This window comes from Phyllobacterium sp. 01N428 (genome assembly GCF_056399405.1).
This window is the reverse complement of record NZ_JBFTRH010000005.1, coordinates 1-112011: the sequence shown is the minus strand read 5'-3', so window position 1 is coordinate 112011 and position 112011 is coordinate 1. Positions and strand designations below refer to the sequence as shown.

Annotated in this window: 109 protein-coding genes and 2 pseudogenes (1 of these 111 only partly in view); 63 read left to right on the top strand and 48 right to left on the bottom strand. The window is 58.6% G+C overall.

Annotation, left to right across the window (positions count from 1 at the left end):
• The 7 genes in view from AC1DNI_RS14060 to AC1DNI_RS14030 are tightly spaced (at most 50 nt apart) and all read left to right on the top strand, a layout consistent with a single transcriptional unit that may run on beyond the window.
• Window positions 1-163 carry the end of a GntR family transcriptional regulator gene (locus tag AC1DNI_RS14060; RefSeq protein ID WP_091923195.1) on the top strand. 572 nt of this gene lie to the left of the window's left edge, so the window shows 163 of its 735 coding nt (coding positions 573-735); its start codon lies beyond the left edge, outside the window; the stop codon is at window positions 161-163.
• Window positions 160-1146 (top strand): alpha/beta hydrolase, encoded by a 987-nt coding sequence (locus AC1DNI_RS14055; RefSeq protein WP_477692280.1) that lies wholly within the window; start codon window positions 160-162, stop codon window positions 1144-1146. Before AC1DNI_RS14060 ends, AC1DNI_RS14055 begins: the two co-directional genes overlap by 4 nt.
• A gap of 27 nt (window positions 1147-1173) precedes the next feature.
• Window positions 1174-2376: an ABC transporter substrate-binding protein gene (locus AC1DNI_RS14050; RefSeq protein WP_091923192.1), complete on the top strand. Its 1203-nt coding sequence runs from the start codon at window positions 1174-1176 to the stop codon at window positions 2374-2376.
• Window positions 2377-2426: 50 nt separating this feature from the next.
• Complete coding sequence (locus tag AC1DNI_RS14045; protein ID WP_091923190.1) at window positions 2427-3350, top strand: carbohydrate ABC transporter permease; 924 nt, start codon at window positions 2427-2429, stop codon at window positions 3348-3350.
• Entirely contained in the window at window positions 3347-4180 is an 834-nt protein-coding gene (locus AC1DNI_RS14040; RefSeq protein ID WP_027232089.1) for a carbohydrate ABC transporter permease, read from the top strand. Before AC1DNI_RS14045 ends, AC1DNI_RS14040 begins: the two co-directional genes overlap by 4 nt.
• Window positions 4181-4206: 26 nt before the next feature.
• On the top strand, window positions 4207-5088 hold the full coding sequence (locus tag AC1DNI_RS14035) for a sugar phosphate isomerase/epimerase family protein (protein ID WP_477692433.1): 882 nt from the start codon (window positions 4207-4209) through the stop codon (window positions 5086-5088).
• Window positions 5085-6080: a Gfo/Idh/MocA family protein gene (locus AC1DNI_RS14030; protein WP_091923188.1), complete on the top strand. Its 996-nt coding sequence runs from the start codon at window positions 5085-5087 to the stop codon at window positions 6078-6080. The genes AC1DNI_RS14035 and AC1DNI_RS14030 overlap by 4 nt, the downstream gene beginning before the upstream one ends.
• 115 nt (window positions 6081-6195) lie before the next feature.
• On the opposite strand, the gene AC1DNI_RS14025 is transcribed toward AC1DNI_RS14030, so the two are convergent.
• The 8 genes from AC1DNI_RS14025 to AC1DNI_RS13990 form a co-directional block, all read right to left on the bottom strand.
• Entirely contained in the window at window positions 6196-6633 is a 438-nt protein-coding gene (locus AC1DNI_RS14025; RefSeq protein WP_153669737.1) for a hypothetical protein, read from the bottom strand.
• A 153-nt stretch (window positions 6634-6786) separates the two neighbouring features.
• Window positions 6787-8196: a DUF5939 domain-containing protein gene (locus AC1DNI_RS14020; protein ID WP_477692279.1), complete on the bottom strand. Its 1410-nt coding sequence runs from the start codon at window positions 8194-8196 to the stop codon at window positions 6787-6789.
• A 71-nt stretch (window positions 8197-8267) separates the two neighbouring features.
• Window positions 8268-9650, bottom strand: a complete 1383-nt coding sequence (locus AC1DNI_RS14015; protein ID WP_477692278.1) for an FAD-binding oxidoreductase — start codon at window positions 9648-9650, stop codon at window positions 8268-8270.
• On the bottom strand, window positions 9647-10459 hold the full coding sequence (locus AC1DNI_RS14010; protein ID WP_027232083.1) for an ABC transporter permease: 813 nt from the start codon (window positions 10457-10459) through the stop codon (window positions 9647-9649). The genes AC1DNI_RS14015 and AC1DNI_RS14010 overlap by 4 nt, the downstream gene beginning before the upstream one ends.
• Before the next feature lie 3 nt (window positions 10460-10462).
• A complete protein-coding gene (locus AC1DNI_RS14005) occupies window positions 10463-11296 on the bottom strand; it encodes an ABC transporter permease (protein ID WP_477692277.1) in 834 nt (277 codons plus the stop codon).
• A 67-nt stretch (window positions 11297-11363) separates the two neighbouring features.
• The gene (locus AC1DNI_RS14000; protein WP_027232081.1) at window positions 11364-12479 is read right to left on the bottom strand and encodes an ABC transporter substrate-binding protein; all 1116 of its coding nucleotides are present in this window, start codon (window positions 12477-12479) and stop codon (window positions 11364-11366) included.
• Between the two features lie 44 nt (window positions 12480-12523).
• Window positions 12524-13630, bottom strand: a complete 1107-nt coding sequence (locus AC1DNI_RS13995) for an ABC transporter ATP-binding protein (RefSeq protein ID WP_228019625.1) — start codon at window positions 13628-13630, stop codon at window positions 12524-12526.
• 128 nt (window positions 13631-13758) lie between these two features.
• Window positions 13759-14649, bottom strand: a complete 891-nt coding sequence (locus AC1DNI_RS13990) for a LysR substrate-binding domain-containing protein (RefSeq protein WP_477692276.1) — start codon at window positions 14647-14649, stop codon at window positions 13759-13761.
• A 110-nt stretch (window positions 14650-14759) separates the two neighbouring features.
• On the opposite strand from AC1DNI_RS13990, the gene AC1DNI_RS13985 reads away from it, so the two are divergent.
• Window positions 14760-16346: a zinc-binding metallopeptidase family protein gene (locus AC1DNI_RS13985; protein ID WP_477692275.1), complete on the top strand. Its 1587-nt coding sequence runs from the start codon at window positions 14760-14762 to the stop codon at window positions 16344-16346.
• A 14-nt stretch (window positions 16347-16360) separates the two neighbouring features.
• Complete coding sequence (locus AC1DNI_RS13980; RefSeq protein ID WP_477692274.1) at window positions 16361-17296, top strand: dimethylarginine dimethylaminohydrolase family protein; 936 nt, start codon at window positions 16361-16363, stop codon at window positions 17294-17296.
• Here AC1DNI_RS13980 and AC1DNI_RS13975 read toward each other — a convergent pair whose 3' ends face one another.
• The 6 genes from AC1DNI_RS13975 to AC1DNI_RS13950 form a co-directional block, all read right to left on the bottom strand.
• A complete protein-coding gene (locus tag AC1DNI_RS13975; protein ID WP_477692273.1) occupies window positions 17297-18070 on the bottom strand; it encodes a phosphodiesterase in 774 nt (257 codons plus the stop codon).
• Entirely contained in the window at window positions 18067-19134 is a 1068-nt protein-coding gene (locus AC1DNI_RS13970; protein ID WP_477692272.1) for a LacI family DNA-binding transcriptional regulator, read from the bottom strand. Before AC1DNI_RS13970 ends, AC1DNI_RS13975 begins: the two co-directional genes overlap by 4 nt.
• A gap of 2 nt (window positions 19135-19136) precedes the next feature.
• Window positions 19137-19949 (bottom strand): ABC transporter permease, encoded by an 813-nt coding sequence (locus AC1DNI_RS13965; RefSeq protein ID WP_477692271.1) that lies wholly within the window; start codon window positions 19947-19949, stop codon window positions 19137-19139.
• Window positions 19946-20767 carry an ABC transporter permease gene (locus AC1DNI_RS13960; protein WP_477692270.1) on the bottom strand — a complete coding sequence of 274 codons (822 nt, stop codon included), beginning with the start codon at window positions 20765-20767 and terminating at the stop codon, window positions 19946-19948. Before AC1DNI_RS13960 ends, AC1DNI_RS13965 begins: the two co-directional genes overlap by 4 nt.
• Before the next feature lie 51 nt (window positions 20768-20818).
• Window positions 20819-21955: an ABC transporter substrate-binding protein gene (locus AC1DNI_RS13955; protein WP_477692269.1), complete on the bottom strand. Its 1137-nt coding sequence runs from the start codon at window positions 21953-21955 to the stop codon at window positions 20819-20821.
• Window positions 21956-22040: 85 nt separating this feature from the next.
• A complete protein-coding gene (locus AC1DNI_RS13950) occupies window positions 22041-23120 on the bottom strand; it encodes an ABC transporter ATP-binding protein (protein WP_477692268.1) in 1080 nt (359 codons plus the stop codon).
• A 341-nt stretch (window positions 23121-23461) separates the two neighbouring features.
• On the opposite strand from AC1DNI_RS13950, the gene AC1DNI_RS13945 reads away from it, so the two are divergent.
• The 4 genes from AC1DNI_RS13945 (at window position 23462) to AC1DNI_RS13930 (ending at window position 29690) form a co-directional block, all read left to right on the top strand.
• Window positions 23462-24712, top strand: a complete 1251-nt coding sequence (locus AC1DNI_RS13945; RefSeq protein ID WP_477692267.1) for an efflux RND transporter periplasmic adaptor subunit — start codon at window positions 23462-23464, stop codon at window positions 24710-24712.
• Complete coding sequence (locus AC1DNI_RS13940) at window positions 24709-27822, top strand: efflux RND transporter permease subunit (protein ID WP_477692266.1); 3114 nt, start codon at window positions 24709-24711, stop codon at window positions 27820-27822. The genes AC1DNI_RS13945 and AC1DNI_RS13940 overlap by 4 nt, the downstream gene beginning before the upstream one ends.
• Window positions 27823-28106: 284 nt before the next feature.
• Window positions 28107-29153 carry a glutamine synthetase beta-grasp domain-containing protein gene (locus AC1DNI_RS13935; RefSeq protein ID WP_091950879.1) on the top strand — a complete coding sequence of 349 codons (1047 nt, stop codon included), beginning with the start codon at window positions 28107-28109 and terminating at the stop codon, window positions 29151-29153.
• A gap of 294 nt (window positions 29154-29447) precedes the next feature.
• A complete protein-coding gene (locus tag AC1DNI_RS13930) occupies window positions 29448-29690 on the top strand; it encodes a hypothetical protein (RefSeq protein ID WP_036814624.1) in 243 nt (80 codons plus the stop codon).
• Window positions 29691-29717: 27 nt separating this feature from the next.
• On the opposite strand, the gene AC1DNI_RS13925 is transcribed toward AC1DNI_RS13930, so the two are convergent.
• From AC1DNI_RS13925 to AC1DNI_RS13910, 4 genes are all read right to left on the bottom strand, one after another.
• Window positions 29718-30524: a hypothetical protein gene (locus tag AC1DNI_RS13925; RefSeq protein ID WP_153669714.1), complete on the bottom strand. Its 807-nt coding sequence runs from the start codon at window positions 30522-30524 to the stop codon at window positions 29718-29720.
• A gap of 322 nt (window positions 30525-30846) precedes the next feature.
• A complete protein-coding gene (locus AC1DNI_RS13920; protein WP_477692265.1) occupies window positions 30847-31197 on the bottom strand; it encodes a hypothetical protein in 351 nt (116 codons plus the stop codon).
• Window positions 31198-31290: 93 nt separating this feature from the next.
• Window positions 31291-31806 carry an OsmC family protein gene (locus AC1DNI_RS13915; RefSeq protein ID WP_477692264.1) on the bottom strand — a complete coding sequence of 172 codons (516 nt, stop codon included), beginning with the start codon at window positions 31804-31806 and terminating at the stop codon, window positions 31291-31293.
• A gap of 88 nt (window positions 31807-31894) precedes the next feature.
• Window positions 31895-33322: an FAD-binding oxidoreductase gene (locus tag AC1DNI_RS13910; RefSeq protein WP_477692263.1), complete on the bottom strand. Its 1428-nt coding sequence runs from the start codon at window positions 33320-33322 to the stop codon at window positions 31895-31897.
• Window positions 33323-33736: 414 nt separating this feature from the next.
• On the opposite strand from AC1DNI_RS13910, the gene AC1DNI_RS13905 reads away from it, so the two are divergent.
• From AC1DNI_RS13905 to AC1DNI_RS13880, 6 genes are all read left to right on the top strand, one after another.
• Window positions 33737-33826 carry a K(+)-transporting ATPase subunit F gene (locus AC1DNI_RS13905; RefSeq protein WP_081815899.1) on the top strand — a complete coding sequence of 30 codons (90 nt, stop codon included), beginning with the start codon at window positions 33737-33739 and terminating at the stop codon, window positions 33824-33826.
• 19 nt (window positions 33827-33845) lie between these two features.
• Entirely contained in the window at window positions 33846-35549 is a 1704-nt protein-coding gene (gene kdpA, locus AC1DNI_RS13900; protein ID WP_477692262.1) for a potassium-transporting ATPase subunit KdpA, read from the top strand.
• Window positions 35550-35560: 11 nt separating this feature from the next.
• The gene (locus AC1DNI_RS13895; protein WP_153669709.1) at window positions 35561-35734 is read left to right on the top strand and encodes a hypothetical protein; all 174 of its coding nucleotides are present in this window, start codon (window positions 35561-35563) and stop codon (window positions 35732-35734) included.
• Entirely contained in the window at window positions 35731-37833 is a 2103-nt protein-coding gene (gene kdpB / locus AC1DNI_RS13890) for a potassium-transporting ATPase subunit KdpB (protein WP_477692261.1), read from the top strand. The genes AC1DNI_RS13895 and kdpB overlap by 4 nt, the downstream gene beginning before the upstream one ends.
• A gap of 11 nt (window positions 37834-37844) precedes the next feature.
• Window positions 37845-38414 carry a potassium-transporting ATPase subunit KdpC gene (kdpC, locus tag AC1DNI_RS13885; protein ID WP_091923153.1) on the top strand — a complete coding sequence of 190 codons (570 nt, stop codon included), beginning with the start codon at window positions 37845-37847 and terminating at the stop codon, window positions 38412-38414.
• Window positions 38415-38506: 92 nt separating this feature from the next.
• A complete protein-coding gene (locus tag AC1DNI_RS13880; protein WP_027232061.1) occupies window positions 38507-38692 on the top strand; it encodes a hypothetical protein in 186 nt (61 codons plus the stop codon).
• Window positions 38693-38717: 25 nt separating this feature from the next.
• On the opposite strand, the gene AC1DNI_RS13875 is transcribed toward AC1DNI_RS13880, so the two are convergent.
• The 3 genes from AC1DNI_RS13875 to AC1DNI_RS13865 form a co-directional block, all read right to left on the bottom strand.
• On the bottom strand, window positions 38718-39155 hold the full coding sequence (locus AC1DNI_RS13875) for a GFA family protein (protein WP_477692260.1): 438 nt from the start codon (window positions 39153-39155) through the stop codon (window positions 38718-38720).
• A gap of 64 nt (window positions 39156-39219) precedes the next feature.
• On the bottom strand, window positions 39220-40599 hold the full coding sequence (locus AC1DNI_RS13870) for a DUF1214 domain-containing protein (protein WP_477692259.1): 1380 nt from the start codon (window positions 40597-40599) through the stop codon (window positions 39220-39222).
• A 212-nt stretch (window positions 40600-40811) separates the two neighbouring features.
• Window positions 40812-41708 (bottom strand): LysR substrate-binding domain-containing protein, encoded by an 897-nt coding sequence (locus AC1DNI_RS13865; RefSeq protein ID WP_477692258.1) that lies wholly within the window; start codon window positions 41706-41708, stop codon window positions 40812-40814.
• Window positions 41709-41849: 141 nt separating this feature from the next.
• On the opposite strand from AC1DNI_RS13865, the gene AC1DNI_RS13860 reads away from it, so the two are divergent.
• Genes AC1DNI_RS13860 through AC1DNI_RS13850 form a run of 3 tightly spaced genes read left to right on the top strand, consistent with a single transcriptional unit; the run spans window position 41850 to window position 44816 of the window.
• Window positions 41850-43100, top strand: a complete 1251-nt coding sequence (locus tag AC1DNI_RS13860) for an aromatic ring-hydroxylating dioxygenase subunit alpha (protein WP_477692257.1) — start codon at window positions 41850-41852, stop codon at window positions 43098-43100.
• A gap of 2 nt (window positions 43101-43102) precedes the next feature.
• Entirely contained in the window at window positions 43103-44182 is a 1080-nt protein-coding gene (locus AC1DNI_RS13855) for an FAD-binding oxidoreductase (RefSeq protein WP_477692256.1), read from the top strand.
• Between the two features lie 34 nt (window positions 44183-44216).
• The gene (locus AC1DNI_RS13850; protein WP_477692255.1) at window positions 44217-44816 is read left to right on the top strand and encodes a dimethylsulfoniopropionate lyase; all 600 of its coding nucleotides are present in this window, start codon (window positions 44217-44219) and stop codon (window positions 44814-44816) included.
• A 64-nt stretch (window positions 44817-44880) separates the two neighbouring features.
• Here AC1DNI_RS13850 and AC1DNI_RS13845 read toward each other — a convergent pair whose 3' ends face one another.
• Window positions 44881-45882, bottom strand: a complete 1002-nt coding sequence (locus AC1DNI_RS13845) for an ABC transporter substrate-binding protein (RefSeq protein ID WP_027232056.1) — start codon at window positions 45880-45882, stop codon at window positions 44881-44883.
• Between the two features lie 195 nt (window positions 45883-46077).
• A complete protein-coding gene (locus AC1DNI_RS13840; protein ID WP_477692254.1) occupies window positions 46078-46707 on the bottom strand; it encodes a TetR/AcrR family transcriptional regulator in 630 nt (209 codons plus the stop codon).
• Window positions 46708-46852: 145 nt separating this feature from the next.
• Between AC1DNI_RS13840 and AC1DNI_RS13835 the strand changes: the two genes are divergently transcribed.
• The 4 genes and pseudogenes from AC1DNI_RS13835 (at window position 46853) to AC1DNI_RS13820 (ending at window position 51815) form a co-directional block, all read left to right on the top strand.
• The gene (locus AC1DNI_RS13835) at window positions 46853-48889 is read left to right on the top strand and encodes an oxidoreductase (RefSeq protein ID WP_477692253.1); all 2037 of its coding nucleotides are present in this window, start codon (window positions 46853-46855) and stop codon (window positions 48887-48889) included.
• Window positions 48890-49096: 207 nt separating this feature from the next.
• The gene (locus tag AC1DNI_RS13830; protein WP_153669687.1) at window positions 49097-49306 is read left to right on the top strand and encodes a dodecin; all 210 of its coding nucleotides are present in this window, start codon (window positions 49097-49099) and stop codon (window positions 49304-49306) included.
• Between the two features lie 151 nt (window positions 49307-49457).
• Window positions 49458-50973: pseudogene (locus AC1DNI_RS13825) on the top strand (FAD-dependent oxidoreductase).
• A gap of 41 nt (window positions 50974-51014) precedes the next feature.
• Window positions 51015-51815 (top strand): class I SAM-dependent methyltransferase, encoded by an 801-nt coding sequence (locus AC1DNI_RS13820; RefSeq protein WP_477692252.1) that lies wholly within the window; start codon window positions 51015-51017, stop codon window positions 51813-51815.
• A 9-nt stretch (window positions 51816-51824) separates the two neighbouring features.
• On the opposite strand, the pseudogene AC1DNI_RS13815 reads toward AC1DNI_RS13820, so the two are convergent.
• From AC1DNI_RS13815 to ltnD, 4 genes and pseudogenes are all read right to left on the bottom strand, one after another.
• Window positions 51825-52483: pseudogene (locus AC1DNI_RS13815) on the bottom strand (dihydrofolate reductase family protein).
• Between the two features lie 82 nt (window positions 52484-52565).
• Complete coding sequence (gene otnK / locus AC1DNI_RS13810) at window positions 52566-53846, bottom strand: 3-oxo-tetronate kinase (RefSeq protein WP_477692251.1); 1281 nt, start codon at window positions 53844-53846, stop codon at window positions 52566-52568.
• Window positions 53843-54625 carry a 2-oxo-tetronate isomerase gene (gene otnI / locus AC1DNI_RS13805; RefSeq protein ID WP_477692250.1) on the bottom strand — a complete coding sequence of 261 codons (783 nt, stop codon included), beginning with the start codon at window positions 54623-54625 and terminating at the stop codon, window positions 53843-53845. The genes otnK and otnI overlap by 4 nt, the downstream gene beginning before the upstream one ends.
• 19 nt (window positions 54626-54644) lie before the next feature.
• Window positions 54645-55574: an L-threonate dehydrogenase gene (gene ltnD, locus AC1DNI_RS13800; RefSeq protein WP_477692249.1), complete on the bottom strand. Its 930-nt coding sequence runs from the start codon at window positions 55572-55574 to the stop codon at window positions 54645-54647.
• Window positions 55575-55728: 154 nt separating this feature from the next.
• Here ltnD and AC1DNI_RS13795 point away from each other — a divergent pair, with 154 nt between their 5' ends.
• Window positions 55729-56727 carry a LacI family DNA-binding transcriptional regulator gene (locus AC1DNI_RS13795; RefSeq protein ID WP_477692248.1) on the top strand — a complete coding sequence of 333 codons (999 nt, stop codon included), beginning with the start codon at window positions 55729-55731 and terminating at the stop codon, window positions 56725-56727.
• A complete protein-coding gene (gene otnC, locus AC1DNI_RS13790) occupies window positions 56727-57410 on the top strand; it encodes a 3-oxo-tetronate 4-phosphate decarboxylase (protein WP_477692247.1) in 684 nt (227 codons plus the stop codon). The genes AC1DNI_RS13795 and otnC overlap by 1 nt, the downstream gene beginning before the upstream one ends.
• Before the next feature lie 474 nt (window positions 57411-57884).
• On the opposite strand, the gene AC1DNI_RS13785 is transcribed toward otnC, so the two are convergent.
• Genes AC1DNI_RS13785 through AC1DNI_RS13775 form a run of 3 tightly spaced genes read right to left on the bottom strand, consistent with a single transcriptional unit; the run spans window position 57885 to window position 61962 of the window.
• Window positions 57885-59378: an amidohydrolase family protein gene (locus tag AC1DNI_RS13785; RefSeq protein WP_477692246.1), complete on the bottom strand. Its 1494-nt coding sequence runs from the start codon at window positions 59376-59378 to the stop codon at window positions 57885-57887.
• A complete protein-coding gene (locus AC1DNI_RS13780; RefSeq protein ID WP_477692245.1) occupies window positions 59368-60564 on the bottom strand; it encodes an amidohydrolase family protein in 1197 nt (398 codons plus the stop codon). The genes AC1DNI_RS13785 and AC1DNI_RS13780 overlap by 11 nt, the downstream gene beginning before the upstream one ends.
• A gap of 33 nt (window positions 60565-60597) precedes the next feature.
• Window positions 60598-61962 carry an amidohydrolase family protein gene (locus AC1DNI_RS13775; RefSeq protein WP_477692244.1) on the bottom strand — a complete coding sequence of 455 codons (1365 nt, stop codon included), beginning with the start codon at window positions 61960-61962 and terminating at the stop codon, window positions 60598-60600.
• Between the two features lie 136 nt (window positions 61963-62098).
• Between AC1DNI_RS13775 and AC1DNI_RS13770 the strand changes: the two genes are divergently transcribed.
• The 6 genes from AC1DNI_RS13770 (at window position 62099) to AC1DNI_RS13745 (ending at window position 69542) form a co-directional block, all read left to right on the top strand.
• The gene (locus AC1DNI_RS13770; protein ID WP_370462223.1) at window positions 62099-63670 is read left to right on the top strand and encodes an ABC transporter substrate-binding protein; all 1572 of its coding nucleotides are present in this window, start codon (window positions 62099-62101) and stop codon (window positions 63668-63670) included.
• A 133-nt stretch (window positions 63671-63803) separates the two neighbouring features.
• On the top strand, window positions 63804-64769 hold the full coding sequence (locus AC1DNI_RS13765) for an ABC transporter permease (RefSeq protein WP_027232039.1): 966 nt from the start codon (window positions 63804-63806) through the stop codon (window positions 64767-64769).
• The gene (locus AC1DNI_RS13760; protein WP_027232038.1) at window positions 64769-65668 is read left to right on the top strand and encodes an ABC transporter permease; all 900 of its coding nucleotides are present in this window, start codon (window positions 64769-64771) and stop codon (window positions 65666-65668) included. Before AC1DNI_RS13765 ends, AC1DNI_RS13760 begins: the two co-directional genes overlap by 1 nt.
• An 11-nt stretch (window positions 65669-65679) precedes the next feature.
• Window positions 65680-67383, top strand: a complete 1704-nt coding sequence (locus AC1DNI_RS13755) for a dipeptide ABC transporter ATP-binding protein (RefSeq protein WP_477692243.1) — start codon at window positions 65680-65682, stop codon at window positions 67381-67383.
• 10 nt (window positions 67384-67393) lie between these two features.
• Window positions 67394-68836, top strand: a complete 1443-nt coding sequence (locus AC1DNI_RS13750) for an amidohydrolase family protein (RefSeq protein ID WP_477692242.1) — start codon at window positions 67394-67396, stop codon at window positions 68834-68836.
• A 43-nt stretch (window positions 68837-68879) separates the two neighbouring features.
• Complete coding sequence (locus tag AC1DNI_RS13745) at window positions 68880-69542, top strand: flavin reductase family protein (RefSeq protein ID WP_027232035.1); 663 nt, start codon at window positions 68880-68882, stop codon at window positions 69540-69542.
• Between the two features lie 34 nt (window positions 69543-69576).
• On the opposite strand, the gene AC1DNI_RS13740 is transcribed toward AC1DNI_RS13745, so the two are convergent.
• Window positions 69577-70287 carry a GntR family transcriptional regulator gene (locus tag AC1DNI_RS13740; RefSeq protein ID WP_081815898.1) on the bottom strand — a complete coding sequence of 237 codons (711 nt, stop codon included), beginning with the start codon at window positions 70285-70287 and terminating at the stop codon, window positions 69577-69579.
• A gap of 255 nt (window positions 70288-70542) precedes the next feature.
• Between AC1DNI_RS13740 and AC1DNI_RS13735 the strand changes: the two genes are divergently transcribed.
• The 7 genes from AC1DNI_RS13735 (at window position 70543) to AC1DNI_RS13705 (ending at window position 79997) form a co-directional block, all read left to right on the top strand.
• Window positions 70543-71256 (top strand): aspartate/glutamate racemase family protein, encoded by a 714-nt coding sequence (locus tag AC1DNI_RS13735; protein ID WP_477692241.1) that lies wholly within the window; start codon window positions 70543-70545, stop codon window positions 71254-71256.
• 112 nt (window positions 71257-71368) lie between these two features.
• Entirely contained in the window at window positions 71369-72400 is a 1032-nt protein-coding gene (locus AC1DNI_RS13730) for an amino acid ABC transporter substrate-binding protein (RefSeq protein ID WP_477692240.1), read from the top strand.
• 79 nt (window positions 72401-72479) lie between these two features.
• A complete protein-coding gene (locus AC1DNI_RS13725; protein WP_477692239.1) occupies window positions 72480-73652 on the top strand; it encodes an amino acid ABC transporter permease in 1173 nt (390 codons plus the stop codon).
• 1 nt (window position 73653) lies between these two features.
• Entirely contained in the window at window positions 73654-74742 is a 1089-nt protein-coding gene (locus AC1DNI_RS13720; protein ID WP_477692238.1) for an amino acid ABC transporter permease, read from the top strand.
• On the top strand, window positions 74735-76165 hold the full coding sequence (locus AC1DNI_RS13715) for an amidohydrolase family protein (RefSeq protein ID WP_477692237.1): 1431 nt from the start codon (window positions 74735-74737) through the stop codon (window positions 76163-76165). The genes AC1DNI_RS13720 and AC1DNI_RS13715 overlap by 8 nt, the downstream gene beginning before the upstream one ends.
• 164 nt (window positions 76166-76329) lie before the next feature.
• Window positions 76330-78966 (top strand): DNA ligase D, encoded by a 2637-nt coding sequence (gene ligD, locus AC1DNI_RS13710; protein ID WP_477692432.1) that lies wholly within the window; start codon window positions 76330-76332, stop codon window positions 78964-78966.
• Between the two features lie 20 nt (window positions 78967-78986).
• Complete coding sequence (locus AC1DNI_RS13705) at window positions 78987-79997, top strand: ATP-dependent DNA ligase (RefSeq protein WP_477692236.1); 1011 nt, start codon at window positions 78987-78989, stop codon at window positions 79995-79997.
• Here the strand turns inward: AC1DNI_RS13705 and AC1DNI_RS13700 are convergent.
• Together AC1DNI_RS13700 and AC1DNI_RS13695 are read right to left on the bottom strand one after the other, a co-directional pair.
• On the bottom strand, window positions 79994-80245 hold the full coding sequence (locus tag AC1DNI_RS13700; protein WP_139217681.1) for a hypothetical protein: 252 nt from the start codon (window positions 80243-80245) through the stop codon (window positions 79994-79996). The two genes, AC1DNI_RS13705 and AC1DNI_RS13700, sit on opposite strands and share 4 nt — an antisense overlap.
• Before the next feature lie 195 nt (window positions 80246-80440).
• Window positions 80441-80701: a DUF6894 family protein gene (locus AC1DNI_RS13695; RefSeq protein WP_027232026.1), complete on the bottom strand. Its 261-nt coding sequence runs from the start codon at window positions 80699-80701 to the stop codon at window positions 80441-80443.
• A 100-nt stretch (window positions 80702-80801) separates the two neighbouring features.
• Between AC1DNI_RS13695 and AC1DNI_RS13690 the strand changes: the two genes are divergently transcribed.
• The 3 genes from AC1DNI_RS13690 (at window position 80802) to AC1DNI_RS13680 (ending at window position 82754) form a co-directional block, all read left to right on the top strand.
• On the top strand, window positions 80802-81521 hold the full coding sequence (locus tag AC1DNI_RS13690) for a Crp/Fnr family transcriptional regulator (RefSeq protein WP_027232025.1): 720 nt from the start codon (window positions 80802-80804) through the stop codon (window positions 81519-81521).
• Window positions 81522-81551: 30 nt separating this feature from the next.
• Window positions 81552-82415, top strand: coding sequence for an alpha/beta fold hydrolase (locus tag AC1DNI_RS13685; protein WP_477692431.1), 864 nt, complete (start codon window positions 81552-81554; stop codon window positions 82413-82415).
• Between the two features lie 111 nt (window positions 82416-82526).
• The gene (locus tag AC1DNI_RS13680; RefSeq protein ID WP_027232023.1) at window positions 82527-82754 is read left to right on the top strand and encodes a hypothetical protein; all 228 of its coding nucleotides are present in this window, start codon (window positions 82527-82529) and stop codon (window positions 82752-82754) included.
• Between the two features lie 6 nt (window positions 82755-82760).
• Here the strand turns inward: AC1DNI_RS13680 and AC1DNI_RS13675 are convergent, their stop codons facing one another.
• A complete protein-coding gene (locus tag AC1DNI_RS13675) occupies window positions 82761-82955 on the bottom strand; it encodes a hypothetical protein (RefSeq protein ID WP_477692235.1) in 195 nt (64 codons plus the stop codon).
• Between the two features lie 194 nt (window positions 82956-83149).
• On the opposite strand from AC1DNI_RS13675, the gene AC1DNI_RS13670 reads away from it, so the two are divergent.
• Both AC1DNI_RS13670 and AC1DNI_RS13665 read left to right on the top strand, forming a co-directional pair.
• Window positions 83150-83329 (top strand): hypothetical protein, encoded by a 180-nt coding sequence (locus AC1DNI_RS13670; RefSeq protein ID WP_477692234.1) that lies wholly within the window; start codon window positions 83150-83152, stop codon window positions 83327-83329.
• 100 nt (window positions 83330-83429) lie between these two features.
• A complete protein-coding gene (locus AC1DNI_RS13665; RefSeq protein WP_091951218.1) occupies window positions 83430-83669 on the top strand; it encodes a DUF6894 family protein in 240 nt (79 codons plus the stop codon).
• A gap of 69 nt (window positions 83670-83738) precedes the next feature.
• On the opposite strand, the gene AC1DNI_RS13660 is transcribed toward AC1DNI_RS13665, so the two are convergent.
• Window positions 83739-84029 carry a DUF1236 domain-containing protein gene (locus AC1DNI_RS13660; RefSeq protein WP_477692233.1) on the bottom strand — a complete coding sequence of 97 codons (291 nt, stop codon included), beginning with the start codon at window positions 84027-84029 and terminating at the stop codon, window positions 83739-83741.
• Between the two features lie 432 nt (window positions 84030-84461).
• Here AC1DNI_RS13660 and AC1DNI_RS13655 point away from each other — a divergent pair, with 432 nt between their 5' ends.
• Window positions 84462-85466 carry a YihY/virulence factor BrkB family protein gene (locus AC1DNI_RS13655; RefSeq protein WP_036814617.1) on the top strand — a complete coding sequence of 335 codons (1005 nt, stop codon included), beginning with the start codon at window positions 84462-84464 and terminating at the stop codon, window positions 85464-85466.
• On the opposite strand, the gene AC1DNI_RS13650 is transcribed toward AC1DNI_RS13655, so the two are convergent.
• From AC1DNI_RS13650 to AC1DNI_RS13640, 3 genes are read right to left on the bottom strand one after another with little or no spacing between them, the layout of a single operon-like run.
• Window positions 85467-85958 (bottom strand): DUF2380 domain-containing protein, encoded by a 492-nt coding sequence (locus AC1DNI_RS13650; RefSeq protein WP_477692232.1) that lies wholly within the window; start codon window positions 85956-85958, stop codon window positions 85467-85469.
• 51 nt (window positions 85959-86009) lie between these two features.
• On the bottom strand, window positions 86010-86288 hold the full coding sequence (locus AC1DNI_RS13645; protein ID WP_477692231.1) for a hypothetical protein: 279 nt from the start codon (window positions 86286-86288) through the stop codon (window positions 86010-86012).
• 43 nt (window positions 86289-86331) lie between these two features.
• A complete protein-coding gene (locus AC1DNI_RS13640; protein WP_477692230.1) occupies window positions 86332-86694 on the bottom strand; it encodes a hypothetical protein in 363 nt (120 codons plus the stop codon).
• Window positions 86695-87189: 495 nt separating this feature from the next.
• Between AC1DNI_RS13640 and AC1DNI_RS13635 the strand changes: the two genes are divergently transcribed.
• Window positions 87190-87924, top strand: a complete 735-nt coding sequence (locus AC1DNI_RS13635) for a Crp/Fnr family transcriptional regulator (RefSeq protein ID WP_477692229.1) — start codon at window positions 87190-87192, stop codon at window positions 87922-87924.
• A gap of 144 nt (window positions 87925-88068) precedes the next feature.
• Here AC1DNI_RS13635 and AC1DNI_RS13630 read toward each other — a convergent pair whose 3' ends face one another.
• Window positions 88069-88230 (bottom strand): hypothetical protein, encoded by a 162-nt coding sequence (locus AC1DNI_RS13630; protein WP_172982671.1) that lies wholly within the window; start codon window positions 88228-88230, stop codon window positions 88069-88071.
• A 202-nt stretch (window positions 88231-88432) separates the two neighbouring features.
• On the opposite strand from AC1DNI_RS13630, the gene AC1DNI_RS13625 reads away from it, so the two are divergent.
• A complete protein-coding gene (locus AC1DNI_RS13625; RefSeq protein ID WP_477692228.1) occupies window positions 88433-89005 on the top strand; it encodes a DNA-3-methyladenine glycosylase in 573 nt (190 codons plus the stop codon).
• A 121-nt stretch (window positions 89006-89126) separates the two neighbouring features.
• Window positions 89127-89540, top strand: coding sequence for a DUF2177 family protein (locus AC1DNI_RS13620; RefSeq protein WP_477692227.1), 414 nt, complete (start codon window positions 89127-89129; stop codon window positions 89538-89540).
• Between the two features lie 20 nt (window positions 89541-89560).
• Here AC1DNI_RS13620 and AC1DNI_RS13615 read toward each other — a convergent pair whose 3' ends face one another.
• The 3 genes from AC1DNI_RS13615 to AC1DNI_RS13605 all read right to left on the bottom strand — a co-directional run bounded on the left by AC1DNI_RS13615 (window position 89561) and on the right by AC1DNI_RS13605 (window position 91627).
• Window positions 89561-90349, bottom strand: a complete 789-nt coding sequence (locus tag AC1DNI_RS13615; RefSeq protein WP_477692226.1) for an alpha/beta hydrolase — start codon at window positions 90347-90349, stop codon at window positions 89561-89563.
• 79 nt (window positions 90350-90428) lie between these two features.
• Complete coding sequence (locus AC1DNI_RS13610) at window positions 90429-91076, bottom strand: ChrR family anti-sigma-E factor (protein WP_477692225.1); 648 nt, start codon at window positions 91074-91076, stop codon at window positions 90429-90431.
• 2 nt (window positions 91077-91078) lie between these two features.
• Window positions 91079-91627, bottom strand: coding sequence for a sigma-70 family RNA polymerase sigma factor (locus tag AC1DNI_RS13605; protein ID WP_477692224.1), 549 nt, complete (start codon window positions 91625-91627; stop codon window positions 91079-91081).
• 279 nt (window positions 91628-91906) lie between these two features.
• On the opposite strand from AC1DNI_RS13605, the gene AC1DNI_RS13600 reads away from it, so the two are divergent.
• From AC1DNI_RS13600 to AC1DNI_RS13560, 9 genes are all read left to right on the top strand, one after another.
• On the top strand, window positions 91907-93229 hold the full coding sequence (locus tag AC1DNI_RS13600) for an NAD(P)/FAD-dependent oxidoreductase (protein WP_477692223.1): 1323 nt from the start codon (window positions 91907-91909) through the stop codon (window positions 93227-93229).
• Window positions 93226-94038: a DUF1365 domain-containing protein gene (locus AC1DNI_RS13595; protein ID WP_477692222.1), complete on the top strand. Its 813-nt coding sequence runs from the start codon at window positions 93226-93228 to the stop codon at window positions 94036-94038. The genes AC1DNI_RS13600 and AC1DNI_RS13595 overlap by 4 nt, the downstream gene beginning before the upstream one ends.
• On the top strand, window positions 94035-95486 hold the full coding sequence (locus AC1DNI_RS13590; protein ID WP_477692221.1) for a cryptochrome/photolyase family protein: 1452 nt from the start codon (window positions 94035-94037) through the stop codon (window positions 95484-95486). The genes AC1DNI_RS13595 and AC1DNI_RS13590 overlap by 4 nt, the downstream gene beginning before the upstream one ends.
• Before the next feature lie 204 nt (window positions 95487-95690).
• Window positions 95691-96194 (top strand): (2Fe-2S)-binding protein, encoded by a 504-nt coding sequence (locus tag AC1DNI_RS13585; RefSeq protein WP_477692220.1) that lies wholly within the window; start codon window positions 95691-95693, stop codon window positions 96192-96194.
• The gene (locus tag AC1DNI_RS13580; protein WP_113281217.1) at window positions 96191-97210 is read left to right on the top strand and encodes an FAD binding domain-containing protein; all 1020 of its coding nucleotides are present in this window, start codon (window positions 96191-96193) and stop codon (window positions 97208-97210) included. Before AC1DNI_RS13585 ends, AC1DNI_RS13580 begins: the two co-directional genes overlap by 4 nt.
• Before the next feature lie 7 nt (window positions 97211-97217).
• Window positions 97218-99413: a xanthine dehydrogenase family protein molybdopterin-binding subunit gene (locus tag AC1DNI_RS13575; protein ID WP_477692219.1), complete on the top strand. Its 2196-nt coding sequence runs from the start codon at window positions 97218-97220 to the stop codon at window positions 99411-99413.
• On the top strand, window positions 99410-99832 hold the full coding sequence (arr, locus tag AC1DNI_RS13570; protein ID WP_477692218.1) for an NAD(+)--rifampin ADP-ribosyltransferase: 423 nt from the start codon (window positions 99410-99412) through the stop codon (window positions 99830-99832). The genes AC1DNI_RS13575 and arr overlap by 4 nt, the downstream gene beginning before the upstream one ends.
• 400 nt (window positions 99833-100232) lie before the next feature.
• The gene (gene alaE, locus AC1DNI_RS13565; protein WP_477692217.1) at window positions 100233-100667 is read left to right on the top strand and encodes an L-alanine exporter AlaE; all 435 of its coding nucleotides are present in this window, start codon (window positions 100233-100235) and stop codon (window positions 100665-100667) included.
• Window positions 100668-101017: 350 nt separating this feature from the next.
• Window positions 101018-101218: a hypothetical protein gene (locus tag AC1DNI_RS13560; protein WP_113281213.1), complete on the top strand. Its 201-nt coding sequence runs from the start codon at window positions 101018-101020 to the stop codon at window positions 101216-101218.
• Between the two features lie 362 nt (window positions 101219-101580).
• Here the strand turns inward: AC1DNI_RS13560 and AC1DNI_RS13555 are convergent, their stop codons facing one another.
• The 4 genes from AC1DNI_RS13555 to AC1DNI_RS13540 all read right to left on the bottom strand — a co-directional run bounded on the left by AC1DNI_RS13555 (window position 101581) and on the right by AC1DNI_RS13540 (window position 103608).
• Window positions 101581-101766, bottom strand: coding sequence for a DUF3606 domain-containing protein (locus tag AC1DNI_RS13555; protein ID WP_477692216.1), 186 nt, complete (start codon window positions 101764-101766; stop codon window positions 101581-101583).
• A gap of 141 nt (window positions 101767-101907) precedes the next feature.
• Entirely contained in the window at window positions 101908-102435 is a 528-nt protein-coding gene (locus AC1DNI_RS13550) for a DUF4142 domain-containing protein (protein ID WP_477692215.1), read from the bottom strand.
• Between the two features lie 401 nt (window positions 102436-102836).
• On the bottom strand, window positions 102837-103025 hold the full coding sequence (locus AC1DNI_RS13545; RefSeq protein WP_027232346.1) for a hypothetical protein: 189 nt from the start codon (window positions 103023-103025) through the stop codon (window positions 102837-102839).
• A gap of 238 nt (window positions 103026-103263) precedes the next feature.
• On the bottom strand, window positions 103264-103608 hold the full coding sequence (locus tag AC1DNI_RS13540; protein ID WP_477692214.1) for a hypothetical protein: 345 nt from the start codon (window positions 103606-103608) through the stop codon (window positions 103264-103266).
• Window positions 103609-104120: 512 nt separating this feature from the next.
• Here AC1DNI_RS13540 and AC1DNI_RS13535 point away from each other — a divergent pair.
• Both AC1DNI_RS13535 and aspT read left to right on the top strand, forming a co-directional pair.
• Window positions 104121-106850: a decarboxylase gene (locus AC1DNI_RS13535; protein ID WP_477692213.1), complete on the top strand. Its 2730-nt coding sequence runs from the start codon at window positions 104121-104123 to the stop codon at window positions 106848-106850.
• A gap of 94 nt (window positions 106851-106944) precedes the next feature.
• Entirely contained in the window at window positions 106945-108639 is a 1695-nt protein-coding gene (aspT, locus tag AC1DNI_RS13530) for an aspartate-alanine antiporter (RefSeq protein ID WP_477692212.1), read from the top strand.
• Window positions 108640-109741: 1102 nt separating this feature from the next.
• Here aspT and AC1DNI_RS13525 read toward each other — a convergent pair.
• Window positions 109742-110065, bottom strand: a complete 324-nt coding sequence (locus tag AC1DNI_RS13525; RefSeq protein WP_477692211.1) for a con-10 family general stress protein — start codon at window positions 110063-110065, stop codon at window positions 109742-109744.
• Window positions 110066-110258: 193 nt separating this feature from the next.
• Here AC1DNI_RS13525 and AC1DNI_RS13520 point away from each other — a divergent pair, with 193 nt between their 5' ends.
• Together AC1DNI_RS13520 and AC1DNI_RS13515 are read left to right on the top strand one after the other, a co-directional pair.
• A complete protein-coding gene (locus tag AC1DNI_RS13520; protein ID WP_477692210.1) occupies window positions 110259-110753 on the top strand; it encodes a YciE/YciF ferroxidase family protein in 495 nt (164 codons plus the stop codon).
• Window positions 110754-110846: 93 nt separating this feature from the next.
• The gene (locus AC1DNI_RS13515) at window positions 110847-111419 is read left to right on the top strand and encodes a sigma-70 family RNA polymerase sigma factor (RefSeq protein WP_477692209.1); all 573 of its coding nucleotides are present in this window, start codon (window positions 110847-110849) and stop codon (window positions 111417-111419) included.
• A gap of 245 nt (window positions 111420-111664) precedes the next feature.
• Here AC1DNI_RS13515 and AC1DNI_RS13510 read toward each other — a convergent pair.
• The coding region (locus tag AC1DNI_RS13510; protein WP_477692208.1) for a hypothetical protein at window positions 111665-112011 on the bottom strand (347 nt) is incomplete at its 5' end.

The following is a 112011-nucleotide window of genomic DNA, read 5'->3' as shown; positions in this document are numbered from 1 at the left end:
AAGCATAGGAACGCGCGACCTCATGGCGACTGCCCTGCGTCACCGCGTGATCATCGAAGCGATCGGCGAGGGGGACATGGCGGCGGCAACGCAGACACTGCACCATCACATCGCGACCATCGTCGATTTCGGTCCCACACTGTTCCCGGATGCCGAGCAATGAGCACCTCAAACGAATTTCCGAGTGAACTTTCGGCGGAGATGCGCATGATCATGTCACGCGTCGAGGCGGAACTTGGGCCACTCCCTGATCCGAGCTTGCTTGCACCTGCGGAGGGGCGGGCGCAATCCGAGCGCATCAACGAACGTAATAACGTGAACCTTCCGCCGGTCGCCAAAGCAGCGGAAGTCATGGTCGAAGCCAATTCCGACCTTGGCTCGGCAGATTGCAGGATGAAGGTCTTTATACCGGAAGGTGCGGGCCCCGGCGCAGTGCTCTTCGTCCATGGCGGGGGTTTCGCGTTCTGCAGTCCGCAAACCCATGCGCGATGCGCGCGGGTCCTTGCTATTGAAACAGGGTTGCCTGTGCTCGTACCCGACTATCGCCTTGCCCCTGAGCATCCCTATCCGAATGGATTGCATGATGTTGTCGCTTGCCTGCGCGCCGCATTTCCGGCAACGGCAGCAGTCGGCGTCGAAGAAGGGCCGCTGCTCGTTTCGGGAGATTCTGCTGGCGCCAATCTCGCGCTTGCCGCCATGATTCACGAACTTGAAGCAGGTCATGCGGTCCCGGCGGGCGCGCTGCTCTTCTACGGAACCTACGCCGCGGATTTCACCACGCCTTCCTATCAGCAGTTTGCCGAGGGTCCGGGACTGACGCGCGGCAAGATGCAGCGCTATTGGAACTGGTACTGCCGTAATGAGGATTTGCGCCGCGGTCCGATGGCATCGCCGCTTCACGCCAGCGACCGCACGCTGAAGGCCCTGCCGCCGCTTTATCTTTTGGCCGCCGGCATCGATCCGCTGCTCTCCGACACCCTGCTTCTCGCCGACAGGCTGAAGTCAGCTGGTCGGGATAGCCCCGTTTCGATCGTGCCGGGCGTCACGCATGGATTTTTGCAGAACACCAATGAATTGGCCGCGGCACGGGAGGCGCTCGCGGCTGCCGGTGAGGCCGCCCGTCGGATGATCCGGAACAGTCGTTAATTTCGAAGAACAACAGTGGAGGACACAATGAGCATTTTCAAGAAACTCAGCGTCAGCTGCGCATTCGTCGCAGGTCTCGCCATGGGGAGCGCAAACGCCGCCGAGACCGTGCGCTTCTGGTATCACTTCGACAATCCGGAAAATCCGATGTCGGATCTCGTGCAGAAGTTTGAGGCCAAAAACCCCGATATCAAGATCGAGGCCGAAAACGTTCCCTGGAACAGCTATTACGACAATCTCTATACATCGCTCGTCGGGGGTAATGCTCCCGATGCCGGCATGGTCAAGCTCTTCGCCCAGCCGCGGCTTGCTGAAATGGGTGCGCTCGAACCGCTTGGCGAACGCATCAACGCCTGGCCGGGAAAGGCTGACCTTCTCGACAATCTGCTTGAACTCAACAAGGGCCCCGATGGACAGCAGTACTACTTGCCCATCCAGTATGTGGTGCTTTACCTCTACTACCGCGCCGACCTCTTCAAGGAAGCCGGCCTGAACCCGCCGACGACATGCGAGGAATTCCGCACGGCTGCACAGAAGCTCACAAAGTCCCCCGACACCTATGGATTTGGCCTGCGCGGCGGCAAGGGCGGCTGGGACCAGTGGGGAACGTTCGTGTTCTCGCAGGGTGCGGAACTGAAACCGGGCGGCTTGACCAAACCGGAAGCTGTGGCGGCCAACCAGTGGCTCATCGACCTCTTCCAGAAGGACAAGGTCATTCCGCCGTCCGCGCCGAATGACGGGTTCCAGGAAATAGTCGCGGCTTTCAAGGCCGGCAAGACTGCAATGACCATTCACCACATCGGCTCGTCCAACGATCTCGTCAAGGCGCTGGGTGACAAGGTCTCGGCTGTCCCCGTGCCGAAGTGCGGCGGCAATCAGTGGACGTCCTATGGCGACGAATCGCTGGCCATCTTCTCCGGATCGCAAGTCAAGGATGCCGCGTGGAAGTGGATCTCGTTCCTTGCGGAAGGCGAGAACAACGTGGCCTTCAACAAGGCGACCGGCCAGATGACCGTAACGAAGAGCGGTGCGGAACATTGGACGCTGCATGAACGCCGCTTCGTCGATGCCACTGTGCAGTCGCTCCCCTTCGCGCATGTCCTGCCGCAAAGCACTGCCACTGCTGAATTTGTAAATACCGCCTGGCAAACCTCGATGCAGCAGGCGCTGACGGGGCAGATCACATCGCAGCAGATGATGGAGCAGCTTGAAACCCTTTTCGCGCAATAGCGCGGAAAGGTTCGCAAGAGGCCGATCGACAAACGCCGGAAAGTAAAGTCATGTCAACGCTTGTATCATCTGCACCAGCAGAGGCCGCACAGCTCCGTCCGCTGCGCAGCAGGCTTATGCCCTATGCCCTGCTGGCGCCAGCCGTGCTGGTGACACTCGTCATCGTGTTCTTTCCAATGGTGCAGGCGCTCGTCACCAGCTTCTATGACCTCGTCTTGTGGAAGCCGAATGCCACCCGCTTCGTCGGATTCGGCAACTACGTGAAGCTGCTGCGTGATCCCGTGTTCTGGACGTCTCTTGGTCACACAGCGATATGGATCGGCCTGACGGTGCCGCTGCAAATGGGCCTTGGCCTCATCGCGGCACTCTTGCTCAACCGTGATTTTCCATGGCGCGGGCTCGCGCGCGCCCTGGTCATCATCCCCTGGGCACTGCCAAGCGTCGTGATCGCCCTGATGTGGCGATGGATTTACGATCCGACGACCGGGGTTCTCAATGACATACTCCTTTACCTGTCGATCATTCACTCGACGGTGCCTTGGCTTGCCGATCCGCAGCTCGCGCTCTACGCCGTGATAGCCACGCTCACCTGGCAAGGCTTCCCGTTCTTCGCGGTCATGATCCTCGCCGGGCTCCAGGGCATTCCGCAAAGCCAGTATGAGGCCGCTTCCATCGATGGGGCGAGCAGCTGGCGTCAGTTCATCCACATCACGCTGCCGGGTATCGCTCCCGTCCTTGCGACCGCCGGGTTGCTGCGCATCATCTGGGTCGCGAATTCCATGGATGTCATCTTCGTGATGACTGGGGGAGGGCCGGGCTATGCGACGCATACGCTGCCGCTCTATGCCTTCATCAAAGCTCGCCAGAATCTCGATTTCGGTTACGGCACTGCCATTGCGGTGACCTTCACCATCCTGCTCGGCGCGATCGTCGCCGTCTATATCGTCCGCACGATGCGGGAGGTGGAACGATGAACAAGCCATCCACTCTCAAGCGGATCCTCACAACCGATATTCCGGTCGTCCTGATCATCCTCCTTGCCATCGGACCCTTTGCCTGGATGATCCTGACGTCGCTGACCCCGACCGCGCAGCTTTCGGCTTCCGGCGTTTCCCTGTCGCCGGCAGGCTGGAGTCTCGACAATTATATACGCTTGCTCGAACAGACCTCGTTCCTAGGCAATATGCTGCACAGCCTGATCATCGCAGGCGGAACGGTGATACTTGGCCTGGTCGTATCGGTTACGGCAGCCTATGCCCTGTCGCGCTTCCGGTTCCCGGGGCGCAAGATCATCATGCTGCAGTTCCTGCTCGTCAACATGTTCCCGATCGTCCTCTTGATCCTGCCGCTGTTCGTACTGTTCCGGAAGATCGGCATCCTCGATACCCATATCGGCTTGATCCTCGCCAATTCCACCGTGGCGATCCCCTTTGCCGTGTGGATGCTTACGAGCTACATCGCCGCTATACCGCGCAGTCTCGACGAGGCTGCGATGATAGACGGCTGCTCACGGCTTCAGGCCCTGCGCCGCGTCGTGCTGCCGCTCGCCATGCCCGGGATTATCTCGACCGGCATCTATATCTTCATCACCGCCTGGAACGAATATCTTTATGCCTTGACCCTCGGCGGCCGAAATGTCCGCCCGGTCACGGTGGCAATCCAGACGCTGATCGGCGAATACCAGATCGAGTGGGGACTACTTGCCGCCGGCGGGGTCGTCGGCGCATTGCCCGCAACCATACTTTTCCTTCTCGTCCAACGCCGGCTTATCGGTGGCCTGACCCAAGGCGCAGTGAAGGGATGAACATGCCAATCAAAAAAGGAACAGCGATGAATCCCATCGGATTGATCTCCATGCAGTATGCGCGGCCGTTTACCGCCGAGCACTTCCACCTCTTCACGCGGATGCGCGAACTCGGCTATGATTTCGTCGAGCTTCTGGTGCCGGAACCAGGCGAGATCGATCTTGCCACCGCGCGGCGTGCGCTGGACGATGCAGGGCTTGGCGTCGTCCTTGCCGCGCGGGTCAATCTCCAGCGCAACCTTTCGTCGGACGACAAGGACGCGCATCGTGCCGGCATCGATTATCTGCGCTATACGGCCGATTGCGCAAACGCGCTCGGTGCGACGATCGTCGGCGGACCGTTGACCGGTAATCCCCTGGTCTTCGCCGGCAGGCCGCCTGCGCCCGTCTCCGAGGACGAGCGTTTGAAGCGCAAGGAGCGCTGCGTAGTCGGCCTCAAGGAAGCCGGCGACCACGCAGCCAAGGCGGGCGTCGTTCTTGCCGTCGAGCCGCTCAACCGCTTTGAGAGCGACGTTTTGTGTACGACACAACAGGCAAACGAGCTTCTCGATGCGGTTGATCATCCGGCGATCAAGCTGATGCTCGATACGTTCCACATGCATATGGAAGAGGCATCGATTGCCGAGGCGATCCGGCTTGGCGGTGACCGTCTCGTTCATTTCCAGGCGAATGAAAACCACCGCGGCTTTCCGGGGACAGGTTCGACCGATTGGGTCGCTGTCGGTCGCGCGTTGCACGAGATCGCCTACAAGGGTCCGGTATCGCTCGAACCGTTCCGGCGCAATGACGACCGTTTCGGCGTACCGTTCGCGCAATGGCGCGCGCCGCACGAGGATGAAAGCGAACGGCTCGCGGCCAGCGCTGCCTTTATCAAATCCCATCTCACCTTGACGGAATATCGGCGATGACCTTGAAAATCGGCTGGATCGGTTGCGGCATTCACGCAACCCAGATGCTTCTACCCCAACTCGTGCGCCACGATGTTGAAATCGTTGCGCTGTGCGATATCGACGGCAAGCGGCTTGCCGATGCCGGACGACAGTTTGGCGTTTCGCGATTGACCAGCGATGCCGAGGAGCTTATCCGCACGCCGGGTATCGACGCTATCGGCATGGCGGTAGGACCAGATCAGCATTTGCGTTTTGGCAAGCTCGCACTTGAGCGTGGACTTTCCGTCTTCATGGAAAAGCCGCCTTCGGGTACGGCTGAAGGCGCGCGGGAATTGCGCGCGGCGTCGGAGCGATCGGGCAAACCATTGTTCGTCGGCTTCATGAAGCGCTATTCCGTCGGCAACAAGATCGCCCACAACATCATCAAGTCGGGTCGGTTTGGCCCGGTGCTCGGCCTCACCGGCTATTACATGACGGCGCCCGGCTATTTTACCGGCAATGTCGACTATACCGGCTTCTTCCTGCATCACTGCGTGCACTACATGGACCTTGTATCGTTCTTTGTCTCGCCGGTGCGCACGCTATCCGCCCGGAAAGTCGAAAAGACGCCGGGCCGGGTCCTCTTCCACGTCGGCTTCGAATTCGACTGCGGCGCGATCGGCAATATTGCCATGGGTACGATCCAGTCGCGCGGAACGCCGGTCGAGCGCATCGAACTGATGAGCGATCACCAGCGGCTCGAAGTGGACGACGTTATAGAAGTACGGTGGAACCGTAATCCACCCTTCAAGGTGGACGATCCCAACGCCACGCTTGCGGACGATGTCGACACCCTGACCTGGAAGCCGAATTTCACGGCAGCAGCCAATGAGGACCCCAAAGGCTACTACTCTCTGCTTGCTGACGTCGTGCCGGGGCTCGGCGGGGCATCAACGCCGGCGCCGACGATCCATGACGGTGTGATAGCCATGGAACGGCTGGAGGCGCTGCGCCGCGAACTTGAACTCTAGGAGTGGAGCGCAGGATGTTGATCCTGCGCTTTTCTTTCGCCTACTGCCGGCATAGAGGCGCGTCAACGCGTTCGCCCAAAGACGCAACATGGCGTTTGCGCGCTTGCCCTATAAACTAAACTGCAAACAGTTGCCGGAGCCAGCCCATCATGCCCTTGCCTTGCGAGGGCAGGAACCTGCGCACGTATCGGGCGGTCGTCCCAGCGCTTACATTGGCGCCGAAATGACAATAGCAGACCATTCTGTGGAGTTGATGGTCGTTGAGTTCGAAGAAGCGTTTGGCTTCGCCATAGCTATCGTCGGAGAGGCCTGATCCCCGCAGATAGGAATCCTCGAACGCCACCGTCAGAGCAGAACCATCAGCGCGCATCGCATCACGGGTCCCGGCCGACTGGAACTCGGTCTGATATAGTGTCGTAAGCCGCCGTGCGGGGTTGCGCTCCAGGAGTTCAGCCCAGCGCTCGATACGCTCATTGCGCGACAGAATCTGGCGCGGGTAGTCGGGATCAGTTTTTTCAAGGACCTGCAATTGTTCAAGAGCGAGATGTTTCATTCTGGCCTCCTATATCAACGATAGTTGGTCCGCCCAAAATCCCGGTCTTAGCCCACCAGCCAGCCTGACTCTGTCACGCTTTGAAGTCCAATCACGATCATTATCGGGACCACATTTTTCACGAAGTTGTGCAGACGCCGCGCGGATCGCCGCTCACGGAATCGTATAAACGCTGATCTCATCGGTGATCCCGCGCAGCGTCACGCTCTGCGACATCGGCTTCAGGCCGTGCCGGACAAGCAGGTCGGAGGCGCGCGGATCGTCAAGGACGGAGCCGGTGGCGAATATCTCCCGCGACGTCGCAAGATGCTGGACGCGCGAGGCGATGTTCACCGTCTGGCCGAAATAGTCCTGCCGCTCGTTGAGGTTCACGGCGATGCACGGTCCTTCGTGGATCCCGATCTTCAACAGGAGATCCTCGCTGCCGCGCTCGCCGTTCAGCTTCAGCATCGCTTCGCGCATCCGCATGGCCGCAAGGACGGCCCGGTCGGGGGTCGGGAAGGTCGCCATCACCGCGTCTCCGATGGTTTTGACGACTGCGCCCGCCTCAGAGCTCACAATATCGTTGAGAATGCCGAAATGCATGCGCACGAGGTCAAACGCTGCAAGGTCGCCGACCCTATCGTAGAGTTCGGTCGAGCCGCGCAGATCAGTGAAGAGGAAGGTGAGGCTGGTGATTTTTAGCCTCTGATCCACGTCGATCGTGTCGGTGCGGTAAATATCGCGGAATGTCTGGTTGGTGAGCAGCCGCTTTGCGGTAAGGAATGGCCGGCGACGGCCGAGCAAATTATGCAGCGCCTCGTTGGCTATGCAAACCGATGGCAGGACGCGAACGTCGGTGTGATTTTCCAGTGCAATGCGCAACGGGCCAGGGCGGAGGGTAAGCGTTTCGTGGTGGCGATGCGTGCGATCGAAGATGAGCGAGAGGCTCTGACGCTCCTTCGTCGGCTCACCCTTGACGTCGAGAAACTGGGCGGCGTGTGTTACCGGCTCGAAGACGATGACGAAGTCCGCCGGCAATTGCAGGGAGATTACTGCCTTTTCGCCCGGTGGCAGTTCAAGCTCTTCGAGCATGAAACCGTCCACTTTGGCTTCGAAATCGTCCTCGGGCAGTTCAATACCGGAGCCCCAATAGATCTGACGGAAGTATTCGAGCGTGGGCAGCCGATGTGGATCGTGTGCCTCGATATGGCGCACGCGCGGGCTGACTGTGAATGTTACCTCAACCATTTCATCCAGCGTCGGCTCGTAGCCTGCGGCACAGAGTGCGCAGGTATATTCTTCGCTCTGGACCGTCTTCAGCGAGGTATTCGCATCAAGCACCCCGCCGCAGCCCGGACACAAAACGTTCCATGACATCTCGAAGATGCCAAGGTGGGCAGCATGCAGAAAGGCGTTGATCGTTTCCTCTTCATCGAGTCTTTCACTGGCGGCAAAGGCGAGCGCATTGACGCGACAAAGCTTCCGGTCGGGAGCTTCACGTACAAGCCGCTCGATCTTGTCGACGATGTCCGGTTGGACCGACTGGCGCAGCACACCGAACAGTGGCTGGATATCATCCATGGAGCTATTTTATACCTAAACCCGTCGAGGCCAATAGGAGATTCAACTGAAATGTCAGGAGTGATTGGCGCTCAGCCTATCACCTTGCCGGGGTTCATGATGCCGTGCGGATCAAGCGCCTGCTTGACCATGCGCATCAGGCTCAGCTTGACCGGATCGCCTTCGGATATCAGTTCAGGTCGCTTTTCGAGGCCGATACCATGTTCGGCCGAGAAGGATCCCCCCATCTTGCGGAGATTGGCATAGATGATCGCCTTGGCGCGCTCCTTGTCGGGCCAGGCGGTTTCGCCGGCAACGCCGATATGGAGATTGCCGTCGCCAAGATGACCAAAGGCGAACCCGCGAAATTCGCTGCCGAAAGCGGCCATCCCGCCATTGAACTGTTGCAGCCATGTTTCGAGTGCACCGAGCGGTACGGAAATATCGAACCAATGACAATAGGGGCAGTTGCGGTCGATCACGCTGCTGTCTTCGCGAATATTCCAGATAGCGTTCCGCTCTTTCTCGCTTTGAGCAATGATCGCATCGACCACCTGCCCGCGTTCAATCGCAAGGCCGAGTGCCTCCTCCAGCCTCGATCGGGCCGTAGGCTGGTCCGGATCGTCCGTTTCGAGAATGAGGTAGGCCGGCGCTTGCGTAAAGGCGGCAAGCGATGCGGGGCCGAGGCTCTGCGACGCCAGATGGAAGTAGTCGTGCGCCATGAATTCTGCGCGAAGCAAATGGATACCGCGGTCACGCTGCAGCGCCTGGAACAGGGTAACGGCATCGGTGGCGGACGGACAGGCGACTAGTGCGGTCGCTGTAAAAGCGTCGGCGGCCGTCAGCTTTACCACCGCTCGCGTAACAACGCCGAGCGTCCCCTCGGCGCCAATGAATAGCTGCTTCAGATCGTAGCCCTCGTTGCATTTGCGGACCTCGCTCATGTCACGCATGATCGAGCCATCAGCCAGCACGACTTCAAGTCCCAGAATACGCTGGCGCATTACACCATGGCGGAACGCCTCCATGCCGCCGGCATTGGTTGCAATCATGCCGCCAATCGTGGCGCTGCCGCGCGAGGCGATATCGACGCCCGTGGACAGGCCTTCCTTTGCCGCGGCCTCCTGCAGTGCGTGCAGTGTCACGCCGGCTTCAACGATGGCTGTCGCTGCGGAAGCGGAGAGAGATTCAATGCGGTTCAACCCGGCAAGCGAGAGAATGACCTCGCCCTCACTCGACACTGCACCGCCGGCAAGTCCAGTGCGTCCGCCGTGGGGCACGACGGCTATGCGGTGGTCATTGCAGAAACGGAGAATATCGGCGACTTGTTGCGTAGTCGCCGGTGTAACCATCAGCCCGGCATCGAGATTGCGCGCATCGGACCCAGGATGGACAAGGCGCAGTGCGTCGGCTTCCTTCACGCCATTCGGTCCGACGATCGAACGGAGTTGCCCGGCCATGTCGTCTCTAGTCATTGCTGTTGCGCTGCTCCCCGCCGTTCAATGAAAATGCGGATGCCGAGGATAACGGCCGTCACGAGGATAAGGACGACGGAGATTGCAGCAATAGCGGGATCGATGTTGTCGCGCAGTCCCATCCACATCAGGCGGGGCAGGGTTATCGCATTGACGCTGGTGATAAACAGGGTGACGCCGATCTCTTCCCAGGAGAGGACGAACGATAGGAGCGCCGCCGTGGCAATGCCGAACTTTATGTTCGGGATGATGATTTTCAGAGCTCGTGTGGCAAGATTTGCCCCAAGACCCCGTGCGGCAAGATCGATGCGCCTGTCGACCTGATAAAGCGCAACGAGGATGAGAACGACGGCGAAAGGCGTGATCATCACAGCATGTGCGAGCGCTACCCCGAGCCAGGTATCGTAGCCGATCCAGTTGTTGACGGAGGAAAGGGCGGTCATCAGGAAGTAGAGCGTCATTGCCGAGACGACCGGGGGGACCACCAGCGGAAGCAGAACGAAGCCAATCATGAGAGCCGAAAATCTCGGCTGGAACATCCAGATGCCGAGACCGAACAGCGTGGCAAGGCTGGTCGCGATGGCGCTCGATAGAATGCCGATGCGCAGGCTCAGCAATATGCTTTGCCCCCACTGCGGGTTGTCGATCAGCGCCTGATAGTGGCGCAGGGACAGCGTGCCGGAGGGCATCGAAAGGAAGCGAGCCGGCGTAAATGAAACCGGCACCACCGCGATCAGCGGCATGAGCAGGAACAGCGCAATGGCTGTGGCGAGAATGAGGATGACGGGTCCCGGTCTTGATGATTGCATGGCCTATCCCACCAGATGTGCGGGTTTGATGAAACGCCGCATGAGGGCGAGAAGGACCCCGATGAACACGACGAGGACGACGCTGATCGCCGCGCCAAGCCCCCAGTCCGGGCTCTGGAATATGCGCAGGTAAACGAGTTCGGCGACCATCACGCTGCGTCCGCCGCCAAGGATGGCGGGCGTGACGAAGAAACCGAGCGCGAACACGAAAACGATGAGCGCCGCCCCGATCAGCCCACCATAGGTGAGCGGCACGAAGACAGTCCAGAAGATGCGCGTGCGCGATGCGCCCATGCCTCGCGCCGCGAGCAACACGCGCTCGTCGATGCTGCGCATGGCCGATGCAATCGGAAAGACGGCAAAGGGTATGAGGAAATGCGTCATGCCGATGATGACGCCGAGTTCGTTGCGGGCGAGCGCCAACGGTTCGCTGATGATGCCCGCGGACTGCAACCAGGTGTTGATCAACCCGCGATTGGAAAGCATCGCCAGCCAACCGAATGCGCGCGTCAACACCGAGATCCAGAAGGGAACGAGAATGCAGAATTCGGCGAGCATCCGCTGGAGCGAACTTCCGCGCACCCAGACATAGGCGATCGCATAGGCCGCGATGAGCGAAGCTCCCGTGACGACGAGGCAGATCCTCAAGGTGCGGATGAACACCGACTGGACGAGGGGATCGGTAAAGACTGCGCGATACTGTCCGATACCGGGCTCGGGGAGGGTAAAGCTCCAGCGTACGACGCCGAAAAACGGCACGGCATAGGCAAGACCGAGAAACAGCAGCAGCGGGGCCAGCAACAGGATCTTTCTGGAGGTGGCGGACTTCCCGATCATTCAACATCCTTCATGGCATAAAAACGCAAACCCAGCGCGGGGGCGTTGAACCCCCGCACCATCGATGTCATGCGGAAATGACTTTGGTGTATTCGTCGAATGCCTTGCCGTAATTTTCGGCATACCACTCCATGTCGAGCGGCACCTGCTTTGCCATATTGGCGGGATCGACGCAGTTGACGCGCTTCTTGTCGGCCGGGATCAGCGCATCCGTCGCGGGATTTGCCGGGCCCTGACCGAGCATTTCGAACATGACCAGCTGCCGCTCCGGTGCCTGGGCGCTGGCAATGAACTTCATTGCATTATCCTTGCCGCCGGGATTGTTCTTCATGACGCCGAGAGCACCGGGAGAGATCAGGCCCTGATCCCAGATGAACTTGATGTTGCCGCCGGAATCCTGCTCGAGAAGCTGGGCGCGCGTCGACCAGATCAGCGCCATCGATGCTTCGCCATTCATCAGCACGGACTGGCTCTCGGCACCGCCGCCCCAATAGGCGACGACGTTCTCCTTGAATGCGGCAATCTTGTCGTGCGCGCGCTTCAGGTCGAGCGGGTAAAGTTTTTCCGGAGCGACGCCATCTGCCATGAGTGCGGCTTCCCACATGGCAGAGCCCCACTTATAGAGTGAACGCTTGCCCGGGAACTTCTTCACATCAAAGAAATCAGCCATGCCAGTTGGTGCCTGGTCGCCGAATTTCGAGGAATCGTAGGCAATGATATAGGAGAAGAAGTAGGTGGAAGCGGCGTGATCCCAGCCGAAGCCCGGCCGCATCTTGTTCTTGTCGACGATATTGTAGTCGATGGCTTCCAGCATGCCCTGCTTGCCAAGCGAAATTCCCGAGAACGGATCGATGTCGAGAAGATCCCAGCTCGGCTTGCCGCTCTTGAACTGCGCCGTGATAGCGCCTTCGGTCGGTCCCGACCCGTCCATCTTGACCGCGACGCCGCTTTCCTTGGTGAATGGCTGGCCGTAGGCCTTGTCATAGGCCGTCATCGCGTCGCCGCCCCAGTTGACGAGCACCAATTCCTTGGCCTGCGCATAGGAACCGGTGGAGCGGAGCAGGGCCGGCGCTCCAGCAAGGAACATTGCGGCCATCTGGGTAAATCGCCTGCGGCTGATCTCGCCGCGTTCGACCTTCGCCGCGAGGATTTCGAGGCAGTCTTTTTCAAACTCAGTGTTCATCTTTTTTCCCTCTGGATTGTTATTTTCGCATTCCCGTCGCCGCGCTAACTTCCGCTTGGCAGCAAGAAACCCTGGTTCGTCGGCCACGAAACCCACACATCCGTTTGCGGCGCGATCGGCGCTATCGCAGCGGTCGGCATCGATACCGCAAGGCTCGTACCCTTGCTTGTCCGCAAATGATATTTGGTCGAAGCGCCGAAATAGGTCGCGCCCTCGACCCGGCAGGTAATCGCGTTGCTGTCGGCCGTTGCTGGCTGCGTCGTAATCACCATGTGCTCGGGCCGCACTGCCGCGACGGCGCTGGTCCCATCGAGCCTGGTCGTCTTGTTGAGAATGATCGTGCGATCTTCGAACTGGCCCGCAGCGCGGTCACCGTCGAGCTTGACGGCATCGAGCGGCAGTAGATTGACCTCGCCAAGGAACTCCGCGACGAAGCGGTTGTCCGGCCGTTCATAGACATCCTGAGGCCGCCCCACCTGCAGCAGTTCACCATGGTTGAAGATCGCGACCCGGGAGGAAAGGGCAAGCGCCTCCGACTGGTCGTGCGTGACGAACACGAAAGTTGTTCCTGTCTCCTGGTGCAGCCGCTTGACCTCTTCCTGCATCATTTCGCGCAAGTTCTTGTCGAGGGCCGAGAAAGGCTCGTCGAGCAGGAGGACCGCTGGCTCGAACACGAGTGCCCGGGCGAGGGCTACACGTTGCTGCTGTCCGCCCGAGAGCTTCGCCGGGAGCTTGCGCTCGTGACCAACGAGGCCGACGCGCTCGACCATCTCGCCGACGCGCCGCTTGATCTCGGCGGAGGAGCGTCCCCTTACCTTCAGCGGGAAAGCGATATTTTGTTCGACGGTCAGATGCGGAAACAGAGCATAGCCCTGAAAAACCATGCCGTAGGACCGATCCTCGGCAGGCACGTCGGTAATGTCCTTGCCATCCATCATCAGGCGGCCGGTTGTCGGCGCGGTGAAACCCGCAAGGATCATCAGGAAAGTCGTTTTGCCGGAACCGGAGGGACCAAGAAGGGTGAGGAATTCGCCGCGGCCAATATCAAGCGAAAGGTTTTTCAGCGCATGGAACGCGCCAAACGTCTTGCCGATCGATACGGCTTTGATCTCGGCGGCCTTCGAGTCGCCCAGTTGCATGCTTTGCGGCATTGATCGACTTTCTTTCCCCTTATTTTTAAAGCAGCCTAGGCACAATCCGGCGCGACGACAATTGAATTATATTGCCCTCACACGTGAACAAAATTCACGCCATTCAATTTTGCGTTCATGTTTCCGGTTCAGGTATTGCGGGTTTGCGACAGGCGCGATTTCAGCCATTCCGTGAACACTGTCTGCGCCGGATGCTCGATTTTGGCATAGTCGGTGACGAGAAAATAGGATTTCGGCGACTTGATGCTGAGGTCGAAGGGCCGGATCAATTGGCCTGCCCGCATTGCCTTCCGGCAGGTCAGTTCGTCCCCCATGGCGATTCCCTGCGCGGTGATCGCGGCAGAAAAGACGAGGTTCATATCCGAGAACACGATGCCGCGCTCGGAGTCCGGATTATCGACATTTGCGAGCGCGAGCCAGCGCGTCCAATCCTCGAAATCGTCGAGGTGGAGGAGGGGCGCGCGCAATATGTCCTTGGGTTCAGCAAGGCCCCCAAGATTATTGAGAAGAACCGGACTGCAGAGCGGCGTGAATTCGACCTCGCAGAGCAGTTCCACCGAGCGGTTCGGCCAATTGCCGTCGCCGAAAGCGATGAACAAATCGACGCTTGCATCGGTAACGTCATCGAGTTTGCGGGGTGTGAGGATGCGTAGCGCAATGTCCGGATATTTTTCCTGAAATTCAGCGATATGGGTGCAAAGCCACAAGGACGCAAAGCCGGCCGTGCAACTGACGCACAGCGAACCGCCGGTGCCCGCCGAGCTTTGCCGGCCGCCGGCATCGTCGATCACGATTAACGCCTTGCGCACGTCATTGGCATATTTGCGCCCGCGCGGCGTCAGCATCACGCCCTTGCCGTCACGCTGCAGCAGTTGAAAGCCGAGATCGCGTTCGAGCAGGCGCAACTGATGACTGACCGCGCTGCGAGTCAGGTGCAATTCTTCCGCGGCCCGCCAGACGCTGCCGTGCCGGGCGAAGCTTTCCAATGCACGCAGCGCCTGGGTCGATGGGATGCGCATGAATAGGCCTTGAGGACAAAGAGGTGAATGGAATTTGCACGTTTTGAAAAAACATATCACTTTTTGTCCCGGCTTCCAGATGATTATCTCCCGCCAGCGGGAGAATGTTCATGGTTACGGCAGCAGCGACGACGGCACGGGAATTTGTTGACGGGCGCGCCTCTGATCTCTCCACCTGGACCCGTACCATCTTCGATTTCGGCGAAACGGCATGGCGCGAGTATCAGTCAGCCGACTGGTATGTGAGCCGGCTGCGTCAGGAAGGATTCGATGTGGAGGCGGGGTCCGGCGGCATGCCCACCGCTTTCTGCGCCCACTGGACCAACAAGGCCGGGACTAACTCCAGGTCGCCCACGATCGGGATGTATGCCGAGTATGACGCCGTACCCGGCAATTGCCAGGACGCCACCACGCAAAAGCGTCCCCGCCCTGGTCTTGGCGAGCACGCAGGCGGGCATACCGATCCGCATTCGGGCCTTGGAATTTCCGGACTTGGCGGTCTTCTTGCAACCAAGGCTGCGATGGAGCGCCACGGCATTGCCGGGACGCTGCGATTTACCGGCGAGCCCGCCGAAAAGGTGCGGGGATCGAAGCCCATCCATGCGGCCAAGGGCTATTATGACGGCCTCGACGGCATGATCTCTTTCCATCCGTTCTACATGCTGCCGATGTGCAATACGGTGCGCTGGGATACGCATTGCGGCGCCGCCTATTCGATGATCTACCGCTTTGTCTGCGATCAACCGGAACGTTGGGGGCTGAGCGACGGCGCGCCTATCCCCCAGTCGCACTCGGCGGTGCGGGCGCCCGGCGCCAATGATGCGCTGATGCTGATGTACCTCTCCTCCAAAGCGCTTCGCGATTCCATGCTGCCGCATCAGGGCGGTTGGTCGATCAGCGAAGCGATCCTGACTGCCGGGCAGGCCACGGCCGATAACCTTGCCGCCGCCCTTGCCGAAATCCAGTACATGATGCGGGTTCCGACGATCGCGATGGCCGAGCAGATCACCGCTGTGCTCGACCGCAATGCCGAGCATGCGGCGGCCATGTCCGGCTGCCGTGTCGAGCGTCACTGGGTTTGCAAGTCGCGGCCGGGGCTTGCCAATCATGCGATGGCGAATATCACGTGGGAGGCACTCCAGGCGGTCGGCGCCCCCCGTTGGGGCGATGCCGCAAAGGCTATCGCACACGAGATACAGGCCAATGTCGGCATCGACCCGATCGCCGAGCCGTTCATCGACGAGTGCGAGCGGCTGATCGCACCGCAGGAGGCCGAGGCGATCTTGCGGCGCGACTTGCCGCCCTCGCAGCTCAATTCGACATCGGATGATTACACGGACATGACGTGGCACGCGCCGACGGTTCGCTTCTACGTGGCGCGTCCCGCACTTAAAGCACCGAAAGGCTTTGCCTATCCGGGCTGGGTGATGAACGCGCTCGGCGGCATCCCGGAAACGATCGATCCGATGGTCAATTGCGCGGCGAAAACGGTGGCGCTGACGGCCTTGCGGCTTATCGAGGACGAGAGCGCCAGAACGCAGGCGAAGGACGAATTCATCGAGCGAACGGGCGGAGGGATTGGCGGATCGAAGTGGCTTGCCCCGCTTTGCGATTATGAACCGCCGATCCATTTCCGTTGGCCCGAATATGTAACAACGGCGCGCGGGCGCGAATGGTGGATACCAACCGCCGCCTAACGAGGAGAATTGTCATGACACGGCACGAAGAGGACCTTGCAAGCGAACGTTTCACATTGAAACGCCGCAACTCCAATGGCGGGACCAGGCCGCTTTCAGGCTGGGGATTTCGCAACGAGACCGATCCGCTGACCGACGTTCTCCTCGGCTCACCGGCGTTCCTGCGGCACATGGCGACAAGCTCCCTGTCGCGCAAGCATTTGCGTGAAGCGCCGTGCAACATCCAGGCGGCGCAGGCGCAGCACAAGGAACTGGTTTCCGCTTATGAACATTTCGGCGTCAAGATCCATTGGCACGAGCCGGAGCCGGAACTGCCTATGCAGGTCTATTCGCGCGATTCCAGCGTGATGACCCCTTACGGCGCGATCATCACGGCAATGGCCAACTGGTGGCGTCGCGGCGAAAACTATGCGGCGATCCGCACCTATGAACGGCTCGGCATCCCAATCTACGATATGGTGACGGCAGGGACGTTCGAGGGCGGCGATTTCAACGTGATCGAGGAGGGCTGCGTGCTCATCGGCTGCGGCGGTGCACGAACCCAGGAAGAGGGCGCCCGACAGGTCGAAGAATGGTTCCGCAAGGAAGGCTGGGAAACCCGCCTTGCTTTCATCGACGAATATTACGTCCATATCGACCTTATGGTCGTGCCGATCGCGCCGAAATTGACGGCCGTCTGCCTTGCCTGCACGGAGCCCGGCATCGTCGACTGGCTGAAGGCAAAGGGGCACGAAATCATCGACGTTCCGTTCCAGGATACAATGAACCTCGGCTGCAACTTCATGTCGCTCGGCAACGACCGGGTTATAGCGCCATCGTCGAGCAAGACGCTCATCGACAAGCTCAAGGCGACAGGATTCGAAGTCGCCTCGGTCGATATGAGCGAGATCTCCAAGACCGGCGGTGGCATCCATTGCATGGCGCAGGCGCTGGTGCGACAAGCGGCCTGATCAGTAATAGGCGGCGGTCCTGTCGAGAAAATCGTGGAAATGCACCATCACCCCGTTTGCGTCGATGAAGATCACGGCGTAGGCAGGCGGTTCGTGCGTGTTGGCGATGCGGTCTGGCGAAAAATCGAGCGCCGACTGATGGTTGGTGCCGCGCAGGACGCTGACCGGAATGCCGCGCCAGCTCCCCGCGATCGGGCGATGCGCGTGTCCGGCAAAGATGTGCCGGACATTGCCATGCTCGCGCAGCAGCGGATAGAGCGCCTCAGCTTCGATGATGCCCATGCGGTCGAGCAAGGGCATGTGTATCGGAAACGGCGGATGATGCGAGAACAGGAAGACAGGGCGATCTGACGCTTCGTCCAGACGGTCGCGAAGCCAGGCAAGCCGCGCCTCGTCAAGTCGGCCTTCCGGCCGGCCGGGAAGCAGCGTATCGAGCAGTATGAGGCGCCCCTCGCGCGTATCTTCGATACCTTGTACGAAACCCCCATGTGTTGCGGCCTTGTCGAAGACACGCAGGAAGTTCTCGCGGTTATCATGGTTGCCGAGCATCAACCGGTAAGTCGGGACCAGTTCGCGCAAAGCACCCGCCAAAGCCCTGTAAGTTATCTCTTCCCCGGTCTCACTGAGGTCGCCGGTGAATATCACCAGTTCGGCATCGGAATGGTTGCGGTTGATATCCGCGACACATGCCTCGAGCCGGGCCAGAGGATCGAGGCCGCACAGGGTTTCCCCCGGCGTTACCAGGTGGAGGTCGGTTACCTGCAATATCTTCATCGGATTCGCTCGTGTTCGGACCTGGATTTGGCGGTTGCGTTACGGGTGCTGCCGCGCAGGACAAGTTCAGTTGTGAGCCGGTCGTGTGCCGGCCGACGGTCGGGTTCCGACTCCCGTTGATCGAGAAGCGCTACCGCATGGGCGGCCATCACGGTGGCATCCTGCCGGAAGGTGGTGAGATTGAAGGAGTCCCATTGCGCTTCGGGAATGTCGTCGAAGCCGATCACCGACACATCGCCGGGTATTGTGAGGTCCGTATGATGGGTGATGTAGTCAATAAGCCCGAAAGCAACGAGATCGTTGACGCAGAAAACAGCATCTGGTCGCTTCGCGCCGGAGAACAACTGCTGGGCAGCCTCTTGGCCGCCGGAATAGTTGGAGTTGCTGCCATTGCCGATCATTACCTCGGCGCCGCGCAATTCTCCTTCGTGTCGAAATCCGTGCTCGCGTTCGATGGTGGTCGGCGTGCGCGACATCGCACCGGCGAAGCCCAGCCGTTTTGCACCACCGGCTAGGAAAAACCGGGCAGCTTCGCGTCCCGCGCCCTCATTGTCGATGTTGACGTCGTCGGCTCCCGTTTCTGAACGTCCGAGCACAATGAGCGGTTGTCCATTGCGGCGGGCAAGATCAACGAAGGATGAGGGCGGGGACCCGGACAGAATGATCGTCGCCTCGGCACGGTAGCCAAACAGCGTCTTCTGGGCGGCGACAAGTTCTTCTTCGGTATTGCCGGTATTGATGACGATCGGAACGCTGCCGCGCTGAATCAGTGCCTTGGTAAGGGCCGCAACAAGGTGGGAGCGATAGCCAAGCTCGGGGTTGGTGACGACAAGGCCGACAAGCCGGCTCTTGCGCGCCAGCAGACCGCGGGCGAGGTCATTGACCTGGTAGCCGAGTGCTTCGGCGGCCTCCATGATTTTTTCACGTTTCTTGGCGGAAACACTGGCCCCAGGCGTAAAGGCGCGCGACACCGCCGAGCGCGAGACTCCGGCATACTTGGCCACCTGCAGCGCACTGACGAACTGCTTGTCATCCTTCGACGTTTTCTTGTCCTTGGATTTCATTTCTAATGTCCGACCTTGGATAGTACGTCCGCCCGCAAGAATCGCTCCACAACCAGCATGAAGCCTATCGACGGCACGAGCAACAGAAGAGCGGTGATGGATGCAATCTGGTAATTGCCGCCGGCGCCCGCCGTATAGAGCAGCAACGGCAAGGTGTTCACATCCGGCGCGCCGACGAAGTAGCTGCCGGTGAATTCGTCGAGCGATTCCAGAAAAACGAAGATGGCACTGGCGAGGAGGCCGGGAGCCGCGAGCGGCAATGTTACATCGCGAAACGCGCGCAAAGGGCCGGCGCCGATCGAGCGCGCTGCCTCCTCAAGATCGACGTCAACTGCTGCGAAGGCCGCCGTTGCAATCCATACCGCATAGACCAGCCCATGTGTCACATGGACGAGCACGACGCCGGTGATCGTACCGTTGAGGCCGATTTCATAGAAGAAGCGGGCAATGTTCACATAAACAGGCAGGTTGGGAAATGCCTGCGGTATCAGGAATGCCAACAGGATCAGCCCGCGGAAGGGCAGCTTAAGGCGTGACAGCGCATAGCCCGCCGGGATAGCAAGGACCAGCGATACGAGGACGGTGAGCGATGCGATAAGGATGCTGGTCGCGAGCGAGGACATGGCGTTGCCGCGCGACGAGAATACCCGTTGCCAGAAGCTGAACCCATATTCGAGCGGGAGCATATGCGGGAAATACCATTTTTCGGCGACTGTCCAGAGGACGAGATTGGTAAGGGGGCCGAAGATGATGAAGGCGATGAGGCCGAGAGCAACGGCGCGCGGCAGCCACCAGAGATCGAAGCGAGCCGTCATGACTGCTCCTTCACCGAATGACGCAGATAAATGAGGGCAACACCCGCCGTCAGCAACAGTGATATCATCCCGAGCGCATTGGCGACGCCGTAGTCGCCATGGGCATTGATGCGGAAAGCGATATCCGCCGTCAGCATGGTCGGCGACTGGGCGTTTATCATCAAGGGCACCGAAAGCACCGACATCATCGTCACGAATGACAGGATCAGGCCGACGAGCAGTGTGCCGGCAACCTGCGGCAGCACGATTTCTATGAGAATGCGCAAACGCGATGCACCGAGATTGCGCGCCGCCTCGATGGTGCTGCGGTCGAGCGAGGCCATCGCGCCCGCAAGGAGGAGCGTCACGAAGGGCGTCTGCTTCCAGACGAAAGCGATAACGATGCCGCGCCAGTCGAGAAATCCGGTTGTTTGCAGAGGTGTCAGTATGCCGAGACTGACCAGGACATTGTTCATCAACCCGTTCTTGGCGAGAAAGGTGCGCATGACCTGGCCGACGACGATGAACGGGATGAACATGGGCCAGCGATAAAGCCAGCGCAGCACCGCCACGGCGCGTGGATTTTCGCCGAGGGTGAGGTAGCCGCCAATGGCAATGGCAATGATGCCGATAAGGGCCGTCGAAATCGCGACGATGACGAGCGTGAAGATCATGTCGCTCGAATAAAGATCGAAGGATTTGGCGAAATTATCCAGGCCGAACCGGTCGCCGACCTCGAATGCGCCGATGATGGATGCCGCGAGTGGCACGATGAAAAACAGAAGGATCATCGCCAGGGCGGGCAGGACGAGCAGGAGGGCTAGAAGACGTTTGGGCATGAACTGGTCCGGATGAGGAGTGGCCGCCGGGGTGCCGGCGGCCAGTTGCTATCAGTTGGCGACGTTCTTCTCATAGGCTTCGAGAATGGCCTTGTTATAAGGCGCGATCGGGAAGGGCTTGCCCTTGCTGGCGAGGTCATTAGGCGTGATATCGACGAAGAGCTTGTCCCAGCTCGCCTTGTCCAGTTCTGGCTGCACGAATTTCGCGTCAATGCCCGGATACCAGTTGAAGCGCTTGACGATGCCATCGGCCTGCACTTTCGGGCTGGTTGCCAGTGCAACGAACTTCTCGGCGAGTTCCGTATTCGGGCTCTTGGCGGGAATGACATAGTGCATGGGCTGGCCCGGCATGCCCGGCGCAGGCAGGATCAGTTTCATTTCCGGCGGAAGCTTGCCGTCCGCTTTCCACGAATAGAACATATCGACCCAGACCGGACCCATGGCGATTTCGCCGCGGCTCAGCATGTCGAGTGTCCCGGCATTGCCAGGCGTGAGCGTCGCGTTGGTGGTAAAATCCTTGAGGCTGGCGAAAGCCTTGTCCCACTTTTTGGTTTCGGCTTCCTCGAAGGGTCCGTTCATCAGCTTTGTCGCATCGCCATCGCCGAAAGCATAGATCCAGCCCATGACGAAGCTGACGCCCGAAGCGCCGCCCTTGATGCCGTTATAGCCGAACTGCTTCGGATTTTCCTTGGCCCAGCTTACGAGCTCCTGATAGCTCTTCGGCGGATTGGGCACGGTGGCCGGATTGTAGGCGATGGCGGTCTGGCTCGAGAACATGGGCATGACATAGCCATCGACATTGGCGCCGAGCGCAAGCTTCGCCTTTTCGCTCGTCACCATCTCACCGGACGGAATCTTGGATTTGTAGGCTTCAAGGTAGCCGTCAGCGACGAGGGGTCCGGCGAATTTTTCGTGGACGACAGCGACGTCCACATCCCACTTGTCTGCGTTGGCTTTCGCCTGCGCGTCGAAGCGCTCGACGATCTTCTGCGAACCGGCATCGCCTGGGCCCGTTCCGACAACGCGCACCTTCGCGCCGGGATTTTCCTTCTCGAAGAGCGGAGCAAGGTAATCATTCACATAATCGACCATGTTCTGGTCGCCTGCGGTCACGACAGTAAGATCCGCGGCGGCCGCCGGTGTTGTGGCGAGGCCGAGGATGATCGAAGCTTGAAGAAGATGTTTCATTCCGTAACTCCCTGAGCAAGATTTGGTTATCAACTCTATTCCCTGGCGCACTTCGGTATGGCGCCAAAACTCCGTGCGAACGCCATCACGCGTTGAAGATGAAGAGCGAACTCTCCGGCACATGTACCTTCACTGTTTCGCCCTGATCGAAGGGCTCGTCAGCGTCGACGAGAATCTCCTGGTTGACGAGATGCACGGCATGGCGCCAATGTCCGCCTGGATAGGTGACGCTCGCCACCTGGCCGTGCAACTCGAGGGCGCCAGCTGCAGGCGTTGTCTTCTCGCCGTTGCGGACGAGGCTCGCCGCCTCGGCGCGAAAACGAAGTTCAACCGGCCCGCTTGTGACGTCCCGGCCCCCACGTCCTGTCACGGTCGGTGGGCTCATCGCGCTCTCCATCAGCTCGATATGTTCGCCGCTCACCCTTGCCTGCATTGTCAGAAGGTTTTCGGCGCCCATGAAGGCGGCAACGAAGGGTGAAGCCGGCTTGTTGTAGACGTCTTCGGGCGTTCCCTGCTGTTCGATGCGCCCCGCGTTCATGATGACGATGCGATCGGCCATGACCATGGCCTCTTCCCGATCATGGGTGACATGAATGGCAGTGATGCCGAGCCGCTTCTGCAGCGAGCGAATTTCATGGCGCACTGTCAGCCGGATCCGCGCATCGAGGTTTGACAAAGGCTCATCGAGGAGCAGGATTTCCGGATCGATGGCCAAGGCGCGACCGAGCGCCACGCGTTGGCGCTGACCGCCTGAAAGCTGGCCGGGTTTGCGACCGCCAAGGCCGCCAAGACCAAGCAGCACCTGCATTTCGGTCACACGCTTTTCTATCTCACCACGCGAGCGCCCCTGCAGCTTCAGTCCGTAGCCGATGTTCTGCGCGACCGTCATGTGCGGCCACAGCGCGTAGGATTGAAAGACGAGAGCCATGCCGCGTTTGTCCGGAGGCAATTGCGTTACGTCGCGTCCGGCGACCGAGACTGCTCCGGCCGAGGGTTTGGCAAAGCCGGCGATTGTTCTTAAGAGTGTCGTCTTCCCGCAGCCGGACGATCCGAGAAGCGCCACGAATTCGCCCTTGCCGATCGATAGGTCAAGATCGGTCAGGACGGTTGTCCCGCCATAGCCTACACTGAGATTCTCGACCTTGAGAAAAGCCTGCCCGTTCATTTTCTTCCCCGTATTGCACAGCTGCGCAATTATTTTCCTTGTACTGTCTTTTTATAACAGTCCCGTGACAAGCGAAAAATTCAGTGAAGCGTTTTTCGCCTGCGGGCAGCCATGACGTGGCAGGTTCGTCCAACCCTTCGCAACCTGCGTTAAATCGTAACAATTGCGTGACCGACAGTTGATGGCTGGCCCGCGCCCCGCGAAAAACCCAATTGCCGCCTATAGGTGGGACGTGAAACGAAGCCGTGCACCTTATGAATATTACAAAACTATAATTTGTAATGGGCTGCCGGAGGGGTAGTTCTGACATGTTCGATAGAGTTCGAGAAAGAGAACACCTCATGAAGCGTATAGGCCTTGTGATCGCAATTCCGGTCATGATCGGCGTCGGCTATTTTCTCGCCTATCCCGAACTCTCGCTTCGTGCCTCTGCACCGGACAAGGGTGCAATGCCGACAGGCTCGCTCTCCGCAAGCGGGGGCAATGCACAGGCGCAGACAAAGAAGCGCAATGCCATCGTGCCACTCGTCGTGGTTGCCGAGGCGAAGAAAGAGGACGTTCCGGTTACGAAAACAGTCGTCGGGTCGATCGAGCCCATTGAGACCGTCGCGGTTCGCCCGCAGATCGATGGCGTCGTCGTCGAAAAGCACGTCATCGATGGCCAGATGATCAAAGCCGGCGACGTGCTGTTCAAACTGGACGATCGAGCCCTCAATGCAACGCTTTCCAAGGACCAATCCTTGCTGGCGAAGGATGAAGCGAGCCTCGTGTCGGCCAAACTCGATCTTTCGGGTGCGCAGGATCTTGCCAAGCAACGTGTGGGAACGGACCAGCAGGCCTACCAGGCGGATGCCGCGGTAAAGGTCATCGAGGCGACGATCGATATGGACAAGGCGCAAATCGCGGCGGATCAGGTCCAACTCTCTTATACGACGATCAAGGCTCCCATCGACGGCCGCGTCGGGGTCGTCAATACCTCCATCGGCAATCTGGTGCGCACCGCCGATACGACGAACCTTTTGACGATCACCCGCATGGCTCCGCTGCGCGTCGCGTTCACGCTTGCCGAAAGCGATTTGCCGGCGTTGCGGGCGGCGGTCGCCAGTCATCCGGCGTCCGTCCAGATCAAGCTTCCCGGCAGCAATGATGTTATCGCGACCGGGACGCTCAACTTCATCGATTCCAGCGTCGATACCGCCTCCGGCACCATCGTCCTCAAGGCCGATATTGCCAATGAGGATGGAGCGCTTTGGCCCGGGCAATATGTGAAAACCGTTGTCGATCTCAGTCTGCAGAAGGATGCGACGACTGTTCCCCTTATCGCCGTGCAGCAGGGCAATAGCGGCTCATTTGTCTTCCTTGTCCATCCCGACAAGAAAGTGGCTATGCAGAACGTGACGCTCGCCAATACCGTCGGCGAAACCGCTGTCATCGCATCGGGCATCCAGCCCGGCGATCAGGTCGTGGTTGACGGTCAATTGCACCTCCAGGACGGGGCGACTGTGCAAACGACGACGAAGGAAGCGCAGGCGGCCCCCGTGACAGACCCTGGCAATGACAACAAGGCGCTGCCCGTCGAGGCCGCCCAATGAACCTTTCGGCACTCTTCATCCGGCGGCCGATTGCGACGATATTATTATCCGTCGCACTCGCAGCTTCGGGGATATTTGCCTATAAGTTCCTCCCGGTTGCGGCGCTGCCGCAGGTCGATTTTCCCATCGTAACGGTTTCGGCGAAACTGCCTGGTGCATCGCCCGATACGATGGCCAACGCGGTCGCAACGCCGCTCATCAAGCAGTTTTCGACGATCCAGGCCATTTCGACGATCAGTTCGACAAGCACGCTCGGCTCGACCCAGATCACGCTCGAATTCGATCTCAACCGCGACATCGACCAGGCCGCGGCCGATGTCGAAGCGGCGATCGCCAGTACGCTGCGCCGCCTGCCGCCGAATATGACGACCCCGCCGAGCTACCGGAAGACCAATCCCGCCGATGCACCGGTGGTTCTCGTCGCGCTGCAGAGCGACACGATGCAGCTTTCGAAACTCGACGACTACGCCGAAAATGTCATGTCGCCGGCGTTCTCGACAATCAGCGGTGTTGGCGAAGTCCAGGTCCTGGGGACCAAGCAATATGCGGTGCGCGTAGAAGTCGATCCCAATGCGGCAACGGCGCGCGGCATCGGCCTCGACGAATTGACCACCGCGGTGGCGGCGAAAAACTCAATTGCTCCGGTCGGCACCATATCGAGCCCGACGCAGCAGATGGCGATCCAGGCCAATACCCAAGCGGAAAACGCTGATACTTTCCGTCAGATCATCGTTGCCGCGCCCAACGGGAAGATGGTGCGGCTCGGCGATGTTGCGCGCGTCATCGATTCAGTCGCGACGACCCAGACCGAAAGCCGCTATGACGGCAAGCCGTCGCTGGTGCTGGCCGTGTTCCGGCAGCCCGGCGCCAATACGGTAGACGTGGTGAACCGCGTGCGCGAAATCCTGCCGCAGTTCGAAAAGGATCTCGGCCCATCGGCCGGCATTCATATCGTCAACGACCGTTCGGCATCCATCCGCCAGGCCGTCTCCGATGTGCAGTTCACTCTGCTTCTGACGATTGCCCTGGTCATACTGGTGATCTTCGTCTTCTTGCGCCGGCTCTCCGCGACGCTGATACCGGTCGTCGCGGTTCCCCTGTCGCTTATCGCCACGCTCGGGGCGATGTATGTCCTCGGCTTTTCTATCGACAATATTTCGCTTCTGGGTCTGACACTTTCGGTGGGTCTCGTCGTCGACGACGCCATCGTCATGCTCGAAAACATAACCCGGCATATCGAAGAGGGGATGCCCCCATTCGAAGCGGCGCTGAAGGGCAGCGAGGAGATCGGCTTTACCATTATTTCGATCACTACTTCGCTGGTAGCTGTGTTCATTCCCATCCTTTTGATGGGCGGCGTCGTCGGACGCATATTCAATGAATTCGCGGTCGTCGTCACAGTTGCGATCTGCGCCTCGGCTCTTATATCGCTCACGCTGACGCCGATGCTCTGCAGTCATTTGCGCGGCCACCAGAACGAGACGGAAAAGAAGAAGCCACCCCTGACCGAACGCGTATTCGACGCTGTTCAGGGAGGTTATGGGCGCCTGCTCGACATTTGCCTGCGTGCCCGTCCAGTCATCCTTGTCGTTTTCCTTCTGACCGTGGTCGCTACAGTCTATCTCTTTTCGACGATCAACAAGGGCTTCCTTCCGACCGAAGATATCGGACAATTATCCATCTCGACGGAAGCACGGCAGGACATCTCTTATGATGCGATGGTGGCACTGCAAAAGCAGGTGGCGAGTACCGTATCCGGCCGTCCCTATGTTGCCCATGTGGTTTCCAGCGTAGGCGGCGGTTTCAACTCCGCAAGCCTCAATCAAGGGCGGCTGTTCGTGGAGCTGAAGCCGAAGTCCGAACGGATGCCGTTGGAAGAACTTCTGCGTGACCTGCGGCAGACACTGGCAAAAATTCCGGGCATTACCAGCTATCCCGTCGCCGTTCAGAACCTGCGTATTGGCGGCGTATCCTCGAATGCACAGTATCAATATGTACTGCAGAGTGTCAGTTCGACGGATCTCTATCCCTGGTCGCAAAAAATGCTGCTCGCCATGCAGCAGGAGCGGCAGACATTCGTGGATGTGTCGAGCAATCTGCAGAACAATGCCCTACAGGCCAACCTCGTCATCGATCACGACAAGGCACAATTGCTCGGCATCAATTCGGACCAGCTTCGTAATACGCTTTATTACGCGTTCGGCACGAACCAGGCATCGACCATCTTCGCCACAGGCGACAGCTACGAGGTCATCGTCGAGCTTGACCCCGATATTCCGTGGACAGCAGACAAGCTCGACCAGATGCAGATCCGCTCGACCACGACCAACAAGCTCATTCCGCTTTCTGCCTTCGCCCGGGTGGAGCGCACCACGGGTCTCCTTGCAGTCAACCAGCTCGGCCAGCTCCCCGCAGTCACGATCTCGTTCAACCTGCCGCAGGGCGTGTCGCTCGGTCAGGCGATACAGGAACTCGACACGCTGAAGACGCAGCTCGGCGTGCCAACGACGATAACCTCCACCTTCACGGGAACGGCCCAGGTATTCGAGCAATCGCTGGCAAATCAGGGCTTGCTTGTCGGCGCGGCGATTTTGACGATTTATATCGTGCTGGGAATTCTCTACGAGAGCTTCGTTCACCCGCTGACCATCTTGACCGGACTGCCCGCTGCTGCCGCCGGCGCGCTGGCCACTCTCGAGCTCTTCGGCTACGACCTCAGCGTCATCGCCATCATCGGCATCCTGATGCTGATCGGTATCGTCAAGAAAAATGCCATCATGATGATCGACTTCGCGCTGGTCCGGCAAAGGGCGGGCGAAACGTCGCTTGATGCCATCCGCGAAGCGTGCCTTGTCCGTTTCCGGCCTATCATGATGACGACGCTTGCTGCATTGATGGGCACAATTCCAATCGCGATCGGTGCAGGCGCAAGTTCCGAGTTGCGTCAGCCGCTCGGTGTCGCGGTCGTCGGCGGACTCATCGTTTCCCAGATACTTACGCTGTTCATCACGCCGGTAATCTTCCTCTATATGGAAGACCTGTCGCGGCTTCTCGGCAAGGCCGCAAAGCGGCTGTCGCGTAGCGCCCATATTCCCGAGGCCGCAGAGTAACGTCCCCGCAACCTGCTCAAAACATAGGCAAATCGCCGCCCTTACGTGTCGAATTTTTGAGCGTAGGCCGATATATATGTCATCGGCGAAAGGGCATCGGGTCGTCGGCGGGCGTGAGCCGTTCAAACGAAACCGGCGATTCCTCGATTTTGCCCGGCGCCCCACACCCATCGCGTCAGTTGGCACACAAATTGCTTTAATGAAATCATCCAGCAAGTCGCGCCCAAATCAACGAGACGCTTGCGGCAGGATCACTAGGCAAATTACGTGTGAGAGAACGCAAAATGACAAAATACAAGCTCGAGTACATCTGGCTCGACGGTCACGAACCGGTACAGAATCTTCGCGGCAAGACGCAGATCAAGGAATTCGCGGAATTCCCCACGCTTGAACAGCTTCCTCTCTGGGGCTTCGATGGCAGCTCCACCAATCAGGCCGAAGGCCGCAGCTCGGATTGCGTGTTGAAGCCGGTTGCCGTTTATCCGGATCCGGAGCGCACGAACGGCGTTCTCGTCATGTGCGAAGTCATGATGCCAGATGGCGTCACACCGCACGTTTCCAACAAGCGCGCAACCGTACTCGACGATGACGGCGCCTGGTTCGGCTTCGAACAGGAATACTTCTTCTACAAAAACGGTCGTCCGCTCGGTTTCCCGGAGGCCGGTTACCCGGCGCCGCAAGGTCCGTACTATACAGGCGTTGGCTATAGCAATGTGGGCGACGTCGCTCGCAAGATCGTTGAAGAACATCTCGATGTGTGCCTTGCTGCCGGCATCAATCATGAAGGCATCAACGCCGAAGTCGCCAAGGGCCAGTGGGAATTCCAGATTTTCGGAAAGGGCTCCAGGAAGGCTGCCGACGAAGTCTGGCTTGCACGTTACCTGATGCTCCGCCTGACCGAAAAGTATGGCATCGACATCGAATGGCACTGCAAGCCGCTCGGCGATACGGACTGGAACGGCTCGGGTATGCATGCCAACTTCTCGACCACCTACATGCGCGAGGTTGGCGGCAAGGAGTATTTCGAAGACCTGATGGCAGCATTTGAAGCGGCGCGCGCCGATCACATCGCCGTCTATGGCCCGGACAACCACATGCGCTTGACGGGCAAGCACGAAACGCAGTCGATCCACACGTTCAGCTATGGCATTGCCGACCGTGGTGCCTCGATCCGCGTTCCGCACAGCTTCGTCAACAGCGGCTACCGCGGTTATCTGGAAGATCGCCGTCCGAATTCCCAAGGCAACCCCTACGAGATCGCTTCTCAGATCCTCAAGACGATCGCTTCGGTTCCGGTTGAAATCGAGCAGCGGCTCGCCGCAGCAGAATAAACCCATTGTCACGGCGTGGCGGTTTGCTGCGCCGTGACATTATTTCAGATTGTTCGATAGTCCCGAACAAGGCCGGTCAGATAATTGCGCGAAACCGGAGCAAATTGGCTCTGGCGCCCCAAGACCCCACTCGGCAACGCCGCTTCGCGCGTTGACTGAATCGTGATGCGACGAATAAAATCGCATATGGATAGACGCGTGGGTGCGCGCTACGTTAAAACCCAAAGAGGCACTTCCCGGCGATGCGCTGCTCATGCTGGAACGCGTGCTGTTAAACTTTGGGGGGAACTGACGATGACCATCGAAAGGCCGCAACGCCCGCGCACCCATCCAGCGCGATTTCATCAGTGTCAGTTGGCGATTGAGGACGAGGTGATTGAACTCGTCGGCAGGGCGTGCGATGCCGGCTGGCATCGTGACGAAATCCTTTCAGCCATGATGGAAGTCATCGATGACCTCGCGCTTGCACGTCGTGAGGATGTGGCTATTTCGGTCGAAGTGCGGGTCTCCCGGCTCCTTGGGAGAAGCCAAGGCTAAGCGGGCTGGCCGAGCCTCCTGCACTGATCAGCCCATTTTGCTGGTGCGCAATGGCAGGCCGGAGGCAACAACCTTCGAATCCGGGTCATTCACGCCAATTTCAGCCAGTTTCGCAATGATCGCATCCCGGATCGGGCCTGCCTGATCCGTTGGTCCGATAATGATGCGGTCGATTAATTCGGGCAGCTCGATGCCGGTCAAATGGTTGCCCGGGTCATTCTTCAGCGGCAAGGCGTAGACGGGCTGCGGGATTCGGTCGATAACCTCGTGCGTCTTGAAGAGCCGTTTTGAAGGCCAGAGCAAGGGATTGGTCAGAACGCGCCATTCGCGCTCATCACGCAGGCCCGGATGCTTCCAGCAAGTCACTGCGAAAAGCAGCATCAGGAACACGACTTCCGTGAGCGCACCCTTGCTGAGCTTTGCCAGAAAATCCCGGTTCGAAGCGACACGGTGGGCCACAAGTTTGAACTCGTCGTCAAACTGCTTGTTGGTCCAGTAGGTCACCGGGCCGGGATATGCCTGAAGTGCATCGGTCATTTGTATGAACGGCGCGACGTTCACGACGGCGGCAACGGCGACTTCCTCGTCGTCGAAGGCCCGCCACAGCGATAGCCGGCCGGTCGAGTGCTCTTCGAGATCGTGCTCGGCAACGGACAAGACATAGGTCTCGTTGCGCAATCGCGGCAGCCACAGCTCGAATTTCTTTACCCCGTCCTGCCAGATGCCGGGCATGCAGAATTCGAGCGTCTGCGCAAGTTGTGCGGTGCGGCCGCTATCGTTCAGCCATTCCTGAACCTTTGCGGCCGCGTATTCCGTGTCACCATCGTCATTCATGCACCTTGCATTTCGAAACCAGACTTGCTGCCTGTCGAGAATGCCGAATAGGTTCGCTGCGGTCGTATAGTGCACAAAGCGCGAATGTCGTTTGATCGACGCTCGCCCTTCAAAGGCAGTCGGCATGAAAATGCTGAGCATTTTGACGACTACCGGATCCCATTCTTCCATGACTGTTACCGCAACTCTGGATTGGCGAGTCGCCACTCTGCGCCTGCCATTTGTGATCGGCAATGCCTCGCTTTGCCGCGTCCACGTCTACAGGTCCGCGCTTGCGCCAACCTGTTTCCCATGGCGACGATCGACCTGGAATGGAGATGGTTTACTGACCGCAGAAGCGGGCTGTCGCCGTTCCTATCGACTGGAATTTGCCGTTGGCGGTGACGACGCTGGCGCAGACTTGAGTCCTCGCGTTCCACCAGTAAGCCGTATTGTCCTGGAAGCTCACGGAGGCGTAGCCACGTGCCGTCATCTGGCTTGCGGCTGACTTTGCGGGCTTGTTGACGAGATCGACAAGGTCTGTAGGCGCACCACCACCTCCCACTGTCGCGGTTGCGGCCATGCCGGGCGGCAGGGTTGATGCGGGAACTGCGTTCGCATCGTCGCCAGTTGTCGACTGACATCCGGCCATTGCAAATGTCGCTAACAGAATGAGTGCACCTGCACCACGCATGTTCGTCTCTCCCCCATAGACTGCTACGCCGAGAGTTTGACATGTCTTGGTTCAAAGTGCACCAGCAGATTGTTGGCAGGCGAGGGGTGCCGCTCAACCTTGGCTATGCCGTAGCGTGATCTCAACCGCCGGTCCATTGCGAACGGTCTGGTACACCACGCAATAGCGTTCCGTCAGCTTCAGTAATTGATCCAGCTTGTCTTGCGGCGCATCGGTGTCGAGATCGAAGACGAGACGGATTTGCTTGAAGCCGACAGGCGCGTCCCTGTCGACACCGAGCGTGCCGCGGAAGTCGAGGTCGCCTTCTGCCGCGACACTGCCGGATTTCAAGGGAATTTCAAGAGCCGTGGCCACGGCCTTGAGAGTTACGCCGGCGCAGGCCACGAGGGCTTCAAGCAACATGTCGCCTGAGCAAAGCTCCATGCCGCTGCCGCCAGTGGCCGTGTGCAGCCCCGCGACGGCGAGCGCCCGCCCTGTTTCCACCTTGCAGGCTATGTTCTGGTCGTCGATGCTCCCTTGCGCTTTAAGCGTGATGAAAGCGTCCTCGGGGTTTGCGCGGTAGCGATCCTTGATGGGCGCCTGGATTGCGCGCAGTTGAGCAGCATCCATGATTGGTCTCCCTGGTTCGGATGTCTCAACATAGCATAGTTGCGAAAGACGGCAGTGCGGCCGTCCTTCGCCCTTTACTACTGACAGCCTAACTCGCCTTCGGCTTCACGTTCTGGTTCATCCGGAAGAGATTCTGCGGATCGTAGCGGTGTTTGATCGCGGCGAGCCGTTTGTAGTTGCTGCCATAAGCTTCCTCGACACGGTCAACTTCATCGCCGGGCATGAAGTTGATATAGGCCGTTCCAGTCGCATGCGGCCTCATGGCGTCATAGAGGCCACGCGCCCATCCGATACACGCCTTGTCCATTTCCGGTGTTTGCCAGCGCGCATGGACGTTCATCACGAAGTGCGAGTTGCGTTGCGGAAACGCTGTTGCCTCAAGGGGGACGCGGCCAGCGGCTCCGCCAACATGGGCGGTGAAGATCTCACACTCGGGACCCGGAAGATTTCGCACGGCTTCGGTCAAGACTTTGATCGAAGCATCTGACAGTTCGGCAAGGTCGTGGCTCTTCCAATAGTTGCGCGCGCCGGGTGCAAGCAGTGGATCGAAAGCCTGTTGCCAACCGGCAAAGGGCGCCGGGCCGACGACATCGGCGATCGGCTTCCCGATCGAGCGCAGCCGCTTTGTCGCCTGTTCGCCGTCTTGCACTGCGCCGCAATAGCACATGGCGAGTATAAGCACCTCCTTGCCGTGCCATTCGGTGGGGAGAAACGGCAACGGGGGTGCCTGCCGCATGACGGTCCAGCAGGTGAGTTCATCCGGCGCCGTTTCGAGCGCGGCCCGGTATTCCTTGAGGACGGCTTCGGCATCGGCGAAAGGATGCACGACGAGTCCGGCGAGGACGTCGGGTCCGACCTTGTTCAATTGAAACTCGAAGGCGGTAACGATGCCGAAGTTGCCGCCGCCGCCACGCAGGGCCCAGAAAAGGTCGGGGTGCTCGGCCTCGCTCGCATGCACAAGTTCGCCATCAGCCGTTACAACGTCGGCCGAAAGGAGATTGTCGATCGTCAGGCCGAACTTGCGGGTGATCCAGCCAAAACCGCCGCCGAGTGTCAGCCCGGCAATACCGGTGGTGGAGTTGATGCCGGTGGGAACAGCCAATCCGAAGGCCTGGGTTTCTCGATCGACATCGGCCAATGTGGCGCCCGGTTCGACTCGCGCAAGCTTCGCCGCAGCATCGACCTGCACAGATTTCATCTGCGACAGGTCAATCACCACGCCGCCGTCGCAAACGGCGCTGCCGGCTATGTTGTGCCCGCCGCCGCGGACGGAAACGAGTAAACCGTCACCCCGCGCAAAACGCACCGCATTGACGACGTCGTGTGCATCGGCACAACGAATGATGAGGCCGGGCCTCCGGTCGATCATGCCATTCCAGATCGACCGTGCCTCGTCATAGGAAGCGTGCTTTTCGCCAATAAGGCTCCCGCGCATTTGTGCGGCGAGCGCTTCGACTGCACTGGCACTGATATTTTTTTTGCCGGATTCCAGGGTAGATAAGCCCAAATCGTTCATGATCAGTCCTCCGTTGGGCGGGAAGCGCATTCCTGCCCTTCAATGCGGAGTTTGATCCCCCATCGGCATTACCGCAAGTTCTGGAACTGTACTGGTCGCCCCGTGCTGGCCCCCACTTTGTCCCCGGCGTTCCTTATAGAATCCTTATGCGTTTGCGGCTGACGCCGTCTCGAATTCCTATTTCGTAAAGAGTCATACTCCGCGCCGTCAGGAGAGCTCCGGCAATAGTTGCCGGGGCCGTCGCTGATTGAGATTTTATAACCTTATCCATGGGTTGACCGCTTTGATCGGGTCCATGGATAGCAAGGAGTATCTGCGATGGATTTGATCTTCCTCGGGGTCGGCGTGGTGCTGATCGTCCTCTCGCTGGCTTATACCAAAGCCTGCGACAGTCTTTGACTTGAGGAGCGCGAGATGACCCTCGACTATATTCTCGGCGGCGCGGTGACCCTCTTCCTGCTCGCCTATCTCACCTACGCCCTCGTTCGCCCAGAGCGCTTCTGAGGCTTGGAAAGCTGAATTCATGACTATCAACGGATGGATACAGATTCTCGTCTTTTGCGGGATCATCATTGTGCTCGTCAAACCGCTCGGCGGTTACATGACGCGCGTTTTTGGCGGCGATCGAACACTGCTTTCGCCTGTCGTGGTGCCCATCGAGCGAAGCCTTTACCGCCTCGCCGGCACGAATGAGCGCGAGGAGCAGCACTGGCTGACCTATGCGGTCGCGCTTCTGCTCTTCAATATTGCAGGCTTCGCCCTGCTTTATGCCTTGCAGCGCCTGCAGGGCGTGTTGCCGCTCAACCCCGCAGGCATGGGCGCGACGGAGCCGGGGCTCGCTTTCAACACCGCCGTCAGCTTCGTCACAAATACCAATTGGCAGAACTATGGCGGCGAAAGCACGATGTCCTATCTCGTGCAGATGGCCGGCTTTACCGTGCAGAACTTCGTTTCGGCGGCCACCGGCATCGCTATCGCCATCGCGCTTATCCGCGGTTTTGCCCGAGCGTCCGGCAAGACCGTCGGCAATTTCTGGGTCGACATGACACGCAGCACGCTCTACGTGCTCCTGCCGATCTGCGTGGTGCTGACGCTGGTTTACGTCTATCTCGGCGTGCCTCAGACCCTTGGGAGCTATGTCGACGCGACGACGCTCGAAGGCGCGAAGCAGACGATTGCGGTCGGACCGGTTGCGACGCAGCTTGCCATCAAGATGCTCGGCACCAATGGCGGCGGCTTCTTCAACGTCAATTCCGCGCACCCGTTCGAAAACCCGGACGCGATCTCGAACCTCATCCAGATGGTGACCATCTTTGCCATCGGCGCGGCGCTCACCAATGTGTTCGGCCGTATGGTCGGCAATGAACGGCAGGGCTGGGCGATCTTCGCTGCCATGGGCGTTCTCTTCCTCGCCGGCGTCGTCATTTGCTATTGGGGCGAAGCCGCTGGCAACCCGCTGGTTCACGCGCTCGGCATCGACGGCGGCAACATGGAAGGCAAGGAAGCGCGGTTCGGCATCGCCCTCTCGGCGCTCTTTGCAGTGGTCACGACGGCCGCTTCCTGCGGCGCGGTCAATGCGATGCACGACAGCTTCATGGCGATCAGCGGCATGGTGCCGCTCATCAACATGATGCTTGGCGAAGTTGTCATCGGGGGCGTCGGCGCCGGGCTCTACGGCATCCTGCTCTACGTCATCATCGCCGTCTTCATTGCCGGCCTGATGGTTGGACGGACGCCCGAATATCTCGGCAAGAAGATCGAGGCCAAGGAAGTCAAGATGGCGATGCTCGCCGTTCTGTGCCTGCCGCTCGCCATGCTCGGTTTCACCGCCGCCGCCAGCGTCCTGCCTTCGGCCGTCGCCTCGGTCGCAAATGCCGGTCCACACGGGTTTTCCGAGATCCTCTATGCCTATACCTCGGCGGCCGCCAACAACGGCTCGGCTTTCGGCGGTCTCACCGGCAATACGCCCTGGTACAACGTCACGCTTGGCATCGGCATGTGGGTTGGCCGCTTCTTTGTCATCATTCCCGCATTGGCGATCGCAGGTTCGCTCGTGACGAAGAAGACGGTTCCTGAATCCGCCGGAACGTTCCCGACGCACAGCCCGCTTTTTGTTGGGCTCCTGGTCGGCGTCATCCTGATCGTCGGTGGTCTTACCTTCTTCCCGGCACTCGCCGTTGGCCCGATCGTCGAACATCTCGCCCTCGGCCTTGGCCAGACGTTCTGATGGAGCCCGCCATGCGTCACGGTTACTTGCAATTCAACCCGCAGACCCGCGCCAAGAAACTGGCGCGGGGTGCTGCCAAGCGCGTGCGCGCCTCGGACATCATTCTCGGCATGACGCTGATGACGATGCTGATCTGGCTCGCTGCATATGCCCTCATTCATCTTCACAGCTGGAGTCTCTCATGAGCCAGTCCAAATCTCCGAGTCTCATCGACTCCTCCATCCTGCTGCCGGCTATCGGCGGCGCCTTCAAGAAGCTCGACCCGCGCAGCCTTGCCCGCAACCCGGTGATGTTCGTTGTTGCCGTCGTCTCGGCTTTGACCACGGTTCTCTTTCTTAAAGATCTTGCATCTGGCAGCGAAAGCCTCGGCTTCACCTTCCAGATCATCCTCTGGCTCTGGTTCACGGTGCTCTTTGCCAATTTTGCCGAGGCCGTCGCGGAAGGGCGCGGCAAGGCGCAGGCGGATTCGCTCCGCAAGGCCCGGACCGAAACCCAAGCCAAGCTGCTTTCGAGCGAAAAGGACACCAAGTTCAAATTGGTGCCCGGCACGAGCCTTAAAGTCGGCGATCTCGTCCTCGTCGAGGCCGGCGATATCATACCTTCCGACGGCGAAGTCATCGAGGGGGTCGCCTCGGTGAACGAATCGGCGATCACCGGCGAGTCGGCCCCGGTCATCCGCGAATCCGGCGGCGACCGTTCCGCCGTCACCGGCGGGACGCAGGTGCTGTCAGACTGGCTCAGGGTGCGCATTACCGCTGCAGCCGGCTCGACCTTTCTCGACCGGATGATTGCGCTTGTGGAAGGCGCCGAACGCCAGAAGACCCCGAACGAGATCGCGCTCAATATCCTTCTTGCTGGCATGACGCTGATCTTCGTCCTCGCAACGGCGACCATACCGAGCTTTGCCTCCTATGCCGGCGGCGCCATTCCGGTGGTGGTGCTTGTCGCGCTGTTCGTGACGCTCATACCAACGACGATCGGCGCACTGCTTTCTGCCATCGGTATCGCCGGCATGGACCGCCTTGTCCGCTTCAACGTCCTCGCTATGTCGGGGCGTGCTGTCGAGGCGGCAGGCGACGTCGATACGCTGCTTCTGGACAAGACCGGCACCATTACCTTCGGCAACCGGCAGGCAACCGAACTGCTCCCGGTCAAGGGCGTGTCCGAAGAAGAACTTGCCGACGCCGCGCAACTCGCATCGCTTGCAGACGAGACGCCGGAAGGTCGCTCGATCGTCATCCTAGCCAAGGAGAAATACGGTATCCGTGCCCGCGACATGCAGACCTTGCACGCCGATTTCGTGCCGTTCACGGCGCAAAGCCGCATGAGCGGCGTCGATATTGACGGCTCCTCGATCCGCAAGGGTGCAGTTGATGCCGTGCTCGCCTATGTCGACCAGTCGACCGTAGCTGCAGTTGCAGCTGTCGGCGGCAATGTGGCGACGATCGTGCCGCGACTTGGCGCCGACGTCGTGCGCGACCTGCAGTCTATCGCCGACCGTATCGCCAAGGCCGGCGGGACCCCGCTTGCCGTCGCGCGCGACGGCAGGCTGCTCGGCATCGTTCACCTCAAGGATATCGTCAAGGGCGGCATCCGCGAGCGTTTTGCCGAATTGCGGCGCATGGGCATCCGTACAGTGATGATCACCGGCGACAACCCGTTGACCGCTGCTGCCATCGCTGCTGAAGCCGGCGTCGATGACTTCCTCGCGCAGGCAACCCCGGAGAACAAGCTGACCCTCATCCGTGATGAACAGGCGAAGGGCAAGCTCGTTGCCATGTGCGGCGACGGCACCAACGATGCTCCGGCTCTGGCGCAGGCGGATGTCGGCTTGGCGATGAACACTGGTACAGTCGCAGCCCGCGAGGCTGGCAACATGGTCGATCTCGACAGCGATCCGACCAAGCTCATCGAGATCGTCGGCATCGGCAAGCAGTTGCTGATGACCCGCGGCGCGCTGACGACGTTTTCGATCGCCAACGACATAGCCAAGTACTTCGCCATCATCCCGGCGATGTTCCTTGCCTTCTATCCGCAACTCGGCGCGCTCAATATCATGGGCCTGCAGACGCCGCAGAGCGCGATCCTTTCGGCGATCATCTTCAATGCGCTGATCATCGTCGCGCTCATCCCGCTGTCGCTGAAGGGCGTCAAATACCGGGCGGTCGGCGCCGCCTCGCTCTTGCGGCGCAATCTTCTCCTCTACGGCCTTGGCGGCGTGATCGTTCCCTTCGTTGGCATCAAGGCCATCGACGTGATCATAACCAGCCTCGGCCTCGCATAAGGATCATTCCAATGTTGAAACAACTCAAACCCGCGCTGGTCATGATCGTGGCGCTGACCGTCATCACCGGCCTCATCTACCCGCTCGGCATGACAGGTCTCGCCCAGGCGATCTTCCCGCGTCAGGCCAATGGAAGCCTGATCGAAAAGGGTGGCACTGTCGTCGGCTCCGAATTGATCGGTCAGGCCTTTACCAGCGAGCAATACTTCCACGGCAGGCCGTCGGCGGCCGGCGACGGCTATAACGCTGCCGCTTCCAGCGGCTCCAACCTCGGCCCGACCAATCCGAAGCTGATCGAGCGGATCAAGGCCGATGCTGCAGCGCTCAAGGAAACCAATCCTGATGCGGCAGTACCGATGGATCTGGTGACGACCTCCGGCAGCGGGCTCGACCCTCACATCTCGCCGGAAGCCGCCTATTTCCAGGTGCCGCGTGTCGCCAAGGCACGAGGAATGGACGAGGCCAGCCTGCGCCAGCTGGTGGACCGGCAAGTCGAGGGTCGCGAACTCGGCTTTATGGGGGAACCGGTGGTGAATGTGCTGGCCCTCAACCTCGCGCTCGATGGGGTAAAGGCGCCATAATTGTGATCGTGCCGGAGACTGGCAAATGCTGGTCTCCGGTGCTGCCTCAGGGTTCTCCTCGGTCGCGAGATTGATTTCGGAGAGTTTAAGAAATGCATGACCTTACCTTGATCCTGGCGATTGCGGTGGTCGCCTTCCTGGCCTACCAGGCCGAGGTCGATGATCGGCCACCCGCCGACCAGGAACCCCCGAAACGGGCACGCACAGCCAACTGGAAATTGCGCGTCGGCGCGATTGCCATCGTTGCCCTGCTGTTCGTTGCGATGTTCCTGACCTGAATTCGGCTTCGGCGGTGACGGATGTTCAGAACCACACCTCCGCGACCGTGCGCCCGTCGCGTTCCAGATCCTCGAAACTATGGAGCCCATCAAAGCGCTGGAGCGGGATCCGGGCAACCTCATCCGGCTCGGCAAGGCGCAGGTTGATCGCGATTCTGGTCTGGCCTTTGTCGTTGGCTTGAAGGCCGCGCCAGCTGACGAGATTGCCGCAATGCCTGCAGAAATTGAATGTCAGTGAGCGCGTCGCACCAACATAGGCGGTGAGGGCGCCGGTTGGGTCTTCGATATGGATCGCCTCGCCATCATAGTCATAGGCCCACAATACGCCGTAGCGGCGGCATGCAGTGCAGTTGCATATGGTCGCATCGAGGATCTCGCCGCGAAACTCCCATCGGACAGCGCCGCAATGGCAGGACCCTCGCGTTACGTTCCGATCACTGTGCGACGTTGCTCCCGTGCCCATACTTTCCTCCTTCGCTGCCCGCCGCAGTTCGCGTGGACTGATAAAAAGTCGCCGGCTGCCTCCCTCACTTCATCTTTTCAAGATCATTGAGTCTCCATGTCTTGTCGAACACAGGTTTCTCCGGGCCATAGAAACGGAAGAGGACCTCGAACTTTCCGGTCGGGTCAGTCGGCACCCAGTTCCTGTCCTTCCCTTGCGGAGCAGTGGGGCCGAAAAACACGTCTACCGAGCCATCCGGGTTCGCTGCCAACCCGGGGCTTAGTGAGGATCGGCTAAGTATTTTCTGGTCGCGAATGAGCGCGTGAGTGGCGCGGTCGTAGGCCGTGGCGGACCAATATTGCTTTACCGGAGGATGCGCAGGGATGGTGAAACGATAGGTGCTGGAGCCGTCAAGCGGCGCGCCCTCCTTGTCCTTGATCGTCATCAGATAGAACTGTCCAACCCCCGCATGCTTGGTGCTGAAAAATGCCATCGTATAAGTGACGCCGCGGCCATCAACTGCATAGCTGTCCGGGTCTGCATACTGGGTCTGCAGACCTTGGACCGCATCGGGTGAAATCGGAAAAACCCACTGGCGTTCCTCATAGTAAGGAGGGAAGGTGGTTTCGTACTGCAAGTCCAGCCATGCATGTGCTTCAACGGCCGCTGCTGCCAAGATGTCCTGTGTGGCCTGGTTCGGCTGGAAGGCCTTGCCCTTTTCGATGCCGAGCGATTTCAGCTGGTCGATCATGGCCTTGTCGCGGACGAGCCATGGCTCGCTCTGCACGAAGCGGTCGAGCGCCTGGAAGAAGCGCAGATCGTATGGAATGGTAGAATCATAGACCTTGCCAAGGGCGTCGACAAAAACTGTATCCGGCGGGTTGGACGCCTGGCTGAAAGGATAGAGCTTGATGCGCTTGCCATAGGCAACTGCAGCATCGACGTCTGGCCTGTTGCCGGATTTGGGGATGGACCGCAGCAGGGCATAGCCTTGGTAATTGCCTGATGAGAGCGGAATATAGCCTTCCGGAACGGAGGCCGTGTAGCCCGGTGGCAAGATGAGATACTTTCCTCCCGCACCCTTGTCGACGCCAGCTGGTCCCACATCCTCGAGTGCAGCCTGCCATGGGTCCATGATGCTGCCATTGATGACGCCGGTATCTGCTGGCGGAATCTCTATCACCACGGGGCCGTCCTTGGTGTTGAAAAAAGCCATGAGGTAGATAACGTCGGGATTTGGCGTCAGCGTCTGGTTTTGCCAGTCGAACAGACGGGACCAATAGACGATCTGGTTTGGCTTGCCGCCCAGCTTCAGCGTCTGCTGGTACATGAGATCGTAGTTGACTGCGGGCATGCCCCAGACGACCGCCTCGAAGGCGCGGCGCTCGATTACCCGGGCATTCAGGTCGTCAGCGGAGAAGTCTTTCGCCGGAGCCGATCCTCCGGAGAGTACAATGGCTAACACGGCTAACAGTGTCCGAACCATGGCGAACGCCCTTGCTTGCCCGTTGCGACTGGCTTGAACGATACTCCCATCGAAGGAAAACGTAAGTAACGCAACGGTAAAATTTGCGAACGCCACCCGAAGAAATCTCTAGCCAGAGGAGTTTGAGAAAATCGATCCGCAACCTGCATGGCACCTATACGCAGGTGCCTATTGAGAACTGAAATCCGTACTCACAGATTGCTTGCAATCCATTCAGCCGCGATCTCGCGAATTGGCATTCGCTTGGCTCGTTTCGGGACGAGCACATTGTACCGTCCTTCGGGTGTGACAACGAGATCGCCCAGGCGAACGAGCGATCCGTCTTGCAGAAAACCATTCACGAGGACGTTCCATCCAAGCATGATTCCCTGTCCAGCCCGCGCGGCCTGCAAAGCGTCCGCGTAATGATTGAATCGCAGGCTCGGTTTTGGAACATGCGCCTTGATACCAGCGCGTGAGAACCAGTCGCCCCACGAATACCAGGTTCTTTCGGAGACATCGTTTGCAATGAGGTCGGCGTTCGAATCGTAGAAGTGCGCGGGATTTTCGAGGCGCATTGCATATTCAGGCGAGCAGACAGGAAAAATCGTATCGGGCCTCGAAGCAATCACTTCCGCATCTTCGAATGGCGGAATTCCAAAGCGGATAGCCACATCGACTTCGCCGGATTCAAGTTGAATACGGGCATCCTGCGAAACCACGCGCATCTGCACCGAGGGAAACCGCTGTCGAAATTCACTCAGCCGGGGCAGAAGCCAGAGGGTGGAGAAAGCAAGTGTGGCGCCGATCGTGACCGTCTCGGTGCGATTGCTTGATCTTATAAGGTCGACGCTTTCGCTGATCGCCGAAAAGCTATTGGCGAGCGACGAAGCCAGCATGATGCAATTCGATGTCGGCTCTATGGATCTGTGCTTGCGCACGAACAGCTTGGTTCCAAGATCCGCTTCGAGCGAGCTTATTTGCCTGCTGACCGCAGACTGCGTCACGCCGAGTTCAGCCGCTGCGAGCGTAATGCTTTTATGCCGCGCCGCCGCCTCAAGGGCGACCAGTGCATTCAAAGAAGGAACGTTCTTTCGAAAGCCAGCCAAAGGGCACCTGTTGAAACGACACGCCAATCGTCAGCCAGTGTCGGATCTGCATGATATTTTCTCAAGCGAATTATGAATATTTCTGCCGTTGAAGGTTGTGTTGATCAAGAGGATTATTTTCAAAACCAGGAGAGATCGACCATGCTTCAGACGCGCACTGAAATTTCGACGCTGCTGGACAGCCGTCGCGCGGGATATTCGCTGCCCGCCGAGTTCTATGCCCGTCAGGATATTTTTGAAGCCGACATGGACGTCTTTTTCCGTCGCCATTGGATCTGTGTCGGGCTCGAGTGCGACGTGCCTGAACCGGGCGACGCTCAAGTCATCGATGTCGGACAGTCCAGCGTCATTCTTTTGCGCGATGACGACAACAAGATACAGGTCGTGCACAATGTCTGCAGGCACAGAGGCTCCCGCCTTCTCGACGCGGGATCGAATGTGATTTCAAAACTCGTCTGTCCCTATCACCAGTGGACTTACGAACTAACGGGTGAACTCATTCATGCCCCGCACATGGGTTCAGATTTTGACCGCTCATGTCACAACCTCAAGCCCGTACACTTCAAATCAATCGGCGGGCTGATTTATGTTTGTCTATCCGACAACCCGCCCGCCGATGTGCAGCGCCTTGCCGACACAATGGAAGAAAGACTGGCGCCCTACGACATCGGCAATGCCAAGGTGGCATACCAGTCAGAGGTCATCGAACGCGGCAACTGGAAATTGACGATCGAAAACAATCGCGAGTGCTACCATTGCTCGGCCAATCATCCTGAGCTTTGCGTCTCCTTCATCGACCTCGATTTCGGATTTGACCCGGCAAGTTTGAGCGAGGAGGACCGGGTCGAAGCTGAAGTACATCAGGCGCTTTATGAGGAGCGCACCCGTATCTGGGAGGAAGAGGGGCACAAATCGGCGGTCGTTGAAGGTGTTGTGAATTGCACCACGAACTTCCGAACGCAGCGCCTGATCATTGCCGGCGCCGGAGAATCCCAGACGCCTGATGCAACTGCGGCTTCAAATATACTTCTAGGGTCCATGACACGGAAGGATCTAGGGGATACGCATCTATGGGGCCACAATTGCTGGCATCATTTCATGGGCGACCATGCGGTGATCTCGATAATAATTCCGTTGAGCCCTGATACCACGATCGTCAGAACAAAGTGGATCGTTCACAAGGATGCCGTCGAAGGCGTGGATTACGATATCGAGAAGCTGACCAGCGTGTGGGTCGCGACAACTGAACAGGATGCGGAACTCGTCGCCCGGGCGCATTCCGGTGTTCTCGATCCGGCCTACGAACCTGGCCCTTACTCCAGGTTCACCGAACAGCAGCTCGATAACTTTGCGACATGGTATGTCGATCAGATGCGTGAGAACGGATACTGAATATGCTGTCTCCACTATCGTGCAGCCAGGACGGCCTTTACTGGGATCCAGCGCTCAACCAAAGGATGACCTGCGCTGATATCCGCGATGAAACCCATGATGTGAAGACGTTCACCTTTGTGTGCAGCGAGAGGCGGTACTTCAATTTCAGCGCCGGGCAGTATTTCAGCTTCGAAGTTGAAACCGACGGGATCGTTGAACGTCGTTGCTACAGCATATCGTCCTCGCCGTTGCGGCCCAGATCAATTTCAATCACCGTGAAGCGCGTCGAAGGCGGCCTCGTCTCGAATTGGCTGCACGACAATCTTGCTCCGGGAATGGAAATTCAGGCGCAAGGTCCGGTGGGCAACTTTAGGGTGCCGACTGAATCGGAAGGCAAGTATCTGTTCCTGTCAGGCGGCTCCGGCATCACGCCATTGATGTCAATTGTGCGGGCCTACGACGACGCGCATGTGTTTCCCGACATCGTTTTTCTGCACGCGGGAAGAACGCCCCAGGATTTCATCTTCCACGACGAGCTCGAATTCCGCGCCCGGACGATGCGGAATTTTCGATTGATCCTTCTGCCGGAGAGGATGGGTAGCAAGCCCGGATTTGTAGGTGCCGTTGGCAGACTCTCGAAAGAATATCTCGGTTCCGCCGTGCCGGATCTTGCGGAGCGCTTCACCATGTGCTGCGGACCCGCGCCATTCATGGCGACCGTCCGCGGAATATTGGGTGAACTTGGCGCCGATCCAACGCGGTACCTCGAGGAGAGCTTCGATCCCTTGTCCGATGACGTTGCAGTCGCTGCGGAAAGCGTTGGCGAGGCTATCGTCCCGAAATTCAAGGTGACATTTGCGCGGCAGGCAAAGGCAATCGAGGTTTCTGCAAGCCAATCGATATTGTCCGCGGCAAAGAAATCCGGCGTCCGCCTCCCTTCTTCCTGCGCAAGCGGAATTTGTGGAACGTGCAAGTCCAAGCTGGTCAGCGGCAAGGTCGACATGCAACATGGCGGCGGGATCCGGCAGCGCGAAATTGATGCCGGCATGTTCTTGCCATGCTGTTCAAAGCCGCTGACCGACCTTGTCGTGGACCGGTAGCTGCGGCTTGCTGTGCTTGAAGAGGGGTAATGCAATGAAGGGCCGCAACGAAGCTCTCCAGTCGTTCGTCGATGCCGCGTTCACAGCTTTCAATGAGTTTGCGCAAGGGCCGGAGTCGCGCCAATCGATCCAGAAGTTATTCTCAGCACTTGATACACCCGGGACGCCGGCGTCGCGCGCCGGAAGCAGGTTGCCCGCTTGCTCCAATCTGGACAGCGCACTTGGCGTCGATGCCGGGCACGCGTCCCTGGCCCGACTTGTCGATCGGTTCAGGCAGATCGAGCCGTCTGTCGAATGGCGTCGCCGTTCCAGCAACAAGAGTGCGAGCGACAATTTTGTCGATGGCCATGCAAATGCGATGATTCTTGGTCCTGGCGGGCTCGAACAACGCACCGATATCTGGCTCGGCGCTACCTTGTTGGCGCCGAATGTGCGCTACCCGGACCATGACCATTCGCCCGAGGAGGTTTATCTCGTACTTTCGGAGGGTGAGTTCAGGCAGGGCGAGGGTGAGTGGTTTTCGCCCGGAATTGGCGGCTCGTTCTACAATGTGCCGAACATCAAGCACGCCATGCGGTCCCTCGACAAACCTCTCTTTGCATTCTGGGCCCTGTGTACGGACAAAGCAGCTTAATAGTCATCTGCGTCGGCAGCAAACAAAGTGCGGTGAGCCTTGGCGCACCGCACTTCTGTAGATGTTAGAGGGAAGCTTCAATTTTCTTGGCGGCCTCCGGCGAGACCCATTTGGTCCACATGTCCTTGTTTTCCTTCAGGAAGTGCTTGGCGCCATCTTCGCCAGTCGCCTGATTGTCGGTCATCCAGGCCATGAGCTTGTTGACCGTCTCGTTGCTCCAGGAGCGCTTCTTGAGATAATCCAATACTGCCGGATCAACCTTTTCCGAGAAGGGCTTGGCCAGCAGAGTAACAATTTTGTCAATCGGCCATGCATTCGGCTTGGGGTCCGGGCAATCTGCGACCGTGTTGCAGCGCTTCCACTCCGCCGGGTCCGCCGGAGCGCCTGGCTCGAGCTTCACCATCGGGTATTTGCCGAGCAAAGCGGTCGGCGCCCAGTAGTAACCTACCCAACCCTGCTTGCGCTCATAGGCCTTGGCGATGGCGCCATCGAGACCAGCTGCCGAGCCAGTATCAACGAGCCTGAAGCCCGCTTTCTCGGCGTCAAAGGCCTTATAGAGCTGCGTTGTGACGAGCGTGCCGCCCCAACCGGACGGTCCGTTGAAGATTGCCCCCTTTGAAGCGTCCTCGGGATCGGGGAACAGTTCCGGATGCTTCAGCATGTCCGGTATGGTCTTGATGTCCGGGTGGGCTTCGGCAAGGTATTTCGGAATCCACCAACCCTGATTGCCGCCATCTGGAAGCGGCGAACCGACGGCCACTATCTTGCCCTCGTCCGTTCCCTTCTTGACAATTTCAGGCAGCAGATCGACCCATGCTTCAGGGGCGATATCCGGCTGTCCTTTTTCCGCCATGGACGTGATTGTCGGCACTGTATCACCGATGGTGATATCGGCCTGGCAACCATAGCCTTCGTTGAGGATGATCTTGTCGAGATTTGAAAGCACTTCGGCGCTCTGCCAATTCATGCTTGCGATTGTGATACTGCCGCATTCGGCTGCGTTGGCAAAGGAGGCTCCACCCAGCAGGCCAAAAACCAGGCATGTTGATGCAAGTAGTTTTTTCATTGTCGTTCCCTTTGTGTGCGGACTGCAATTCTGAGCGGGTTGCCGCGAACGCCCGCCCGGCGACTGTCAGGGATTATCTCCCATCCTCACCGATAGCCTGATGCAGTCCAACTTGGCGGGGCGCGCATGTTTGGGATCGATCAATCGTTCGCGCCAATCCTGCCAATCCAATTATCTGCTCGCTTCGCCAGAGTGTCATGCGGGTTTATGGCCATGCCTTGCGAAAAAGCGGTCAAGCTCCCTCTGCTGCGGCACCTGGCCGGTATAAATTGCGATGTACTCGGGAATGCGCTTCATGCGGGTCCCGAGATCTTCTTCGGACTGCATCGAGATGTATCCGATCTGAACCAGGTACGTCGTTCGAGCGCGCACGTCGGCGGTTATTTCCGAATGGCCGAAGCGAACGAACATTTGCTTCAGGGCCTCGAGGCGCGTCTGATCGGCCAATTGCACCTCCGCCAGGATTTCCGACGATTGCAATGCCCAACTGCGGACAGCGAACTCGAATTTCGCATCGAACAGGTCGAAATTGATCCAGCAGTCGAAGACGTTCAACATCGCTTCAACCAGCGACTCGGCATAGGCCTCGCACTGCTTGACCATATTGCCGGTATTTTTCTCGCGCCACTTTGCGACAAGCGCGGCAAGCAATTCCTCGCGGTCCTTGAAGAACCAGTAGAAACTGGTGCGCGAAAGGCCGAGCTTCTTGGCCAGTGGCAATATCTTCACGGAGTCGATGCCGGACTCGAGAAGTGAGGCATAGGCTGCGTCCAGCCATCCTTCCTGGGATCCTCGCCAACCGCTGTCGTTTACTGACTGCTCCATGAACTGAATCCTAGCAAAATGACAATTGTCATACAACCAAAATGTACAGTTATGTCGTAAAAATGGACGATGATGTTTCGAATATTGACACATATGTACATTGGGCATAGCGTCTGCGTTGATACATCCAGTTTGGAGACGGCTCATGTCGGACGATCCTCTTCTTCAGCCTTATCAGCTCAAGCATCTGACGCTGCGCAACCGCATCATCGTGACCTCGCACGAGCCGGCCTATCCGGAAGACGGCATGCCCAAGGAGCGGTATCTCGCCTATACGGTTGAGAGAGCAAAAGGGGGTATCGCACTTACCATGACGGCAGGCTCAGCGGCGGTGTCGCGGGACAGTCCTCCGGTGTTCAACAATCTCCTCGCCTACAAGGATGAAATCGTCCCCTGGATCAGGCGCATGAGCGATGCCGTGCACGAAGAGGGTGCGGCAATCATGATCCAGCTGACCCATCTCGGGCGACGGACGCGCTGGGACAAGGGCGATTGGCTGCCGGTGGTCGCGCCATCGCATCACCGTGAAGCGGCTCACCGCGCCTTTCCGAAGAAATTGGAGGATTGGGACATTGAGCGCATCATAAAGGACTTTGCCGACGCCGCTGAACGCATGAAGGCCGGCGGAATGGACGGGGTGGAACTGGAGGCTTATGGCCATCTCATCGACCAGTTCACTTCGCCGCTCACAAATGAGCTGGATGGTCCCTATGGGGGTTCGCTGGACAATCGGCTCCGCTTTTGTTTCGACGTGTTCAAGGCAATGCGCGAACGGGTTGGTGACGAGTTTATCCTCGGCGTGCGCTACACTGCAGATGAGAGTCTTCCTGGCGGAACAGGAAAGGCCGAGGGCCTCGAAATCTCCAGGCGCCTTAAGGAAAGTGGCCTTGTCGACTATCTGAACGTCATACGCGGTCATATCGATACGGACGCCGGCCTGACGGACGTGATCCCTATTCAGGGGATGGCAAACGCGCCGCATCTCGATTTCGCAGGCGAGATACGCGCCGCCACGAATTTTCCGGTGTTTCACGCGGCGAAGATTCCGGACGTCGCGACCGCCCGTTACGCGATCGCGGCGGGCAAGGTCGACATGGTCGGCATGACGCGAGCTCATATGACCGATCCACATATCGTGCGAAAGATCATCGAGAAGCGTGAGGACGACATTCGCCCTTGTGTGGGCGCCAACTATTGTCTCGACCGCATCTACCAAGGTGGAATGGCGTTCTGCATCCACAACGCCGCGACGGGGCGTGAGGAGACTATGCCGCACATCGTCAAGCGAGCGGACGTCCGCAAAAAGGTCGTTATTGTCGGAGCGGGTCCTGCCGGTCTTGAAGCCGCGCGCGTGGCCGGCGAGCGTGGCCACGAGGTTGTCGTTCTCGAGGCTGCCGACGATCCGGGCGGCCAGGTCCGGCTGACCGCGCAAAGCGAGCGCCGCCGCGAAATGATAAGTATCATCGACTGGCGAATGAGCCAGTGTGAAAAGCTTGGAGTGATTTTCCGTTTCAACACCTGGGCGGAGGCCGAGACGATAGCGGCCGAAAAACCGGATGTGGTGATCATCGCAACCGGTGGCATGCCACATACGGAGGTTCTTTCCAGCGGCAATGAACTGGTCGTTTCCGCCTGGGATATCATCGCTGGCGACGCAAAGCCCGGCTCGAACGTGTTAATCTTTGACGATGCCGGCGACCATACCGGTCTCCAGGCCGCTGAGTTCCTGGCCAAGGCAGGTGCGAGAGTAGAAGTCATGACCCCGGACCGCTCCTTCGCGCCGGAAGTCATGGCGATGAACCTCGTGCCTTATATGCGATCGCTTCAGAAGCTCGACGTGACGTTCACCGTGACGTATCGGCTGGAACGGGCCGAGAAGAGTGGCAACCAGATCATCGCTCATATCGGTAGCGACTACGGCGGTGTCGCCAAGCAACGCACCGTTGATCAGATCGTCATAAATCACGGGACCATTCCGCTTGACGAGCTTTATTTTGAATTGAAGCCTGCCTCGAGCAATCTGGGGGAGGTCTCGCACGACCAGCTTCTCGCTGGCGAACCGCAGAGTGTCATGCGCAATCCGCAGGGCAATTTCCAATTGTTTCGCATCGGTGATGCTGTAGCAGCGCGAAATACCCACGCCGCGATCTACGACGCTTTGCGTATCGCAAAGGATATCTGAGCTTGTATTCGGCCAGACGCGCGCCTTGATCCAGGGGCGACGGTCTCTATCAGCATGCCATTCGGCGAGGTGATAGCGTGCCGGCTACAGGATATTGGCCTTCACTCGGAATGAACTTCACATTTGCGCCCGGTCGGCCCAGAATGTCGATACTTTGAAATAAGAAGGTATCGAAAGCCGACACGAAAAGCGCAAGAGGAGGACCCTATGGGTGAGGATCATGTCTACAAGAAGATCGAACTCGTTGGCAGTTCAACCGATTCTGTCGATTCAGCGATCAAGAACGCCATCGCGCGTGCATCCAAGAGCGTGAGGCAACTCGACTGGTTTGAAGTCGATCAGATCCGTGGCCACATTCAGGATGGCGAGGTGGCCCGCTTTCAGGTCGTCCTCAAGGCAGGCTTCCGATTGGACTGAAGTGCGGCGTTGAGCGCGCGCCGGAATGTCACCATCATTTCGCGCAGCCAGGGCGCATTTTCACCGTCGCTGAGCCGGGCGCTCAGTTGTCGAAGTGCTTCCATTGGCATTGGCTTAAAGGGGTTGATGTTCTTTAAAGAAGGAGACACCCATGGCTCAAGACCAGTCCCCGAGCGGCCCCGACCTGACGCAGGGTGTTCCCGTCATTGCCCTCGATGGAGCAAAGCTTCTCGGGCATGTCGGGGAAAAGGACATTCTCGTGGTGCGAACCGGGGATGAAATATTTGCCATTGATGCACAATGCAGCCACTATCATGGTCCGCTCGTCGATGGGCTGGTAGACGGAAGTACCGTTCGCTGCCCGTGGCACCATGCCTGTTTTGACCTGCGCAGCGGGGAAGCCGTCCGGGCGCCTGCTTTAAGCCCATTGTCGTGCTGGAAAGTCGAGCAACGAGACGGCAAGCTCTTTGTTCACAGCAAACTGGAAAAGCAAGATAAGCCCGCAGGACAGGACCTGCCTGCGAGAGTTGTCATCACTGGTGGTGGCGGTGCGGGTTTTGCGGCGGCAGAAATGCTTCGGCGCCAGAATTATCAGGGCAGCATCGTCATGCTGAGCGCCGACACTGCCGTACCGGTCGATAGACCGAATCTGTCGAAGGATTATCTCGCTGGCAGCGCGCCGGAAGACTGGTTGCCGTTGCGATCGGACAAGTACTACAGCAAGGCGGGTATCGACCTTCGTTTGCAAACGGAAGTTACTGCGATCGACGTTGCCGCAAGGCAGGTAATCACCGCCGATGGCGACAAGGTGCCGTATGATCGGCTGCTCTTGGCCACGGGGGCCGAACCAGTGCGCTTGACCAATACCCGGCGCCGATCAGCCCAACGTCCATATGCTGCGCACGCTCGACGACAGCCGCGCAATCATTGCAGCCACCGGGAGCGCCCGACGCGCCCTCGTTATAGGCGCCAGTTTTATCGGACTCGAGGTTGCTGCGGCGCTCCGGGCACGCGATATCGAGGTCCATGTTGTCGCCCCTTCCAAACGGCCGATGGAACGGGTACTCGGCGCGGAGATGGGCGACTTCATCCGGGCCCTTCATGAAGAGCACGGGGTTATATTCCACCTTGAAGATGCGGTCATTGCAATCGAGGGTTCAAAAGTCCGGCTGAAGAGCGGCGAACTGCATGAGATAGACCTTATCGTCGCCGGCATCGGGGTGCGACCCCGCCTTGCTCTAGCCGAACAGGCCGGCCTCGCCATCGACAACGGAGTTGTGGTCGATACTTATCTCGAGACAACTGTCCCGGGGATTTATGCTGCAGGCGACATTGCGCGCTGGCCCGATCCGCATACCGGTCAAGCCATCCGTGTTGAACATTGGGTGGTAGCGGAGCGTCAGGGACAGGTTGCTGCACTCAACATGCTGGGACGGCAGCAAAAGTTCGAAGCCGTGCCTTTCTTCTGGAGCCAGCATTATGACATTCCGATCAACTATGTAGGGCACGCCGAAAGCTGGGACGAGGTTTTCATCAGTGGCGACATAAGGGCGAAGGACTGCGCAGTTCAATACAAAAGCAACGGACTGGTGCTCGCCACGGTCACAATTTATCGGGACCTGGAGAGTCTGGACGCCGAAGTCCGGATGGAGCGTCAAAACGCTTGATCCGGGCCGGTATTTGCCGGTCGCATCTTGGGGAGGTTTCGATGACATCAAGTTTTAACGTGCATGACGCAGCCGGCTATGAGCAGCTTATGGGCCGCTGGAGCCAGAAGCTTGCGCTTCAATTTATCGACTTTGCGGGACTGGCCGATGGGGAAAAGATTCTCGACGTTGGCTGTGGAACCGGCAGCCTGACATTCGCGCTGGCCCGGAACGCCAATCTCAGCGAGATAGCGGCGATTGATTTTTCCGAGGTCTTTGTGGCGGAAGCGAACCGGCGCAATGAAGATCCTCGTATCCACATCCAGCAGGCGGATGCTTGTGCCTTGCCCTTCAAGGACGCCGCGTTCGACCGTGCTCTGGCGCTTCTCGTGCTGCACTTCGTACCCGAAACCGCAAAGGCGGTGGCCGAAATGCGCCGCGTGGTGCGTCCGGGGGGCGTCGTTGCGGCGACCGTCTGGGATCACCTCGGCGGCATGCCGGGCATGCGCATGATGATCGATACCGTGGCAGCGCTTAGCGACAGCGGACGCCAGTTGCGCAGCCGCTATTGCTTTCAGCCGATGATGCAGCCCGGCGAACTGAAGCAGACGTTCGTCGAACAGGGGCTTGTGGACGTGACCGAGACCGAGCTCATGATCCGCATGGACTACCGCGACTTCGATGACTACTGGGCGCCGATTGCCGCGGGGGAGGGGCCGCTTGGCAAGTATGTCGCAGCCCTGGACAAGGCGGGCCGGGCGCGCACCGATGCCGCAGTGCGCGATGCCTACGAGGCGGGCCGGCCGGATGGCCCGCGTTCCTTTGCAAATGTTGCCTGGGCATGCCGGGGGCAGGTGGCCTGATGCGCTGATTCAGGTCAGGTTTTTGCGACGTCGAAGTTCGGCTTCCGTTGGCTGATCAAACTCGAAGGAGCCGGTTCTGACCTCGCCGTCGCGAATGTATTTATTGATCGTCGTCCCGGTTCCGGACGTTTTCGAACTGACGAGTCTCAGTGCAACAGGGGTGGCGCCTGACCCGAACAGTCGCTTGCCCTTGCCAAGTATGAGTGGAAATATCGAAACGTACAATTCGTCGACGAGATCATGTTCGCAGAGTGTTTGCAGGAAGTCGCTCGATCCCTGCGTCAACAGATCCGGCCCTTCCTTGGCCTTCAGCTTTTTGACCGCGGCGACAACATCCGGACCCAGACTCTGGCTGTTCTGCCACTCAAGCTTGAAATCCGCATTACGGGTAGCCACAAATTGGTGATGCGATCGAAGAGTGGCCCGATGGGATCGTCAGCGCCTGCATAGGGCCAATGGGCCGCAAAAATGTCGTAGGTCTTGCGGCCAAGCAGGAGATCGAAGGGCTTCGCAAACATCTCGCCCACCGCCTCGCCCATTTTCTCGTCGAAATACGGGGCAACCCATCCGCCATATTCGAACCCGCCAACAGGGTCCTCCTCGGGCCCGCCCGGCGCCTGCATCACGCCATCGAGACTGACAAAAGCACCCACAATCACTTTTCGCATTCCGCTATCCTTCCTGGGAAGTTTCTATCCGCACCAAGGACGTCGGAGTGTGGGCGATGCCGACAGCGGTCGACAAATTATATCAACGCATCATGGCGAGTGCAGCCGGGAAGAAATCCTCGCCGCCGAAATTCCCGGATTTCAGGGCGAGAAGCATGTCGCCCTGTTTGTTGCCGATCGATTTCAGGACCGGAACGCCGGGCGCAATCTCGGGGCCGATCAGAAAGGCGGGAATGGCGAGCCTGTCCACCGCCGCTCCCGATGTCTCGCCGCCGGCAATGACGAGACGGCGTACGCCGCGCGCGACAAGCTCGCCAGCAATGGTCGAGGTAGCCGCCTCGATGCCATGACCCGATGCTTCGCGCCCATAGCGCGATTGCAAGCGCGCGACCGTCTCCGGCTCGGCGCTGGCTGCGATAACAATCGGACCTTCATGAATGCGATCGCCTGCCCAAGCAATTGCAGCAGCCACTTCCTCCGGCCCGGCAAGCAGGCGCTCAGGATCGAGCCGCAGCACCGGCATCGATTTCTCGGCGAATGCAAGTTGCTTGAGCGTCATCGCCGAGCAGCTGCCGGCAATGACTGCAGCAAGACCGCCAATATCACCCGCCACTTCGGCTTGGGCATCCTTGGGCTTCGGTAACTGGCCTGAGCGCACCAAGGCGCGTGCCAGGCCTAGGCCAAGGCCGGACGCTCCGGTTGAAACACTGTTCTCCAGTGCGACTTCACCAAGAATCTCGAGATCTCGTTCGAAAACCGCATCGGCGATCGCCATAGTGACGCCCCGGCCGCGTAGTGCCATCAGCTTTTCCCGCACAGCACCCGGACCTTTTGCGACGGTTGGCAGATCGACAAGTCCGACAGGTCCGCGCGATTGCGCTTGCATCACGCGCACGAGATTGGCGTCATGCATCGGATTGAGTGGATGGTCCTTGAGCGGGCTCTCGTTCAGCGGCTGGTCGCCGACAAAAAGATGACCGAGATAGACGGTGCGACGCGTCTCCGGAAAAGCCGGCGTGACCAAGACAGCCGTGTGCATATCCGAGCCGATGAGCGCTTCCGTAACTGGTCCGATATTGCCGGCAGCCGTTGAATCGAACGTCGAGCAGATTTTATAGAGGACATGACGCGCACCGTGCCTGCGCAACCATATATCGGCGGCCGTTGCGGCAGCGATGGCGTCACTCGCCGGGACGGAGCGGATCTTCAATGCGACCACGACGGCATCGACATCAGGGAGATGGAGTGCTGGATCAGGGATTCCGACCGTCTGAACAGTCCGCAGGCCATTCTTCGTCAGCGTGTTGGCAAGGTCCGACGCTCCCGTATAGTCGTCTGCGATGCACCCCAGCACCACCGTCATGGCAGGGTCCTTGCATAGGGCTTGAACCAGCCCAGTCCATCAAGGGTGGCGCCGCGCGGGTTGTACTCGCAGCCGACGAAACCTTGATAGCCCAACCGGTCGATTTCGTCGAACACCCAGGTGTAATTCAATTCTTCCCGCTCCGGTTCGTGGCGCGACGGGACGCTGGCGATCTGGATATGGCCGATCATCGCCATCAGCTCGCGCAGTGCAACCGTTACGTCGCCATGCATGATCTGGCGGTGGTAAATGTCGAACTGCAGTTTGAGGTTTGGAAGTTCGAGTTCCTTGATGATCGCAACCGCGTTGTTGAAATCGTCGAGGAAATAACCGGGCATATTGCGCGCATTGATGGGTTCGAGCATCAGTTCGATGCCTTTTTCCGCCAGCCGTTCAGCCGTGTAAGTGACTGACTGCCCATAGCGTGATCGCGCTTCGGGGTCGGCCGGATCGGCGATGCCCGCCATCAGATGCAGCCTTTTTGCTCCCGTCGCCGCGGCGTAATCGAGTGCGCGGTCGACGCCCGAGCGCAACTCGTCGAACCGTCCGGGCAGCGCAGCAATGCCGCGTTCGCCCGCGGCCCAATCGCCCGGCGGCAGGTTGAACAGCGCCTGTTGCAACCTGTTGCGCTCGAGCCGCTCGGCCAGTGCTTCCGGCGCGGCGTCGTAGGGGAAAAGATATTCGACTGCACTGAAGCCTGCATCGGCTGCCGCATCGAAGCGATCGAGGAACGGCCATTCATTGAACATCATCGTCAGGTTGGCGGCAAATACGGGCATGCGTTCGATCCTGCAGAAATTACTTTGCCGCTGCCGGCAGGGTGGCGCCCGACAGCTGTGCGTAAAGGCGGGCAAGGGACGAGTCGTCGTCATGGCCCATGCCGGCACCTGAGGCGGCGAGATACATTTGCAACGCCGCCGCCGCCAACGGTACCGGATAGCGCTCCGCACGAGCCATGTCCTGAATGATACCAAGATCCTTCACGAAAATCTCGATGGCGCTGAGCGGGGTATAATCGCCGGCAAGCACATGCGGGACGCGATTTTCGAACATCCATGAGTTGCCGGCAGATGCCGTGATGACCTCATAGACCTTGCCAAGGTCAAGTCCCTGCTTGGCAGCGAATGTGATGGCCTCACATGCGGCGGCAATATGAATCCCTGCGAGTAACTGGTTGATCATCTTGAATGCTGCGCCGGTCCCTGCTTCCTCGCCAAGCTCGTAGACCTTTGCGGCCATGGCATCGAGGGCAGGGCGCGCCGCTGAGAAAGCCTTATTCGAGCCAGAGGCCATGATGGTCAGCTCGCCCGACGCGGCCTTGCTTGCTCCGCCCGAGATCGGGGCGTCGAGGTAGTGAAGGCCAAGCGCTCCGACCCGCTTTGCCAGACCGCGGGCAACGGCCGGATCCATTGTCGCCGACGAGACGAAAACTGCCCCTGGCCGCATTACCTGGCCAACGCCTTCCGGCCCGAACAGAACCGACTCGGTTTGCACCGCATTCACCACGACTGAAACGACGATGTCGGCATCCTTTACCGCCTCCGCTAGGGTGGGCGCGCCAAACCCGCCTTCGGCAACAAAACGTTCAACGGCCGCGGATTCAACGTCGTATCCGGTAACGTCGAGGCCGGCGCGTTTCAGCGATCGCGCCATGCCAAAGCCCATCGAACCGAGGCCGATCACCGCAATCTTCGATGCTGCGTTTGCATTGTCCGGCAGTGATACCATTGCGGTGCCTCCCTGGGCTCACGTCATACATGCACGGTATTGCATTTTGGCAGCGCTGCCAATCGAAATTGGTAGCGCTGCCAAAATAACTTGATTAGTGCTGGAAAGACGGGAGAATGCATCAGTGCGGCGCGCGGCAATGGAACAGGGAAGCATGGAATTCAACCAGCAGGAAGGTGTAACCCTCGCCGAAGTCGCCAAGGCGGCCGGCGTCGGCGAGAGCACAGTGTCACGTGTCCTGCGTAATCACGGCTCCTTTACCACCAAGACAAGAGACCGTGTCCTGGCGGCGGTTCAGCACCTCGGTTATGTGCCAAACAGGATCGCCGGCACGCTGGCGTCGGCAGGCTCGCGGCTCGTGGCGTTCGTTATCCCATCGCTTTCGAACATCGTCTTCACGGATGTGCTGCGCGGCGCGAGTGCTACGCTCGAAGACCATGGCTATCAGGCAGTTTTCGCGGTGACGGACTATGATCCTGAGAAGGAGGAAGCATTGGTCGCCTCGATGCTTGCCTGGCGGCCGACAGCGGTGATGCTGGCGGGCTACGAGCATGCGGACGGCACTGTCAAGATGCTGCGCGCCGCGAAATGCCGCGTCGTCGAGGTGCTGGATATAGACGGTGTCGCGCTTGATCTCGCCGTGGGTTTCTCCAATCACGCGGCCGGGCAGGAAAGCGCCAATTTCATGCTGCAGCGTGGCTATCGGCGCATCGGTTACGTCGGGCATGACCTCAACCGCGACACAAGGGCCGGCAAGCGCTTTGCGAGCTTTTGTGAAACGCTGGGCGCAGCTGGTGCTCCACTCGCCGACCGGCAGATTCATGCCGGGCCATCGTCGGTGGAAAATGGAAGGGCGGGGCTGGAACAACTGCTTGCACGAAGTCCCGACGTCGATGCCGTTTACTTTTCCAACGACGACATGGCACTCGGTGGCTACTTCCATTGTCTTTCGCACGGGATAATGGTGCCGGACGACCTTGCGATCCTCGGCTATAATGGGCTCGATATTGGCCGCGCCACTCCGCAACGGCTTTCGACCCTGCTCACCCCGCGCGTCACAATCGGCCAGGTGGCGGCGCAACTGGTGGTTGACGACGCGCCGTCGCAGGTCATCGACCTCGGCTTTGAATTGATTGAAGGGGAAACAGCCTGATGTCCAATGCGCGCTTGCGGGAAGATATATGCCGATATGGCAGGTCGCTGTTCGAACGGGGGTTAACGCCGGGTTCCTCGGGGAACATTTCAGTGCGGCTCGATGATGGCGGCTGGCTGGTCACGCCGACCAATGCCTCGCTCGGGTTTCTCGATCCCGCGAGGCTGTCGCATCTCGACGCTGGCGGTCGACACGTTTCGGGCGACAAACCAACCAAGGAGATCCCGCTGCACAGCGCGCTCTACGAAACGCGTGGGGCCGCGCGTGCCATCGTCCACCTTCATTCAACGAACGCTGTCGCACTGTCGATGCTTCCAGAGATCGACCCGCGCGCAGCATTGCCGCCGATGACGCCCTATTGTCTCATGCGCGCCGGTCAGATCGCGCTGCTACCCTATTATCGGCCGGGCGATCCGGCCGTTGCCGATGCAATTCGCGGTCTTGCCGGCAAATATGCGTCGGTGCTTCTGTCTAATCATGGCCCCGTCGTCGCCAGCGACACTCTCGAGGCCGCGGTTTTCGCCACCGAGGAGCTTGAGGAGGGCGCCAAGCTTTACCTCATGCTGAGGAACCTAAATCCGCGCTACCTGACCCCGGTGCAAGTTAAAGACCTCGTGCGGGAGTTCAATCTGGACTTGCCGATTGTCGACGACCACGGACACCCGCACGATCCTGACGATTGATTTCCAGGCACGCCGCCTGGCGGTGCGGTTTGCCGCCGCCCCTAGGGATTCTCGCCCGGGAGCAAGAAGCGCCCACGCACGGACTTTCCTTCAACACTCACGGTAGCTGTTTCTCCGGGCGCGGTGCCCGCGCTCCTGGCAGCCGTACATACCTCTACGGTGATCCGATGAAAGCCGTCCCGGCCTGAAGAGATTTTGGGAAGCAGGCCACCGAGTGTGGATGACTCCGCCGCCCAACCGCACTCGTCGAATATGGAGTTGCGCAGCGAGGTGCTGGCGAGATTGGTATCCATTCCGGGTGTTGTGCACGAAGATGCGAAGACAAGCGCGGCGGTCATCACAACGTAGCAGGCAAATCTCATTTCGGCACTCCCGGAATCGAGTTGATGTTTTGCTAACTATCATCTTTATCCGGGAGTTGCGACCTCTGGTGGTAGCCTTGAATGGCCAATCCCCAGCGGAAAAATCTGGTTGTTACTCTTTCGCAACTCCGGTTGAACGAATGGTTGGATAAGAGGGCGGAAAGATCGCCTCGACCGGTGGATGTCTCCAGGTACGTTCCGGATAGCGCGCAACCAGACGTTCAAACTGGCGTTGGGCTCGTCCATGCGACGCTTCGAAGTCGAAGCCCGGTATGATGCCATTTTGCATGACCGTCCGCCCATCGATGATGACAGTGTCGACATCGCGGCCGCTTGCCGAAGTCATGAGTCCGGCGATCGGATCCGTTATTTGACCGAGATGATCCGCCCCAAGGTTGAAGACGACAATGTCGGCTTTAGCCCCCTTGCACAAACGTCCGAGGTCGCTTCGGCCGAGCGCATCGGCGCCTCCGGTTGTCGCCGCATCGTAAAGATCGGTGGATGCGGGGCGCGCCGTATCGCCGGACATCACGCGTCCGAGCATGAGTCCGACCTGCATGTTGAGTACCATGTCGGGCGGCCAGGTATCTGTGCCCATGCCAATACGCAATCCGGCGCGGCGCAGGTCGGAAAAATTGTCGAGCGCCACCCCATGACGAGCCATCACGATCGGACAATGAACAAGCGTCGCGCCGGACGCTGCGATGAGGTCAAGGTCCGCGCGCTCGGCGTTCGTCCCATGCGGCAAGAGTACCTTCTCACCAAGGAATCCGATGCTTTGCAGCCAACGCGCCGAGGTTGTGCCGAAGCGCTCGCGCATGGTGTTGACCTCGAATTCCGACTGGCAGCAGTGCAGGCGCAGGGGCACGTGGAGGTCGCGTGCAGCGACCGCCGCCCTCCGCAACAAGCCCTCCGTCCAGAACTCGATCCGGTCCGGTGCCAGCATCGTGCGAACGAGGCCGCCATGGCGCCCCTCATGTTCCTGGCAGAATGCAATAGCCTGCTGAAGACCATCGGCCCCCCGCGTTTCATCGATCTCGACGACGATGCTGCCGTCCTCCTCGACAACCGAATGACCGGCCCGGAAAGCGGGTCCGAGATAGACGCGCAATCCCAGTTCTCCGGCGCTGTTGGCCGCAGATGCAAATTCGTCGGTCGTCTCGTTCCAGGCGCGATAGAACAGCGAAGCGATGGGCAATGCGGTGGTGATGCCATTGCGGATGAGTTGCGCAAAAGCATAGCGTTTCTGGAATGCCAATTCGTCCGGATCGAGCATCTCCACCGGCCCGGCGTTAACGTAGTCGCGCGGCCAAACCCGGCCCTTCTTCCAACCCGGCTGGTGGTCGAGGCCGAGGACGCCGGTGTCGAGGTCGGAAAGCGCGTCGAGGTCGATGAAGCCAGGTCCGATGAGCGCCACGCCATGATCGATGCGCCGGCCTACCGGCCCAGTATAGTGCTGGCCCACGAAGGTGATCTCATTCCCGTCATAGACCACCTCACCGTTTTCATAGAGGACGTGCCGCCCGTCGGCGTGACCGACGATCCAGCGCGCCGTCAAGAGCACCGGACCTTCTGAGCCCTGGTTCTTTTCCGGTTCAATCGACATGCGGCAGGTCCTCGCTCAATTGACCGTTGCGCACGAGGACACGACCACCGCGAATGACAGTGCGCTCATGTGGGGTGAGGGCAACAGCCTCAGCCAGCGTTTGAGCCCCCACGAGAACGAGATCGCCGTGACAACCGGGTGCGAGGCCGTAGTCATGCAGTCCGATGCCGGTCGCGCCAACAAAGGTGCAGACGTCCACAGCTGCCTCGAGATCAGCGTCTGCGGTCATGCCGTTACGCTGGGCAAGGAACTTGGCCCGTTCCAGCATGTCGCCGCTGCCCCAGGGTTCCCACGTCCCCTGAATGCCGTCAGATCCCGAGGCGACAATCACGCCCGATTGGCGCAGCAGCTTCAGTGGCAGTGCAGGCGCAGAGGGGCTGCCGACGGTCATGACGGCAATCTTTTCCGCAGCGAGCGCATCGATCAGCGTTCCCTGCCGCTTCGCATCGAGCGTGCCGAGACAGTAGGCGTGACTGGCCATCACCCGGCCTTGCAGGCCAAGCGCGCGCGTCCGCTCAATGATGAGTTCGAGGCAGAATGCGCCAAGCTCACCCGGCTCATGCAAGTGGATGTCGATCGGTTTGCTGTGACGATCGGCAAGCGCAAAAATTGCATCGAGATGGCGCACCGGATCGCGGTCGATCGATGCCGGATCGATGCCGCCGACGATATCGGCACAGGCCTTGAGCGCCTCTTCCATCAGCGCCAATGTGCCGGGGCGGACCAGCATGCCGCTTTGCGGAAACGCCACGATCTGCACATCGACAAGACCTGCAAAGGCCGCGCGCGTTGCTACGAGGCCCTGGACGTTGGCGATGCCGATCTCCGTGTCCACATCGACATGGGTGCGAATATGGGTAACACCGAAGGACAGTGTCTGCATGATCTGGCGGGCGGATTGCCGTTGTGCGTCAATGCCCAGCTCACGCTTGGCCTTGCGGTCGGCAAGGATACGGTCGTTGCGTGTCGGGCCTACCTCGTTACGATACCAGTCCATGCCGATCAGCGTCTTGTCGAGATGCGTGTGGGCTTCAACCAGTCCTGGAAGGGCGATTTGTCCGCCGGCGTCGATTGCATCCGTGCCTTTGGGTGCGGCAGCCTCGACAAAGCGACCGTCGCGGATGAAAAGGTCGGTTGGCGCACCGCCGAGCGGGCGCACGTTGCGAATGATAAGGTCAGTGGTCATCAGTAACTCCAGCTAAATCGAAGGCGGTCGCGGTCAGAGCGCAGGCAGACGCGCAATCATCCGATGAAACGCGGTTTCGGCTCGCTCCAGAATGGCATTCTCATCTTGATCGACCAGTTTGCGTCCACGCATAAGGACGCGTCCACCGACAATCGTCGTATCGACGTCAGCGCCATTGGCGAAGCGGGCAAGCCGCTGCACCGGGTTGACCGGCGGCCACAAATGCGGCTGGCGCATATTCACGAGAATGATATCGGCGCGCTTTCCCACCTCTATCGAACCAATTTCGTTTTCCATCGAGAGTGCGCGCGCGCCTTCGATCGTTGCCATTGCAAGAAGTTGCTTGGGCGGCAGCACCGCATCATCACGCAAGTGACGCGCATGGTAACGATGCGCCTGGAACATGTTGCGGAACATATCGAATGGGCGGTCGGGCGCGGCGGCATCGGTGCCTAGCGAAACGGTGACGCCGTGTTCCATCAATTCCGGTGCGGGACAGCGTCCCGATACCGACATGAGCGCGCTTGGATTGTGTGCGACTTTCGCCCCGGTTTGCTTCAAGACCGCGATGTCCGCCTCGGTCAGCTCGATGCAGTGCGCGAGCAGTGAATATCCGTCGAAGAGATCGAGGCGCGTTGCGTTGGCTGCGATTGAGCCCTCGCGGTGCCCGTCCTGAACCAGCAAAACGCCTTTTTCACGCGCCATGTCGCGCGCATCCGCCGAAATCTTGTATACGGATTCGCCTTCAAGTTCGCTCGCAGTGAACACCGGCAGGGAAATCGCAAGGCGAAGCAAATCGTTGCGTCCGGCCCATGCGTCGATGAGGCGGCCGCAGACTGCCAATTGCTCCGACGGGGAGACCGCAATTTCCCTGCCAGTGCCACCCGCGTAATCGGTATACCGGTGTCGGGACGTTGGCCGGTTCGGGCCAACAGCCAAGATCTCGCGCACGCCCATGTCGGCAACCGCCGCCAGATGGGCCTCCGCAGCCCCAGGGGCTTCCGTGCGCATGATATCCGGACCACCGCCAAAGAGCAGCGCTGCGGTCGTCGTGCCGCATTTAATGCGCTCCAGTGCGGAAAGGCATGCTTCTGCGGCCCAGAATTCCGTATCCACGGCGCTCGCATAGATACGGCCCGTGACGTTCATCCACTGTTCCGAATCGTCGCCAAGGCCCTTGGTCAAGGTGTGTCCGGCATGCGCGTGCGTGTCGATCAGGCCGGGCATCACGACCATTCCGCGCGCGTCGATGCGTTCGGCGTCGACATCCACAACCTGTCCATTGCAAACTGATGTAATAATACCGTTCTCGATCAGAACGCTGCCGCCTTCGATGATGCGGCTACCGCCATCCATGGTGACGATGACGCCGTTCTCGATGAGCAATGCATTGGCCATTCTATTCGGCTCCCCAATGTTGAAGTGCATGTCGGTGACATCAAATCAGCGAAAAGTGAAATTGTCACCTTGAAATTGTGTACAATCTGTGTACCATAATAGCGGGAACGTGTGTATACAAAATGGGAGATACCCCGTGAAGAAATATCTCAAGACATTATTGGCCGGTCTCGCGCTTGTCGTGCCGATGACCATGCCTTCCGTGGCTCAGACACTGCGGTGGTCGTCCGCCGGCGATGTCATTTCCTACGATCCGAACGCTCAGGTCGACAGCTTTACCCAAAGCGTCCACCACATGGTTTTCGATCCGTTGGTGCGCCGTAACAAGGATCTGCAACTGGAGCCTGCCCTGGCGACATCCTGGGAAGTCGTTGCTCCTGATCGCTGGCGCTTCAAATTGCGCCAGGGTGTGAAATTTCATGAAGGCCAGCCCTTCAACGCGGATGACGTCGTCGCGACGATCCAGCGCCAGATCGATCCAGGCGCGCGCAACCGCGAAAATCTCTCGGCCGTCATCGGTGTCGAGAAGGTCGATGACTATACGGTCGATCTCATCCTGAGCGGCCCCTATCCGCTGCTCCTCAACGATTTGGCCGCGATCTACATGATGAGTAAGCCATGGATGGAAGAGCATAACGCTCTGAAGCCCGGCAACACATCCACCGGCGTCACGACATATGCAAACAACCATGCCAATGGCACCGGTCCCTTTAAGCTCGTCACCTACGAGCCGGATTCGAAGTCCGTATTTGCGGTCAATGAAGAGTGGTGGGACAAGCCGCAACACAATCTGAAGAGCGTCGAATTCCGCCCCATCGCGTCCGACGCGACCCGCGTTGCCGCGCTGCTTTCCGGCGAACTCGACATGATCGCCCCGGTACCGCTGCAGGACATCGACCGCGTCGCCAACACGCAAGGCTTCAAGGTGGTGGAGAATCCGTCCCTTCGCGTCATTTTCCTCGGTTTCAACTGGAAGAAGGAATTGCACGCCGAACCCGGCAAGCCCAATCCGCTCCTCGACGTCAAGGTTCGCCAGGCGCTGTGGCACGCAGTCGATCTGGCAACGATCCAGAAGCGGCTCATGCGCGGCAAGTCCCGCACGACCGGCATGATGGTGGCGCCGCCCGTCACCGGATATGACGAAGGCATCGATGCCCCGCTTGCCTACGATATCGACAAGGCCAAGTCGCTTCTTGCCGAAGCCGGATATCCCGATGGCTTCAAGGTTGGCCTGAACTGCTCCAACGACCGTTATATCGCCGACGAGCAGATCTGCCTTGCGATCGCGTCGATGTGGGCGAAGATCGGCGTTCAGGCCGATGTGGGTGTCGAGAGCAAGACCACCTATTTCCCGCGCATGGATAAGGGCGAATTCGACATGTACATGCTCGGCTGGGCGTCGCTTCCGCCGATGGATGGTTACAGCGTCCTGCAGGCCCTGCTTGCCACCACCGACGGCAAGTTCGGTGGCAGCAATTCCAACGGCCTGTCGAACCCGAAAATCGATGAACTGGCTCGCAAGGCATCGACCGAACTCGACCAGGACAAGCGCGTCGCGATGTTGAAGGAAGCCTTCACCATCACCCACGACGAGGTGCTCTATCTGCCGCTGCATCAGCAGCCGGTCGCCTGGGCGATGAGCGACAAGGTCGACATGCCGCAATTCCCGGACGAATATGTTCGCCCGTGGTTCGCACACATGAACTAAACTGGTGGCACGTGCCGCACATGCGGCACGTGCCTCGCCAATTAGAACCGCTGCGCTGGTCCCTTTAGGGCTTAGAGGCGCATCCGCGAAGGGCCGGTGAAGCTGCTTCGCGCTCCATGGAAGGCATGGTCCGATGATCAAAATTGTTTCGATGCGGCTCTTTCAGGCGATCCTCGTTATGATCGCCGTCACAGCCGTCGCCTTCATCATGTTCCGCTTCGTCGGCGATCCTGTCGCCATGATGGTGCGGGAAGGGGCAAGCCAGGCCGAAAAGGATGCGCTGCGCGCAGCGCTCGGCCTCGACAAACCGATGCTCATTCAGTTCGTCGAGTTTTTCGGCCGTGTCCTGCACGGCGATCTCGGCACCAGCTTCCGCTACCAGCAGCCCGTCGCCGAATTGTTGATGAACAGGCTGCCGGCGACGCTGGAGCTCGTGCTGGTCGCGACGGTGATGTCGCTGGCGCTCGGCATTCCGCTCGGCGTCGTCTGCGCATTGAAGCCTACGGGATTTCTGTCGCGCATCATCCAGTCGGCAACGCTCGTCGGCATTTCGATGCCGACTTTCGTAACGGGCTTGCTTCTCATACTGATCTTCGCCGTGAACCTGCGCTGGCTGCCTTCGTCGGGACGCGGCGAACTGGTCAATCTCGGTGGCTGGCAGACCGGCTTCCTCACCGTTTCGGGTCTGAAATCGCTGATCCTGCCCTCCATCACGCTTGCGCTGTTCCAGCTGACGCTGATTATGCGCCTCGTCCGCTCGGAAATGATCGACGTCCTTTCGTCCGACTATATCCGCTTCGCCTTTGCCCGCGGCTTGCCGCGCTCGCATATTTACGGGCGGCTCGCTCTGCGCAACGCATTGATGCCCGTCGTGACCGTTACAGGTCTCCAGATTGGGCAATTGATCGCCTTCGCCATCGTCACCGAGACAGTGTTCCAGTGGCCGGGCATGGGCCTACTCTTCACCAATGCGGTCGGCTATCCGGACGTGCCAGTTCTCGCCGCCTACCTCCTCTTCGTCGGCTTCCTGTTCGTCATGATCAATATGGTCGTCGACATTCTCTACACATTCATCGATCCGCGATTGAGGACGAAGTGATGACAACGCGCGCTTTTCTCCAGCACCGACTGCCGCCGATCTCGGTCATCATTGCCGGCCTTGTGCTCGCCACGATGATTGTACTCGTGATTTTCGCTCCGCTGATCGCGCCGATGGATCCGCGCGACGTCTCATCCTATTCGCTCATCGATATGGAAATTCCGCCCTCCTTCATGGACGGCGGCGATCCGCGCTTTCTGCTCGGCACGGACAATCAGGGCCGCGATCTTGTATCGGTTATACTGTTCGGCCTGCGTATTTCTATCATCATCGGCATCGGGGCGGTGCTGCTCGCCGCGATTATCGGGGTCACCCTTGGATTGATCGCGGGCTATTTCGGCGGGATCATCGATACGATCCTGATGCGTGTCGGCGACGTACTCGTCAGTTTTCCGACGATCCTCGTCGCACTGCTGATCAGCGGTGTCGCCCGCGCGCAGTTGAGTGGCGCGACGGTGTCCGAGTGGGCCCCGGTCATCCTTATCTGCGCCATCGCCCTCAATGAGTGGGTCCAGTATGCCCGTACGGTACGTGCCTCGACCATGGTGGAGAACGCGCGCGATTATGTGCGTGCCGCCAAGGTGATCGGACTTCCGTCGCGCCGCATCATGCTGCGTCACATCCTCCCGAATGTGATGAGTTCGGTGATGGTGATTGCGACGATCAACCTGGCTGGCGCCATCCTCACCGAGGCGACGCTGTCGTTCCTCGGCGCTGGCATGCCCGCCACCTATCCCTCGCTCGGCACGCTGATCCGCATCGGCAACCAGTTCCTGTTCTCGGGCCTCTGGTGGATTGCGGTCATGCCCGCTGCCGTCCTCGTTGTGCTTGTACTCGCGGTCAATGTGATTGGCGATTACCTGCGCGACCGCTTCAACCCCAAACTGATGGCGCACTGATGGACACGCAAATGCCACCTGTACTCGACATCAAGAACCTCAGGGTCGAGTATCCGCTCACCAATGGCGGCACACTCGTCGCCGTCAACGATATCGATCTGACCATCCGCCCCGGCGAAATCCATGCGCTTGTCGGCGAGTCCGGCGCCGGAAAGACCACGGTCGGCAATGCGCTGATGGGTCTTCTGCAGGCGCCAGGCCGCATTGCGGGCGGGTCGATTTCCATCGCCGGCAAGCAGATCAACACGCGCACCGGTCGCACCGAAGGCATCGTTCCCGGCCGGGACGTGGGCGCGATCTTCCAGGATCCCATGACCAGCCTCAACCCGCTGTTCACGGTGGAAAGCCAGCTCTGCGAGGGGATGCTTGCCCATTTGAAGATCAGCCGCAAGGAAGCCCGCGCACGTGCGCTCGATCTTCTCAAGGCAGTCGGCATTCCCGAATCGGAACGCCGCCTAGGAAGCTACCCGCATCAGCTCTCCGGCGGTCAGCGTCAGCGCGTCGTCATCGCCACGGCGCTCGCCTGCGATCCGCGATTGATCGTCGCCGACGAGCCGACCACGGCGCTCGACGTTTCAGTGCAAGCGCAAATTCTCAAGCTTATCCGTGATCTTGCCGACGAGCGGCGCGTCGGCGTGCTCCTCGTCACACACAATATGGGCGTCGTCGCGGAAATTGCCGACCGGGTGACAATCATGCAAAACGGCAGCGTTGTCGAAAGCGGTTCGGCGCGCGGCGTTCTCACCTCGCCCAAGGCACCCTATGCACGCACGCTGATCGCTGCGGTGCCGCCAATCGAACACCGGCTGGAGCGACTGCCGGTCCCGAGCGAAGAGACGCCCGCAACACTCAAGGCGCGCGAGGCGGTGCGCGGCAAGACGAGGTCGGCCGTAGAGAGCAAGGGTGATGAGCCGGTGCTGGCGGTGCGCGAACTTTGCGTCGAATATGGCCAGCGTTCGTTTCTGCCAAGCCGCAGGACAGCGTTCAAGGCCGTAAAGAGCGTGTCGTTCGACGTCAAGCGCGGCGAGATTTTCGGCCTCGTCGGCGAATCCGGCTGCGGCAAGACGACGGTTGCGAATACCATCGCCGGGCTCGTTGCCCCGACTTCAGGTTCCGTGCATTTCCAGGGAGTTGCCCTGGAGGCCCGCAGGACAAAATCCGTCCGCCAGTCAATGCAGATGGTGTTCCAGGACCCTTATTCAGCCCTCAACCCGCGCATGCGCATCAATGCCGCAATCGCTGAGCCCATTCTGTTCTACGAACTTGCTTCCAACGCTGCCGAGGCCCGTGAAGACGCAGCCATCCTGCTTGAGGCTGTCGGGCTGAGCGGCCAGTCGGGCGAGCGGTTCGCGCATGCATTCTCCGGCGGACAACGCCAACGCATCGCGATCGCCCGGGCCCTCGGGCCGCAGCCTTCAATGCTGATCTGCGACGAGCCGACCTCGGCACTCGATGTCTCGGTACAGGCGCAGCTTCTTAACCTGTTGAAGGATCTGCGCGATCTTGCCGGCCTTTCCATGCTGTTCATCAGCCATGACCTCGCTGTGATCCGGCAGATGTGCGACCGCGTCGCCGTCATGAAGGGCGGAGAAATCGTAGAACTCGCGGAAACCGAGACGCTGTTCTCATCCCCGCAGCACGAATATACGCGTGAGCTTTTGCGCCTAGCGCCCTCGCTCGACCGTATTCTCAAAGCCGAAAATACCGCCGCATAAGGACCAGGCAATGGCAGATATTCTCATAAAAAACGGAACCGTCATCGCCATCGATCCGGAGCGGCGCATCATTGCTGACGGCGCGGTGGCGATCGAGGGCGATCGTATCGTCGCCGTCGGTCCGACCGATATTGTAGCGCGCAATCATCCTGCCCGTGAAGTCATCGACGCGCGCGGCATGGTCATCATGCCGGGACTCGTCGACAGCCATGCCCATGCCGGCCACGGCCTTATCAAGACCCTCGGCGGCGGGCGCAGCGACCTTTGGTACCGCGCCTGCCAGGGCGCCTATACGGTCGGCTCGACCCCGGAATTCTGGCATGCCGAGGCCCAGCTTGCCGCGCTGGAGCGTCTGCGCTTCGGGGTGACGACCGGCGTTTCACTGCTCGGCGGCGGTGATTCCGTCATGCGGACGGACGAAGCAGTCTATGGCGACGCACATATGGAAGGCGTCCTTGGCATCGGTACACGCTCTGTAGTCGCTGTTGGCACGACCCGACCACCTCATCCCCTGACCTATGCGCGCTGGAAGGGTTCTGAACGGACCGATTACCCCGTCTCGTTCGAGCAGCAGTTTGCTACCTGCGAGGAGTTGACCGGGCGCTGGCACGATAGCCATGAAGGACGTCTTCACGTCGCCATGCTCACGCCGACCCTGCATCAGGAAAATCTGGACGCGCCGGGCGCCGATGATGCTGTTTCCCAATCGCGCGCCGTAAAGACTTTCGCCGACGAACACGGACTGGTCTTCATGCAGGACGGCCATACCAAGGGGAGCGTGCGGATTGCCGACGAAATCGGGATTCTTGGGCCGCGGACGCTGCTTTCGCACGCAACCGGACTTGAGGACGACGAGATCGCGATCTGCGCGCGCACCGATACGCGCATCGTTCACAATCCGAGTGCGATTGCCTCGATCCTCGCCCGCTGCCCGGTGCCCGAGTTCCTGCAGGCTGGTGTGCTCGTTGCAATGGGATCCGATGCAACGGCGCCTGACCGCTCGGCCGATATGTTTCGTCACATGCAGCAATGTATGCATTACCACCGGACGCATTTCCACGACCCGAGCTGGATGCCGCCGGGCAAGGTCCTCGAAATGTCCACGATCGACGGCGCGCGGGCACTTGGTCTCGACCACGAAATCGGATCACTCGAGCCCGGCAAGAAGGCCGATATCATCCTCATAGACCTGCGTCGCCCGCATCTTTATCCGGCAAACATGCCGGAGTTCCGCGTCACCTATTTCGCAAATGGCAATGACGTTCACACGGTCCTCGTCGGCGGCCGCGTGTTGTTGCGGGATCGCCATCCCGTCCATGTCGATCAGGATGCCGTTCTCGATGCGGCGCAGCGCGAAACCGAGCGCATGATCGAGCGCCTCGATCTGCACGATCTCGTTCGCACGCCGCCCATGTTCTGGGGCCACGCCCGCGACACCGATCTCATCGAATGAGCGGCGAGTCGTCCAACCCAATCAACCTTTTGAAAGACTTCCGATGAACAGCGTTTCCTTTGATTTCAATACCCTTACGCCGCGTGAACGGTACAAGATCCTGATCGGCACGGTTGTTCCCCGCCCGATCGCACTGGTATCCACTGTCGACCGCGAGGGACGCGCCAACGCAGCGCCATTCAGCTTCTTCAATTGCCTTTCCTCGGACCCCGCCATTGTCGCGCTTGGGGTTGAGTATTCGCCGAGCGGACACTCCAAGGATACGGTTCGCAATATAAGGGACACCGGCTGCTTCACGGTCAATGTTGTATCGGGATCGATCATGGACGAGATGAACATCTGCGCCGTGCCCTTTGACGCAAGCGTCGACGAGATCGCCGAGGCAGGCCTGACGATTGCGCCAGGTAAAGCTATCGCGGCTGGCCGTATCGCCGAAGCGCCCGCAGCTTTGGAATGTCGGTTGCATTCATTCCTCAATATCGGTGAAAGCCGTGAAATCGTGCTTGGGGAGGTCGTCTACGCGCATTTCCACGAGAATGCCATCGACGCCGATAAGCTCTACGTAGATGCCACGGTGCTCGATGCGGTCGGCCGCATGGGCGGTCATGGCTATGCGACGACGCGCGATTATTTCGAGCTGAAGACCATGTCGGTGGCCGATTACAAGGCAAAGACCGAGACGACAATCGAGGCGAAGGCCTCCTGATAGAATCGTGCCATTCCCTTTGCCGGGAATGGCATCATTTCACATAGTCGTCCAATATCGACCGGATATCGCGCTGGTGATTGCTTGACGTCAGCAAAGCGCGTTCGGTGACCGCCTCAAGGTGATGATCCATGACGGCAAAAGCCCTCTCGCTATCGCCCTTCTGCAAAGCGGCAACGATTTCAAGATGCTCGTTGACCGCGCAGTCCGAAGAGTGCGGCCGGCCATAGAGGGCGAGAATAAGCGAACAGCGCGACACGAGTTCGTTTACGTAGCGTGCCGTTACGGCATTGCCCGCCATCTCGGCGAGAAGAATGTGGAACTCGCCGGCGAGCCGGATCGAGTCCGGTGAATCCTGGGTGCGGGCGGTTTCCTCGCGCGCGACATGGTCCTTGAGGCGCTTGATCTCTGCCGGTGTGATGCGCTCGACGAGGCGGCGCACCACATCGCGTTCGAGGCTCCGCCGCGTTTCGAAGATATCGTAGGCTTCTTCGAGCGTCGGCTGAGCCACGGTCGCGCCGCGATTTGGCTTTAGGTCGATCAAACCCTCGCCGTGCAGACGCCCAAGCACGCTTCGCACGATAGTGCGGCTGACACCGAAGCGATCGCCGATGACGTCCTCCGGCAATTTGTCGCCGGGGCGCAGGGCACGCTCAATGATCGCCCGCCGCAAGGCTTCATACATTGTATTGCTGCTTGGGAGACGCTGGCGCTTTTTACCGGTGGTCAAGGTCTGTTCGTTCATGTGCAACCCATCTGTTGATCACCAACTTATATCGTATCAGACGGAATCCGTGAATTGGCAATAGTGTATGCTATTTAGATTTATTTTTGTATACTATTTTTCACGATCGGTATATAGTCTTCGTAAAGAGGCCCGGTGCATTCGACCATAAGCAGCGGGAATAGGGGGAGCACACGGTCATGTTCACGGCATCGCCAGGGACAAGCGTAATCTTCATTCGGTGGGCGACGAGCGCAGCTTCCTGCAGGGCTGGCCATGCTTGAGAGCCAGAGTTCGAAACTCCTGATTGTCAATGGTAATACCAACCTGGCACTGACCGAACGGTTGCGTGATCAGGCGCGTGCCATGCTGCCATCCGAATGCAATGTCACTGCGCTGACCGCACGGTTTGGCGCCGAATATATCAGCGATCGCGAAAGTGCGGCGGTCGCGGCTCATGCCATCATCGATACGGTCAAGGAACATTTGGCCGAGGCCAGCGACAATATATACGATGCCTGTCTGTTGGCCTGTTTTGGTGAACCCGGCATCGGAGCCGCCAAGGAAGTCTTTGATTTCCCTGTCGTCGGCATGGCGGAAGCCTCCATTGTATCTGCCTTGCAGCTCGGTGAACGCTTTGCGATCGTGACCATCGGCGAGCGCTGGCCGGGAATGTTGCGCGAACTGATGCGCCAGCAGCGGCTGGAAGATCGCTGCTGCGGCATGTACGCCATTCCGGGAAGGGCGCTTGATCTGGCCGCGCGGCCCGACGAGGCGCGCAGTGCGGTGCGAGTGCTCGTCGACAAGGCAGTCCGCGAGCAGGGCGCTGATGTCGTCATCATTGGCGGGGCTGCGCTCGCCGGAATTGCTCAAGGTCTGCAGCCGGAATGGGATATCCCGCTTGTCTGTTCATTCCATGCGGGGCTCGTTCAGGCCGAGGCCATGGCCGGCCTACGGCGACCCGCGCAATCGAGAACTCGGAGATTCTGAACACTGCTGATTTTGGCACCGGGGGAGACAATTCGCCCCCGCAAAATCAGTGCGTGACAGGATGCAATAAGTGTGATTATCGTATACAAAAATACAAACACGAGGGAACAAAATGAAATCAAAATGGGTTAGGAGTTTTGTATTCGCGTCGCTGGCGGCTCTTGCCGCAATGAGCTCCACGTCGGCCTCAGCACAACAGACACTCGACACGGTCAAGAAGCGCGGCAAGCTCATTTGCGGTGTTTCGATGAATGTCGCCGGATTTGCCTACGCAGACAGCAAGGGCGTCATGCAGGGCTTCGATGCGGATGTGTGCCGCGCTGTTGCTGCCGCAGTCTTCGGGTCGCCTGACAAGGTCGATTTCGTTCTCACCAACATCAATACGCGCTTTCAGGCGCTTCAGTCGGGCGAGATCGACATTCTCTCGCGCCAGACGACGATGACTTTCTCGCGCGAAGCGTCGCTCGGCCTCGATTTCGGACCGACCGTCTTCTATGACGGACAGGGAATCATGGTTCCGGCCAAGCTTGGCGTGAAGAGCGCCAAGGAATTGAACGATGCAGCGATCTGTATTCTTCCGGGCACGACGACCCTACAGAACCTTGCCGATTTCTTCCGCACCAACAACGGCAAGTTTGAATCCGTCGTCTTCGAAAATCCCGATGAACTGCGCAACACATTCTTCTCCGGGCGTTGCGACGCGCTGAGCAGTGATCGCTCCGATCTCGCATCCATTCGCGCTGTCGCCCAGAACCCGGCCGACTACATCATCCTCCCGGATACGATCTCGAAGGAACCGCTTGCTCCGGCCGTACGGCAGGGCGACGACAATTGGCGCGATATCGTTTCCTTCACCACCTATGGCATCATTGCCGCGGAAGAGAAGGGGATTACCCAAGCCAATATCGACGACAAGACAAAGAGCGAAGACCCTGAGATCCAGCGCATGCTTGGCGTGACCGGGGATCTTGGACCCATGCTCGGCCTCGACAACAAGTGGCTCTACAATGCCATCAAGGGCGTCGGCAATTACGGCGAAATGTTCGAGCGCAATCTTGGCGAAAAAACCGCCCTCGGCCTGACCCGCGGTCCCAATAATCAATGGACCAATGGCGGCCTGCTTTACGCGGCGCCGTTCCGCTGAGCTAAAGCGAGCCGGTGCGGGATAAATCTCCGCATCGGCTCATCCATTTCAATCGGATCTTGCATGCTGGGGGGCTTCGATGCGTGTCGCGCAGGCACCGTTCCGCTTGAATTTCCGCGATAAGCGGACGCGGGGCATTCTTTATCAATGCTTGTGCGTCGCCAGCGTCGTTGCCGCGGGCCTCTATCTCTTCAATAATGTTTCGGAAAACCTTGCACGGCAAAGCATCGCCACGGGCTTTTCCTATCTCTGGCGCGAGGCTGGATTCGTCATCAGCCAATCGCCGATCGACTATCAGCCATCCGACAGCTATGCGAAGGCGCTGCTTGTCGGCATCCTCAACACGATTCGGGTCTCTATCCTCGCATCGGTTGCCGTCACGATCATCGGCACTCTGGTGGGGATTGGCCGGCTCTCGTCCAACCCTTTATTCGCCCGTCTGATGCTGCTCTATGTCGAGGCCCTGCGCAACGTCCCGCTGCTGCTGTTGCTGTTTCTCTGCTATGCGGTCATCGTCACCATCCTTCCGCCGGTCCGCGAGGCCTTGCAGCTTCTGCCGTTCGTCTTTCTCAGCAATAGCGGCCTCGCAGTTCCATCCATCGCCTGGAGCAACGATCACACGATGATCGCAGCGGCATTCCTGTTTGGTTGCGGATTGGCCTACCTCTATGCGCGCCACCTTCGGCTGCGGCGTATTGAAAGTGGGACCGACCAGTCCAACTGGCCGCTCATCAGCGCAATCATTGCCATTCCACCGCTTGTCGCCTGGCTAATCCTGCGTCCCGAGCTCGATCTCAGCCTGCCGGAACTCGGCCGCTTTCGCCTCGCTGGCGGCGCGCAGCTAACGCCCGAGTTTGTCGCTCTCTTCGTCGGGCTCGCCCTCAGCGCATCAGCCAACGTTGCCGAGATCGTCCGCAGCGGCATCCTTTCGATCCGCAAGGGCCAGCGTGAAGCCGCGGCCGCGCTCGGGCTCAGACCCTCGCGTATCATGCGGCTGGTCATCTTGCCCCAGGCCCTGCGCGTCATCATTCCACCAATGACGAGCGCCTATCTCAACGTCTTCAAGAACTCATCGCTGGCGATAGCCATCGGCTATCCCGACGTGGTGATGGTTTCCAACACCACAATGAACCAGACCGGGCAGGCAATAGAGCCGATCGCCCTGTTCATGCTGGTCTATCTCAGCCTGTCGATCACCATCTCGCTGTTCATGAACTGGTACAATGCGCGCGTTGCATTGCGGGAGAGGTGACTTGACCGCAGAAGACGTCTCCATCTCCGTTCGGCGCTATCGGCCCTCGCTCTCTCTGAAGAGCAAGCTCAAGCCCTATTTCGGCACGCCGGTCAATGGCGCTATCACCGTCGGCTGCATCCTCGTCATCGCCTGGGCACTGAAGCATGTCATCGCCTGGCTGTTGGTCGATGCGGTCTTTACCGGAACGCCTGCTGTTTGCCAGCAGCAGGGCGGGGCATGCTGGCCCTTCCTCGTTGCCAAGATGCGCTTCATGCTGTTCGGCTTCTATCCCTTCGAAGAACAGTGGCGGCCGCTTTTTGCCCTGCTGACGTTCTTCGGCACATGCGGCATCGCCATGATCCCGATGTTCTGGGGGCGCCGGCTCCTCGTCCTCGGTACCGCGGCGTGCATCGTCATTTTCTGGCTTATGCTCGGTGGATTTGCAGGCCTTGTCTATGTGCCGACGTCCAAATGGGGCGGCCTTCCGCTTTCGTTCATGCTGTCCGCCGTCGGTCTCGTCTGCGCCTTCCCGCTCGGCGTGCTGCTGGCGCTTGCGCGCGCGTCAAACCTGCCGGCCATCCGTGTCCTTGCCGTTGTCTTCATTGAGCTCGTCCGCGGCGTCCCGTTGATCAGCATTCTGTTCATGGCTTCGGTCATGCTGCCGCTCTTCCTGCCGACTGGCTTCAACATCGACAATCTGTTGCGGGCGCAGGTCGCAATCATTCTCTTTGCCGCCGCCTATATCGCTGAAGTCGTTCGGGGCGGATTGCAGGCGCTGCCCAAGGGGCAGGTCGAGGCTGCCTCGGCAATGGGCCTGCATTACTGGCAGACGATGCGCCTTATCGTTCTCCCGCAAGCCCTGAAGATCGTCATTCCGCCGCTTGTCTCGCTGTTCATCGGCTTTTTCCAGGATACGACGCTCGTGACGATCGTCGGGCTTCTCGATTTCCTCGACACGGTACGCGCAGCGATGCGCGATCCCCAGTGGCAGGGTATTGCCGTGCTCGAAGGTTATGTGTTTGCGGCTTTTGTCTACCTCGTTTTCAGCGCCATCATGGGCGCCTACAGCCGCTTTCTTGAACGGAGATTTAGAGTTGGTCATGACTGAGAAAGTTACTGTCATCCGGGACGCTGCCTGGATTGTCGCCTGGGACGCGGAAACCGATGCTCACGTCTACATGAATGACGGTGACGTAGCTTTCTCTAGCGCGGGGGTTATGCAAGTCGGCGGCCATTACGTCGGTGCGGTAAACGAGGAGATTTCCGGGACGAACCTCATGGTTATGCCCGGCCTCGTCAATATTCATTGCCATTCAGGCGACGAGCCGCTCGCCAAGGGACTGTTCGAGGATGCCGGCACGCCCGCACTCTGGGGCAATGCGCTTTACGAATTTTCGGCCTTGCTCGATGCGGATGAGGACGCACAAGCCGCGGCGCAGACTGTCATGCTTGGCGATCTGATGCGCAGCGGTGTGACGACGATGCTCGACATTGCGGGCGATCATCCGCGCTGGATTTCGACCATGGCGGAAAGCGGCTTGCGCGGATATCTGGCTCCGGGATTTCGCCAGGCGCAGTGGCGCGTCGTCGAAAGCCACCGCCTGGATTTCGACTGGGACGATGCAGCGGGGAACGATCGATTCCGGCAGGCCTTGGCGCTCGTCGACGAAATCAGTGCCCACGGGAGCGGCCGGCTTCAGGGCGTGGTCGCGCCCTCGCAGATCGAGACCTGCCGGCCGGAGCTTATGGCCGAAGCCGCCGACGAGGCGCGCCGGCGAGGCGCGCCGATTACAATCCATGCGGCGCAAACCATGACCGAGCATGAGGAACTCTTGCGGCGCCACGGTCGCACCGCAATCCAGCATCTCGACGCGATCGGCATACTCGGTCCCGATCTAATCCTCGGCCATTGCATTTTTGCCGATCACCATTCCTGGACGCGCCAGCGCACCCGCAACGACATTGCCCGCCTGGCCGAGACCGGGACAGCGGTTGCCCACTGCCCGGTAACTTTTGCGCGCAGCGGCATGACTCTTGAAACGATCGGCGCCTATCAACGCGCGGGGGTGACCATCGGAATCGGCACTGACAGCTATCCGTTCAATATGCTCGAAGAGATACGCCAGGCGCTGATCTGCGCGCGCATCGCCGGGCGCAACTTCGCGGAAATCGATACGCAAGGCGTCTTCAATGCGGCAACGATCGGCGGCGCCAAGGCGCTTGGACGGGGCGATATTGGCAGGCTTGAAGCCGGAGCCAAGGCTGATCTGGTCCTGATCGACATTGCGACGCCGGGCATGCAGCCTGTGCATGATCCCCTGCGCAACCTTTTGCACTGCGCAGCCGATCGTGCGGTCCGGGATGTCTTTGTCGACGGATCTGCCGTCGTCCGCAATCACGCCGTGGCCAATCTCGACTATGAGGGTGCCCTCCGCGAATTGCAGGACGCGCAAAAGCGGATGATTGCACGAAGCAGTGCAGGCGGGTCGGCGTTTCGCAAAGGCGCGAGGCTCTCGCTTGCCGTCAAATAACGATTTTTATGATTTTCGACCCGGCATCGCGTGCGCAGAATCAACTGTGATCCCGTGGTAATGCTTATCGTTTGAGAGATTGGCGCCAGAAACGTCGGGCGCCTGCATCTTTTCGCGATCAGGCGCGTTTGTCTGCCATGGTATCAAGCGCGGTCGAGGTTATCATGGCAAGCGGCAAGCTCTCCCGTTACACGTCCAAACGCGACTTCAAGCTCACACAGGAGCCAAGCGGCGGCGGCGAAGTCAAGGCGTCGAACAGGCTTCGCTTCGTCGTCCAAAAGCACGATGCTTCAAGGCTGCACTACGATCTCCGGCTGGAACTCGACGGCGTATTCAAATCCTGGGCGGTGACTCGGGGGCCCTCGCTTGATCCAAAGGACAAGCGGCTCGCCGTCGAGGTCGAAGATCATCCGCTCGAATATGGCGACTTCGAAGGCACGATCCCGGAGGGCCAGTATGGCGGTGGAACCGTAATGCTGTGGGATCGGGGTTATTGGGAACCGGAGGGTACCAAATCCCCTCAGGAGGCGCTCGAGGAGGGCGATCTCAAATTCGCGTTGGATGGCAAGAAACTGCACGGCAGCTTCGTGCTCGTGCGCATGAAGAATGACCGGGACGGCGGCAAGCGCAACAACTGGTTGCTGATCAAGCATCGCGACGACCACTCGGTAGATGGAAACGGTGACGCGATCCTCAAGGAAGCAGCCTCGGTGGCGTCGGGCCGTACCATGGAGGCAATAGCCTCGGGAAAAGGGCGCAAGCCCAAGCCGTTCATGACGGAGGGTTCTGACGCGGCAGCGGACGCAACCTGGGAGAGCAATCGCAACGGCTCCGCAGCGCCGACGAAGCGCAAGCGAGGAACGCCTGCCGCCTCAAGTGAAGCGACGATGCCGGACTTCATCCCGCCACAGCTTTGCGAAAGCGTTGCGCGTCCTCCTTCTGACGCTGGATGGGTGCATGAGATCAAGTTCGATGGCTATCGCATCCAGGCCCGGGTCAAGGACGGAGATGCGACGCTGAGGACCCGCAAGGGTCTTGACTGGACGAAGAAGTACACGGCAATCGCCAAGGCATTCTCGGCATTGCCGGATGTGATTATCGATGGGGAGATATGCGCTCTCGATGATCATGGCGCACCCGACTTTGCCGCGCTGCAGGCGGCACAGGCCGATGGCAAGACCGGCGACCTTGTCTACTTCGCCTTTGATCTGTTGTTCGAAGCCGGTCAGGATTGGCGCGACCGCCCCTTGACCGAACGAAAGGCACGGCTGCAGTCGATCCTCGACGACGCGGGCGGTGATCCGAGGCTCAGATATGTCGACCACTTCGAGACGGGCGGTGACGCGGTTCTGAAGTCCGCCTGCAAGCTTTCGCTAGAGGGAATTGTGTCGAAGCAGTCCAACGCTACCTACCGTTCGGGGCGAACCGATATGTGGGTTAAAGCGAAGTGCCGCGCCGGCCACGAAGTCGTCATCGGCGGTTGGTCGAAGACCAACGGAAAATTCCGCTCGCTGCTCGTAGGTGTGTTCCGGGAGGACCATTTCATTTATGTCGGCCGCGTCGGCACAGGTTATGGAGCGGCAAAAGTGAAGTCGCTGCTGCCCCGACTCGAGGCACTTCGCGCCGAAAAGTCGCCCTTCACAGGTGGGAACATGGCCAAGAAGGTCGATCCCGATGTCGAATGGGTGAAACCCGAACTCGTGGCGGAGATCGAATTCGAAGGCTGGACTGCCGACGGTCTCGTGCGGCAGGCTTCGTTCAAAGGTATTCGTGAAGACAAACCTGCCCTGGAAGTTGAGGCGGAGAAGCCGGCCAAACCTGAAACCACGGACGTTCCCGATCCCGGGAAACAGGCGCGGAGCATCGGCAAGCGACGTGGAGCGAAGGCCGAAATCATGGGTGTTGTTTTGTCCAATCCGGACAAACCTCTGTGGCCGGACGCCGGCGACGAGAGGCCAGTCACCAAGCTTGATCTTGCCGAGTATTACCAGGCGGTCGGTCCATGGCTGCTTGATCATATCAAGGGGAGGCCATGTTCGATCATCCGCGCCCCGGACGGCATGGGCGGAGAACAGTTCTTCCAGCGCCACGCCATGCAAGGCGCGTCGAACTTGATCGAATTGGTAACGGTTTCGGGCGATCGAAAGCCCTATCTGCAAATCGACCGGGTGGAGGGCTTGATTGCCGTCGCCCAGATCGCTGCCCTCGAGCTCCATCCCTGGAATTGCGCACCTGGAAATCCGGACGTTCCGGGACGATTGGTGTTCGATCTAGACCCGGGCCCCGATGTGCCATTCTCAGTGGTAGTCGCGGCAGCGAAGGAAATGCGGGAACGTCTCGAAGCGCTGGACCTCGTCTGCTTCTGCAAGACCACGGGCGGCAAGGGCCTGCACGTCGTCACGCCACTTGCGACCAGCAAGAAGAGCAAGCTCACCTGGAGCGAGGCAAAGGCATTCGCCCACGATGTCTGTCAGATAATGGCCAATGATCACCCGGACCGCTATCTCGTCAAGATGGCTAAGAAACTGCGCAACGGGCGGATCTTTCTCGACTATTTGCGCAACGATCGCATGGCGACCGCGGTGGCGCCGCTCTCGCCTCGGGCTCGTCCTGGCGCAACTGTATCCATGCCCTTGGCGTGGGGGGACGTAAGGGCCGATCTCGACCCCAAGCGTTCTACCGTGCGAACGGTCCCCGCACTTCTCGAAAAGACCGACGCTTGGGCGGATTATCTCGCTGGAGAACGTTCATTGGAAAAGGCCATCAAGCTTCTGGGAAAGTCCGTGAAAGCAGCAGCATGATCGAAGTGGCGAAACGGAAGATGCCACCCTCTGAGTGGGCCCTGCCCCTCGATACACAGCCGATGGAGGCCCGATCCGCAGAGAGCCTGCCTGCCGACGGCGGCTGGCAATATGAACCGAAATGGGATGGATTTCGCTGCCTGGCATTCAAGGACGGAAACAAGGTTGATTTGCGCGCCAAATCTGGGAAACCGCTGGCGCGCTTCTTTCCGGAGATGGTCGAGTTGCTGGCGTCGCTGCCGGTTCAACGTTTTGTCATCGACAGCGAACTCGTGATCGAGAGCGGCGGCATGCTCTCCTTTGAAGCCCTGCAAATGCGACTTCATCCTGCGGAAAGCCGTGTCAGAAAGCTCGCGGCTGAAACGCCGTCGAGGCTCGTCGTCTTCGACATGCTGATGAATCCCGACGGCAAGATCATCACAGATCGCCCGCTTACCGTTCGTAATGCGCAATTGTCCGCCTTCCTGGCGCTCGCGCGCGAAGCCGCATTGACGCAATCGCCGCATTCGAGCGATATCGACGAAGCACGTATCTGGCTCGAAAATGGTTATGCGGGAACCGATGGCGTCGTGTGCAAGCGCCTGGATGGCCTCTATCTTCCGGGCGAGCGCGTCATGATCAAGGTGAAGCGTCTTAAGTCAGCGGATTGCGTGGTTGGCGGGTTCCGTTACGAACATGACAGCAAGCAAGTTGGTTCTCTTCTTCTTGGCCTCTATAACAGTGACGGCAAGCTCGATCACGTTGGCTATACGTCAACGATTACGGATAAGGAGCGCGGTGAACTGACAGAGAAGCTGGAGGCATTGGTCGGGCCTCCCGGCTTTACCGGCAAGGCTCCCGGTGGGCCGAGCCGCTGGAGCACAGAGCGGAGCGGCGAATGGCAACCGTTGAAGCCGCAACTCGTTGTCGAGGTAAGATTTGATCATGTCAGCGGTGATCGGTTTCGCCACGGGACCAAATTGTTGCGGTGGCGTCCCGACAAGACCCCTCGCCAATGCACGTACGAGCAGCTCAGGTCAGGCGTGCATTAGGCCGGTACCTTCTTGTGGCGAAGGGAAAGCGTATCGGCAATGAAACGCTCCTGGCTCGCCGCAGTGGCGGCGATCAGGTTTTCGTCACGCAAGCCCCCATCGAAAAGGGTCATCACCCGTTTGGCAACCCTGTGGATTTCGTCCAGGCTTGTACTCGGTACATGGAGATCGCGGCACGCGATGCGGTGTGCGTGTTCCATGAGGTTCCAGTCTTCGCGGGAATATATTGCTTTCCTTGCACGTCGCATGAATGCCTCCTCATCGTCGTCAAGTATTAAGCCGAACACTGGACGCGGCGCCGGTGGGTGTCATTCAAATTGTTTAACGGAATCGTCGAAACATGGTTTGCGAGACTGCGCGATGATCGCAGGGATAATGAGCGAACCGCATTGAATCGGAACAAAAGGTTTCGCGGCGACTTGTAGCTAGATCAGCAACGCAATTTACCGAGACGGCACTGTCTTCGGATTTTCCAGCCATTCATTGGAAAACGTCAGGCTCGCGATTGAAATGGGATTCCCTTCCTCGTCTCTCACAGTCACGGTGACAATCAGACGCCCGGTGTCGCCGACTTCATCGCGAGCAATATCAAGCAGGATGCGCGTTGCCTCCTGGGTTACGGCATTGAGCGTCGCCAATTCCACCCCGTGGTCGTCGCGCAGGGGGCCGGCGCCATTGTGCAAGTCAAAGTAATATCGGGACATTTGTGTGTACACGCTGCTGGTTTCGTAAGGATAGTAATCGTTCGTGGGCCAATCAGTTCCGTCATTCGTCACTATTCTGGAAAATTGGATGGAGGTTTCTTTGATTGAATCACTGCTTCTGAATCTTGAAAGCCGCGATATTGTTTCCGAGGAGGAGAAATCGCTTCTTCGATCAATCATCACACGCGGGCGACAATTTGAAATCGATGAAGATCTGGTGCGGGAAGGATCACGGCCGACCTATAGCACCTTGATGCTGGAAGGCTTCGCCGCGCGCTATAAGGTGCTCGATGACGGCAGCCGGCAGATTACGTCCCTGCATATTCCCGGCGACTTCGTCGATCTTCACGCATTCCCCCTGAAAATCATGGACCACGGTATTGTCGCCTTGTCCCCGTGCCGTGTCGCCTTCGCCGACCACAGCGCTCTCAAGACGGTCACCGAAACTGTCCCGCACCTGACGCGGTTGCTCTGGCTTTCCACCCTGATCGACGGCGCCATCCATCGCGAATGGATCGTCGCGATGGGGCGAAGATCAAAGAAGGCGCATCTTGCTCATCTGATCTGCGAGCTCTACGTCCGCCTGCAGGTCGTCCAACTAACCAACGAACAGAGCTTTCACCTACCGCTGTCGCAGGTCGAGCTTGCCGATGTCGTCGGGATCTCCGTGGTCCATCTCAACAAGACACTGCAGTCGCTGCGCCGCGAAAAGCTCGTGACCTGGATCAATCGGACAGTGACCATTGTCGACTGGGAAGCCCTGAAGGAGTTCGCGGAATTCAACCCGCTTTATCTCAATCTTTCGGTCGAGGCGCGGTAGCGATTACAGATGTCGTATCAGACAGGCGGGATATTTCCGGGATTCACTTTGGAGACGATCGTTCTCAGCGAGGCCACCTTGCGGGTTCGTCACGGGGGTAACGGACCGCCGCTGCTTTTGCTGCACGGGCATCCGCGCACGCACACCACCTGGTACCGCGTCGCTCCTCTGCTCGCGGATGAGTTTACCGTTGTCTGTCCTGACCTGCGCGGATTTGGCGGTTCGTCCAAGCCTGCGGACCATCCCGATCATGCCGGGTCGTCCAAACGAGCGAAAGCGCGTGACTGCGTCGAGCTGATGCGCGGACTGGGGTTCGAAACATTCTCGATCGCCGGCCACGATCGCGGCAGCTATACGGCTTTTCGCTGTGCGATGGATCATCCGCAGACGATCAGATCTCTATCAATCCTCGATGGAGTTCCAATCATCGAGGCTGTCGAGCGATGCGACGCCAAATTCGCGAAAGCCTGGTGGCACTGGTTTTTCTTCGCTCAGGCAGAGAAGCCTGAACGGGCCATCCTGGCCGATCCGCTCGCATGGTACGGTGGTACGGCCGACAAAATGGGAGAAGCGAACTTCGCGGATTACAGCACAGCCATTCATGATCCGGCGACGGTCCACGGCATGATCGAGGATTACCGTGCCGGCCTTGAGATCGACTGGCGCCACGACGAGGACGACCGGAGCGCCGGACGGCGCTTGGCCTGTCCGTTGCAGGTCTTATGGTCGGGGCAGGACGATCTCGAGTACCTCTACGGCGATGTTCTTGGCGTCTGGCGGCGGTGGGCAACGGAACTGTCCGGCCAGTCCCTGCCTTGCGGGCACCATATGGCGGAAGAGGTGCCCGAGACGTTGGCCAAAGCACTTTCGCGTTTTCACAGCCTCTACTGGTAGCCTGAAAGGAGATGAACCTGGGTGCAGGGGTTGGAACTTTCGAACCCGCGGGCCGTTACATTTTGCTACAACTTCTGATGGTATAAGGTTCTGGTCTTGACTGGAGGCGTCATGATGACGGTGCAGATTTCTCCGCCCTCGCGTTTGGCAACCCATTCGGTTCGCGAGTCGGATTGTGTCGAAGCCATCAGGGCAAGGTTCGAGGAACTGCACGATCCGGGTGAAGATTACATCGATCTCATCAGGGAGGCTATGGCGGCAGGTTGGACCATGCGCGAAGCGCGGCTCGCTCTCAACAAGTTGCTCGGGCTCGACCTCAGGGATCAGGAGCAACACTAGCTCCGGTTAATTTCCGGCGCGGTTCAGCACTTCTTCCAGTTCGGCGATCCTGCGCCGTATGACCTCTGCGGCACTGTCACCCGGTACTGAATCACCTTCCGTGGAAATGCCGAAGGTTTGGCTGCCTTCGGCAACGGCGAGATCATCCTTCAGCCGCGCCAGTTCTTCGCGCAAATCCGCTATTGTAGGCTCGTTGCTCATGACACCCTCATCTGCTTGGCGACTACTTCCCGTGAACGATTTTCCAGACATTGCGTTCCCGGGGTCTCTCACTCTCTAATGCGTGCCCAAGGTGACGGAACTTCCGTTTCCTCCATGTGTTTCAGTGAAACTTACGATGCCAATTGACACTCACTGCAAGGACGCAAATTCGAGCAACAGTAGGGAGCAATCTGATGGGTGATCCTGGTCCTCGTCCAAATCCCGATCCGCCAATCCCTGACAGGCCGCCGGTGCCCGCGCCGGGACCCGGACCGGTTCCGCCCATTGTCGAGCCGCCATCTCCCGATCAGCTGCCGGACGAAGTGCCTTTGCCCAATCCTGACGAGGTCCGTGATCCGCCCGCGCATGTTTAGACTTGGCAGAACGAGGTAACGGCGACTTTCGTGGTGTTACCTAGGGAACGAATGGTGGTGCGGAGAGTTCATTCTCGACAAAGGAAGTGCGAGGTCCCACATGCCGCTGTTTCGTTTCGTTTTCGATGAAGGTGAGGGGCTTGATGCCATTACACCGATCGCATTTCCTGACCATGAAGCTGCGATCGACGCTGCGCACAAGGCAGCAAAGGAATCGCTCATCGACGCGGTCATTGAAGGCTACGATCCAACTACATGGGTCGTGCGCATCTATAATGAACCGGGCGAACTTTTGAAGACGATTTTCGTGTCTGACCTCCTGCGCACAAAAACCGAATAGCTCTTTAATTGCCAATCCTGGCGAAGAGGGCCCCCTACGAGGCCCTCCATTCTATCCCACATGGCAGCGTTACTGCGATAGATAAACAACCTTGCGGTCCTTGCGCGATACGATGATCGGCTGCTTGTCGACGTAGACATAGGCGTAGTCCGGGCTATCGGGAATCGGTACCAGCTGAACCTCTTGGGGAACGACGGTTCCAACGGCAACATCGCCATCGATCACAACAGGATCCGAAGGATGGGCGATGACATAGTCGCGCGCTGGCTGTGGAACTTCCACGATGACAGCGTCCTGCGCAGAGGCATAAGTCGAGCCGGCGAGGACCAATGCGGTGGTTATTGCAACGATGCGTTTCATGAGTTTTGTCTCCTTGTGTGTCCCTGGGCAAGAAACCGGCAATAGGCCCGTTTGGTTCCAGAAGAAGTGACAACCCTCACCAACACGGGCTTAGCTGCCGCGAAAATTCAGGGCCAGCGAACGGCGCTACAAGAGCCGGCGGCCTGCTCCGCCAGCTTAGAAGATTTTTGCCGCGTCGAATGGAACCCGACTTTGCCACGGCCGTTTTCACGCTAGACAGTGGTGGCCGTGTTAACCAGACGCGACGGTAGGGCGGACAGGACAGTTTTTCTGGTTTCCGGTCCTGGCCAACGAAACGGCAGGCGAGCGCATAACCCGTCCGGCCGCCATTGTCACTGAACCTTACGGCTTCCATTTTTCATGGTGGTCGCCGGAACATTGCTCGTATCTGTGTATTGCAGGATAGAGGCAAAGATATCCGGTCCCGCGCGCATGAAGGCATCCACAAAGCGAACTAAGGAAGAAGTGCGTAACGCCCGTGCGCGGCAAAAAGCCCGCGGCCGTCGCGCCAAGAAGCCTTCGGAGATTCCGGCGCTCGGATGGAAGGACGTCCTTTACCGGGTGTGGCAGTCGCTGTCACAAGACCGCATCATGCTGATAGCGGCAGGTGCCGCGTTTTATTTGCTGCTCGCCCTTTTCCCCGCCTTGACAGCCTTTGTGTCGCTTTATGGCTTTCTTGCTGATCGTGCCTCTGTTGCGGGTAATGTTTCGCTGCTTGCCGGCATCTTGCCCAATGATGCGATAGCTCTGATACGCGCTCAACTCGAGGCACTTGCCGCGCAGGATACGAAGTTGCTTAGCATCGGCTTCCTGTTCGGTTTCGTCATCGCGCTCTGGAGCGCCAATAATGGCGTCAAAGGCATTTTCGAAGCGTTGAACGTCGCCTACGGGCAGAACGAGACCCGCAGCTTCGTCAAACTGAACCTCGTTTCATTCGTCGTTACTCTGGGTGGAATCTTTTTCGGAATCGTGCTGCTCCTCGCGCTGGGCATTATGCCGAAACTTCTTGACGCGATGGGGCTCGAAGGGTGGAGCGCCGGTTTGCTGAGCCTCGCCCGCTGGCCGGTTATGATGGGCGTTACCGTGGCTGCGATATCGATCGTCTATCGCTACGGCCCGGACCGGGAATATGCGAAATGGCGGTGGCTTTCGTGGGGTGCCGTATTGTCCGCCGTGATCGGCATCGCCGCCTCTGCAGCGTTCACATCGTATCTTACAAACTTTGCTGATTATAACGCCACCTATGGCGCCTTGGGCGCAGTAGCCGGCCTGATGATGTGGATGTGGATCTCATTGATCATTCTTATTCTCGGCGCAGAACTCAATGCGGAGCTTGAACACCAAACCGCAGTCGACAGTACGACAGGTCCGCCGCAGCCCATGGGCAAGCGGGGCGCAGTCGTTGCCGATACGCTGGGTGAAAGCGTGGCTGAATAATCAGCGCAGAATTTTATTGGTCATCACCCATTTCACCGACCGAGGCCACGCATAATTTGCGCCCATTCGCAGATCGGTGAAGCCCTCCGCAACGGTCTTGCCGCTTTTCGCATCAAGGATGCGAATGAATACGGCATGTTCGGTGCGGTTGACACGGGTGACGACGCCGAGGAGTGCGAGCGATGCGCCGTTCTGGCGAGCGATAGCGGCCTCGCAGCCCCCGCAATAGCGCAGCCCCTTCGCCTCTGCCTCCGCAGGCACCGTAACGCCGACCACAGTATAGCGGCCCGAGCCCGTGAGCATGTCCTTTGCCATTTGTTCTGACTCGGAAAGATAGCGCTTGTCGTGCTCATCGGGCGCAATGATGCCGGCGCCCGCACTCCTGTCTTCAAGTTCAATGGGAAATACTGCGATCGAGGCAGGCGGGTTTTGCTGGGCGCCGGCCGGGGTGCACATCATCAAGCCCAATATCATCAGAAGCAATAGGCGCATGTTAACCCTCCATGCGGCTTTCCTCGCTGGGTTAAGGCCGAGGCGGGCAAATCATGCCATGTTGCGGCGAATTCGCAAAGGCGCGGCAGGGTTCGCCAGGAAATGATTATATGGGAAAATCAGCATCAGGACGCCGATTGCGATCAGTGCCAAGGCGGGCCAGTTGCGACCCGCGCCCAGGAATCCGAGACCTTGCCGTTTTGGCTCCAGTGTTGGTGCATTTTGATTGTCGGGATGCCTGGGCGGAGAGCTGAGCCGGCGCGAACTGATTGCCACCCACACTGCGTACAGTATGCCAAGGCAAACAAACAACGCGCCGGCTATCTTCATGGTTGAACTCCAGGAACGGCCTAAACCAGCCGTTGGTTGGCAACTAGTTCTTGCAGTCCTCGGCCTTGGCCATGGCGGTCGGTTCGCCCTTCTGCTGCGCCTGCACGTCCTGCGCTGAGGTGGCTAAATTCTTGTCACCTGCGCCTTCCGTGCCGGCGAGTGGCATGGTTTGGCCGTCCTTCTGAGCGGTCTGGGGGGTATTATTGGTTGTTGTACCCGTACTGGCCGCACCCTTTTGTATCGTGCTGTTGCCCGAATTTTCCAAGGGAACGTGCGTGCCATCCTGGGCGATGCCCGGCTTTGCATCGGAATTTATCGATCCCGTTGTCGTGGGGCATGCGGCAAATGCGATACCGGGGGCAAAAGCCAGTGCGGCAGCGGCGATGATCGGTGCAAGCGCTCTCATGTGATTTCCTCCCTATAGGTTCAATATCGGTAAACCGGGCTATCGCGTTATTGTTCCAGTTGCGTTGGTCGCAAAAGGGCGGTGAACTTTCGCTCACCGCCAGCTATGGGCCCCAGAAAGCTCGGCATAATCGTTGAGCCAGGGCGCGCTGACCTGGAAAATCAGCGCACAATGAACGCCCGCGAAAAATGCTCGTTCCGGCTTGGTCCGCAATCGTACCGAATTTGCTGCGCGGCAAATGAGCAAAGACGCTTATTCGCACGGGGTGCGTGCTTCGCCTGGCGCTCTTGATCGCCGATATTTGCAGGATATGTCTCGACGGTTTGAAGCCGACTGAAAGCGGGTTGCATGAGATGCCGTCAGCAGCTCGTTTCTCCCTTCCATACTCGCCCAAAATTTTATCGCGTTCCTGCAACAGATGGCAGAGTCTGTACGTTTTCGGACGTTGTTCGCAATGCTTTCGCAGGCCAATTCCGATAGAGACAGGAGCACGTGATGAGTTTGGCAGCCGGCAACTTCGCCAACCATCTCCTTGCAATGAGCAGGGCTTGCAAGGGCGACGAACTGTTTGCCCATCTCGAAACGGTCGACCTCCCGCTCGGCATGCTCCTCAACGAGCCGAACCGGACGATCCCGCATATCTATTTTCCAGAAAGTGGCATTGGATCGGTGATCACTTCCCTGTCCGATGGCCGGGATATCGAGATCGGACTGTTCGGCGCAGACGGGATGTCCCATGTCGGCGCAGTGATGGGCGACGAAATGAGCCCTTACCGCACCGTTGTTCAAGTGGCGGGAAAGGGCAACAGGATCGCTGCGGACCGATTTCGCAGAGCTATCGAGGGCAACAGCGACCTGATGCGATTGTTCCTGAAATACGCGCGCTCCTTCTCCATCCAGACCGGGTCGACCGCGCTTGCCAATGGCCGGTCGACGATCGAGGCACGTCTCGCACGATGGCTGCTCATGATGCACGACCGGATCTCAGGCGACTATCTCGGTGTGACCCATGAATTCCTTGCAACGATGCTTGGCGTCAGACGTCCCAGTGTCACCGATGCGCTGCATATTCTTGAAGGCGAACATCTCGTGATCTCGAGGCGCTCGGAAATTGTCATCCGCGACCGCCATGGCCTCGCAGCGATCGCCGATGGTGCCTACGGTCTTGCCGAGCGGGAAGCCGAAAGATTGACGGGCTGGCGCGGCAAGCCGCTTTCCCGCTCGGTCTGACCCGACGATTTCCACCGTGAACAGCCGACCCTGAACGGGAATGCGAAGCCGGCAGGGAACGGGTTGAGGCGGAGTTGTGGGTTTATGAAAACGGCCGGGAATTTTCCCAGCCGCTTTCATAAACTGCATCGATTACCGGACCGACTATTTATTCTTGTGGCTCTGCTCGCCGGCCTTGCCCTGTTGTTCACCGCTCTTGGAGGAACCGGATCCCTGCTGGGAGCCGCGTGAACCTTGTCCCTGTTCCTGCTGCTTGGACGTGCCCTTGCCGCTCTGTGAACTTCCGCTCTTTTGACTATTAGGCATTTGTCTTCTCCGTTTTGTTAACCCCGCATTCAATCAATCCGGCGCGGTAACGAATGTTCCTGCTAATTGAATTGCAGATCGGAACTGTACGGTAGCGGACACAGCGCTTGTATGTGCGGTAGCGAATGGGCCAGTTTCGCAGTGTCAAGAACGTGTTCGTGACTTTGCTAAGAGTGGGTTCGGAAAGGAACAATTTAACGCGATGGAAGAAATCACCACCATGCTCGACGAGAGCTTTTTCCAACGAAGTTCGGAGGAGGTTGCCCGCGCCCTCATTGGCGTTTCTCTGTTTGTCGATGGGGTGGGCGGACCGATCATCGAAACCGAAGCCTACGCCCCGAACGATCCTGCGTCGCACAGTTATCGCGGCCCCGGGATCGCGAACCGGACGATGTTCGGTCCAGCAGGTCGCGCCTATGTCTACCGGTCTTATGGTATCCACTGGTGTCTGAATTTTGTGTGTCTCGAGGCGTCAGCAGTGCTCATCCGGGCAATTGAACCTGTTCGCAACATCGAGATCATGCAGCGCCGCCGCGCCGTCGATGACATAAAACTATTGTGCTCGGGACCGGGAAAACTTGCCCAGGCGCTTGCTGTAGACAAGTCGTATGACGGCAAATCTCTGTTTGAGCCCCCTTTTTTGCTGGAGGCGGCAACGGATGCCTTCGAGATCAGCATAGGACCACGGATCGGTCTGACCAAGGCCGTCGAAACGCCGTGGCGTTTCGGCGCCCGCGCTTCGCCCTTTCTCAGCAGAAAGTTTCCCCTGAAATAGCCGTTCATATAAGCGCGTGTATCGTCGGCGTGTTCATGGCCGCGGCAATATTTGTCCCGCGGTACCATCGAAAGATCCGCCGGGGCGCTGCCAGCGTATACATCCAAAACAGGGATCAAACATGCTCAAATACGGACTGGCATATTTCGTTACCGTTGTAATTTTCCTCGCGCTCGACATGTTGTGGCTTGGCACGATGGCGACGAGCTTTTACCGCGCCCGCATCCCGGACATAGTGGCATCGGATGTGAATTATGCACCGGCCATCCTGTTCTACCTGATCTACGCAGCCGGCGTCGTGATCTTCGCCTTGAGCCCGGCCATGGAGGCCGGCCGATGGCACACTGCGCTGATTTATGGCGCGCTTTTCGGCTTTTTTGCCTATGCTACATATGATTTGACCAGTCAGGCGACTTTGAAACAATGGTCAAGCGCTCTTACGATCGTTGATATTGCCTGGGGCACCTTTGCTTCCGGTTTGTCGGCGACCTTGAGCTTTCTGGCGACGAACTGGCTGCTGGCGAGGCTAAGCTAACCGCAATGCATCGCGTCTGTTCAGTTGCGGTTGGAATGCGCGCGGACGAAATTCGCCGTATCGTCCAAAGTCGGAGCGATGAAGCGCATTGGCGACCCCATCGCGCCGATGATGGCGAGGTGTCCAACGCCCGGGTAGAGCTTTATATCAACGGTATTTCCGCCAGCGCTCAACTTCTCGGCAAGCCGCGTGCTGTTTCGCGGAAAGACCGTCGTGTCGCTTTTGCCGTGCAGGAGCAGCGTAGGCGGCTCGTGGCGTCCCGCAAACGTCACGGGTTCGGCCTGCGCCGTCGTTTCGGCGGTGCTGAATATGGCCGCTATCTTTTCGTCCTGCGATGGCAGGAAATCATAGGGTCCGGCAATACCGACAAAACCCCTGAGGTCCCTGTTCGGCGTCATGCCCTCCCTCCCGATCCACGTCTTGTCGAGTGCGAGCATCGCGGCAATGTAAGCGCCGGCGGAGTGGCCGACGACGAACAGCTTTGCCGGATCGCCACCGTATTGGCGTGCATGATCCCTGGCCCAGCGCACGGCCTTGGCGCCGTCGTCAAGAAAGCCTTCATAATGAACCTGCGGATAAAGCCGGTAATCGGGTATCACCGTAACGATCCCCTTGGCGGCTAAAGCCGATCCCACGAACTGATAGGTTTTCTTGTCGCCGTTCTGCCAGCTGCCGCCGTAGAAGAAGACGGCCACCGGGGCGGCATGCGCACCGGCCGGCGCGTAAACATCAAGCGTGCGTCTCGGCCCTTCGCCATAAGCGACGTCCTGCTCGACTCGAGCACCATTGGAAGTGGTGGCGATGTTCAAGATTGTTCCCGGCGAGCACGCCGTCAGGACCATGGCCGCACCAGCGACCGCCGCGATTGCCAAAAAGGGGCTCAAGTGCTCAAAACCCCATGAGGGGTTGGACAAGCCGGCCAACGAGGCTCCTCATCCGCAAGCGGCCATCGACCACGGCGAGACAAATGCATTCCTCATCAGGACCCGCTGCTGGCTCGTGCTCGAGACTGGCATCGGCAACGATCAGATCGCCGACGTGGTAGTCGCCGTCCGCATCATGCAGCGAACCCTTAAGAATGAGCGTGTATTCGGTACCCGCATGGGAATGTTCGGGCAGCACCATGCCCGGTTTCGAGCGCAGCAGCATGGGGCGGTTGCGGGCGGAGCCACCGCGGCCGATCGAGCTCCAGCGTACGCCGGGCGCAAGGAATTTCCACTTGCCGATATCGTAATGTTCAAGCGGCTGTGGCAGGCGCATCCCCTCTGGCAACTCAGCGAGCCATTTGCCCCGTTCCGCCACCTTGGCAGGCGGGACTGAATCGATCCGCGCAAGCGTCTTCTCCAATGCGTCGGGCGAAAGAGCACTTTCGGACGCGTCCTCAAGCGCGATCCCGCCAAAGATTTCGAAAGCGCGGACGCGCTCTGCGCTTTCCGGACACATCGTCAGGTGTGCCGCGACCACGAGCGCCGGACCCGGCGCCAGGTTTCCGGCGGCATAGGCCATCAAAAGGTCGTCGGATGGACGGTGGGACATCGTTACTGTTCCTCCCCCAACAGGCCGCGCAAGCGCTGCATGGCCAGCCGCAAGCGGGATTTCACCGTACCGAGCGGCAAACCCAGCACTTTGGCGATTTCACTGTGGGGTTTGTCATCGAAATAATGCAGACGTATGACGTTCAGCTGGTCCGCCGAAAGCAGATCGATCGCAGTGCGGACCCGCTGTTCGCTCTCGGTTCTCAGCACCTCGTCGGAGGGAGAGGCCGGAAGTTCGGGCGCCGGATCTTCAAGCAGATGCTGCGCCGGATAGCGCTCACGGCGTACTGAATCCACGCGCAAATTGCGTGCGATAGTGAATATCCAGGTCGAAGCGGAGGCTTTCGCCGGATCGTATAGCGCCGCCTTACGCCAGACCATCAGCATGGTTTCCTGTGCAAGTTCCTCCGCCTGTCCGGCGGCCATGCCCCCGCGCATGAAAAAACCTTTCAGCCGTGGTGCAAAGTAGCCGAAGAGCTCTGCGAATGCCGCCTTGTCGGCCTGCTGCGCTATGGCCACCAGCCGCGCCGACTGCTCCGCCTTTTCCGTCACGACGGCGCACCCGCCGGCACTCGGGCCTTTAGCCGGACGCGCCGGCATCGCTCGTAGTTGCCTCCGCCAGAGCGTCTCGAAATTGTAAAAGCCAAACGTACCGACGTCATTCATACCGCTCTATACGCAGGCCCACCGCGATCGGATCATCGCTTCGGGACCAGCGAAACTATCAATGATCCATTCCCGTATCTGCAACGTATTGATTGCAGCACAGGGAGACAACGTCTGATTTCCCTTGGCTGTCGGTGTTTGCAGGATGACTTCGGGAGAACAGGGTTGAAAATCGCAGTCATAGGGTCCGGTATATCCGGCATGTCGGCCGCATGGCTTCTTTCGCAGAAACACGAAATCACCGTCTACGAACGCGAAACGCGCATTGGCGGGCACAGCAATACCGTGATTGTACCCGGTGAGGGCGGTGTGGCCGTCGATACCGGCTTTATCGTCTACAATGAACAGACCTATCCCAACCTGACCGCGCTGTTTGCCTTGCTCGGCGTTGAAACCGCGGCGTCGGAAATGTCATTCGCCGTCTCGCTCGATAGCGGCAGGCTCGAATATTCCGGAACGGGCTTCAGCGGCCTTTTTGCCCAGCAACGCAACCTCGTCAATCCGCGATTTTGGCTCATGCTGCGCGACCTCTTGCGCTTTTATCGCGAAACGCCTGCCCATGCGGGCAAGCTTGGCCTCATTGCGCTTGGCGATTTCCTCGAACGTGAAGGTTACGGCCGCGCGTTCCGTGACGATCACCTGTTGCCGATGGCATCGGCCATCTGGTCGGCGCCGGCTGCGAGCCTTCTCGACTACCCGGCCGAAGCATTCATCCGCTTCTGCGACAATCATGGATTGCTCAAGCTTGCCAACCGGCCTGTCTGGCGCACGGTCAAGGGCGGAAGCCGCAACTACGTTGAGCGCCTGACGGCGAATTACAGGAACCGCGTCCGCACCGGCTGCGCCGCCGCATCGGTCCGGCGTGCCGGCGATCATGTCGCGGTCTCAGATATCCACGGAGTGACCGCCATATTCGATCATGTCGTGATGGCGGGTCATGCCGACGAGACGCTTGCCCTGCTCGCCGACCCGTCGGCACTCGAGAAAAGACTGCTCTCCGCCTTTCGCTACTCGGTTAATCGCGCGGTGCTGCACGAGGATGAAACGCTCATGCCGAAGCGGCGTTCGGTCTGGTCGAGCTGGAATTACCTTGGCGAACGCAAGGAGATGCAGCCCCCAAGTCAACTCTGCGTCAGCTATTGGATGAACAGGCTTCAGCCCCTCGAAACCGATCGCCAGTTCTTCGTTACCCTCAATCCTCGCCATGCGCCGGACCCGTGCAAGGTGCTGCATACCCAGACCTATACGCATCCACTCTTCGACAGTGAGGCCATGCAGGCGCAGCGCCAGCTCTGGCAGTTGCAAGGGGCTCGCAACACCTGGTTCTGCGGCGCTTATTTCGGCGCGGGCTTCCATGAAGACGGGCTCCAGGCAGGCCTTGCCGTTGCCGAAGATTTGGGTGGCTTACGCCGTCCTTGGACCGTTGCCGATGAATCGGCGCGCATCCATCGCCAGCCATTGGCTAGTCCGGTAGAGGTTGCGGCATGAGCGCGTTTTCCTCGGCAATTTATGCAGGCAAGGTGACGCACAAGCGACTGCGGCCCCGCCAGCACTTCCTGCGCTACCGCATGTTTTACATGCTATTCGACATTGATGAGATTGACCGAATAGCCCGGGAGCACTGGCTGTTTTCGCGCAACCGCTTCAATCTCTTCAGCTTCTACGACCGCGATCATGGCAGCAAGTCCGAGGTCGCCAATGACGGCTCGCCGCTGCGAAGCTACGTCGAGGATCATCTTCGCGCGGCGGGAGCAGAGCCCGATGGCGGCGCAATCCGCCTGATGTCGATGCCGCGTATCCTCGGCTATGTGTTCAATCCGCTCAGCGTCTATTTCTGCCATGATCGCGCTGGCGCGTTGGCCGCATTGATCTATGAGGTGGATAACACGTTTGGCCAGCGTCACAGCTATGTCTTTCCCTTCGACAAACGCACCGGTAGCGCCGGACCATTGCATCAGGAATGTGCCAAGGCGTTTTATGTCTCCCCCTTCATGGAGATGGCGCTGGGCTATGATTTCACCATCAAGATCCCCGATGACGCCGCCTCGATCGTGATCAATGCCAGCGACCGCGAGGGCTTGATCATCGCCACTGCTTTTGCCGGCAGGCGGAAGGGATTCAGCGACTGGCAACTCGCGAAGCTGGCTTTCGCCTATCCCTTGCTGACCCTTAAAGTCATTGCCGGCATACATTGGGAAGCGCTGCGGATATGGTTGAAGGGCGTCGGCCTCAAGCCTCGGCCGCAGACACCCGTTCAGACCAAAACCATCGTAGCGCGATCGACCCCGGCAGAATGACTGACCACAACACTGATAAACCCGCCATCGTGCTCTTTCGTCACGACCTACGTATCCGCGATAACCGCGCGCTGCTGGCTGCCGCCGGCTCCGGCAAACCGGTTATCCCGATTTTCCTTTGGGATGAGACGAATGAGGATTCGCGGCCAATCGGCGGCGCGCGGAAGTGGTGGCTGCACCATTCACTGAAAGCGCTGGACACTTCGCTCGAAAAATTGGGCGGCCGTCTCATTCTGCGGCGGGGAAACACTGCGGCGATTGTCGACGAAGTACTGGATGACACCGGAGCCGATGTCGTGCTGTGGAACCGTCGTTACGATCCACCCGGCGTTGCCATTGATACGGCACTCAAGGCCGGATTATTAAACCGGGGAATCGTGGCCGAGAGCTTCGAGGGCCATCTGTTGCACGAGCCATATGCGCTGAAGACAGGCTCCGGTGGGTATTACCGCGTCTATTCGCCGTTCTGGCGCGCGCTGAATGGGCAGCCCGAGCCCCGCGATCCACTGGCCGCGCCGCGCGAACTTTTGGCCTGGCCGCACCTGGTAACGACGGACAGTCTTGACGACTGGGCGCTTCTGCCCCATGAGCCCGACTGGGCCAATGGCTTTTCCCGAGACTGGACGCCTGGTGAAGAAGGAGCCCATGAGCGGCTTGCGGACTTTCTCGACGGGTCGATCGACCGCTACGTAGACAAGCGCAATCGTCCTGACATGGAGGCGACATCGCGGCTGTCGCCGCATCTTGCCCATGGTGAGATAACATCCTTCCAGATATGGCATGCCTTAAGGGCGCCAGAAGTGCTCGACCATCGATCGGGCGCGGAAAAGTTCCGCGCCGAGGTAGGCTGGCGGGAATTCTCCTGGCATCTGCTTTTCCACAATCCGAAGCTGCATTCGGAAAACTTCAAGCCGGCCTTCGACAATTTCGCATGGGCGGGCGATGCCGGGGGCCAGTTCACCGCCTGGAAGCGCGGGCTGACCGGCTACCCCATCGTCGATGCCGGCATGCGTCAGCTTTGGCAGACGGGATGGATACACAACCGCGTGCGAATGGTCGTCGCTTCCTTCCTCATCAAGCACCTGCTCGTTGACTGGCGCGAGGGCGAAGCGTGGTTCTGGGATACGCTCGTCGATGCGGATCCCGCCAACAATTCTGCGAGCTGGCAATGGGTGGCTGGGTCCGGCGCTGATGCCGCTCCCTATTTCCGCATCTTCAATCCCGTTTTTCAGGGTGAGAAATTCGATCCGAAGGGGGACTATGTTCGAAAATTCGTACCGGAGCTGAAGGCGCTTCCTGCAAAATTTGTGCATCAGCCGTGGAATGCGCCCGAAGCCGTTCTGAGAGAGGCGAATGTCAGTCTTGGCGAGACTTATCCATGCCCCATCGTCGATCATCAAGCTTCCCGCCGCCGCGCACTGGATGCCTATTCCACGGCGATGAGGTAACGATTCTGGTGCTGGAGTCGGACGGGTCTCCCAGGCAGGATACAAGTGTGTCCCAAGACGTATCGCTGCGTGGAGGGTCTTCACTCTGTTCTCATCGCCCTTGGCCAGAGCCTGCTTGTGTGGATCGAACTTGTCACGGGGTTAGTCCGCGCCTAGTGTTTGCAAAGGAAGCGAACATCAAGGGCATGGGGCTTCGGTGACATCATGGATCCCGCACCAAACACAGCACATCATGTGGCCTACACCATCAACGGCGTCATAAGGGTGGCTACTATCGAGCCGTGGGTGACGCTGCTTGATCTGTTACGGGAGGAGTTTGATCTTACGGGCACCAAGAAGGGGTGCGATCATGGCCAATGTGGTGCGTGTACCGTGCTCATTAACGGTATTCGGATCAACAGTTGCCTGGTGCTCGCCGTTAGCCGCAGCGGCTCCGTAATGACAACAATCGAAGGCATTGGAACTCCCGACCAGCTTCATCCCCTGCAGGCGGCGTTCGTAAAACATGACGCTCTCCAATGCGGATACTGTACACCCGGGCAAATATGCTCGGCCATCGGATTGATTTCGGAAGGTATCGCGAAGACGCGGGACGAGATACGCGAAGGCATGAGTGGTAATCTCTGTCGCTGTGGTGCCTATATCGGGATCGTGGACGCGATCGAAGAAGTCGTGGCAGCGGCACCCGACGCGAACTCTTTGCCATGAAGCGGTTCACATATGTCCGAGCCGCGTCGATCGATCAGGCGATCGAAAGTCTCTCCGTCCATGCAGACGCAAAACTGTTGGCCGGAGGCACCAACCTCATTGATTTGATGAAGTACGACGTATCGACCCCGACGACCATTATCGACATCAACGACTTGCCGCTCCGTGAGATAAATGAAACCGCCGATGGAGGATTGCGCGTTGGCGCGCTCGTGACAAACTCCGAGGTTGCCATTCACCCGTTTATCGCGCGACATTATCCTTTACTAGCCAGCGCCATCTTCGCCGGCGCGTCGGCCCAGTTGCGCAACGCGGCCACGGTTGGGGGCAACCTCATGCAGAGAACGCGTTGCCCGTATTTTTATGACGTGCTGACTCCTTGCAACAAACGAGCGCCGGGTAGCGGATGTCCGGCTCGGACAGGGCTAAACCGCAACCATGCCATACTTGGCGCGAGCCAACTTTGCGTGGCCACCCACCCGTCCGACATGTGCGTTGCCCTCGCAGCAATCGGAGCGACAATAATCGTTCAAGGCCCCAATGGAGTGCGCTCTATTCCCTTGGCTGACTTTCACCGACTGCCAGGCGACTCGCCTGAGAAAGACACGACGCTGCTCGATGACGAAGTCATTCTTGAAATCTTGTTACCGCCGGTGCTTGAGCATCATCGATACAGCTATTTGAAGATCCGCGATCGCCTGTCTTACGCCTTTGCCATCGTCTCGGCCGCGGTGTTGCTAACGATCAACGACGAAGCCGCGGTTTCGTTGGCCCACATCGCCTTGGGCGGCGTCGCGCACAAACCGTGGCGGAACACGGCGGCGGAAGCGCTGTTGATCGGCCGGCCTGCGTCTCGTGTGAACTTCGACCAGTTCGCATCGATGCTGCTATCAGGCTCCGTTGCATTGTCTGAGAACGACTTCAAGATAGACCTTGCCCATCGGACGGTCGTTCGAGCGCTTGAACAGGCCGCATCACGAACGCCTCAGTCGCAGTTCGACAAGCGTGTCCATTGAGGGATAGATGGATCAAGAGCAGACGGTCACGGGCAAGAGCATTCTCCGAGTTGACGGACCACAGAAGGTTCGGGGCGAGGCCAAATATGCTGCCGAATACAATATTCCCGATCTCCTGCATGCGTACGTCGTGACGGCGTCGATCGCGAAAGGTCGAATACTGTCGATCGATCTCGCTGCAGCCAGACGTTTTCCGGGCGTGGTCGAGGTTCTGTCCCACAAAAATCGCCCATGGTTCTGGCCAGTCTCATTTCTTTATAAGGATGCAGCGGGTCCGCCAGGAAAGCCATTCGTGCCGTTATACGATGACCGCGTGTATTTCAGCGGTCAACCCGTCGCGCTGGTGATCGCTGAAAATTACGAAGCTGCGCGTGATGCGGCCGCTTTGGTAAAGGTGAAGTACAAAGCCGAGCAGCACACCACCGACCTCGCTGCATCAACGGCGTTCAAACCGCTGAAACGCCGGATCGGTGTCGCCCCTGTCCCTCATCCGACAGGAGACGCCGATCTGGCGTTCGCAGTTGCTCCCCTGAAAATCGAATCGACCTACACCACCTCTCCGGAAAACCATCATCCCATGGAATTGTTTGCAACGACGGTGAAGTGGGGCAAGATCGTCACTGTTTACGACAAGACGCAAAGCCCAAAGAGCGTAGAGCTCTTCCTCAAGGTCGCGTTTCGCTTGATCGGACGCAAAGTGCGGGTTGTTAGCACCTATGTCGGCGGTGCGTTCGGTCTTGGTCTACGTCCACAGCAATCGGTCTTTCTGGCGGTGATGGCGGCGAAGGCGCTCGAACGCTCTGTCCGACTGGTTCTGCCACGCGACCACATGTTTGCGCTCGGATACCGCGCCAACGCCGTCCAAACCGTATCCCTTGCGGCCGACGAGCAAGGCCGTTTGCAGGCGGTCAGGCATCGAGCCGTGGTCGCCACCTCGCAATTTGAGGATGCCCAGGATCCGATGCTACTATTCTCTGCAAGCCTTTATCGGTGCAACAACATCAAGCTTACCTACGAACTGGCAAAACTCGACACTGTTTCGCCTTGTGACATGCGCGCTCCTGGTGCGGCGACAGGAATGTTTGCGCTGGAATCCGCGATGGACGAACTGGCTTACGTCCTCGATATGGATCCTCTGGCTCTGCGCCTCACAAATTACACGGAGCGGGACCAGAGCGAAAATCGACCCTTTAGCAGCAAGGCGCTACGCGAATGCTATGCTCTGGGAAGCGAGCGCTTTGGCTGGCACAAGCGCAGTCGCGCACCGCGGTCGATGCGCGAGGACAAAGAACTGATCGGTTGGGGCATGGCTACAGGAGCTTGGGAGGCCGCAATGTCACCCGCGCCCGCGCGGGCAAAAGTTATGGTCAGGAGCGACGGGAAGTTCGAGGTGACATCATCCATCACCGACATCGGCACCGGTACCTACACGATCCTAAGTCAAATCGCAGCGGACACGCTTGAAACGACGATGGACCGCGTTGTGATACGGCTTGGAGATTCAGCCTTGCCCTTTAATCCAATTCAGGGCGGCTCATGGACGGCAGCAACGTCTGGCGCTGCCGTCCAGTCCGCTTGTCGCAAGCTCAAGTCGACGATCAGGTCGCGGGCGAAGCATACAGGCGTTTTGGGGCGTGGGCAGGGTGCCGAGCTACTTTCTGCATCCGCTCTCATCGATTTGTTGAAACTGCAGCGCGGCCGCAAACTAAGCGCAACCGCCACGATGTTCAGCTTCCCGTTTGGCAAAAAGTTCTCCAGTGCCAGCCATGCGGCAGTGTTCGCCGAGGTCCGGGTCGACGAGGAGCTATCAGTGGTGCGTGTCACCCGCATCGTATGTGCCGTAGCCGCCGGACGCATTCTTAATCCCAACACTGCCCGCAGCCAGATCATCGGCGCAACTGTCATGGGGATTGGGAAGGCGTTGCACGAGGACGCCGCCTACGATCACAACCTCGGACGCTGCATGGCACACGGTTTCGCAGACTATCACATCCCTACCAATGCCGACGTTTATGACATAGACGTCGTGTTCGTCGACGAGACGGATGCCGAGGTTAGCCCACTGGGCGTGAAGGGCGTCGGCGAAATCGGGGTCGTCGCCGTGGCACCTGCCATCGCGAACGCAATCTTCCATGCGACAGGAGAAAGGATGCGACACCTTCCGATTACCATCGATCGTCTGGCACGCGCCGGATCACGATGACCGAAGCGCTGGATGAGGGTCCCTTCTTTCACGGCACAATTGCGGATTTGCGCGTTGGTGATTTGCTCACCGCAGGATACCGGTCGAACTATCGACCTGAAGTGGTGATGAACCATATCTACTTCACTGCCATTGTGGACGGTGCCGGACTTGCCGCTGAGATCGCAGCTGAACTTAGCAATGGCGGCGCAATCCCGCGTGTTTACGTCGTAGAACCGACCGGGACATTCGAGAACGACCCGAACGTGACCGACAAGAAATTTCCCGGCAACCCCACACGGTCGTATCGCAGCAGCGCACCGCTCAAGGTCATCGACGAAATCACGCATTGGAACAGATTGACGCCCGAAGCACTACAGGAATGGAAAGAACGACTGACCACACTGCGCTCAGACGAACGAGGCGAAATCATCAACTGATCCGAGAGGGACACGCATCGTGTGCTCATCAAACGATCGGATAGCTAAAACGAGATGATCAGTTCTCCACCCTGAACTGGACAGCCAAATCCGGCACGCCGCCTACCTCGAGATTTTCCTGCGATTTTTCTCACACCCGATCCAAGGTCTGCATTCTAAGATCCGCGCTGAAGAGCTGACCTTCCGCTTCCGCAATGTGTCGTCATTCAACTCAACGTCGTAGTAGCGCGCCCGGTCATCGGTAGTCACCATCCCCATCGACCGGCACATCATATGTCAGTAATGGTAAAACCAAAGGTCTCAAGCATTCGCGGCAACAATGAATTGGATGTAGCGTGCTCACTAGTTGAGCAGCGTTTTATCGAATCGCTCGGCCCAGTCCTATTGGGACAGGCGTTGGATGATATGGACAGCTAAAATGAGACAATTCTTTGCAGATACGTTTGCCCTTATTGTGTTCTCAACCGTAGCTGGGATAGCGGTCGAGTTCTTCATCGTTGGACTGACCCCATCACAGGTATTTCAGGCGCGGCTCGCTGCCATCCCCGTTATTGTTGTCACTGCCCGACCTTACGGGATTTATCGCGATTGGCTGTTCGCCCTGTTTGATGCGCCGACAGGCAACCGAGCTAAAAAGACGGCGGTCGACATCAGCGCATTCGTGACGTTTCAAGTTCCGATCTACTGCGCAATCCTGGCACTCGCCGGGGCGACTATCATGCAAATTGTCACCGCTGTGGGGTCAGCCATTATCGTTTTGACGGCCTCGGGTCGCCCCTATGGGCTCTTTCTCGAGTGGAGCCGGAAACTGTTCGGCGTTTACAAGAATGCCTGAGGCACAGAGTTGCCGGAGCCCTTGTCATTGCTCGACATTTCTCGGAGGGAGTTTCTAACAGGGGTTCTTATCAAGTGGTCAAAGAAGATCGAAGATTTCAAATATGATACAGGCGGCACCTGCTATAACCAAAGGCGTTCGCCGAACAATGGGCTGGCGGGCATTCCGCCTGACTTCATTAAAACGCTGCGGCACTGCATGCGCAATAACAACTCTTATTGACGTGGGGGAAACGGCTACGGCGTCGAGCCGACGCGATCTTGAATGCATACCAACAATAAACTGTGATTTTATGAACTTTCGATTAGCGGATACTCTGCCTGTGCACCACAAGACCAAGGAGTTGAACGATGAGAACAATCCTCGTATTTGCCGCCGCTTGCGGGCTCACCGTGTCGGCCGCTTCGGCCGAGTGTGTCGGACATACCGCCTCCGTTGACAAAGAGATCACGACGGCAAGTGTTTCGAAGGACCAAACCAAGGACCAGACCACTATTCAAACTGATGCTAGATCAGTAAAAAAGGAACCACCGCATTTCGAAGGCGAGTAGCTGGTGCCCACCAGGAATAGAGCCTTGGAGAACTCGGTGCTCAAGAAGGATCGGTCCTGGTAAGTGCGTAGATTGCCTCGCTAGTTGTTGCCGGATGTCGGCGTTACACATTGGAGATATTGAGGCACGCGCTTATTGTCCGCTTTGGTTTCTGGAAGCTGAGCTGTTTCCTTGCTCTTAACCCGTGCGTATCGAAGATGCGCCGAGGACGATCGGGCGGCCAAACACCACCGCAAACCAAAGGTACTCCATTCTAGTGTCCTTCAGTGGCAAGATGACGATGCCCACTTTTGGGTGGGCCGATCTCGGGAATGGAGGAGAGAAGGGCGGCGATCAAAACTGGAAGCGTCGTCCACAACAAATCATAGGCGACCATGGGTCAGCGGCCTCCAAGTTCGCTCTCGACTGCCGCCGTGCTTCTTGATGAGCTCAAGCGCCCGGTCCCTGCTGAGGTCATGCTTCGTCATGAGGTAGTTCACCTCGTAGTCCTCGCTTGCCGATACTGTGGCGCGGTCTCGATTGTCCTGCTTGAATTTGTCATCTGACATTTGGGTTTCTCCCCGGCTGTTGCTGTTGTTTCTCAACAGCCGCAAAGGATTTAGGTTCCCTGTCGCCTTAAGTGGGGATCGGCCACTAACCCGATTGCGCCGCTCATGGCGAGCAGCGCTTTCCTGGGTTCCAGTTGTTGCTTACTTATCGAGATCCTGGGCCATCATCAGATGATGTTCCAAGGCCGGCTCTGTCGTAGCGGCCCACGCCTTAAGGTCGGGATTATCGCCGCCTTCGCCGTAGCGCTTGAATAAGTCAACTGCGTCTTTGTGCGCCGAAACCTGATCGGAGTGATACTGCTTGGTGAAATCCTCACCTTGCAGACCGTTGAGCTTATCAAGCGTGCTTTTCTGCGCTGATGTCATTGCCGTAGGGATTGAGGCCTTGACCTTCCCGCCGTCAACCAATTGCTTCAACCCCGCCGACGTCTTCTGATGGTCCGCGATCATCTGCTTCGCGAAAACCTTGGTCGGATCGTCAGCCCGTTCCGCGGCGAGCTTGCTCGACTCGATTTCAAACATGTCACTGGTGGCAGCTTCCATAACGAAATCTTCCGTTGTGGGGGCCGCGCCGATCAGAGAGTTGACGCCGGTCTTTTCAGCCGCCGTCTGGGCAAACGTCGACGTTGACATCATTAATAGAGCTGCAGTCATTACAAGCTTGTTCATCTGGGTTCTCCTTTGCACTGAGCGAACAACGCGGGGTAGAGAACACTGTTCCAACAGCGCAAGCCGATGCCAGGGCGCTTCATTGGACAATGCTCGTCGCTGTCGACGTTATTCGTGCTCGGCTTGTTCCTGATCGGATGCGGTCGATTACCAGGTTAGCGACCGATCCTTACCGGCAGGTGTGTACCATCGAAGCGAGACTCAAAAATCAGTGCTATTCAGGTGGCGGGATTCACACCATGCCCAGCAACAAGTGACTTTGCCGGCCAAAGACTGTCCAAAATAGTGTTCAGGTATGGATGAGTACACGTGACTTTTCGACTGTCGTTTGCATATCGGCGGTTTAGTCCAATGCGCGATGGTAATCGTATTATCGGAGAGTTCGTCCAAGTCACGTCAGCTTAGAGCCGCTGTTTTGTACCCGCGCTAGTCCCGTCGGAGCTTTTAGAACGTTCCTCAAAACGGTCCGCGCCCTTGGCTAGGTCTGAACCTTTCTGAGCTTCCACCTTCTTTTCATCTTCTGCCGCGCTCTTCCTCAAACCTCGCGCAGCCTTCCTCCCTTTTTCCGTAGGGGCTTGCTCGATACCCATTGCACGTCCTCCGTTTCTCTCCACGCTCAACGAACAGGCTCCAAGTTCGTTCCGTGACCTCCCGGTGCCAAAAATGAGGACTAGCCACGATGTGACAACAAGCCCCACTGCCGCAAAGGTATAGAATAGCCAGCGGCCTGAAACCATCTCGGCAGTAATATTTATCGTTTGTGCCAGCGTTGATGGGCTGCCAATGGAGAAAGCGGCCAAGCAGATACTTACGGCTATGCCGGTAACTTCACTCGTGCAAAAAGTTTAGCTTAATCTCTATGTCGTTGCCGAGAGAATTCAGAGATTTGCCGCTCAGAGAAATGTGATCGCCCCTAATCTCGCCCACCAGTTCAAGCCCGTTTTCATCGCCTCCAAATACGGATGCAATGGTTTCAGAGGTCATTCCTTTAAATGGGCGGGCCTTAACTTGGGCAGTAATGAAATTTCCAGAAAGCGAGTAGGTCCCAACGTAATAAATCAAAGTGTCTCCACCGTATACGCGACCGTCTCTAAGAACCACCAAGCCAATTCCCTGCATCGAGTGTGTATCAAACTCGGCACGATAGATTCCCTCGCGAAAGTTGTTAGGCATTAGCGTTCCTCCAACGTTCAAATTGTAAAACGATCTTACCACCGGTGAAGGTAAATACTGGGAACCTTTCTAGATGGATCTGCGGAAGAAAAGGTACGAGAACGATATCCACCCGCACAACCTGTTTGAACTTCAAGACGACATCGCTGGTTCGATGGCTACGGCGCTGGCGCACCCCTACGATGTTATTTTTCGAAGCGACGTAGCCCGCCTCTCACAATAACCTCCGGTCGGTGTCCAGGCCTGTACTTACACCTAGGCTTATTTTGCCTGACGATCCCGGGAAACGTACGGCTTTGCTGGCCTGGTCTGTAAGTGGGCGCCGTATATTACACGATGCTACACGTATTCGTGTTCGCATCGGTCTACACTCTGCATGAAACGGGCAAAGCGCCCGCTCGACGGAGGCATAGTGAAGTGGCTGAAGAGAACCGCTCCTCTGCCTGACGTCAGCCCACTCGCTCGCCCAGACGAATGAACTAGTCAAAACCATAGGCAGGGGAGATACCGCGATGCCGAAACCGGCCAAGATGCTTGAGCAGCGGATAGACCACTTCTTCTCGATGCCCGCGGAACGCGCAGACCGGTGGCGCGATGTTGTTGCCGCAGCGCGAGCATGGTCGGTAGGGCGAGCCGATCAGAACGCGGCCGAAGCTGCCTTTGCAGAGTTAGGCCCCATTGAAGGGTTTCACGCATTCCCAGGCTCTGCGCTCATGGCGAGGCTAAGCGACAGGCTGCGGGGAGGCGATGCTGTTGGCTTTACTGATTTGGTGCGACGCGTTTCGGCCGCGATTGTCACGCGTGACTTCAAGTATGATCCTGCCGAGTGGCGAACGACCGAGGAAGTCGTCGATACGCCGGCTGATGTCCTACCGCCCACGCTCAGACACGGTGACGCAAAGCGCCCCTACTTCGAAATGCTGATTGTTGCGCCGGGTGCCACAACGCAAGCTGCCGATCAAATCGCGCAGTTGCGCAACCTGCGACGTCCTGAGGACGCGTTTATTTACGAAATTGTCCCGGTAGACAGCTTCGAAGATGCGATCTGCGCTGCGATCATCAATCCGGATATTGCCGCGGTTACGATCTTCGAGGGCTTTAACTACGCTTCGCGACATTCGGCGCCGGTGTTGCGCAGCGTGCTGTCCGGCCTCGGACTGGATGGGGCTCGAGCGGAGGATGCTGATCTGGCGTTGCTCTTGGCAAACTCGTTGAAACGTCTGCGACCAGACCTCGACATTTATCTTCTGTCTGACCGCCAGGTAGAAAATTTGGCGGGCGATGCACGGTCGGCATCCATCCGTCGCGTTCTCTATGCGATCGAAGAACCGTTGGAACTCCACCTGTCGGTGCTTGAGGGGATTCAAGACCGTTTCGAGACGCCGTTCTTCGACAACCTCAAGGAATATGCGCGGCGCCCGATAAGTACATTCCATGCGCTTCCGCTCGCTCGAGGAAAGTCGGTTTTCAAGTCTGACTGGATCCGCGATATGGGGGAGTTCTATGGTATCAACCTTTTCCTTGCGGAAAGCAGTGCCACAACGGGCGGACTTGATAGCCTGTTGGAGCCGACAGGCAATATCAAGCGCGCTCAGGAAATGGCCGCGCGGGCTTTTGGCGCGGACCATGCCTTTTTCGTAACCAACGGCACAAGCACGTCGAACAAGATGGTCCACCAGGCGATAGTCGCGCCCGGCGACATCGTCATTCTCGACCGAAACTGCCACAAGTCCCACCACTATGGGCTTGTACTTGCCGGCGGGCAACCACTCTACGTTGATGCATTCCCGATGACAGAATACTCGATGTATGGTGCGGTACCTCTCAGGAGCATAAAAAAGGCACTCCTGGATCTGAAGGCCGAAGGCAGGCTTGACCGTGTCAAAATGGTGGACCTCACGAATTGCACCTTTGACGGCCACATCTACAACACGCGTCGGGTCATGGAGGAGTGCCTCGCCATTAAACCGGACCTCGTATTCCTCTGGGATGAGGCGTGGTTCGGCTTCGCGCGGTTCTCACCGGTATTGCGTCCTCGCACCGCAATGGGCGCAGCGGCCGCAATTGAAACATGGATTCACGGTTCGGCCGCGGTTGAGGCCTACGAAAAACAACAGCAGGAACTTGGGTCCGACCCCACCGTCGACGAACTGCTAACGACGCGGTTGCTCCCGGACCCGCGGAAGGTTCGCATTCGCGTTTACCAGACCAACTCGACGCACAAATCCATGTCAGCGCTGCGCCAGGGCTCGATGGTTCTCGTGAAAGACGTCGACTTCTACACAGTTGAGTCGCAGTTTCACGAAGCAATCTTTACGCATGCTTCGACAAGCCCCAACCAGCAACTGATCGGCAGTCTCGACGTAGCGCGGCGGCAAATGGAATTGGAAGGCTACGGCCTCGTGCTCAACGCCATCGAAATCTCGCTTGCTATCCGGCGTGCGGTCAATTCACATCCGATAATCTCGAAATACTTCCATATGCTTGGTGCTGACGGCATGATCCCCGTGCAGTACCGGGAGAGTGGGTTTGTGGATTTTCTGGCGCCGGACACAACCTGGGCCAGCCAGGTGCGCAGCATGCACGACGACGAATTCTGCCTCGATCCTACGCGTATGACGCTTGTCTGTGGAACGGCAGGTTTCGATGGAACCGAGTTCAAGGCGTTGCTGGCCAATGTCTACGACATTCAGCTCAATAAAACGTCGCGCAATTCGGTTCTGCTGCAATCCAATATCAACAATACACGGAGCGATGTGGCGCAGCTCGTTCGCGTGCTCCTGGAGATTTCTAACGGGATCGAGACACGCCTTGCCCGGGGCGGCGATGGCGAAAGAAACGCGCTGGCCGCTCGCGTCAAGTCGCTAATGACGGACGTGCCTGACCTACCGAATTTCAGTCATTTCCATGAAGCGTTTCGACAAGACGCCGGGCGTGCCACACCGGAGGGGGATATGCGCACAGCTTTCTACGGTGCTTACGATGCCACCGGCTGTGAATACATTCCTTTGCATGGAGATGAATGTAATCGTCGCCTTCGCGAGGGGCCGGAAATGGTGTCCGCCAACTTCGTAATTCCTTATCCGCCCGGCTTCCCGATCATGGTGCCGGGTCAAGTGATCACAGAGGAGACAATTGAGTTCATGCGCAAACTCGATGTGAAGGAGATTCATGGCTACGAGAAAGCGCGCGGTCTCAAACTGCTAAAGCCGGAGGTCATCTCTACCAAACTGAGGCACTAGATAAGCGCCTGTGGGCGCGTCTGCTTGCCCACGGCGGGTTCGATCCGGGGTTGGTCGTTAACTCCTTGAGCTTGACAATGGGCAGGAGTAGGGGATGGCTTTTTTTGTACAAGCATTGCGCGACAATCCTGAACTGGCAATCTTCCTTGCGCTGGCCATTGGCTTTTTGATTGGACGGGTAAGGCTCGGAAGTTTCAGCCTCGGAATCGTGGTGGGGACGCTCTTGGCGGGGGTGTTGATTGGACAGCTCGATATCAAGATTCCACCGATTGTGAAGATCATCTTCTTTGATCTTTTTCTGTTTACAACCGGCTACAAGGTCGGACCGCAGTTTTTCCGCGGGCTCAAACAGGACGCAATTCCACAGGTGGCGCTTACCTTGGTCTTATGCGTTGCATGCTTGCTCACTGCATTCGGTTTTGCGACGCTGCTTGGGTACGACGTCGGAACGGCCGCCGGACTGCTTGCAGGAGCATTTTCAGAATCGACGGTTATTGGCACGGCCGGGGAGGCTATTCAGCGCCTGGCTATTCCCGAAGCGGAAAGAATTAGCCTGCTGAACAATATTCCAGTGGCTTACGCAGTCACATACCTCATTGGAACCGCCAGCCTTGTATGGTTTCTCCCTACAATGGGACCCAAACTGATGGGAGTTAACCTGCGCGACGAAGGGATGCGTATGCAAGGCACCGCATTGGCAGGCTCCGCGCAACTGGAACTTGGCGTGACCTCGGGAGCAAGACTGTTCGATCTGCGTGCTTACCGTGTCACCAATCCAAAACTCGTTAACAAGACGGTGGCAGAACTTGAAGCCTTGCCGCACGGCTCGCGCGTGTTCATCGCAAGAATCCGGCACCACGGAGGCATCATGGAGGCGCTTCCCAATTCGGTCATCCGCGAAGGTGACGTCGTCGCCGTACTCGCTCGGCAGGAAATACACGTGAACAGCGGAAAGATTGTCGGCCCGGAAGTAGACGACAAGCCTCTGCTCGACCTACCGGTCGAAGTGTTGGATGTCGTGGTTACGCGAGGGATCGCGGTTGGGAGAACACTTGGAGAACTGGCGCAGCTCGAATTCACTCGGAGCGTGTTTCTGCGGAAGCTTACACGGGCCGGACAGGAGATGCCCGTTACTGCAAAGACGACCATCGATGGTGGAGACGTGCTCAGTCTGATCGGCACTAAGCCGGAGGTTGAGAGGGCCGCAATGGAATTAGGCTATCCAGACCGCCCAACTATGGCGACGGACATGGTTTTTGTCGGGACAGGCATCGTGCTTGGGGGCCTTGTTGGCCTCTTGTCGGTAACCGTTGGCGGTATCCCGTTAACTCTGACTGCAAGCGGAGGTGCGCTGATCATGGGGCTGGTTTTTGGCTGGCTTCGGTCTGTACACCCATTTTTTGGCCGAATCCCGGAACCGGCGATCTGGATCTTCGACACTGTCGGTCTGTGCATTTTTATCGGTGTGGTTGGCATCAACGCCGGGCCAAGCTTCTTCTCTGGGCTCCAACAAACCGGTTTGAGTCTTGTGGTGGTGGGGCTGGTATCGGCGTTGCTGCCGCATACGATAGCGATTCTTTTTGGCCGCTATATGCTCAAGATGAATCCCCTTATTGTTCTTGGTGCATGTGCCGGTGCCGGAACTATCACGGCCGCCCTCCGGGCGATACAAGATGAATCTCGGAGTAGTATTCCTGCGCTCGGTTATACGGTGCCCTATGCCATTGGTAATATTCTTCTCACTGCGTGGGGGCCCGTGCTCGTCGCATTGATGACGATTGGCGAATGACGAATGTCCAGATCGCCTTTGGTACGATGGACCACCGGGTGTGGCTGAGCGGAGACACTTTGGATGGCCGACTGATGATATGATTGTGGGATCTGTGTGAAGTAGCTCGAACGGATTTTGCTGACTAGTCGGCTTTGGCGAGGATGACGCACTTGGCGGCATCATTCGCTTCCAACGCAACTTCTAGCCCAAGATCGGCTGCCTACCCGTTTGGTCCGGTCGACCCCTGCTGACGATCGAACGTCAGTGGATTGGAAAGTTCCCACCAGCGGAGACTTGCCCTCATTGCGCCTTGGAAGAATACTTTCAGCCAAGTCCCTACCGGGTGTCGGATACCAGCACAATGTGTTACTCCGAATCCTGGAGGTCGGCCAAAGTTTTTTTTGCTTTGCTTATTGGAACACTGTTTGCCCCAAAAGGGCGGTGAGCTTACGCCCACCGCCAAGTGTTGAGCCCAAGGCCGCGGCGACATTGAGCCAAGGGATCAACTGACCTGGATGGTCCTGTCAGCAGCGAACAAACGTACCAAAAATTGGTGATCTCCCGCCTTTGTCCGGAATGACTGTCGGACATGGAAATGGGCTCGGACAATACGGAGGCTGCAAGTCCGAGTCCCTCGGCTTGATATAGGGGCATCGGCTGTAGGAAACCCGCAATGGACATGGCAGGGCTTCCGAAGCCGAGTTGCGTTTTGTGAGTTTTGCTTAAACGCTGACGCGATTTAGAATATACTTTAGCAAAGGGGCGGTGAGCTTGCGCTCACCGCCAAGTCTTGAGCCCGAGGCCTCGAATGGCAGTGAGCCAAGGGCCCAGCCGACCTGGATGCTCCGTCAGCAGCGTATAAACGTGCTAAAAATCATAGATGTTCCGCCTTTGTCCGGAAGAGACAGGAAATATATGCGACTGAAGGAAGGCTCGGACATGACGGGCGCTAGCGCTGTGCTTGAAGCAGGGGCACATATGCTTTGACAGGGCGCCCTCCGACGAATGCCCTAAAGCAAACTAGCCCCCGTCTCCACGATCGATTTAATAACAGTGCTGTTGACCAATAATGAAAGCGGCCGGGAATATCCCGGTCGCTTCATATAAAAGAAAAGCTTCTTCAGCTCTGTCCACCCTTGCGGCCGGCTTCGCGTGCACGTTCAGGGTCGTCGGCAAAATTGCCGCCTCCCTGGCGTCCGCCCGTATCATCGTCAGATTGTTGGCGGTTTTCATCGTTCTCTGCGGATTGCTGGCGGCCAGACTGGCCACCACCCGACTGCTGTCCACCTTGGCGCCCAGCTTCGGCTGCGCGTTGCGGGTCATTCTTGAAATTACCACCGGACTGACGACCGCCTTCGCTTGCGATCTCACGCTGCTTGTCTTCATCCATCGACGCAAAGCCGCGATTGGACATATCACCCTGTTGATTGCGTTCATTTGGCATGTAGTTTCTCCTATGGTTCTTTTCCGCCCCCGTACATGGCTAACTTGGATCGGCAAAAACAGGTTCCCGGCTATACGTCATGTGTCCGAAAGCGGACGTTGACCTCCCGGGGCATAGGTGGAGGGAACCTTAGCGCTGGATGCCTCTTAAGGGGACTGCAACTTGCGGTAATTGAAAAAGAGGAGATATCGCCGTGGCTGACAAGACCCTGGAAACGCTATTTCATGAAACGCTGAAAGACATCTACTACGCTGAACGAAAAATCCTGAAAGCCCTGCCGAAAATGGCGAGGGCCGCATCTTCCACCGAGCTCAGGGCTGCGTTTGAAAAGCATCGCGAAGAAACCGAAGGCCATGTGCAGCGTCTGCAGGGGGTTTTTGAAGCCCTTGGCAAACGCCCGCGGGGTAAGACCTGCGATGCAATTGAAGGCATTCTTTCCGAAGGCGAAGAGATAATGGAAGAATTCAAGGGTCAACCAGCCCTTGATGCAGGCTTGGCTTCGGCCGCCCAGGCCGTTGAACATTACGAAATTGCCCGCTACGGGACTTTGGCGAGATGGGCGGAAGAGCTAGGGTTGACCGACGCCAAAGCGCTTCTTGTTGCAACGCTTGAGGAAGAAGAAGCCACCGACCAAGCCCTGACGGCTTTGGCTGAAAGCAGCCTCAACCCCGCGGCCCAGGCGGCATAGTTTTTCCCATGTCTACGCTCGATTTGACTGCCTTGTGATGCATATAGGCAGTCAAATCGCAGCGGAACGATCCCCGATTTTTGGGAGAACATCATGCAACATGCGCCGCCAGAAAACGTTTTGACCTCTAAGAAGGAACTGCTTGCTGCTATTCCGGCATTGCGCCGATTTTCCCGTACCTTTCACAAATCGAAGCCAGCCGCCGAAGATCTGGTTCAGGAGACATTGGTGCGCGCTTGGCACGCGCTCGACCGCTATCAGCCAGGCACCAGCATGCAGGCATGGCTTTTCACCATCATGCGCAACATCTTTCTCACCGATTACCGAAAGCGCGACCGGGAGACGACGGGATTTACGACGGATATTGCGGATTACCAAGGCGCACAAGCTGCGCCTCAAGAATGGAAAATTCGTGCGCAGGATGTGCAGGCGGCCCTCCACAGACTTCCAACTGAACAGCGCATCGCCATCGTCCTATGTTGCGTGCTTGGCCACAGTTACCAGGAAGCAGCAGAAATCTGCTGTTGTGAAATAGGGACGATCAAAAGCCGCATTGGTCGTGGCAAACTCGCACTGTTGTCGTTGCTTGGCGAAGAGAGCCGACTATCGGTCCTCGAAACCGATTATCGTTCTTCGACTACAGCAGCAATCAACCCTTTTGCCTAAGCATACACGGAAATGAAAATGGGCTCGGAAAAGACGGGGGCGCAACTCCGAGCCCATTGCTGCTTGATGGTAAGGGGTGGCATCAAGCAGATGCTGTTATCCCCAGCTTGCCTCAGAACGCAAATTTTGCGCAATAGTTCCATGCGCTGGCCGTCCTTCGTGGAAACTTCCACGATTTTGCGGAGAATGATCTGCCAAGGCGGATGGGATCGTGCATTCGCTTAGCGTTCTCGGCGTTATGCCGTCTATCGTCCCATCCAATGTCGCGTGAATGCATAGGATAGAACTACGGTCCCAAACAATATTGTCAAAGGCCGTTCTTGGACCATCGAACCTAAGCGTTCTTCGATGATGGCAGGAGTTTCAGAAAGAGCCCGACCGACACTATCGGCCAACAATCCGACAGACTCCGTAATTCGATCGATTTCAGCGCGCATCGCGGCAATTTCCTCCGCGAGGGCCGTCGATTCTCTATCGGCCTTTGCGCCAATATCCTGCAAAACTTCATCGACCAGTGGGGCATCACTTGGCCTGGGCGTTTCTGGCGGCGGTTGATCAGTCATCTTCTTGCTCCTTTGCCAACGAGAACGAG

Bases quoted from the DNA above. Each gene is read 5' to 3' on its own strand.
- AC1DNI_RS13670 (WP_477692234.1), top strand. From the start codon at position 83,150: ATGGGTGATCCTGGTCCTCGTCCAAATCCCGATCCGCCAATCCCTGAC.
- AC1DNI_RS13945 (WP_477692267.1), top strand. From the start codon at position 23,462: ATGAAGCGTATAGGCCTTGTGATCGCAATTCCGGTCATGATCGGCGTC.
- kdpC (WP_091923153.1), top strand. From the start codon at position 37,845: ATGTTGAAACAACTCAAACCCGCGCTGGTCATGATCGTGGCGCTGACC.
- AC1DNI_RS13755 (WP_477692243.1), top strand. From the start codon at position 65,680: ATGCCACCTGTACTCGACATCAAGAACCTCAGGGTCGAGTATCCGCTC.
- AC1DNI_RS13740 (WP_081815898.1), bottom strand. From the start codon at position 70,287: ATGAACGAACAGACCTTGACCACCGGTAAAAAGCGCCAGCGTCTCCCA.
- AC1DNI_RS13960 (WP_477692270.1), bottom strand. From the start codon at position 20,767: ATGCCCAAACGTCTTCTAGCCCTCCTGCTCGTCCTGCCCGCCCTGGCG.
- AC1DNI_RS13975 (WP_477692273.1), bottom strand. From the start codon at position 18,070: ATGAAGATATTGCAGGTAACCGACCTCCACCTGGTAACGCCGGGGGAA.
- AC1DNI_RS13935 (WP_091950879.1), top strand. From the start codon at position 28,107: ATGACAAAATACAAGCTCGAGTACATCTGGCTCGACGGTCACGAACCG.
- otnC (WP_477692247.1), top strand. From the start codon at position 56,727: ATGTCCAATGCGCGCTTGCGGGAAGATATATGCCGATATGGCAGGTCG.
- AC1DNI_RS13635 (WP_477692229.1), top strand. From the start codon at position 87,190: ATGAGTTTGGCAGCCGGCAACTTCGCCAACCATCTCCTTGCAATGAGC.
- AC1DNI_RS13540 (WP_477692214.1), bottom strand. From the start codon at position 103,608: ATGCCTAACAACTTTCGCGAGGGAATCTATCGTGCCGAGTTTGATACA.
- AC1DNI_RS14005 (WP_477692277.1), bottom strand. From the start codon at position 11,296: ATGATCGGGAAGTCCGCCACCTCCAGAAAGATCCTGTTGCTGGCCCCG.
- AC1DNI_RS13820 (WP_477692252.1), top strand. From the start codon at position 51,015: ATGACATCAAGTTTTAACGTGCATGACGCAGCCGGCTATGAGCAGCTT.
- AC1DNI_RS13555 (WP_477692216.1), bottom strand. From the start codon at position 101,766: ATGTCAGATGACAAATTCAAGCAGGACAATCGAGACCGCGCCACAGTA.
- AC1DNI_RS13585 (WP_477692220.1), top strand. From the start codon at position 95,691: ATGGATCCCGCACCAAACACAGCACATCATGTGGCCTACACCATCAAC.
- AC1DNI_RS13860 (WP_477692257.1), top strand. From the start codon at position 41,850: ATGCTTCAGACGCGCACTGAAATTTCGACGCTGCTGGACAGCCGTCGC.
- AC1DNI_RS13925 (WP_153669714.1), bottom strand. From the start codon at position 30,524: ATGAATGACGATGGTGACACGGAATACGCGGCCGCAAAGGTTCAGGAA.
- AC1DNI_RS14055 (WP_477692280.1), top strand. From the start codon at position 160: ATGAGCACCTCAAACGAATTTCCGAGTGAACTTTCGGCGGAGATGCGC.
- AC1DNI_RS13735 (WP_477692241.1), top strand. From the start codon at position 70,543: ATGCTTGAGAGCCAGAGTTCGAAACTCCTGATTGTCAATGGTAATACC.
- AC1DNI_RS13875 (WP_477692260.1), bottom strand. From the start codon at position 39,155: ATGGGCACGGGAGCAACGTCGCACAGTGATCGGAACGTAACGCGAGGG.
- kdpA (WP_477692262.1), top strand. From the start codon at position 33,846: ATGACTATCAACGGATGGATACAGATTCTCGTCTTTTGCGGGATCATC.
- AC1DNI_RS13595 (WP_477692222.1), top strand. From the start codon at position 93,226: ATGAGCGCGTTTTCCTCGGCAATTTATGCAGGCAAGGTGACGCACAAG.
- AC1DNI_RS13675 (WP_477692235.1), bottom strand. From the start codon at position 82,955: ATGAGCAACGAGCCTACAATAGCGGATTTGCGCGAAGAACTGGCGCGG.
- AC1DNI_RS13850 (WP_477692255.1), top strand. From the start codon at position 44,217: ATGAAGGGCCGCAACGAAGCTCTCCAGTCGTTCGTCGATGCCGCGTTC.
- AC1DNI_RS13550 (WP_477692215.1), bottom strand. From the start codon at position 102,435: ATGAACAAGCTTGTAATGACTGCAGCTCTATTAATGATGTCAACGTCG.
- kdpB (WP_477692261.1), top strand. From the start codon at position 35,731: ATGAGCCAGTCCAAATCTCCGAGTCTCATCGACTCCTCCATCCTGCTG.
- AC1DNI_RS13650 (WP_477692232.1), bottom strand. From the start codon at position 85,958: ATGCGCCTATTGCTTCTGATGATATTGGGCTTGATGATGTGCACCCCG.
- AC1DNI_RS13840 (WP_477692254.1), bottom strand. From the start codon at position 46,707: ATGGAGCAGTCAGTAAACGACAGCGGTTGGCGAGGATCCCAGGAAGGA.
- AC1DNI_RS13620 (WP_477692227.1), top strand. From the start codon at position 89,127: ATGCTCAAATACGGACTGGCATATTTCGTTACCGTTGTAATTTTCCTC.
- arr (WP_477692218.1), top strand. From the start codon at position 99,410: ATGACCGAAGCGCTGGATGAGGGTCCCTTCTTTCACGGCACAATTGCG.
- AC1DNI_RS13980 (WP_477692274.1), top strand. From the start codon at position 16,361: ATGACACGGCACGAAGAGGACCTTGCAAGCGAACGTTTCACATTGAAA.
- AC1DNI_RS13965 (WP_477692271.1), bottom strand. From the start codon at position 19,949: ATGACGGCTCGCTTCGATCTCTGGTGGCTGCCGCGCGCCGTTGCTCTC.
- AC1DNI_RS13775 (WP_477692244.1), bottom strand. From the start codon at position 61,962: ATGGCCAATGCATTGCTCATCGAGAACGGCGTCATCGTCACCATGGAT.
- AC1DNI_RS13950 (WP_477692268.1), bottom strand. From the start codon at position 23,120: ATGAACGGGCAGGCTTTTCTCAAGGTCGAGAATCTCAGTGTAGGCTAT.
- AC1DNI_RS13655 (WP_036814617.1), top strand. From the start codon at position 84,462: ATGAAGGCATCCACAAAGCGAACTAAGGAAGAAGTGCGTAACGCCCGT.
- AC1DNI_RS13640 (WP_477692230.1), bottom strand. From the start codon at position 86,694: ATGAGAGCGCTTGCACCGATCATCGCCGCTGCCGCACTGGCTTTTGCC.
- AC1DNI_RS13645 (WP_477692231.1), bottom strand. From the start codon at position 86,288: ATGAAGATAGCCGGCGCGTTGTTTGTTTGCCTTGGCATACTGTACGCA.
- AC1DNI_RS13910 (WP_477692263.1), bottom strand. From the start codon at position 33,322: ATGAACGATTTGGGCTTATCTACCCTGGAATCCGGCAAAAAAAATATC.
- AC1DNI_RS14000 (WP_027232081.1), bottom strand. From the start codon at position 12,479: ATGAACACTGAGTTTGAAAAAGACTGCCTCGAAATCCTCGCGGCGAAG.
- AC1DNI_RS13715 (WP_477692237.1), top strand. From the start codon at position 74,735: ATGACTGAGAAAGTTACTGTCATCCGGGACGCTGCCTGGATTGTCGCC.
- AC1DNI_RS14050 (WP_091923192.1), top strand. From the start codon at position 1,174: ATGAGCATTTTCAAGAAACTCAGCGTCAGCTGCGCATTCGTCGCAGGT.
- AC1DNI_RS13580 (WP_113281217.1), top strand. From the start codon at position 96,191: ATGAAGCGGTTCACATATGTCCGAGCCGCGTCGATCGATCAGGCGATC.
- AC1DNI_RS14025 (WP_153669737.1), bottom strand. From the start codon at position 6,633: ATGAAACATCTCGCTCTTGAACAATTGCAGGTCCTTGAAAAAACTGAT.
- AC1DNI_RS13995 (WP_228019625.1), bottom strand. From the start codon at position 13,630: ATGCCGCAAAGCATGCAACTGGGCGACTCGAAGGCCGCCGAGATCAAA.
- ltnD (WP_477692249.1), bottom strand. From the start codon at position 55,574: ATGGTATCACTGCCGGACAATGCAAACGCAGCATCGAAGATTGCGGTG.
- AC1DNI_RS13680 (WP_027232023.1), top strand. From the start codon at position 82,527: ATGATGACGGTGCAGATTTCTCCGCCCTCGCGTTTGGCAACCCATTCG.
- AC1DNI_RS13795 (WP_477692248.1), top strand. From the start codon at position 55,729: ATGGAATTCAACCAGCAGGAAGGTGTAACCCTCGCCGAAGTCGCCAAG.
- AC1DNI_RS13515 (WP_477692209.1), top strand. From the start codon at position 110,847: ATGCAACATGCGCCGCCAGAAAACGTTTTGACCTCTAAGAAGGAACTG.
- AC1DNI_RS13990 (WP_477692276.1), bottom strand. From the start codon at position 14,649: ATGCGCATCCCATCGACCCAGGCGCTGCGTGCATTGGAAAGCTTCGCC.
- AC1DNI_RS13855 (WP_477692256.1), top strand. From the start codon at position 43,103: ATGCTGTCTCCACTATCGTGCAGCCAGGACGGCCTTTACTGGGATCCA.
- AC1DNI_RS13525 (WP_477692211.1), bottom strand. From the start codon at position 110,065: ATGCCAAATGAACGCAATCAACAGGGTGATATGTCCAATCGCGGCTTT.
- AC1DNI_RS13730 (WP_477692240.1), top strand. From the start codon at position 71,369: ATGAAATCAAAATGGGTTAGGAGTTTTGTATTCGCGTCGCTGGCGGCT.
- AC1DNI_RS13895 (WP_153669709.1), top strand. From the start codon at position 35,561: ATGCGTCACGGTTACTTGCAATTCAACCCGCAGACCCGCGCCAAGAAA.
- AC1DNI_RS13920 (WP_477692265.1), bottom strand. From the start codon at position 31,197: ATGCGTGGTGCAGGTGCACTCATTCTGTTAGCGACATTTGCAATGGCC.
- AC1DNI_RS14035 (WP_477692433.1), top strand. From the start codon at position 4,207: ATGAATCCCATCGGATTGATCTCCATGCAGTATGCGCGGCCGTTTACC.
- AC1DNI_RS13880 (WP_027232061.1), top strand. From the start codon at position 38,507: ATGCATGACCTTACCTTGATCCTGGCGATTGCGGTGGTCGCCTTCCTG.
- AC1DNI_RS14015 (WP_477692278.1), bottom strand. From the start codon at position 9,650: ATGACTAGAGACGACATGGCCGGGCAACTCCGTTCGATCGTCGGACCG.
- otnI (WP_477692250.1), bottom strand. From the start codon at position 54,625: ATGCCCGTATTTGCCGCCAACCTGACGATGATGTTCAATGAATGGCCG.
- AC1DNI_RS13535 (WP_477692213.1), top strand. From the start codon at position 104,121: ATGCCGAAACCGGCCAAGATGCTTGAGCAGCGGATAGACCACTTCTTC.
- AC1DNI_RS13930 (WP_036814624.1), top strand. From the start codon at position 29,448: ATGACCATCGAAAGGCCGCAACGCCCGCGCACCCATCCAGCGCGATTT.
- AC1DNI_RS13545 (WP_027232346.1), bottom strand. From the start codon at position 103,025: ATGGGTATCGAGCAAGCCCCTACGGAAAAAGGGAGGAAGGCTGCGCGA.
- AC1DNI_RS13835 (WP_477692253.1), top strand. From the start codon at position 46,853: ATGTCGGACGATCCTCTTCTTCAGCCTTATCAGCTCAAGCATCTGACG.
- AC1DNI_RS13575 (WP_477692219.1), top strand. From the start codon at position 97,218: ATGGATCAAGAGCAGACGGTCACGGGCAAGAGCATTCTCCGAGTTGAC.
- AC1DNI_RS14040 (WP_027232089.1), top strand. From the start codon at position 3,347: ATGAACAAGCCATCCACTCTCAAGCGGATCCTCACAACCGATATTCCG.
- alaE (WP_477692217.1), top strand. From the start codon at position 100,233: ATGATATGGACAGCTAAAATGAGACAATTCTTTGCAGATACGTTTGCC.
- AC1DNI_RS13970 (WP_477692272.1), bottom strand. From the start codon at position 19,134: ATGAAATCCAAGGACAAGAAAACGTCGAAGGATGACAAGCAGTTCGTC.
- AC1DNI_RS13610 (WP_477692225.1), bottom strand. From the start codon at position 91,076: ATGTCCCACCGTCCATCCGACGACCTTTTGATGGCCTATGCCGCCGGA.
- otnK (WP_477692251.1), bottom strand. From the start codon at position 53,846: ATGACGGTGGTGCTGGGGTGCATCGCAGACGACTATACGGGAGCGTCG.
- AC1DNI_RS13760 (WP_027232038.1), top strand. From the start codon at position 64,769: ATGACAACGCGCGCTTTTCTCCAGCACCGACTGCCGCCGATCTCGGTC.
- AC1DNI_RS13560 (WP_113281213.1), top strand. From the start codon at position 101,018: ATGAGAACAATCCTCGTATTTGCCGCCGCTTGCGGGCTCACCGTGTCG.
- AC1DNI_RS13905 (WP_081815899.1), top strand. From the start codon at position 33,737: ATGACCCTCGACTATATTCTCGGCGGCGCGGTGACCCTCTTCCTGCTC.
- AC1DNI_RS13695 (WP_027232026.1), bottom strand. From the start codon at position 80,701: ATGTCCCGATATTACTTTGACTTGCACAATGGCGCCGGCCCCCTGCGC.
- AC1DNI_RS13590 (WP_477692221.1), top strand. From the start codon at position 94,035: ATGACTGACCACAACACTGATAAACCCGCCATCGTGCTCTTTCGTCAC.
- AC1DNI_RS13985 (WP_477692275.1), top strand. From the start codon at position 14,760: ATGGTTACGGCAGCAGCGACGACGGCACGGGAATTTGTTGACGGGCGC.
- AC1DNI_RS13845 (WP_027232056.1), bottom strand. From the start codon at position 45,882: ATGAAAAAACTACTTGCATCAACATGCCTGGTTTTTGGCCTGCTGGGT.
- AC1DNI_RS13785 (WP_477692246.1), bottom strand. From the start codon at position 59,378: ATGTCGATTGAACCGGAAAAGAACCAGGGCTCAGAAGGTCCGGTGCTC.
- AC1DNI_RS13830 (WP_153669687.1), top strand. From the start codon at position 49,097: ATGGGTGAGGATCATGTCTACAAGAAGATCGAACTCGTTGGCAGTTCA.
- AC1DNI_RS14030 (WP_091923188.1), top strand. From the start codon at position 5,085: ATGACCTTGAAAATCGGCTGGATCGGTTGCGGCATTCACGCAACCCAG.
- AC1DNI_RS13940 (WP_477692266.1), top strand. From the start codon at position 24,709: ATGAACCTTTCGGCACTCTTCATCCGGCGGCCGATTGCGACGATATTA.
- aspT (WP_477692212.1), top strand. From the start codon at position 106,945: ATGGCTTTTTTTGTACAAGCATTGCGCGACAATCCTGAACTGGCAATC.
- AC1DNI_RS13750 (WP_477692242.1), top strand. From the start codon at position 67,394: ATGGCAGATATTCTCATAAAAAACGGAACCGTCATCGCCATCGATCCG.
- AC1DNI_RS14010 (WP_027232083.1), bottom strand. From the start codon at position 10,459: ATGCAATCATCAAGACCGGGACCCGTCATCCTCATTCTCGCCACAGCC.
- AC1DNI_RS13700 (WP_139217681.1), bottom strand. From the start codon at position 80,245: ATGCGACGTGCAAGGAAAGCAATATATTCCCGCGAAGACTGGAACCTC.
- AC1DNI_RS13630 (WP_172982671.1), bottom strand. From the start codon at position 88,230: ATGCCTAATAGTCAAAAGAGCGGAAGTTCACAGAGCGGCAAGGGCACG.
- AC1DNI_RS14045 (WP_091923190.1), top strand. From the start codon at position 2,427: ATGTCAACGCTTGTATCATCTGCACCAGCAGAGGCCGCACAGCTCCGT.
- AC1DNI_RS13915 (WP_477692264.1), bottom strand. From the start codon at position 31,806: ATGGATGCTGCTCAACTGCGCGCAATCCAGGCGCCCATCAAGGATCGC.
- AC1DNI_RS13665 (WP_091951218.1), top strand. From the start codon at position 83,430: ATGCCGCTGTTTCGTTTCGTTTTCGATGAAGGTGAGGGGCTTGATGCC.
- AC1DNI_RS13660 (WP_477692233.1), bottom strand. From the start codon at position 84,029: ATGAAACGCATCGTTGCAATAACCACCGCATTGGTCCTCGCCGGCTCG.
- AC1DNI_RS13765 (WP_027232039.1), top strand. From the start codon at position 63,804: ATGATCAAAATTGTTTCGATGCGGCTCTTTCAGGCGATCCTCGTTATG.
- AC1DNI_RS13625 (WP_477692228.1), top strand. From the start codon at position 88,433: ATGGAAGAAATCACCACCATGCTCGACGAGAGCTTTTTCCAACGAAGT.
- AC1DNI_RS13745 (WP_027232035.1), top strand. From the start codon at position 68,880: ATGAACAGCGTTTCCTTTGATTTCAATACCCTTACGCCGCGTGAACGG.
- AC1DNI_RS13725 (WP_477692239.1), top strand. From the start codon at position 72,480: ATGCGTGTCGCGCAGGCACCGTTCCGCTTGAATTTCCGCGATAAGCGG.
- AC1DNI_RS13780 (WP_477692245.1), bottom strand. From the start codon at position 60,564: ATGACCACTGACCTTATCATTCGCAACGTGCGCCCGCTCGGCGGTGCG.
- AC1DNI_RS14020 (WP_477692279.1), bottom strand. From the start codon at position 8,196: ATGGATGATATCCAGCCACTGTTCGGTGTGCTGCGCCAGTCGGTCCAA.
- AC1DNI_RS13705 (WP_477692236.1), top strand. From the start codon at position 78,987: ATGCCACCCTCTGAGTGGGCCCTGCCCCTCGATACACAGCCGATGGAG.
- ligD (WP_477692432.1), top strand. From the start codon at position 76,330: ATGGCAAGCGGCAAGCTCTCCCGTTACACGTCCAAACGCGACTTCAAG.
- AC1DNI_RS13955 (WP_477692269.1), bottom strand. From the start codon at position 21,955: ATGAAACATCTTCTTCAAGCTTCGATCATCCTCGGCCTCGCCACAACA.